We start from the raw sequence: 108,801 nt of genomic DNA, 5'->3' as shown, positions 1-108,801 counted from the left end.
GATGAACACGGCCTCGCGGTCGAAGATGTCGACCTCGGGCGTCGTCACCTCGCCGTGCACGCAGAGCGTCAGGCCGATCTTCGCCATGCGCTCCAACACGGGCATCGCCTTGTCCATGTCGCGCACGCCGCCATGCGAATTGGTCGTCGCGCCGGCGGGGTAGAGTTTGACGGCGCGGATGAGGCCGCTCGCATAGCCGGCTTCGACGTCGTCGGGATCGGTGTGCTCGGTGAGGTACAGCGTCATCAGCGGTTCGAACCGGTCGCCCTCGGGAAGGGCGGCGAGGATGCGGTCGCGATAGGCGCTCGCATCCGCGGTGGTGACGACCGGCGGCACGAGGTTGGGCATGATGATCGCGCGGGCGAAGTGCCGGCTGGTATCGCCGATCACGCCCTCCAGCATGGCCCCGTCGCGCAGGTGCAGGTGCCAGTCGTCCGGCCGGCGGATGGTGAGTTCTGTGGTCATCGGCGTTGCTCCCCGTCTGTGCGGGCTGCGATAGCATCCGGGGGGCGGAAGGACAATCGCTTCAGAAGATGTCGATGGTGAGGTCGGCGGGCCTGGAATTCTCCAGGATGCGCTTTCCGTTCGGCAGGTCGTTGCCGTAGAGCTTCCAGTGGATCTGGTCCTCCGGCAGCGCATAGCCCATCCAGCGCTGGCGAAGCCGCTCTTCCAGCACTTTGTAGGGCGGGCCGACGAAGATGGTGAAGTCGAAGACGCCGGCCAGCCGGTCCCAGGGCGCATCCTTGAAGAGCAGGTAGTTGCCTTCGGCGAGGATGAAGCGGGTCTGCTGCGGGATGGCGCGGGCGGCGTTGACGGCGAGTTCCCGCGACCGGTCGAAGACCGGCACGAGGACTTCGCCGTCGCCGCGTTTCAGCGCCGTGACGATATCGATGAAGCCGCGCCCGTCGAAGGATTCCGGCACGCCCTTGCGCTGGAGGAGCCCGCGCGCGGCGAGAATGCCGTTGTCCATGTGGAAACCGTCCATCGGCAGGATTTCCGCCGTCTCGCCACGGGCGCTCAGACCGTCCCTCAGCACCTCGGCCAGCGTCGACTTGCCGGCGGCCGGCGGGCCGGCGAGGCCCACGAGGAAACGGCGCGCGTCCCCGGCGCGCCGCTGGATTGCATCGACGATCGTAGCGGGTGCGATCATGCCGCCATCGCCTCCGAAGGCAGCTTGGCGCCGGTCATGAAGGCGACGGCGTCGGACATGGTGTAGTCCTTCGGGTCGATGACCGTCAGCCGCCGGCCGAGCCGGTGGATGTGGATGCGGTCCGCCACCTCGAAGACATGCGGCATGTTGTGCGAGATGAGCACGATCGGGATGCCGCGCCGGCGCACGTCGAGGATGAGTTCCAGGACGCGCCGGCTCTCCTTGACGCCGAGTGCCGCCGTCGGTTCGTCGAGGATGATGACCTTCGAGCCGAAGGCGGCGGCGCGCGCCACCGCGACACCCTGGCGCTGGCCGCCCGAGAGCGTCTCCACCGCCTGGTTGATGTTCTGGATCGTCATCAGTCCGAGCTCGGAGAGCTTGTCGCGGGCGAACTTCTCCATTGCCGAACGGTCGAGCTTGCGGAACACGCTGCCCATGACGCCCGGTTTGCGGATCTCGCGGCCGAGGAACATGTTGTCGGCGATCGACAGGGCCGGGGAGAGCGCGAGGTTCTGGTAGACGGTCTCGATGCCGGCCTTCTGCGCCTCGATCGGCGAACGGAAGTTGATCGGCTTGCCTTCCAGGCGGATTTCGCCTTCGTCCGGCGAGATGGCGCCGGATATCGCCTTGATCATCGAGGACTTGCCCGCGCCGTTGTCGCCGATCACGGCGAGGATCTCGCCGGGATAGAGGTCGAAGTCCGCATGGTCGAGGGCGGTGACGCGGCCGTAGCGCTTGACCAGTCCGCGGGCGGTGAGAATGGGTTCGAGTGCCATCAGCCTGCTACCTTTCTGATCCACTGGTCGATTGCGACCGCCGAGATGATGAGGACGCCGATCAGCAGATAGGTCCATTGCGGGTCCGTGCCGATGAGGCGAAGGCCGAGCGAGAAGACGCCGACGATCAGCGCCCCGAAGATCATGCCGAGGATCGAGCCGCGCCCGCCGAACAGCGAGAGGCCGCCGATCACCACGGCGGTGATCGATTCGATGTTGGCAAACTGGCCGGCGGTGGGCGAGACCGAGCCGATGCGGCCGATGAGGGCCCAGCCGGCGAGCGCGCAGATGAGGCCGGACAGCGTATAGACCGAGACAAGCATGCGCTTGACGTTGACGCCGGCAAGCTCGGCTGCGTCGGGGTCGTCGCCGACCGCATAGACATGGCGGCCCCAGGCGGTGTGGTTCAGCACGTACCAGAGCAGGGCGACGAGCAGCACCATGGCGATGACGCCGTAGGTGAAGACCGCACTGCCGAGCTTGATATTGTTGCCGAAGAACTGGAGGAGCGGCGCCTGCGAGGAGATGTCCTGCGAGCGGATCGTCTCGTTGGCCGAATAAAGGAAGTTCGAGGCGAGGATGATCTGCCACATGCCGAGCGTGACGATGAAAGGCGGCAGCTTCATGCGGGCGACGAGCAGGCCGTTGACATAGCCGCAGAATGCGCCGCAGGCGAGCCCGCAGGCGACCGCCGCCACCGGCGGCAGGCCGTAGCGGAAGGTGAACTGGCCCATCACGACGGAGGACAGCACCATGATGGCGCCGACCGAAAGGTCGATGCCGGCGGTCAGGATCACCAGGGTCTGCGCCGCGCCGACGATGCCGACGATCGCCACCTGCTGGAGGATGAGCGTCAGCGTGAAGGCGGAAAAGAACTTGCCGCCGAGCATGATGCCGAACACCGCGACCGAAAGCACGAGCACGATGAGCGGCACCGCGGAGGGGCTGCCGTGCAGGAAATGCTGGAATTTCTGGATGGGTGTCTTGTCGTGCGTGTCGAAGGAGGCGACCTGCGTCGCGCTGCCGGTCAGCACCTTCTCGAATTCCTGCGAAGGCTGCGAGGCCGTCGATGTCTCACTCATGATTTTCCTCCCCTTCCGGCGCCGACCGTCGCGGCTTGCCGGATGAAACGGTGCATGGACGCATCGGTAGAGCGCTTCGCGCACCTGCCGCCATCTGCGGGCGGTCTCCTCCTGCGGGCGGTCCGGCCATTGCCGTCGTGCCCCCCGTGAGGAAAAGTGCCCATGTCTCGTTGCGAATGTCAAAGCAGGGTCGGTCTTTGCCGCGACCCGATCCGCGTCCAAAGCGGAAAGCCGGCCCGGTCAAGCCGGGCCGGCGGGGGCATCAACCCCAGCACTTGTCCTTGCCGGCCTTGGTGTCGATGGATTCGACGCCTGCCGCAGGCTTGTCGGTGACGAGCGTCACGCCCGTGTCGAAGAAGTCCTTGCCTTCGGTGGCCTTCGGCTTCTCGCCGGTGTCGGCGAAGGTCTTGATGGCCTCGATGCCGAGGGCGGCCATCATCAGCGGGTACTGCTGCGAGGTCGCGCCGATCACGCCGTCGGCGACGTTCTGCACGCCCGGGCAACCGCCATCGACGGAAACGATCAGCACGTCGCCTTCCTTGCCGACGGCCTTCAGCGCTTCATAGGCGCCGGCAGCGGCCGGTTCGTTGATCGTGTGAACGACATTGATGGACGGGTCCTTCTGGAGAAGGTTCTCCATGGCGGTGCGGCCGCCCTCCTCGTTGCCGTTGGTCACGTCATGGCCGACGATGCGGGCATCGTCCTCGTCGCCGATCTTGGAAATGTCCTTCACGTCGATGCCGAAGCCCTTCATGAAGCCCTGGTTGCGCAGGACGTCGACCGAGGGCTGCGAGGGCGTCAGGTTCAGGAAGGCGATCTTCGCGTCCTTGGCGGCATCGCCGAGCGTCGCGGCGGCCCATTTGCCGATCAGTTCGCCGGCCAGCAGGTTGTCGGTGGCGAAGGTCATGTCGGCGCTGTCGAGCGGCTCGAGCGGCGTGTCGAGCGCGATGACGAGCAGGCCTGCATCACGCGCCTTCTGCACGGAGGGGACGATGCCCTTCGTGTCGGAGGCGGCGATCAGGATGCCCTTGGCGCCGTCGGCGATGCAGGTCTCGATCGCCGCGACCTGGCTTTCCGAATCGCCGTCGATCTTGCCGGCATAGGCCTTCAGCGTCACGCCGAGTTCCTTGGCCTTGGCTTCGGCGCCTTCCTTCATCTTGACGAAGAACGGGTTGGTGTCGGTCTTGGTGATCAGGCAGGCCGTGGTGTCGGCGGCGGCGGCCGGCGCGGAAAAGGCGACGCCGAGCGCGAGCGCACCGAGAGCGGCGGAAATGACGGTTTTCTTCATGGTATCCTCCCAAGGACGAAACAGGACACGCCCCTCTCCTGGGGCGATCCGGTCGCAGGGGGGCGGGCAGTTCCTCTGCCGGCCGATCCTCGCTTCCGTCTCCAAGAAAACACCAAAGGAAATGGCTGTCAATAAATAAATCGAATTGAATTATTTATTCGATATGGCATGCTTGCGGCAAGATCGGGCGGAAGGCCCCGCTGCGCATTTCCGGTGGAGAAGCGGAACGCCAGTCGATAAGAGGACGCTAAGGGCGCGCGGCGTCCGGTCCGGCACGGGAGGAGACGATGATAAGACAGGACGCGACGGCACAAGCCGTGCCGGCCGAAATCCTCGATCCGAGCGGGGGCGCCAACCAGGTGCGCGTGCGGGCCTATAACGAGCGCCTCGTCATGTCGCTGGTGCGCCGGCACGGCAGCCTGTCGAAGGCCGAGATCGCCCGGCGCAGCGGCCTCTCCGCCCAGACCGTCACCGTCATCATGCGCGTGCTGGAGGCCGAGGGGCTCTTGATGCGCGGCGAGCCGATGCGCGGCAAGGTCGGCCAGCCCTCCGTGCCCATGCGGCTCAATCCCGATGCCGTCTATTCCTTCGGCCTGAAGATCGGGCGCCGCAGCGCCGACCTCGTCATGATGGATTTCGTGGGCGGCATCCGCCGGCAGGTGCGCCGCACCTTCGCCTATCCCATGCCCGGCCCGCTGCTCGCCTTCGTCGTGGAGGGGCTTGCCGAACTGGAGGCGGCAATCACGCCGGAGGAGCGCGCGCGCATCGCCGGCTTCGGCATCGCCGCACCGTTCGAATTGTGGAGCTGGGCGAGCGAGGTGGGCGCGCCGCAGGCCGACATGGACCAGTGGCGCGCCTTCGACCTGGAGGCGGAGATCGCAAGCCGCGTTGCCTATCCCGTCGCGCTCCAGAACGACGCGACGAGCGCCTGCGCCGCCGAGCTCGTCTTCGGCCTCGGCCCGCAATATCCCGATTTCCTCTATCTCTTCATCGGCTCCTTCATCGGCGGCGGCGTGGTGCTGAATTCGGCGCTCTTCACCGGCCGCACCGGCACGGCGGGTGCCATCGGCCCCCTGCCGGTGCAGGGCCGCAACGGCGAGACGGTGCAGCTCCTGAAGATCGCCTCGATCTACCGCCTGGAAAACCTCCTGCGCGAGCACGGCATCGATCCGAAGCCGCTGTGGTATTCGCCGGATGGCTGGATCGACTTCGGCGAGCCGCTGGAAATCTGGATCGAGGACATGGCGGCCGCGCTGGCCCAGGCCGCCGTCGCCGCTGCCTCCGTCATCGACTTCTCCGCCGTCATCATCGACGGCGGCTTTCCCGCCTGGGTGCGCGAGCGCGTGGTCGCGGCGACGCGGGCCGCCGCCGCCCGCCTCGACCTCCAGGGCGTCACGCTGCCCGAGATCGTCGAGGGCGCCGTCGGCAGCGCCGCGCGCTCGATCGGCGGGGCGAGCCTGCCGCTCTTCTCCCGCTATCTTCCGGACCAGAACGTCCTCTTCAAGGAGCTTGCCTGAAGGCGGATCCGCAGCGGCGCGCGACGCCTGTTTCCCGCGGAACAGCGGCGGGCAGGGCGATGTGAGACCTTCTGATCACCGGATGAGAGAGGCTCATCCAGAAGAGATCAGGAGAGACCCCATGCGCAAGATCATCGTTTCCGCCACCCTCGTCCTCGTTGCCGCCGTTTCCTTCGCCGCCCCCTCGCAGGCCGGCTACTACAGCTACGGCTACCAGCCCCATTGCTTCATCAAGAAGGTGAAGTCCTACGACTACTACGGCAACGTCGTGATCCAGAAGATCCGCGTCTGCCGCTGATCGCTTCCTTCCGCCGATCCTCCCCGCCTTGCCCGGCTCGAAAGAGCCGGGTTCTTTCCGTCCGGGAGCCTTGAACGACGGCGGCAGGCATGGTTGTGTCGCGCGATATCGAGACGAGGGAGTTCGGCATGCGGGTTCTGGTGGTGGAAAACGACAAGGTGACGCTGCTCGGGCAGGTCGGCGTCGCGCTGGCGGAGGCGGGCGCCGAGATCGACCTCTGCCGCCCCCATGCCGGCGATGCCGTTCCGGCGGATGATGCGGCCCACGACGCCATCGTCGTCATGGGCGGCCCGCAGAACGCCCGCGACGACGCGCGCCACGGCTATCTGCCGGTGCTCGCCGCGCTGATGCGCCGTTTCGGCGATGCGGACAAGTCCGTGCTCGGCGTCTGTCTCGGCAGCCAGCTTCTCGCGCGGGCCTATGGCGCGGAGAACCTGATCGGCGCGGCGCCGGAATTCGGCTGGTGCACGGTGGCGCTGACGAAGGACGGCGCGGGCGATCCGGTGCTCTCGGCGGCGGCCGGCGCGTTCCCCATCTTCCAGTGGCATGACGACACGTTCACCCTGCCGGACGATGCGGTGCGTCTTGCCGGCAACGGCGCCGCCGAAAACCAGGCTTTCCGCATCGGCCGCGCCACCTACGGCACGCAATTCCATTTCGAGGCGAGCCGGGCGGTGGTGGACGGCTGGGTGGAAGCCTTCCCGCAGCTCATCGAATCGCGCCAGCCGGGCTGGCTCGCACGGCACGCCGCGCTGGCCGAGGAAAGCGGTCCGGACGCCGACGCCACGGGCCTTGCCATCGCGCGCGCCTGGGTGGCGACGATCGTTCCCGTCGCAACGCGCCAAGTCGCCTGACGCATGGCCGGCCGAAGCGGCATGGCTTCGGCGCGGGTCTTTCCGTTTTATTCGTCGCCCATCTTGAGCGCGGCGATGAAGGCTTCCTGCGGGATCTCCACCTTGCCGAACTGGCGCATGCGCTTCTTGCCGGCCTTCTGCTTGTCGAGCAGCTTGCGCTTGCGGGTGGCGTCGCCGCCGTAGCATTTGGCGGTGACGTCCTTGCGCAGCGCCGAAATGGTCTCGCGGGCGATCACGTTGCCGCCGATGGCGGCCTGGATCGGGATCTTGAACATATGCTTCGGGATCAGCTCCTTGAGCTTTTCGCACATGTCGCGGCCGCGCTTTTCCGCCGCCATGCGGTGCACCATCATGGACAGCGCATCGACCGGCTCGCCGTTGACGAGGATCGACATCTTCACCAGATGGCCTTCCTTGTGGTCGGTGATCTGGTAGTCGAACGAGGCGTAACCCTTGGAGATCGACTTCAGGCGGTCGTAGAAGTCGAAGACGACTTCGTTGAGCGGCAGGTCGTAGGTCAGCATGGCGCGGGTGCCCACGTAGGTCAGCTCGACCTGGATGCCGCGGCGGTCCTGGCAGAGCTTCAGGATGCCGCCGAGATAGTCGTCGGGCGTCAGGATCGTCGCGCGGATCCACGGCTCGTGGATTTCCGAGATCTTCACGACGTCGGGCATGTCGGCCGGGTTATGCAGCTCGCGCTCGGAGCCGTCCGTCATGAACAGCTTGTAGACGACCGAGGGCGCGGTCGCGATGAGGTCGAGGTCGAACTCGCGCTCCAGGCGCTCCTGGATGATTTCGAGGTGCAGCAGGCCGAGGAAGCCGCAGCGGAAGCCGAAGCCGAGGGCGGCGGAGCTTTCCATCTCGAAGGAGAAGGAGGCGTCGTTGAGGCGCAGCTTGCCCATCGCCGAGCGCAGGTCCTCGAAATCGGCCGCATCGACCGGGAAGAGGCCGCAGAAGACCACCGGCTGGGCCGGCTTGAAGCCCGGCAGGGCCTTTGCCGTCGGGCGCTTGTCCTCGGTGATCGTGTCGCCGACGCGGGTATCGGCCACTTCCTTGATCGAGGCGGTGATGAAGCCGATCTCGCCCGGGCCGAGCGAGTCCATGGCCACCATCTTCGGCGTCAGCACGCCGACGCGCTCGACCGTGTATTTCGCGTCCGTACCCATCATGCGCACGGTCTGGCCCTTCGAGAGCCGGCCCTCGATGACGCGCACGAGCACCATGACGCCGAGATAGGTGTCGTACCAGCTATCGACGAGGAGGGCCTTCAGCGGCGCCTTTTCGCCGCCCTCGCTCTTCGGCGCGGGCAGGCGCTTGACGATGGCTTCGAGCACGTCGGGAATGCCGAGGCCGGTCTTGGCCGAGATCAGCACGGCGTCGGAGGCGTCGATGCCGATCACTTCCTCGATCTGTTCCTTGATGCGGTCGGGCTCGGCCGCCGGCAGGTCGATCTTGTTGAGCACGGTGACGAGCTCGTGGTTGTTGTCGATCGCCTGGTAGACATTGGCGAGCGTCTGGGCTTCCACGCCCTGCGAGGCGTCGACGACGAGCAGCGAACCCTCACAGGCCGACAGCGAGCGCGAGACCTCGTAGGCGAAGTCGACGTGGCCGGGCGTGTCGATGAGGTTCAGCACATAGGTCTCGCCGTCGTTCGCCTTGTAGTGCAGGCGCACGGTCTGGGCCTTGATGGTGATGCCGCGCTCGCGCTCGATATCCATGTTGTCGAGGACCTGTTCCGACATCTCGCGGTCGGCAAGGCCGCCGGTCGACTGGATCAGCCGGTCGGCGAGCGTCGACTTGCCGTGGTCGATATGGGCCACGATCGAGAAGTTGCGGATATGGTCGAGGGGCGTCGAATTATTGGTGCTCATGCGCGCCATATAGCAGCGGGGAAGATTCCCGCAAAGCGGTAAATGAAGGGTTTCGCGCGCGCGAACGCCGCTATTCCGGGGCTTTGTCGCCTTCGACGAGCGCGCCGGCATTCGGCACCTGCGCGCTTCGGATCTCGAAGTTCTCCCGCGCCTCCGGCGGCACGGTCTCGCGCAGGCGCAGCCGCTGGGCGACGAAGGCGGCATAGAGAAGCGCCACGGCCATGGCGGCATAGATGAAGGTCTGCGGACCGAAGGCCGGGGTCAGCGCCGTCACGGCCAGCGGAACCAGCGTCGCCGATGTCGACCAGGCGACGAGCAGCGTCGAGGCGAGCGGCACGAAGTCCTCGGGGTCGGTGCGGTCGTTGGCATGGGCATTGGCGATCGAATAGACGCTCTCGACGGCGCCTGCCCAGAGCGCGAAGACGATCATGAGGATGACGAAGGCCTGGAAGGAGACGAAGAGGGCGGCGACCGCGGTGCCGGCGATCAGCAGGCAGGTGGCGATCAGCACGATGCGCCGGTCGATGCGGTCGGAAAGCGTGCCGAGCGGGTATTGCACGAAGATGAGGCCGAACTGCATCACGAACATCAGGAGCGCCACATCCGCCTGGCCGACCTCGTTGGTGGCGGCATAGATCGGCGTGAAGCCCTGCACGACCATGGAAAGGCCGCCGGCGGCGAGCACGCCGATCAGCGCGACGGGCGAGTTGCGCCAGGCCATGGCGAAATCGACGCTGACCCGGGCGGGCGCCGGCGGGGTGGGCAGCTTGGTGAGGCCGATCGGCAGCAGCGCGATGGTGGTGACGAAGATGGTGACGAGCGGCGCGAGGTTGCCGTCCGCCGGCATGCGGCCGAACAGCCACGCGCCGACGCCGAGCCCCAGCACATAGGCCATGTAGAAGAAGGACATGGCCTTGCCGCGCCAGCGATTGTCGGATGCATGGTTCAGCCAGCTCTGGGCGATGATGAAATTCGCATTGCCCGCCACGCCGTAGATGCCGCGGGCGACGATCCACAGGATCGGGTTGACGCCGAGCGCGACGAGGAAGGCGGCGACGATGACCAGCGCCAGCGAGCAGGAGAAGGCGCGGGCATGGCCGACGCGGCGGATGACGGGACCGGCGATGACGCAGCCCACCAGCCCGCCGAAGGCGATGGCGGTGACGGCGGCGCCAGGCGTCCAGGACGGCGCGTCGGCGCGCGACAGCACATAGGGCACATAAGCCAGCATGACGCCGTTGCCGATGGCGACGAAGGTCATCGAAACGACGATGGCGGTGATGGAAAAGAGCGAGGACGCCCGCTGTGCTTCACCTGTCATCCGCCCGCCCTCCGATTCTCGCTGCGGCACCTTAGCCGGCGGGAAGAGGTCGCATTGTCGCCGGAGCGGCATGGCCGGAAAATATTTTCAAGGCAGGGTCGGACCCGTTGACTCCATTATGAGAGAGAATTATTCCATGATAATGGAAATCATGATCGACCCTCTGGAAAGCGCCATCGGCGAGCGGGTGCGGCTGCTGCGCCTGGCGCGCGGCCAGACGCTGGACGACCTTGCGGCCGCTTCCGGCGTCAGCCGGGCGATGATCTCGCGCATCGAGCGCGGCGAGGCGAGCCCGACGGCGCAATTGCTCTCGCGGCTCTGCGCGGCGCTGGACCTGACGCTCTCCGCCTTCTTCGCGTTCTCCGAGGCGGCGGGCGATCCCCTGTCGCGGCGCGAGGACCAGGTGGTCTGGCGCGATCCCGAAACGGGCTACCAGCGCCGCGCCGTCTCTGCGCCCAACACGGCCTCGCGCGTTGAGGTGATCGACGTGACCTTTCCGCCGGGCGCGCGCATCGCCTATCCGCCGGAGACGGCCAAGGCCGGCATGACGCAGCATGTCTGGCTGTTTTCGGGCCGCCTGCGCATGACCCTTCGCGAGGCCGTGCGCGATCTTCGCCCCGGCGATTGCCTCTACATGAGCATCACCGAGGGCCATGTCTTCGAAAATCCCGGTGACGAACCGGCGCATTATGCCGTGGTGCTGGACCGCGGCCGCCCCTGAGCCATGAGGACGAGATGAGCGACATCAGGCTGCTCGATGCCGACGAGACCCAGGCCCGGATGGGCGAGCTGGCGGAGGTGCTGGCCGATTGCGTGACCGGCGGGGCCTCCGTCGGCTTCATGGCGCCCTACGGGCCAGCCGATGCGCTGCCCTTCTGGAAGGAGGTGGCGGCGGCGGTCGGCGCGGGGGCGACGCTGCTTTTTGCCGCCGAGCGCGCCGGGCGCATCGTCGGCACGGTGCAGGTCGGCATCCGTCAGATGCCGAACCAGCCGCACCGGGCGGATGTGAAGAAGCTGCTCGTCAGGGAAAGCGCGCGCGGCCGCGGCATCGCCCGCGCGCTGATGACGGTCGCGGAGGCGGAAGCCGCCCGGCGCGGCAAGACCGTGCTGGTGCTCGACACGGCCACGGGAAGTCCCGCCGAAACGGTCTACGAGCGCCTTGGCTGGCAGCGCGCCGGCGTCATTCCCGACTATGCGCTCTATCCCGACGGCCGCTTCTGCGCGACGACCTTCTTCTACAAGCGGATCGGCGAGGGGCCTCCGGCACAGGCCCCTTCATAACGGCAAAAGCCGCGGATCGCTCCGCGGCCTTCGCAGTCCCCCTTGGAAACGTGTCTTACTGGCCGACCGACGACACCATGAGGGCATCGCCGTTTTCGATCGAGACCCAGCGGCCGGCATGGAACGAGGCCTGGCGCTTCAGGTAGCGATAGGGCGTTTCCGTCCAGAGCTTGACCTCGTTGTTGAGGTTGTCGAGGACGAAGTCGCCTTCCGTGGTGCGCAGCGTCAGCACGGCATGGCCTTCGCCGTCGGGCTTGCGCACGACCGTGATCAGCAGGTCGCCGGCGGCAAAGCCCTTTTCGATCAGCTTCTTGCGCTTGAGCAGCACGTAATCCTCGCAGTCGCCCGCGCCATCCGGATAGGACCAGACCTCGTCCTTGCCGTAGAGGTCCTTGTCGGTCATCGGCGTGATGGCGCGGTTGGTGCCGGCATTGATCTCGCGCACCACCGTCCAGCCGAAGGCCGTCACCTTGGCGGGCGCCTGGCCGCGCACGCCGGCGCGGCACTCCGAAGCGTTGGTCTGACAGAATTCGTAGTGGCCGATCGGCTGGGACGTGATGCCGCCGGTCTGCATGGCCAATGCCGAGGCCGGTGCGGTGAAAGCCGAGGAAGAAGAAACGAGGAGGGCGAGCACCGCCGCAACCCCAGCCTTCGCACCAATCATTCGTGCCATGAAACGTCCCCTAATCGTTAACAAAGAGTTAACGGTCAGGTGGGGCCTTCGTCAATCATGAGAATTGGCGATGCGGGAATATGGTTAAAATATGATCCGGCCGGGGCCTCATTGCCCGCGGGCGAGGGCTTCCGCCGCCTCGAGGATCCTGGCGATGTCCTGCGGGCGCGACAGGCGGTGGTCGCCGTCGCGGATCATGGTCAGCACCACGTCGTCGCCGGAAAGGTGCTCCATCAGGCGCACCGCATGGCCGTAGGGCACGTCCGGATCGGCCATGCCCTGCAGGATATGCACGGGGCAGCCGGTCTCGATCGCGCCGGTCAGCACGCGGTTGTCGCGGCCGTCCTCGATGAGCTTTCTGGTGTAGATGTTCGGGTCGGGGCCGTAGGGCGTCGGCTCCTCGAACTGGCCGCGCTCGGCCAGCGCCGTGCGCTCGGCCTCCGTCAGGTTCGGCTCGATCAGTTCCGAGGTGAAGTCCGGCGCCGGCGCGACGAGCACCAGGCCGGCGACGTCGATGTCGCCGCGTCCGGCAAGTTCCGCGACGGCGCGCAGTGCGATCCACCCGCCCATCGAAGAGCCGACGAGCACGGCGCGGCGCGTGCCGAGCGCCCCTGCCGCGTGGTCGATCACCGCAAGCGCCTCCTCCAGCCAGCGCGAGATCGTGCCGTCGACGAAGGCGCCGCCCGAGGCGCCATGGCCGGAATAGTCGAAGCGCACGCAGCCGGTGCCGAGGCGGGCCGCAAGTCCGGCCAGCTCCACCGCCTTGGTGCCGGTCATGTCGGAGCGGTAGCCGCCGAGCCAGACGAAATGGGCGAGCGTATTGCCGGCGGCGGGCGGCTGGAGCGAAAGCGCGATCCGTCGCGCGTCGCCGCCTTCGCCGACGGTGATGAAATCCGCTCCGCTTCCATTGCCGTTCGTCGTCGCCATGCCTATCTCCTGTCCTGCGTCCCGGCTGCAAAACCGCCTGCCTGCCGGCTTTTTCGCGCAAGCTAGACCAGATTCGCGCGTGCAAGGACAGGTGGTGATTTTTTCCGCGCGGCATGCTATTGACTTCGCAAGCGCGATCAACACATTGCCGGAAAACGCCGCCAGGCGGGCAATCGGCCCGATCGACGCAGATCCATACTATCGAAACAGTTCGAGGAGAACACGACCATTCGCAGACCCTTCAAAGCGGAAGCCCCCGTCAAGGACGGCCCGCGCTCCAACAAGGAAATCCGGATCCCCCGGGTTCAGCTCATCGACGCCGAAGGCACCAACCACGGCATCGTTCCCACCGATCAGGCGCTCCGCATGGCCGAAGAAGCCGGCCTCGATCTCGTGGAGATTTCGCCGAACTCCGAACCGCCCGTCTGCAAGATCCTTGACCTGGGCAAGCTGAAATACGCCAACCAGAAGAAGGCGGCCGAAGCGCGCAAGAAGCAGAAGATCGTCGAGATCAAGGAAATCAAGATGCGCCCGAACATCGACACGCATGACTATGTCGTGAAGATGAAGGCGATGAACCGCTTCTTCGAAGAGGGCGACAAGGTCAAGGTGACCCTGAAGTTCCGCGGTCGCGAAATGGCCCACCAGGAACTCGGCATGAAGCTCCTGATGCAGGTCAAGGAAGACACGCTGACCATTGCCAAGGTGGAGGCCGAGCCGAAGCTCGAAGGCCGCCAGATGATGATGGTGCTGGCGCCGCGGTAACCGCGACTCCTGACCGCCGGATCGAAGCCGCCTTTCGGGGCGGCTTTTCCGTTTCTGCCTTCCGGATATCCGGCTTTGAGGATTCCGGTTGCGCTTTCGAGGGACATCGGTTACAAGCCGCCGTCCGAACGGTCCGGCAGGGCATGCCGTGGCCGTTCTTTACGCTGGAGCCGTGCATCGTCACGCGGCTCGAATTCAAGAAGAATGGAGTAGCAAAATGCCCAAGATGAAGACGAAGTCGTCTGCCAAGAAGCGGTTCAAGATCACCGCGACCGGCAAGGTCGTCGCTGCCGCTGCCGGCAAGCGCCACGGCATGATCAAGCGTACCAACAAGTTCATTCGCGACGCGCGCGGCACCATGGTGCTGGCCGAGCCCGATGGCAAGAAGGTCATCAAGAACTACCTGCCGAACGGTCTCTGAGACTCGTCGAGCGATTTGATACGTTAAGGAGATCATGACATGGCACGTGTAAAACGCGGCGTAACCTCCCACGCCAAGCACAAGAAGACGCTGAAGGCAGCCAAGGGCTTCTACGGCCGCCGCAAGAACACCATCCGCGCCGCCAAGGCCGCGGTTGATCGTTCCAAGCAGTTCGCCTACCGCGACCGCAAGGTCAACAAGCGCAATTTCCGCGCGCTCTGGATCCAGCGCATCAACGCTGCCGTCCGCGAGCACGGCCTGACCTATGGCCGCTTCATCGACGGCCTCAACAAGGCCGGCATCGAAGTCGACCGCAAGGTTCTGTCCGACATGGCGATCCATGAGACCGCAGCTTTCGGCGCGCTCGTCGCAGCCGCCAAGAAGGCGCTGGAATATCTCAAGGATGCCGGCATGAAGAACGAGTTTGAAGCCGCCGTAAACTGACCGGCGCTTCCACAACCAAAACATCGTTTCGTTGTGAAACCCGCGCCGGGGAACCGGTGCGGGTTTTTGCTTTACGGACCGGCCTTGTCGACGGGCCGGAGAGGGATGGCGGGCCGGCAGTCCCCGCCAACATTTTATGGCTCACCCGATTGATCGGGCGCGTGCACATGGGTAGTGATCTGCGACGCTTCCTCGCCGCAACCCGCTATCTGTCGCAGGTTCTCTCAAGCCCGCGCGGCCGACGCAAGCAAAGCAGGTAAAGATGACTGAACTCGACACACTGGAACATGGCCTCCTTTCCGCCGTTGCCGAAGCCTCCGACGAGGCGTCGATCGAAGCCGTGCGCGTCGGCGCGCTCGGCAAGAAGGGCTCCGTCTCCGAGCTCCTGAAGACGCTCGGCACCATGTCGCCGGAAGAGCGCCAGACCCGCGGCGCGGCGATCAACGCGCTGAAGACCCGCGTCGCCGACGCGATCACCGAACGCAAGATGGCGCTGCGCGATGCCGCCATCGAGGCGCGCCTTGCCGCCGAGACGGTGGACGTCAGCCTGCCGGTGCGCTCCTCGCCCGCCGAGCGCGGCCGCATCCATCCGATCAGCCAGATCGTCGACGAGATCACCGCGATCTTCGCCGACATGGGTTTTTCCATTGCCGAAGGTCCGGATATCGAGACCGACTATTATAACTTCACCGCGCTGAACTTCCCCGAGGGCCATCCGGCCCGCGAAATGCACGACACGTTCTTCTTCCCGGCGGACGAGGACGGCGCGCGCAAGGTGCTGCGCACGCATACCTCGCCCGTGCAGGTGCGCACGATGGAGGCGCAGAAGCCGCCGATCCGCATCATCATCCCCGGCAAGACCTACCGGCAGGATTCGGACGCCACCCATTCGCCGATGTTCCACCAGGTCGAGGGCCTCGTGGTCGACAGGAAGGCGAACGTCGCCAATATGCGCTGGGTGCTGGAGGAGTTCTGCAAGGCCTTCTTCGAGGTCGACAGCGTCACCATGCGCTTCCGCCCCTCCTTCTTCCCGTTCACGGAGCCGTCCTTCGAGGTCGATATCCAGTGTGACCGCTCCTCGGGTCCGATCGTCAAGTTCGGCGAGGGCACGGACTGGATGGAGATCCTCGGCTGCGGCATGGTGCACCCCAACGTGCTGCGTGCCGGCGGCCTCGATCCCGACGAATACCAGGGCTTTGCCTGGGGCATGGGCCTCGACCGCATCGCCATGCTCAAATACGGCATGCCGGACCTGCGCGACTTCTTCAACGCCGACGTCCGCTGGTTGAGCCACTACGGCTTCCGCCCGCTCGACATGCCGACCCTGTTCGGCGGCCTCAGCGCATAACCGGCATCCAAGGAGAAAGATCATGAAATTCACCCTCTCCTGGCTGAAGGACCATCTCGATACCGACGCCACGCTCGAAGAGATCTGCGCGAAGCTGACGGCGATCGGCCTCGAAGTGGAAGACGTCGACGACAAGGCGGCCTTCAGGCCCTTTGTCATCGCCAAGGTCGTCTCTGCCGAACAGCATCCGAATGCCGACAAGCTGCGCGTGCTGATGGTCGATACCGGCAAGGGCGACCCGATCCAGGTCGTCTGCGGCGCGCCGAATGCGCGTGCCGGCCTCGTCGGCGCCTTCGCGGCGCCCGGCACCTATGTGCCCGGCATCGACGTGACGCTTGCCGTCGGCACCATCCGTGGCGTCGAGAGCCGCGGCATGATGTGCTCGGAGAAGGAGCTGGAAATCTCCGACAACCATGACGGCATCATCGACCTGCCGGCCGATGCGCCGGTCGGCCAGAGCTATGCCGCCTATGCCGGCCTTGACGATCCGGTCATCGAGATCAACCTGACGCCGAACCGCCCGGACTGCACGAGCATTTTCGGCATCGCCCGCGATCTCGCCGCCTCCGGCCTCGGCACGCTCAAGGCCCCGAAGGCGCCGTCCTTCAAGGTCGAGGGCGAGACGCCGGTCAAGGTGAAGCTGGAACTCGGCGGCGACGATCACCTGTGCCCGGGCTTCGCGCTCCGCCTCGTGCGCGGCGTCAGGAACGGCCCGAGCCCGCGCTGGATGCAGCAGCGGCTTCTCGCCATCGGCCTTCGCCCGATCAACGCGCTGGTCGACATCACCAACTACATGACCTTCGACCAGGGCCGCCCGCTGCACGTCTTCGACGCGGCCAAGGTGAAGGGCGACCTCGTCGTGCGCCGCGCGGCCGAGGGTGAGACGGTGCTGGCGCTCGACACGCGCGAATACACGCTGAACTCCTCCAATGTCGTCATCGCCGACGGGAACGGCGTCGAATCGATCGGCGGCATCATGGGCGGCGAACATTCGGGCTGCGACGAGACCACCGTCGACGTGCTGATCGAATCGGCGCTCTGGGACCCGATGAACATCGCCAAGTCCGGCCGCGGGCACGGCATCATCACCGATGCGCGCTACCGCTTCGAGCGCGGCGTCGACCCGCAATATATGGTGCCCGGCCTGGAACGCGCCACCGAGCTGGTGCTGGAACTCTGCGGCGGCGTGGCCGCCAAGACGGATGTCGTCGGCTACAAGGGCTATGAGGCCAAGGTCGTCGATTTCCCCTTCTCCGAGGTCAAGCGCCTGACGGGCCTTGACGTCTCCCCGGAAGAGAGCGTGGACATCCTGACGCGCCTCGGCTTCACCGTCACAGGTGCGGGCGAGCGCGTCTCCGTCGCGGTGCCCTCCTGGCGTCCCGACGTCGAGGGCAAGGCGGATCTCGTGGAAGAGGTCATGCGCATCCACGGCGTCGACAATATCAAGCCGGCGCCGCTCGAAAGCCACGGCGCGGTCAACGGCCGCATCCTGACCACGCTGCAGATCCGCTCGCGCCTTGCCAAGCGGGCGCTTGCCTCGCGCGGCATGCTGGAAGCCGTCACCTGGTCCTTCATCCCGAAGGCCCATGCCGAACTCTTCGGCGGCGGCGCGGCCTCGCTGGCGCTTTCCAACCCGATCGCGTCGGACATGTCGGACATGCGCCCCTCGCTGCTGCCGGGCCTCATCGCCGCCGCGCAGCGCAATGCCGACAAGGGGCATAGTGACGTCGCGCTCTTCGAGGTCTCCGGCACCTATGAGAACGACCGGCCCGAAGGGCAGCGCCGCGTCGCCGGCGGCGTGCGCCGCGGCACGGCGTCGCTTTCCGGTTCCGGCCGCCTCTGGTCGAATGCCGCCAAGGGCGGCGGCAAGCCGGTCGACGTCTATGACGCGAAGGCCGATGCGCTCGCCGTGATCGAGGCCTGCGGCCTGCCGATGGGCAATGTGCAGATCGAGCCCGGCGCACCCGGCTGGTATCACCCCGGCCGCTCCGGCACGATCAAGATGGGCCCGAAGATCGTGCTCGGCACGTTCGGCGAGTTCCACCCGAAGGCGCTCGGCGCGCTCGACGTATCGGGCGCCCTTTGCGGCTTCGAGATCTTCATCGATGCCATGCCGGAGCCGAAGAAGAAGGCGACCCGCACCAAGCCGGCGCTCGACCTTTCGCCCTTCCAGGCCGTCAGGCGCGACTTCGCCTTCGTCGTCGACAAGACGGTGGAAGCCGGCGCCATCGTGCGCGCGGCGACGGGCGCCGACCGCAAGCTGATCGCCGCCGTCAACGTCTTCGACGTCTTCGAGGGCGCTTCGCTCGGCGAAGGCAAGAAGTCGATCGCCATCGAAGTCGTCTTCCAGCCGACCGACAAGACGCTGACGGACGAGGATTTCGAGGCGTTGACGGCGAAGATCGTCGGCAATGTGGTGAAGACCACCGGCGGCACGCTGCGGGCATAGTCGGCAGGCGCGGCAGCCCCTCATCCGGCTGCCGCTGCCTTCAATCCTCACGCATTGCCGATCAAGACGCCTGCGGCCAGCACCAGGCTGCCGCCGAGCACCACCTGCAGCACGGCGCGGAAGAACGGCGTTTCCATGAAGCGGTTCTGGATGAAGGCGATCGCCCACAGTTCGACGAAGACGACGAGGATGGCGATCATCGTCGCCAGGAAGAAATTCGGGATGAGATAGGGCAGGGCATGGCCGAGGCCGCCCAGCGCCGTCATGATGCCGGAGGCAAGGCCCCGCTTGACCGGCGAGCCGCGGCCGGAGAGCTTGCCGTCGTCATGGGCGGCCTCCGTGAAGCCCATGGAGATGCCCGCGCCAACCGAGGCGGAAAGGCCGACCAGAAACGTCTGCCAGGTATCCTGCGTGGCGAAGGCGGCGGCGAAGATCGGCGCGAGCGTCGAGACCGAGCCGTCCATCAGACCGGCAAGGCCCGGCTGCACATAGGTCAGCACGAATTGCCGCCGCGCCGTCTGGTCCTCCTCGACCTTCACGTCGGCGGGCGTGTGCTGCTCGCCGAGCCGGCGGGCAAGGGACTCGTGCGATTTCTCCGCCAGCGCCAGATCACCGAGCAGTTTTCGCGTCGCCGCGTCCTTCGTGCGCGCGGCGGCGGCCAGATAGAAGCGGTGCGCCGCCTCCTCCATCGCCTCGGCCTGGGCGCGGATCGCCCCGATATGCATGTTGCCGATGAGCCAGTCCGGCTTGCGCTCCGGGAAATCGCGCACATATTCGCGCCGCACCAGCGGGATGCGGTCGCCGAAGCGCGCCACATGGCGGTCGATCAGCATCTGGCGGTGATGGCTCTCCTCCTCCGCCATGTCCTCGAAGATGCGGGCGGAATGCGGGTAGGCCTCGCGCAGCGCATCCGCATAGGCCAGATAGATGCGCCCGTCGTCCTCTTCCGAGGAGATGGCGAGGGCAAGGATTTCCTGTTCGCTCAAGGATTCCAGGCTGCGTTTGCCGGGGCGGAAAAGGCGGGAGAACATCGGTGAGTGTCCAGTTTAGAATAATTCTAAATATAGGAGGAAGCCCGTTCCGGTCAAGCTCGACAGATTGTCGCCGGTGGCGCTAGAGTGGCCGGAGCCGAGACCGCGAAGGAGGTGACGTGACAGCCGGACTGAAGCCGCTTACCGCTAGCCGCGACACGCTGCTCGATCGCCTCGGCCGCCGTTTCGCCGACAAGCTGCAAAGCCAGACCTCCGGCTACGAGCCCTACACGCCCTCCGACCCGGAAACGCTGGCGCGCACGTTGCGGGCGGGCGATATCCTGCTCGTGGAAGGCAACCAGAAGGTCTCGGCGGCGATCAAGTACCTGACGCAATCGACCTGGTCGCATGCCGCGCTCTTCGTCGGCGACGAGGTGCCGCTGACGCTGGACCAGGCAACGCTGCCCGCCATCGAGCGGCCGCAGCTCATCGAGGTCAATCTCGGCGAGGGCTGCGTCGCGGTGCCGCTGGCCAAGTACCGCACCTACAACACGCGCATCTGCCGGCCGGTCGGGCTGACGCCGGAGGATCGCGATGCGCTCGTCGCCTTCATGGTCTCGCGCCTCGGGCTGAAATACGACCTGAAGAACATCACCGACATGCTGCGCTATTTCATGCCCACGCCGCCCGTGCCGGTGCGCTGGCGCCGCCGGCTGATCGCCTTCGGTTCAGGCGATCCGACGCGGGCGATCTGCTCGACGCTGATTGCGGAAGCCTTCGAGACGATCCGCTATCCGATCCTGCCGGAGATCACGCGTGCGCCCGGCCGTGCGGCGGCGACCTCGAGCTATTCGCGCGAGGAGATCCTGCATATCCGCCATCATTCGCTCTATACGCCGCGCGACTTCGACCTCTCGCCCTATTTCGAGATCGTCAAGCCGACCCTGGAATACGGGTTCGACTACAAGCGGCTGGAATGGGCGCCGAGCCGCGAAGGGCCGTGACGGCCCCGCGCACGACCCTCTGACGGATCAGCCCTGCTTGAGCGGCGAGATCGCGATCTCGACGCGGCGGTTCTGCGCGCGGCCCATTTCCGAGGCGTTGGAGGCGATCGGGCGCTCCAGGCCGTAGCCCATCGCCGACATGCGGCGCGGGTCGACGCCGCGCCCGGCGAGATAATTGGCGACCGAATTGGCGCGGCGGTTGGACAGATCCATGTTGTAGCCGGCATTGCCGACCGAATCGGTATGGCCGTCGACGTCGATCAGCGTCTTGTCGAACTTGCGCAGCACGATCGCCACCGAATCGAGCGTCGGATAGAACGGCGGGATCACCTGGTCCTGGTCGGTGGCGAAGGTGACGTTCGACGGCATGTTGAGCACGATGCGGTCGCCCACGCGGGTCACGGAAACGCCGGTGCCCTGGAGCTGGGCGCGCAGCTCGGCTTCTTGGTTGTCCATGTAGTTGCCGATGGCGCCGCCGGCCAGCGCGCCGACGCCGGCGCCGATCAGCGCGGCATTGCGGCGCTGCACCGGGTTGTTGCCGATCAGCAGGCCGGCCACCGCGCCGACGCCCGCGCCGATCGCCGCACCGCCGGCCGTGTTGGAAACCTTCTGCTCGCCCGTATAGGGGTCGGTGGTCGTGCAGGCGGAAAGATAGAGCGCGGCAACCGCGACGACAGCGCATTTCTTGTACATGCAGGCATCCCCGAGACTTCGATGATTCTGCTTCAACCTACCGATTGCGGCAGGAACATGAAAGGGGCCACGCTTCTGCTTCAGGCTTCGCTGCTGCCGCCGGAGGTGACGCCGGCGCTCGCGGCGACCACGAGGCCCGTGCCGAGCATCTGCAGGGGCGTCATCGGCTGGCTGAGCACGAGGAAACCGGCAAGCGCGCCGAGGGCCGGCTCGATGCTCATCAAGATACCGAAGGCCGCCGTCGGCATGCGGCGCAGCGCGATCATCTCCAGGGCGTAGGGAATGAGCGGCACGAGGAGCGCAAGGCCGAGCATCGTGCCGAGCCCTTCCGGGTTCAGCACCTCGGCGGCGCGCGGCAGGCCGAATGGGGTCGCGACGATTGCCGCGAAGACCAGCGACATGGAGAGCCCTTCGAGCCCCTTGAACGCTGCGCCGGTCTTCTTCATGAGGATGATGTAGGTGCCCCAGCCGGCGCCGGCACCGCAGGCAAACAGCATGCCCACGGGATCGCCGACCCAGCCCGCGCCGTCATGCGACAGCAGCACGACGCCGACAAAGGCCGCGCCAGGCCAGATCAACCGCCAGCCCGTGCCAAGCGACCAGGTGGCGACCGCCAGCGGTCCGAGGAATTCGATGGCGACGGCAAGGCCGAGCGGGATGCGGTGGATCGCCGCGAAGAAGCAGAGTGTCATTGCCGCCATTGTGGCGCCGAGCAGCATGGCGCTCTTCCACTGATCGCGGCCGTAGGAGCGTATCGGCGGACGAACGATCAGGGCGAGGATCGCCGCCGCCATGACGAGGCGCAGGAATGTCGTGGTCGAGGGGCCATAGGCATCGATCGCGGTCGCCGAGAAAGCCGAGCCGAACTGGATGCTCGACATCGAGCCGAAGCACAGCAGGATGCCCGTGAGGAGCCCCGCATTGCCCGAGCCCGAAAGTCCGCCGCCCGTCGCTGTCTGTTGTTCGGCCATGAAACCCCCTCCCGGCACTTCGTCCTAGAGGAGGGGGCGTCACGCGGCAAATGGATAATCGTGACGCCTTGCTTCAGGAAAATTGATGCCGGTCTCAGTCGCTAATACCCTTCAGCGTGTTGGCGACGTTTGGGCCGATTTCCGGCACGCCGTAGCCGCCTTCCATGACGACGAGCACCGGCACGCCGCTTGCCGCGACCGCCCGCCCCATCGTGATATAGTCCGGCGAGGTCAGCTTGAAGAAGGAGATAGGGTCCTTCTCGAACGTGTCGACGCCGAGCGAGAGCACGATCGCCTCGGCGCCGAAGGCGGCGATGCGCTTCAGGGCATCGTGGAGCGCGGCTTCCCAGACGGAATAGGGCGTGCCCGGTGGCATCGGATAGTTCTGCGTCGTGCCTTCGCCGGCGCCCTTGCCGGTCTCTTCCGCATAGCCGAGGAAATGCGGGAAGGCTTCGGCCGGATCGCCGTGCAGTGAGGCGAAATAGACGTCGCCCCGCTCGTAGAAAATGTCCTGCGTGCCGTTGCCGTGGTGGAAGTCGACGTCGAGCACGGCGACCTTCCTCGCGCCCTTGTCGAGCAAGCGCTGGGCGGCGACGGCGGCGTTGTTGATGAAGCAGTAGCCGCCGAAACTGTCGATGCCGGCATGGTGACCCGGCGGCCGGCAGAGTGCGAAGGCTGCCTTCGCGCCGCCCGCGACGATGTCGGCCGCCGTCACCGCGCTCTGCATGGAGGAGACGGCCGCCTCCCAGGTGCCGGGCGTGATCGCCGTTTCCGTGGCGTTGCAATAGTAGCCGATGAGGCCGTCGATCTGGGTCGGGATGCGCGGCGAGGTGCGGCGCACGGGGAACGAGGTGGCGATGGCCTCGCCCTTGTAGCCGGCCGCCTGCCATTTCTCCCAGGCGCCCTCCAGGAAGGCAAGGTAGCCGGCATCGTGCACCTTCAGCGCGGTTTCCAGCCCGTGGCGTTCCGGCGCCGAGACGTCGGTGAAGCCGGCATCCTTGACCGCGGCGAGAATCCACTCCGCCCGGAACGGCGCCTCGAAGGGCGGCACAAGCTCGCCGCCGTAAAGCTCGGTGCGAGCGTTTCTGAGCTTGTGGTCCTCGGAAAAGATAACGCGCATGAAGGGCTCCCCATTGTCATTCGGACGCGACGGTAGTGCATTTTCCAGGGAAGGGAAATCTCTCGCACGGGGTAGTTGGCGGCATTGAAAACGGCAGGCGTCCCCGCGCCCGGCGGGGGCGCAGGAGGCGCTGGGGCCGGCGCGCTCAGGCGAGCGCGGCGCGCCGCTGGCGGCCGAGGCCGATCCGCTTGAGAAGCAGCACATCGGCGACGACCACGGCGGCAAGCGCGATAAGGCCCATGCCGGTGACCGTCAGCCCGTTGCCGGCGAAGACGAGGACGGCGATGCTGCCGACGATCCAGGCCGCATCGCCCGCAATGGCGAAACGGACGGCGGCGGGCGAGGGCCGTTCCTGCCGGCCGACGGCGAGGTGGAAGGCGCCCCAGAGGGCGAAGAAGGCCGCGAAGCCGTTGAGGATGGCCGGTGTCGCAAGCGGACCGACCAGGGTGCCGATCGGACCCGACAGGCCGAAGAGCAGGGCGGCGGCGGCGAGCGAGAAGACGCCGTCGGCGAGCATGACGGACTTCATGAGGTTGCGGTTGAGGGCAGAAAGCATCGTGGGCTCCTTTCGGTTTCGATGGGACGATCCTGCCGGGGCCGGTGACGTAAACCAATTACCTTGGAGGTAATGGAAATCATGCCGGGCCTCCTGTTTAGTGGGGGCGACGAAGAGGAGGACGGCATGGAGTTCGGCGAGCATCTGAAGGAATGGCGCGGCCACCGGCGCATGAGCCAATTGGAGCTGGCAAGCGAGGCCGGCATTTCCGCCCGCCATCTCTCCTTCCTGGAGACCGGCCGCTCGCGTCCCTCGGAGGGCATGATCCTTCGCCTCTCCGCCGTGCTCGACATCCCCGCGCGCGACCAGGGCATGCTGTTCTCCGCCGCCGGCTTCCGCCCGCGCTTCGCGACGGCGCCGGCCGCCAGCCTTGCCGCCTTTCCGCCGGCCGTGGCGGAGGCGATCGGCCTCATCCTCGCCCGCCACGACCCCTATCCCGGCGTCGTGTTCGACCATGAATACAACGTGCTCACCGCCAACCAGGCCTTTCTCGATCTCGCCGGCATGGCGGGCATCGCCGTCTCGCCGGGCGACAATTTCCTCGATGCCTATCTCGGCCCGACGCCGCTGCGTTCCATCGTCGTCAACTGGGCGCAGTCGGCCGCCGACCTCGTGCACCGCATCCGCGCCGAGGCCTGGCTGCAGGGGCCGCGCAGCCCGCTTTCGAAACGCATCGAGCGGCTGGCCGCGGCCGCGGACATCCAGGCCGCGCTGGAGGCCTTTCCGGAAACGGACCGACTGCCGATCCTGCCGATCGAGATGAAGGTCGGCGCAAAGCATTTCAACTGGATCACCACGCTCACCTCCTTCGGCTCGGCGCAGGACGCGCTGGTGCAGGGCGTACTGATCGAGAGCTTCTTCCCGGTTGATGCCGGGACGCGCGCTCATTTCGAGGGCGGGGAGGCGCCGAAGACGAAGCGGGAATAGCCGAGGAAGGACCAGGCCATCGCGGCGGCGGAGGCGATGGCGAGCGCGAAGACCGGAGGGAAGCCGGGAAAGGCGAGGACGATCGCCGAATAGACCGCGTAGTTGAGGAGCGCGGCGCTGATCCCGACGCCGCCGTAGCGCGCGCCCTCCGCCGCAAGGCTGCGGTCGCTGCGGCCGAAGGTGAAGGTGCGGTTCAGCCAGAAGGTGAAGAGCATGGCCGCCGTAATGGCGCCGATCCGCGCGACGAGCGGGCCGAGCGCGGTCATATGGAGGAGCAGCGCGAGCACGCCGGCATCGACGAGGAAGCCGGCGCCGCCGGCGACCGCGAAGAACAGCAGGCGCTTCACGCGGCGTGCGAGCGCACCGCCGACCCTTCCGCCCGGCGCGTGCGGTGCCGGTAGCCGGTATGGCCGGCGGACTGGTTCATGTAGTGGATGCGCAGTTGCTCGGCTCTGGCACGCGCCAGGGAATCGAGGATGAGGCCGGCGGAGAAGACGAGGAACGAGATCATCATCAGCGCGAGCGAGAAGACCCAGGTTGGCATGCGCTCGACGAGGCCGGTGCGGAAATAGGCCGCCAGAACCGGCGCCATGAAGGTCAGGCTCGCCGCCATGAAGAGGCTGCTGATCGCGCCGAAGAACACGAAGGGCCGCGTCTCCTTCATCAGCATGGCGAACATCCAGAGGATCCTCGCGCCGTCCTTGAAGGTGGAGAGCTTGGAATGCGAACCCTCCGGCCGGCGGCCGTAGTCGAGTTCCAGTTCGGCGATCGGCATGCGCAGCCGCGAGGCATGCACCGACATTTCCGTCTCGATCTCGAAACCGCCGGAAACGGCCGGGAAGCTCTTGGCAAACCGGCGCGAGAAGGCGCGGTAGCCGGAGAAGATGTCGGAGAAATCGTTGCCGAACAGCGAGCGGAACAGGATGTTGAAGATGCGGTTGCCGAAGGCGTGGCCCTGCCGGCCGGCGTCGGCAGTCACGCCGCGGCGCGTGCCGACGACCATGTCGGCGCCTTCGGTGACCAGCGTGCGGATCAGTTCGGCCGCGTCGGATGCGGCATAGGTGCCGTCGCCGTCGGCCATGATGTAGATATCGGCCTCGATGTCGGAGAACATCCGGCGCACCACGTTGCCCTTGCCCTGGCGGCGCTCGCGCACGACGGTCGCGCCGGCCAGCGCCGCGCGCAGCGCGGTCGAATCGGTGGAATTGTTGTCGTAGACATAGATGCGGGCCGAAGGCAGTGCGGCGCGAAAGCCGTGGACGACGTCGCCGATCGTCTGCGCCTCGTTGTAGCAGGGCAGCAGCACGGCGATATCGAGGTCTTCCATCAGGCTTTCCGTCATGGCGGCGCGTTCTCCCGGCACGGGGCCCGCATGCGACCCACGGTTTTACTATTTCTTGAGAAGGTTAAGGCTAGGTTTCGGCTGGCTTCCAATGGTGGACGAAGGGGCGAAACGTGTCGAAAACCCTGCCTGCGACGCTGTCGCTTGCAACCGGAGAGGCGCCTGCCGGGCTCTCCGGGATGACCTGGCGCGTGCTCGCCCTCTACAGCCTCCTGGCGATCGTGCTGCTGCTGGCCCTGTCGCTACCCTTCGCGACCGACTATGTCGGCGCCGACAACGACGACAGGATGCGCCTTGTCGTGGTGCGCGACCTCCTGGCCGGGCAGGGCTGGTTCGACACGACGCAGTACCGCCTCGGCCTTGCCGGCGGCACCCTCATGCACTGGTCGCGCTTCGTCGACCTGCCGATCGCCAACCTGATCAGCGTCTTCTCGCTCTTTACCGGGCAGCGGCAGGCCGAGGCGCTGGCGTTCGCCGTTTGGCCGTCGTTCCTCGTCGTGCCGGTGCTCTTCGGCACGGGGCTCGCCGGCTACCGGCTCGGCGGCACCGTGGCCATGCATGCGACGCTGGTCCTGACCGTCGTCCTCATCCTCTCGCTGAACCGCTTCCAGCCCGGCTCGATCGATCACCACAATGTGCAGATCGCGCTGGTCGCGTGCATCGCGGCGATGCTGCTCGCCCCCGCCATGCAGCCGCGCGACCATGCCGTCGCCGGCGTGCTTGCCGGCTTCGCCATCGCCATCGGTGCGGAAACGACGCCGCTGATCGGCGCGGTCTGCCTCGTCGTCGCCCTGCGCTGGGCCTGGCATGGCCGCGCCTTCCGCGATGCGGCCACCGCCTTCGGCCTCGCGCTCGCCCTGACGGTGACCGTCGCCTTCTTTTCCACCGTCGCGCCGTCCCGCTACACGCAGGTGACCTGCGACAGCCTCTCCTACGGTTTCTACGCGCTGGCGACGCTCGGCGGCGGCACGCTGTTCCTCACGGCTTCGCTGGCGAGCGCCTGGTCGTTCCGTGGCCGGCTGGCTGCCCTTGCCGGCGCGGGCGGCATCGTCGCCGCCGCGGTGCTCCTGATCGCGCCCGGATGCCTCGCCAATCCGCTCGCCTCGCTCGATCCGCTGCTGAAGACCTTCTGGCTCGACATGGTCATCGAGGCCCAGTCGGCGCTTGCCCAGTTCCGCATCGATCCCGCGTCGATCGCCAGCTTCTATGCCACGGGCCTCCTCGCCATCGTCGTCTGCGCCAGGAGCGCCTATCGCCGCGAGGCCGCCGAGGCGCATCTCATCCTGCTCGCGCTGCTCGTCGTCGCCCTCGCCGTCTCGCTCATCCAGATCCGCGGCTCGATCTTCGTCCATGTGCTTGCCGCCATCCCGCTCGGCCGGATGATCGCCGGCCTGCGCAAGGCCGCCAATGCCGAGCCGAAGAACCTGAAGCTGGGCCTTGCCTTTGCCGGCCTGACGCTGGCCGCGACGCCCGCCACCTGGGCGATCGCCGGAGCCCTCCTTCCCGGCGCGTCGGGCAATGTGCTGCGCGCCGAGCTTGCCGGCGGTGCGAAACGGCCCGCCTGCACCGACGAAGCGGTGCTCGCGCCGCTCGCCCGCGAGCCGGTCGGCGTGGTGGCCGCCGTTTCGGACGTCGGCACCTCGATCCTGCGCTTCAGCGGCCACCGGGTGCTCTCGGCGCCCTATCATCGCAACCAGGGCGGCATGCTGACGCAGCTCCATATCGGCCTGTCCGAGCCCCGCCAGGCCGAGGCGTTCCTGCGCGGCGCCGGCGTGACGCTGCTCGCCTTTTGCCCGGGCAATGCCGAAACGCGGCTTCTGGCCGATGCCGAGCCTGAAGGGCTCTATGCCGGCCTCCTGAAGGGCGAGGTGCCGGCCTATCTGGAACCGGTCGAAGGGGTGGGCGGGCCTGTGCTGCGCCTCTACCGGGTGAAGCCGGAATAGCGCGGGGAAAACCGCGGAACGGGCTGGGGATGCCGTCGGCGGCACCCTGTCATCTACCGGCAAACGCACTACACTTTGCCGCATGAGCTTTTTTCCCGAGACTGATTCGCCCAGCAATCTTGCCGAATATTCGGTGTCGGAGCTTTCCGGCTCCATCAAGCGCACGGTCGAGCAGGCCTTCGACCAGGTGCGCGTGCGCGGCGAGGTCTCCGGCTATCGCGGCCCGCATTCCTCCGGCCACGCCTATTTCTCGCTGAAGGACGACCGCGCGCGCATCGACGCGGTGATCTGGAAGGGCAGTTTCTCGCGCCTGCGCTTCAAGCCGGAAGAGGGCATGGAGGTGATCGCGACGGGCAAGATCACCACCTTCCCCGGCTCCTCGAAATACCAGATCGTCATCGAGGCGCTGGAGCCGGCCGGCGCGGGCGCGCTGATGGCGCTGCTCGAGGAACGTCGCCGCAAGCTCGCCGCCGAAGGCCTCTTCGATGCCGAACGCAAGAGGCCGCTGCCGTTCCTGCCGAAGGTGATCGGTGTCGTCACCTCGCCGACGGGCGCCGTCATTCGCGATATCCTGCACCGCATCGCCGACCGCTTCCCGGTCCACGTCGTCGTCTGGCCGGTCAAGGTACAGGGCGAGGGCTCGGGCCAGGAGGTCGCCGCGGCCATCGAGGGCTTCAACGCCTTTGCGCCCGGCGGGCCGGTGCCGAGGCCGGACGTGCTGATCGTCGCGCGCGGCGGCGGCAGCCTGGAGGATCTCTGGAGCTTCAACGACGAGATCGTCGTGCGTGCCGCGGCCGCCTCGACGATCCCGCTCATTTCCGCCGTCGGCCACGAGACGGACTGGACGCTGATCGACCATGCCGCCGACCGCCGTGCCCCGACGCCGACGGGCGCCGCCGAAATGGCGGTGCCGGTGAAGGCCGATCTCGATGCGGAGCTCGCCTCGCTCGCCGCGCGCCTGCGCGGCGCCACGGCGCGCCAGATGGACAGCCGCCGGCAGGGCGTTCGCGCGCTCGCCCGGGCGCTGCCCTCGCTCGACCAACTGCTCGCCCTGCCGCGCCGCCGGTTCGACGAGGCGGCGGCCGGCCTCGGCCGCGGCCTGCAGATGAACACGGCGGGCAAGCGCGGCGCCTTCGAGCGCACGGCGGCGCATCTGCGGCCCGACATGCTTCTCACCCGCATCGCCGAGCGCCGCCAGCGCGTCACTGAGCGCCTGCAACGCGCCGAGCGCATCGTCGAGCGCCGGCTCGACCAGTTCCGCGCGCGTCTTTCCGCCTTCGACGTCTCGCTGCGCGCAACGCCCGCCCGCATCGCCGCGCAGACTGGCCGGGCGCGCGACCGACTGTCGGGCCTTGCGCTGCGGGCAGAAAGCGCGCTCGCCGGCGATCTCGCCCGCCGCCGGGCCCTCCTGCAGGCGCAGGACCGCATGCTGCAATCGCTCTCCTACCGCAACGTGCTGAAGCGTGGCTACGCGCTGGTGCGTGACGAGGAAGGCGCGCCGGTGAAAGGCGCCGTCGGTCTCGGCCCCGGCCGCGCCATCGCCATCGAATTCGCCGACGGCACGGTGGACGCCGTCACCGGGGCGGGCGGCAGCACGCCGCCCCGCAAGAGAGCCGCGAAGGGCGAGGCAGAGGAGAAGCCGGCGCCCCGCCAGGGCTCGCTGTTCTGAAGCCCGGCGGACGGATCAGTCCGCGCCGTCCTGCGCCCGCCGGCGCGCCGCCGTCAGCCCGGTGAAGACGGCATGGGCGAGGTCGGCGTCGATCATCGCGGAAAGGCCGGCCGCCGTCGTGCCGTGATATTCCATGAACAGTTCCACGATATCGGCCGGCGTGTCGCTGACGCTCGCCATCTGCGTGGCGGCGCCGAGGAAGAGCTGGCGCACCGCAAGCACCGCCGTCTCCGGGCCGATGCCCGATTCGATCGCATGGCGGATCATCGCATCTGCCATCAGCGCCGGAAAGGCCGCGCCCGAGCCTGTCAGCGCGGTGAAATAGTCGAGCTCCTGCTCGTCGGTGATGAAATGCGGACGTCCCGAGGCGGCGAAGAAGCGCCGGGCGAAGTCCATTTCCGATTCGCGCACGTCATCCGTCGCGAACCAGGGCGTGAAGGAGAGGCGCTGCTCGGCGCAGGCATTCGGCATCGCCCGTACGATGCGCCGGACACCGAAACGGTCGCCGATCTCCTCCGCCGTCACCCCCGCCATGACGGAGATGACGAGCCGCCCGCGCAGGTCGATGTCGATCGCGTCGAGATCGCCGGGGCGCACGGACAGGACGATGGTGTCGCAGGCATCGACGAGGATCGCGTTGTCCGTCGTCATGTGCACGCCGGGCCAGGCCTCGAAACCCGAAATATTGCCCGAGCGCGAGGACAGCACGAGATCGGTCGGCATGACGAGGCGATCGGCCAGCACCGGCCGGAGCAGGGCCCCGGCCAGCCAACCGCCGCCGCCGATCACGCCGAGATGGCTCATGCCCACTCGCCGGCGCGCATGACGGGCGCGCGGCTGCCGTCGGCGCGCACGCCGTCGATGTCCACCTTGTCCGAGCCGATCATCCAGTCGATATGGATGAGGCTCTCATTGCCGCCCTGCGCGCGGATCTGGTCCGGCGTCAGGCTCGCGCCGTCGAGGAAGCACTTCGAATAGCACTGGCCGAGCGCGATGTGGCAGGAGGCGTTCTCGTCGAACAGCGTGTTGTAGAACAGGATGCCGCTCGCCGAGATCGGCGAGGAATGCGGCACGAGGGCTACTTCGCCGAGCCGGCGCGCGCCTTCGTCGGTATCCAGCACCTTGCTCAGCACCGCCTCGCCCTTCGACGCCTTCGCCTCGACGATCCGGCCGCCCTCGAAGCGCACCTGGATGTCGTCGATCAGCGTGCCCTGGTGGGAGAGCGGCTTGGTGGAGGAGACATGGCCTTCGACGCGCAGCGCATGCGGCGTGGTGAAGACCTCTTCCGTCGGGATGTTCGGGTTGCAGGTGATGCCGTTCTTGGCCGTCGACGCGCCGCCGTGCCATTCGTGGCCGTCCGCGAGCCCCACGGTCAGGTCCGTGCCCGGCCCCTTGAAGTGCAGCGCGGAAAAGCGCTCGCCGTTCAGCCAGGCCGAGCGCTTGGCAAGGCCGGCATTGTGCGCCGCCCAGGCGGCGACGGGATCGGCGACATCGACGCGCGAGGCGGCGAAGATGGCGTTGGCGAGCTTTTCGACCGCCACCTCTTCCGGATCGTTCGGGAACACCTGCTTCGCCCAGGACGGATTCGGATAGGAGACGATGTTCCAGTTGATGTCGAAATTGGCGATCTTCTCCAGCGCCGGCTTGTAGGCCGTGGAATTCGCCTTGTTGGCGCGGGCGACCCTGGCCGGGTCCTCGCCGGAGAGCAGCATCGGGTTGTCGCCGGCAATGGCGAGGCGCGCGGCGCCATTGGCATAGGCCTTGGCCATGCCCTCGTAGAGCCAGTCGCTGGCCCGGTCGAAGCTTTCGTCCGGCGCATGGTGGTAGCGCGCGAGCGTCGCCTCCTCGTCGGCATAGAAGGTGCTGACGAGGCCGGCCCCGGCCTTGTAGGCGTGCTTGGTGATGAGGCGGGCGAGCGGCAGGGCGGCGATGGGCGCCGTCATCACGAGATCCTGCCCCTTCTGGAGCTGAAGGCCGACGCGCACGGCGACCTCGGCGAGCTTGTCGAGCTTTTGCGGATCGACGGGGGAGGCGGAATTGGCGGGATAGGTCATGGCATGCCTGTCTGTTCTACGCGGATAAGGGAAACTTAGTGTGCCCGGGGCCGAAAGAGAAGGCGCAATCAGGCGATGACGGGCGCGGCGATCGCCTTCAGCGCCGACATCACGTCGCGCGGGGCAAGGCGCACCTGCAGGCCGCGCTGCCCGCCGTTCATATAGATCTGGTCGTGCGCCAGTGCCGCCTCCTCGATGGCGGTCAGCACCTGTTTCTTCTGGCCAAAGGGGCTGATGCCACCGACGACGAAGCCGGTCAGCCGCTCGGCATCCGCCGGCTTCATCATGTTGGCCGACTTGCCCTTGAAGGCGCTCGCCAGCTTCTTCATGCTGACCTCCTGGTCGGAGGGCACGATAACGCAGACCGGCTTGCCGTCCACCTCCGCCATCAGCGTCTTGAGCACGCGGGCGGGATCCTCCCCCAGCGCCTCGGCGGCCTGGATGCCGACGCGGTCGGCATTCGGATCGTAGTCGTAGGTATGGACGGTGAAGGAAACGCCGGCCTTGGCAAGGGCCTGGGTGGCGCGGGTGGTCTTGGACATGAGGGACCCGTCATCGAAGCGAGAAATTCGGTCCGCATGGGTGCAGAAGCGCGGGGGCCGTGTCAATTGTCGTTGGTGAAAAAGCCCCTCATCCGGCTGCCGCCACCTTTGTAACTTCCCTTCTGCTGCGATTGGCGGTGTATTGCCAGTTGCGGTGGCGGATGAGAGACCGCAGCACCTTTGGGCATTGAAGCCCGTGGGAGAGCTTGGGTCATCATCCGCCGTTCCATCGAACCCGAACAGTCGCCAGGGCCGCTCGCATGTGCGAAGCCCGCTTAGGCAAGGATGGGATCAGATGGATGTGATTGTTGGTATCGATGTTTCCAAGGATCGGTTGGATGTGCATGTGCAGCCAGTCGGGGAGAGCTTTTTCGTCGGCAACGACCATGCCGGCGTGGACGGCCTGATCCGCCGGCTGCGAGACGCAAAAGCCGATATCGTGGCGCTGGAAGCGACCGGTGGCTACGAAATGCTGGCAGCTGCCAGCCTGTCATCAGCCGGCTTTGCCGTTGTGGTGGTCAATCCGGCGCAGGTGCGTTCCTATGCCCATGCGCTTGGCAAACGCGCCAAGACAGATCCGATCGATGCCGCTGTGATCGCAGCCTTCGTCGCAGCAACCAGACCGGAGATCCGGCCCTTGCGCGATGAGGAGAGCGAGGCCTTCTCGGCCATCGTTTCGCGGCGCCGCCAGATCGTGCAGATGATCACGGCGGAAGAAAACCGGACACGGACGGCCCAGGCCAAGGAAACGCAGAAGAGCATCAAGCGGCTGCTTGCAGCGCTCCGACGTGAACTCGCAAGCCTCGACGGCGATCTCAACGGACGCATCCGCAAGTCGCCCTTGTGGCGGGTGCGCGAGGCGCTTTTGACCTCGGTACCGGGTGTAGGACCAACCACGGCCCGCACGCTGATGGCCGAACTGCCGGAACTCGGTAGCCTCGACCGGCGCCAGATCGCCGCATTGGCCGGGGTGGCGCCGTTCACTCGGCAGTCGGGCAAGTGGCGCGGCAAGAGCTTCATCGGTGGCGGTCGCGGCAAGGTGCGGGCTGTGCTGTTCATGGCAGCGCTGGTCGCTGCCCGTCGTAACCCGGTCCTCAAGGCCTTCCGCGATCGTCTCGTTGAAGCCGGCAAGCCCAAGATCGTCGCCATCGTCGCGACCATGCGCAAGCTTCTCACCATCCTCAACGCCATCATCCGGGACGGAAAACCATGGCAAAGCGCTTGACAGACAAGACAGTCGCTCTCCCCGCCGGGGAGAAGGGGATGCCGCGATGGTTTCCCGGTTGTTTCGTTGCTTGGGGCACGTTCCCTCTCCCCGCTTGCGGGGAGAGGGCTGGGGTGAGGGGCTATCGCAGCCTCAAGCCCGCTCCAGCACCACGGCAATCCCCTGCCCGACGCCAATGCACATGGTGGAGAGCGAGCGCGTCTTGCCGGTGAGCTGCAATTCCAGCGCCGCCGTGCCGGTGATGCGGGCGCCGGACATGCCGAGGGGATGGCCGAGCGCGATGGCGCCGCCGTTCGGATTGACGTGATCCGCGTCTTCGGCGATGCCGAGTTGGCGCAGCGTCGCAAGGCCCTGCGACGCGAAGGCCTCGTTGAGTTCGATCACGTCGAAATCGGCGGGTTTCAGGCCGAGGCGGGCGCACAGTCGCTCGGTGGCGGCGACCGGGCCGATGCCCATGATGCGCGGGGGAACGCCCGCCATGGCGCCGCCGAGGATGCGGGCGATGGGGGTGAGGCCGTATTTCCGCACCGCCGCTTCCGAGGCGACGATCAGCGCCGCCGCCCCGTCATTGACGCCGGAAGCGTTGCCCGCCGTCACCGTGCCGCCTTCCTTGCGGAAGGGCGTCCCGAGCTTGGCAAGGGCTTCCAGGGTTGTCGCGCGGGGATGCTCGTCCTTCTCGACAACGATGGCATCGCCCTTCCTCTGCGGGATGGTGACGGGTGTGATCTCCCTCGCCAGCCGCCTGTTCGCCTGCGCGGCGGCGGCTTTCGCCTGCGAGCGTACGGCGAAGGCGTCCTGATCTTCGCGGGAAATGGAAAAATCTTCAGCGACGTTCTCGCCGGTCTCCGGCATGGAATCGACGCCGAACTGCGTCTTCATCAGCGGGTTGACGAAGCGCCAGCCGATGGTCGTGTCGTAGATCTCGGCATTGCGCGAGAAGGCCGTCTCCGCCTTGGGCATGACGAAGGGCGCGCGGCTCATGCTCTCCACGCCGCCGGCGAAGATCAACTCCGCCTCGCCGGCCTTGATGGCCCGGGCGGCGGCGATGACGGCATCCATGCCGGAGCCGCAGAGCCGGTTGATCGTCGTGCCGGAGACGGAGACGGGCAGGCCTGCGAGCAGCGAGGACATGCGCGCGACATTGCGGTTGTCTTCGCCCGCCTGGTTGGCGCAGCCATAGATGACATCGTCGACCGCCTCCCAGTCGATGCCGGCATTCCTCGCCATCAGCGCCTTCAGCGGGATAGCGCCGAGATCGTCGGCGCGGACGGAGGCGAGCGCGCCGCCGAAGCGGCCGATGGGTGTGCGGACATAGTCGCAGATATAGGCTTCGGACATGATATACCTCAGAGTTCCGGCACGACGAGATCGGCGACAGGGCCTTCGACATGGAGTTTCGCGCCTGTCATGGCCTGCAGTTCCTCGATCGTCATGCCGGCGCGTTTCTCGCGCAGCACGAAATGGCCGCCGGAGACGTCGATCACGGCATGGCTGGTATAGATGCGGGTGATGCAGCCGACGCCCGTCAGCGGGAAGGTGCAGCGTTCCACCAGCTTAGGCTCGCCGTTCTTGGTGACGTGCTCGGTGATGACGACGACCTGCTTTGCGCCATGCACGAGGTCCATCGCCCCGCCGACGGCCGGCACGCCCTTGGAGCCGACGCGCCAGTTGGCGAGGTCGCCGTTCTCCGCCACCTGGTAGGCGCCCAGGATGGCGACGTCGAGATGGCCGCCGCGCACCATGGCGAAACTGTCGGCATGGTGGAAGAAGGCCGAACCCGGCTTCAGCGTCACGGCCTTCTTGCCGGCATTGATGAGGTCCCAGTCCTCCTCGCCTTCGGGCGGCGCCTCGCCGAAATCGAGGATGCCGTTCTCCGTGTGGAAGATCGCCGACCGTCCCTCGGGCTGGTAGCGCGCGACCATTTCCGGGAAACCGATGCCGAGGTTGACATAGGCGCCGTCAAAGATGTCCTGCGCGGCGCGCCAGGCGATCTGGGCGTTGGAGAGTTTTATGTCTTCGCGGGTGTCGATAGTCATGCGTAGGCCACTCCTGCGCGGATGAGGTCTTCTTCCTGCTTGGGATCTGCGACTTCGACGAGGCCGTCGACGAAGATTCCGGGGGTGACGACCTGCTCGGGATCGATGCCGCCGGGTTCGACCAACCTGCCCACCTGCACGATGGTCTTCGCCGCGGCCATGCACATCAGCGGGCTGAAATTGCGGGCGGCCTTGTTGTAGGTGAGGTTGCCGTGGATATCGCCGACATGCGCCTTGATCAGCGCGACATCCGCCTTCAACCAGCGCTCCTGCACATACATGCGGCCGTCGAACTCCGCCACCGGCTTGCCCTTGGCCAGTTCCGTGCCGTAGCTCGTCGGCGTGTAGAAGGCGGGAATGCCGGCGCCGCCGGCGCGGATGCGCTCGGCAAGCGTGCCCTGCGGCACCAGTTCCAGCTCGATCTTTCCGGCAAGATAGCGGTCGGTGAAGGCGCGCGGATCGGTGGAGCGCGGGAAGGAGCAGATCATCTTCTTCACCATGCCGGCATCGATCATCGCGGCGATGCCGATGCGCCCGTTGCCGGCATTGTTGTTGATGACGGTGAGGCCCTTCGGCCCCTTGTCGATGAGGGCGTGGATCAGTTCGATCGGTGCGCCGGAACCGCCGAAGCCGCCGATCATCACGACCGCGCCGTCGCCGATGCCGGAAACGGCCTCCGCGAGGCTGGGAATAGTCTTGTCCATGCAAAATCTCCCGTTGTCGGCAGTAGAGGTAAATCCGAACGGGAAAGCCTTCAATCCAATTTGTGCGTTATTTGACTTTTGTTCAATTACCGCACAAATTGAGCGATCGAAGCGGGATGGATTTGAAGACGGCCTCGTCTCCTCTCGACGTCATCCTCGGCCTTGAGCCGAGGATCCACGCGGCACCCACAGAGGGTGGATGCTCGGGTCAGACCATGACGGCGGAGAGGTCGCGACCGGAAAGGGACGAGGGATGCGGGAAACGGATTTCATCGGCGGTTTCGCCAAGGGGCTGACGGTCATCGAGGCCTTCGGCGAGGCGAAGCCCCGCCTCACCATCACGGATGTCTCGAAGGAGACCGGCCTCGACCGGGCGACGGCGCGGCGCTGCCTCCTTACGCTCGCCGAACTCGGCTATGCCGCCTATGACGGCAAATTCTTCGAGTTGACGCCGAAGATCCTGCGCCTCGGCCATGCCTATCTCTCGGCAACGCCCCTGCCGCGGTTGGTGCAGCCCTATCTCGACCAGCTCTCCGAAAAGGTGGGGCAGAGCGCGTCCGCCTCCGTGCTGGACGGCGCGGAGATCGTCTATGTGGCGCGGGCGGCGCAGAAACGGGTCATGTCGATCAACCTGATGCCGGGCTCGCGCCTGCCGGCCTACTGCGCCTCGATGGGCCGCGTGCTGCTGGCGGCACTTCCGGAAGCGGAGGCGCGGGCGATCTTGGAAGCCTCCGACCGCAAGGCGAACACCCCCTATACCAGGACGGAGCCGGAAGCGCTGATGGCGGAATTCGCCCGGGTGCGACGGGACGGTTTCGCGCTGATCGACCAGGAACTGGAGATCGGGCTGCGTTCCATCGCCGTGCCGCTGGAAAATGCCCGTGGCCGCGTCGTCGCCGCGCTCAATATCGGCGCCCCGGCGGCCCATGCCTCGGCGGAGGACATGGTGACGCGCTACCTGCCGGCAATGCGCGAGGTGCAGGCAGCGCTGCGGCCGGTGCTCGCCTGACCGGCCTTGACAGGAGCAAGGTCGCAGCCCCACCTTTTGCACCGCAGCAGGAGGCCGCCATGAGCGACGAGGACAGCAAGCTCACCCGCACGAAACGCCGCTGGGCGGACGAGGGCCGGTTCCTCACGGGCCGCGTTTCCCGTCCCGGCACCGATCGCCTGCCGCCCGGCCAGCATCTCGTGAACAACTGGCCGGTGCTCGATCTCGGCCAGCAGCCGGTGATCCGCCCGGAAAGCTGGCGGCTCGATGTGAAGGGCGGCGCGGAGAACCCGCAATCCTTCGGCTGGGCGGAATTCCTGGCGCTGCCGCAGAGCCAAAGGCTTTCCGACATTCATTGCGTGACCACTTGGTCGCGCTACGACAACCGCTGGGAGGGCGTCGCCACCCGCGACCTGCTCGACCGCGTCATGCCGCGGCCGGAGGCGGATTTCGTCCTGCTGACGAGCTATGACGGCTATACGACCAACCTGCCGCTCGCCGATTTCGCAGCCGAGGACGCCATCCTCGCCACCCATTGGGAGGGCCGGCCGCTCTCCGTCGAGCATGGCGGACCGATGCGCCTCGTCGTGCCGCATCTTTATTTCTGGAAAAGCGCCAAGTGGCTGACGCGCATCGATTTCCTGCCCGGCGACCAGGCCGGCTTCTGGGAGCGCAACGGCTATCACATGCGCGGCGACCCCTGGGCCGAGGAGCGCTATTCCGACGCCTGAGCGGAAAGCCGCGCCCGTTCCCGCAGCCGCCAGGCGCGGGGCGTCTCGCCCGTTTCGCGCAGGAAGTAGCGGGAGAAATAGGCGGGATCGGCAAAGCCGAGGCCAAGCGCGATCTCCTGCGCCGGCGCCTCGGTGAAGACGAGTTCGCGTTTCGCCTCGTCGATCAGCTTGCGGCCGATATAGGCATGCGCCGTCAGGCCCGTCGCGGCCTTGACGATGCGATTGAGATGCGTCGGCGAGATGCCGAGTTCGCCGGCATAGAAACCGGCCGGTTTCTGGCCGCGGAAGTGCTGCTGGATCAGGCCGTTGAGGTGCTCCATGCGCCGCGCCGCCTCGCCGGCGTCGCCCGCCGCCTCGTCCCGGCTCCAGAGCCGCGCGGCAAGCGTCAGGACGGAGACCAGATAGGCCTGCATCAGGTCGGTGCGCCCGCTTCGCCGCGCCGTCCATTCGTCCGCAAGCCGCCCGAGCGTCGACAGCACGAAGGCGCCGTCCGGATCGCCGGGATCGAGCGGCGTCACGCGCGGCGCGGAGACGAAGCGCGCTGCTTCGCCGGCAAGGCGCAGATGCGAGGCGAGCAGGGTGAAGACATAGCCGTCGACATCGCGCGAGAACCGGAAACCGTGGTCGAGGCCCGGCGGCACCGTGGCAATGGCGGGCGGGGCCAGCGTCAAGCGCCGTTCCTCGAACAGCGCATCGCCCGAGCCGGCGGAAATATACAGGATCTGGAAGAAGCTCTCGTGCCGGTGCAGGCCGATCTCATAGCGGTGAAGGCTGCTGCGCGACGGGATCGTTTCGCAGTGCAACCAGAAATCCGGCCCGTTTCCGGCCCTTTCGCCATAGAGATCGTAGGTCGGGACGGGCTTTTTCATGATGTTCGTTTTGTACAAGTTCATGGCCGATCCGTCCATTGTCCGGCGCTGTCCTTCCCACCGACAATTTGCGAAATGCCAGTTCGGAGGAAAGCATGCGCGTTCAGGTCGTCATCATCGGTTCGGGTCCGTCGGGCCTGCTGCTCGGCCAACTGCTCGGCAATGCCGGCATCGAGACGGCGATCCTCGACCGGTCGAGCCGGGCGCACATCCTCGGCCGCGTGCGGGCCGGCGTGCTGGAGGAGGGCACGACCGCGCTGCTCGACAAGGCCGGCGTCGGCGCACGCATGCATGCCGAGGGCCTGCCGCATGACGGCTTCTCCCTCGCCTTCGACGGGCGCGACCACCGCATCGACCTCTTCGGCCTCACCGGCGGCAAGCGCGTCATGGTCTACGGCCAGACGGAGCTGACGCGCGACCTGATGGAGCAGCGGGAGGCTGACGGCCGGTCGACCGTCCACGAGGCGGCGAACGTCACGCCGCACGCCTTCGACGGCGCGGCGCCCTATGTCACCTACGAGAAGGACGGCGTCGCCCACCGGATCGACTGCGACTTCATCGCCGGCTGCGACGGCTTCCACGGCGCCAGCCGCAAGGCCGTGCCGGAAACGGCGATCCGCACCTTCGAGAAGGTCTATCCCTTCGGCTGGCTCGGCCTTCTTGCCGAGGTGCCGCCGGTCAGCGACGAGCTCGTCTATGCCAATCATCCGCGCGGCTTTGCCCTGTGTTCCATGCGCTCGCTGACCCGTAGCCGCTACTATCTCCAGTGCGCGCTCGATGAGAAGATCGAGGCCTGGTCCGATGCGCGCTTCTGGGACGAGCTGCGCCGCCGCCTTCCCGCCCATCACGGCGAGGCGCTGGTCACCGGACCGAGCTTCGAGAAGTCGATCGCGCCGCTACGCTCCTTCGTCGCCGAGCCGATGCGGTTCGGCCGGCTGTTCCTCGTCGGAGACGCCGCCCATATCGTGCCGCCCACCGGCGCCAAGGGCCTGAACCTTGCGGCAAGCGACGTGCACTATCTCTTCTCCGGCCTCCTGGAGCACTACCAGGAAAGCTCTAAGGCCGGTCTCGACGCCTATTCGGCAAGGGCGCTCGCCCGGGTCTGGAAGGCCGTGCGTTTCTCCTGGTGGATGACGAGCATGCTGCACCGCTTTCCCGCGACCGGCGATTTCGACCAGAAGATCCAGGAGGCCGAGCTCGACTACCTCACCCATTCCCGCGCCGCCGAAACGGTGCTGGCGGAAAACTACGTCGGCCTGCCCTACTGACGATGAAGCGGTGAACGGCGCTCAAGCCGCGGGCGAGACCTGGCCCGCCACCTCGCGGATGGTCTGGATGAGGATCGACAGCGGCATGGAGGGCACGGCGTCGGTGCGCATGGTGAGGCCGACGGGACCCTTCGTGCCGCTGGTGTCGATCGGCAGGGCGGCAAGCTTGCCATCGGCGATATCGGCCGCCACCACCCCTTCAGAGATGATCCAGATCGCCTCGCTCTCGCGCACGAAGGCACGGCCGAAGGCGTCGGAAACGGTCTCGATCTGGTTCGAGAGGCCCGCGATGCCGTTGGCGATCAGGAAGCTTTCGACGAAGGGACGGATGATCGAGGCGCGCGTCGGCATCAGCACGGGATAGGCGTCGAGGCCGGCGAAGGCCGAGCCGCCGGCCAGCAGCGGATGGCCGGCCCGCACGCAGAAGACCACCTTTTCCGAGTAGAGATGCTCGAAGGAGAAGCCCGCCATCTTCTCCGGCGCGGCAAGGCGCCCGACGACGAGGTCGAGGTCGCCGACACGCAACTGTTCCAGGAGAACCGCGTTCTCCCCAGTGACGATCTTTATGCGCGCGCCCGTCTCCTCCGCGAGGAACAGCGCCATCGCCTTCGGCATGATGCGCGTGGAGACGGTCGGCAGGGCGCCGATGCGGATCGGCGGCGCATCGCCCGAAAGCGACTGCGAGACCGAATCGAAGCCTTGCCGGAGCGCCGCCAGCACCGCGCCGGCATGCTTGAGGAAGACCTCGCCGTGCCGGGTGATCCTGATGCCGCGGCCGTCGCGCTCGAAGACGGCGATGCCGAGAACCTCCTCCAGTTCGCGGATAGTCTTCGTCACGGCGGGCTGGCTGACATGCAGGATCTCCGCCGCCTTCATCACGCTTCTCTGGCGGGCCACCTCGACAAAGGTCTGCAGATGGCGGAACTTGATGCGGCTGTCGATCACGGCTTTCATAACCCTCAAGTTAACGAAACGGCATGAAATATCATTTTACCTAACCAGATCAAGAGCCCAATCTGGGGGTCCGGGAGGAGACAGAAGTGCAGTTCGCAACCGTCAACGACGTCATCTTGCATCACCAGCTGATCGGCGGGCCGGCGGGCCGGCCGGTGATCGTCTTTGCCAATTCGCTCGGCACCGACTTCCGCATCTGGCGCGACGTCGTCGTGCGCCTTGCCGGCGACTTCCCGATCGTCACCTATGACAAGCGCGGCCATGGTCTGTCCGATCTCGGCCAGGTGCCCTATTCGATCGACGACCACGTCCTCGATCTCGCCGCGCTGCTCGACCGGCTCGACGTGAAGGACGCGGTCATCTGCGGCCTTTCCGTCGGCGGCATGATCGCGCAGGGGCTTGCGGCGAAGCGGCCGGACCTCGTCCGGGCGCTGGTGCTCTGCGACACCGCGCACAAGATCGGCACGGCCGAAATGTGGAACGCTCGCATCGAGAGCATCGAGGCCAAGGGTATCGAGAGCCTTGCCGACGCCGTCCTGGAGCGCTGGTTCACGCCGGCCTTCCGCCGCCCGGAGAACGCCGCCTATCACGGCTACCGCAACATGCTCACCCGCCAGTCCGCCGTCGGTTATGCCGCTACCTGCGCAGCGCTGCGCGATGCCGACCTCACCCGTTCGACGGAACGCCTCGCCGTGCCGACGCTCTGCGTCGTCGGCGACCAGGACGGCTCGACGCCGCCCGATCTCGTCCTGTCCATGGCCAAGCTCATTCCCGGCGCCCGCTACGAGGTCATCAAGGATGCCGGGCACATTCCCTGCGTCGAGCAGCCGGAAATGCTGACGGAGATGATCCGCGCCTTCATTGCCACCCTACCTGCCGGAGACGAGCCCCATGGCTGACGCCCATACCTTTTCCGACCGCTACCGCCAGGGCATGGTGACCCGCCGCGCGGTGCTCGGCGACAGCCATGTCGACCGCGCCGCCTCCGGCACCACCGCCTTCGACCAGCCCTTCCAGGAGCTGATCACGGAAGCGGCCTGGGGCACGGTCTGGTCTCGGCCCGGCTGGACGAAGCGCGAGCGCTCCATGGTCACGATCGCGCTGCTGGCCGCGCTCGGCCATGACGAGGAGGTGGCGATGCATGTGCGCGCCACCGTCAACACCGGCGCCAGCCGCGAGGATATCGCCGAGGCGCTGCTGCATGTGGCGATCTATGCCGGCGTGCCGGCCGCCAACCGGGCGATCAGGATCGCCAAGCACGTTTTCGAGGACATGGACGCGGAACAGGCGGCCTGAGGGAACCATGACGGACCTTTCCAATCGCAAGCCCGAGACGGGCGCCTTCTTCTCCCGCGATCGCCTCTGGCATCCGCCGGGCCTGACGCCGGGCTACAAGACCTCGGTGCTGCGCTCGCCGCAGAAGGCCTTACTCTCCCTCGACGGCACGGTCTCGGAAATCACCGGCCCGGTCTTCGGCCATTCCATCCTGGGCGAGCTCGACAACGACCTGATCCACAATTTCGCAAAAACCGGCGAAAGCGCGATCGGCGAGCGCATCATCGTGCATGGCCGCGTGCTCGACGAGCGGGCGCGGCCGGTGGCGGGCGCACTGCTCGAATTCTGGCAGGCCAATGCCGGCGGGCGCTACCGCCACAAGAAGGAGAGCTACCTCGCCCCGCTCGATCCGAATTTCGGCGGCTGCGGGCGCACCATCACCGACGAGGACGGCTACTATGCCTTCCGCACCGTCAAGCCCGGGCCCTACCCCTGGCCCAACGGCGTCAACGACTGGCGCCCGGCGCATATCCATTTCTCCGTCTTCGGCCACGGCTTCGCCCAGCGGCTGATCACGCAGATGTATTTCGAGGGCGACCCGATGATCTGGAAATGTCCCATCGTGCAGACGATCCCGGACAGGGCGGCCATCGAGCAGCTGGTCGCCGCGCTCGACTGGGGCAACACGATCCCCATGGATGCGCGCGCCTACAAGTTCGACATCGTGCTGCGCGGCCGCCGCTCGACGCTTTTCGAAAACCGGATGGAGGGCAACTGATGGTGCAACCGCTCGGCTACCTCAAGGAAAGCGCCTCGCAGACGGCGGGGCCTTACGTCCATATCGGCCTCACGCCGAACTTCTCCGGCATCACCGGCGTCTACGAGCGTGATCTCGGCGCGACCATGGTGAACGATCGGACACTTGGGCGGCGCATCGCCATCACCGGCCGGGTGCTCGACGGCACCGGCACGCCGCTGAAGGACGCGCTGATCGAGATCTGGCAGGCGGATGCCGCCGGCCTCTACAACAGCCCCTCGGAACTGCGCGGTAGCGCCGATCCCAATTTCTCCGGCTGGGGCCGCGCCGCCACCGATGGCGTCACCGGCGAATACCGCTTCGAGACGATCAAGCCCGGCCGCGTGCCCTTCAAGGACGGCCGCCTGATGGCGCCGCACATCTCGCTCTGGATCGTCGCCCGCGGCATCAATCTCGGCCTCAACACGCGCCTCTATTTCGGCGACGAGGCGGCGGCCAATGACGAGGACCCGGTGCTCGCCCGCATCGAGCACCGGGTGCGCGTGCCGACGCTGATCGCGGCGGCGGACGGCGACGACTACCGCTTCGACATCCACCTGCAGGGCGAGAAGGAAACGGTGTTCTTCGATATCTGAGGTGGCGTATAGTGAGCCTTCCGCCGCGTGGGTCCTCGGGTCAAGCCCGAGGACCCACGCGCTTCCCATCGGAAAAGAGCGACCCATGACCGTCTCTCCCTTCGATCACCCCTATCTCTCCGGCCTCCTCGGCGACGAGGCGGTGGCGGCGCTGTTTTCCGTCGCGGCGGAACTCGAGGCCATGCTGGCCTTCGAGGTGGCGCTGGCAAAGGCTGAGGCGCAGGCGGGCGTCATCCCCTCGGACGCGGCCGGGGCGATCGAGGCTGCCGCGCACCGTTTCTCGCCCGATGTCGCAAGTCTCAGGGCCGCCACCGCCCGTGATGGCGTGGTGGTGCCCGATTTCGTTCGCCAGCTCCGCGCCGCCGTCGGCGAGCCGTATGGCCGGCATGTGCATGTCGGCGCGACCAGCCAGGATGTCGTCGACAGCGGACTGATGCTGCGCCTCTCCCGCATCCTGCCCGTTCTTGAAGAACGGCTGGAAGGGCTGGCCGGTATGCTCGATGGCCTCGCCGTCACCTTCGGCGATCGGGAACTGATGGGCCGCACCCGCATGCAGGCTGCCATCCCCATCACCGTGGCGGATCGCGTGGAAGCCTGGCGCGCGCCGCTGGAGCGCCATCGCACGCGCTTGAACGGCCTGATGGAGGAGGGCCTTGCCGTGCAGTTCGGCGGGGCGGCGGGCACGCTGGAAAAGCTGAGCGGAAGGGCGCCGGCGGTGCGCGCCGCGCTCGCCCTCGGCCTCGGCCTTGCCGATGCCCCGCAATGGCACAGCCAGCGCGACCGCATCATGGATCTTGCCGCCCTCCTGTCCGCCATCACCGGCAGCCTGGGAAAGATCGGGCAGGACATCGCCTTGATGGCCGACCGGGGCGAGGAGATCGCGCTCGCCGGCGGCGGCTCCTCCTCCGCCATGCCGCACAAGCAGAACCCGGTCGCTGCCGAAGGGCTGGTGACGCTCGCCCGCTTCAATGCGGCGCAGCTCGGCGGGCTGGCGCAGACGATGGTGCATGAGCAGGAGCGCTCCGGCGCGGCCTGGACGCTCGAATGGCTGATCCTGCCGCAGATGGTGGTCGCCGCCGGGGCAGCCCTTCGCCTTGCCGATGCGCTGCTGTCGTCGATCCGCCGGCTGGGTGCCGCGTGACCTATTCGCATAATTTCTAAGTTATGAAATGGCCCGATTTTTTCATTTTACATTACCGTTTCATCTGGCAATCTGACAAAAATCTAGTTTGCACAGGATCGAGCGCCGGCGGGAGACCGGCCTTTCAGGGAGGAAGACATGAAGCATTTTGCGATCGCCGCGCTGGCGGCTGCGCTGATGGGCGGCGTTGCCCATGCCGATACGATCAAGGTCGGCGTCGTCGGGCCGTTCTCCGGTCCCTTCGCGCTGCAGGGCAAGAACTTCAAGGCGGGCATCGACGCCTATATGGCGCTGAACGGCAACACGGTCGGCGACGACACGATCGAGGTGATCTACCGCGACATCCCGACCGCCGACCCGGCGCAGTCCAAGGCGCTGTCGCAGGAACTCGTCGTCAAGGAAGGCGTACAGTACCTGGCCGGATTCTACTTCACGCCGGATGCGATGGCAGCGACGCCGCTGCTCGAGCTGGCGAACGTGCCCATGGTGGTGATGAATGCGGCGACCTCGGCCATCGTCACCAAGAGCCCCTATGTGGTGCGCACCTCCTTCACCACCTGGCAGACCTCGACGCCGATCGCCAAGGTCGCCTTCGACGGCGGCACCAGGAAGATCATCTCCGTCGTCAGCGACTACGGCCCGGGTGTCGACGCGGAAGCCGCCTTCAAGGCGGGCTTCGAGGCGGCGGGCGGCGAGATCGTCGAGGCGATCCGCATGCCGCTCCAGACCAACGATTTCTCGCCTATCATGCAGCGCATAAAGGATTCGGGCGCCGAGGGCGTCTTCGCCTTCCTGCCCTCCGGCCCGACGACGCTCGGCTTCGTCAAGGCCTTCAACGAGAACGGCCTCAAGGACGGCGGCATCAAGTTCTTCGCCCCCGGCGACCTGACGCAGGAATCCGACCTGCCGGCGCTCGGCGAGGCGGCGCTCGGCCTCACCACCACCTTCCACTACGCCGTCTCGCACGATTCCGCGGAAAACAAGAAATTCGTGGAAGCCGCAGGCAAGGCGATCGGCAACCCGGCGGAACTCTCCTTCCCCGCCGTCGGCGCCTATGACGGCATGCATGTCATCTACAAGATGATCGAGGCGACGGGCGGTGAGCAGGATGCGGCCAAGGCGGTCGAGGCCGTAAAGGGCCTTTCGTGGGAGAGCCCGCGCGGGCCGGTGACGATCGATGCGGAAAGCCGCCATATCACGCAGAACATCTATCTGCGCGAAGTGGCCAAGGCCGATGACGGGACCTATTACAACAAGGAGGTCCAGACCTTCGAGAAGCAGGGCGACCCGGGCCTTGCGGCGGCGAAGTAACGTGTTTGCGTCGGGCGGGTGGGTCCTCGGGTCAAGCCCGAGGATGACGGCGGGGAGGAGAGGTCGCGAACCCCGTCCGACGCTGCGGCAAGCGGAACCGTTGCATTGATCCACCGCCCTTCTCTTCTTGCGTCATCCTCGGGCTTGACCCGAGGATCCACCCGCATATGCCGACAAACGGCCGCAAAACCGGCCACAGCAGGATAGTTTGATGCAAACGGTCTTCAGCATCGGTGTCGATGCGCTCGCCTACGGCATGGTGCTCTTCGTCATCTCCATCGGCCTTTCGGTGACGATGGGGCTGATGCGGGTCGTCAACCTGGCGCATGGCGCCTTCGCCATGATCGGCGGCTACATCGCCTCCTATGCCGCGCGCGATCTCGGCCTTGCCTATGCCGTCGCCGTCATGCTCGCCGTCGCCGGCACGATCCTCATCGCCATCCCCGTCGAGCGCCTGCTCTACCGCCGCATCTATGGCCAGCCGGAGCTGACGCAGGTGCTGATGACCATCGGCATCACCTTCTGCGTCATCGGCATCGCCAACTATGTCTTCGGCCCGACGCTGAAGACCATCCCGACGCCGGACAGCCTGCGCGCGCCGGTCAGCCTCGGTTTCCGCACGGTCTCGGCGCATCGCCTCTTCGTCATCGCCTGCGGTGCCGCGGTCGCGCTCGGCCTCTGGTATTTCATCGAGCGCACGGCCTTCGGCGTGAAGCTGCGCGCTGCCGTCGACAATGCGGCCATGGCCGCCGCCCTCGGCGTGAAGACCGAGGTCGTCTATGCCGTCAGCTTCGCCGTCGCGGTCGGCCTTGCCGCCTTCGGGGGCGTCGTCGGCGCCGAACTGCTGCCGATCGAGCCCTATTATGCGCTGCGCTACATGGTGACCTTCCTCGTCGTCGTCTCGGTCGGCGGGGCGGGTTCCATTCCGGGCGCGCTCGCCGCCTGCCTGCTGCTCGGCGCCATCGACACGACGGGACGCTACCTGATGCCGGAATTCGGCGAGTTCTTCTTCTATCTCGCGGTCATCGCCATCGTCTGGATTTTCCCGCGCGGCCTTGCCGGAAGGGCTAAATGATGGCGCTGACCATGAACCCCGAAACCCTTTCCGCCGCCCACGACCGCCGCTCCCGGCTGACGCGCGACGCGATCGGCGTCCTCGTCATCCTCGCCGCCGCCGTCCTCGGCTATCTGCTCTTCCCCAACAATCTCGCGCTGCTGACGCGCATCACGGCGATCGCGCTCCTCGTCCTCTCGCTCGACCTCGTCACCGGCTATTGCGGCGTGGCGACGCTCGGCCATGCCGCGCTGTTCGGCGCGGGGGCCTATGGGGCGGGCATTGCGGCCGCCCATTTCGGCATCACCGATCCGATCGCCATGCTCGCCGTCGGCATCGTCGCGGGCGCGCTCGCCGGCCTCGTCTCCGGTGTCGTCGTGCTGAGGGCGCACGGCCTGCCGCAGCTCGTGCTCTCCATCGCCATCGTCCACCTTGCCCATGAGGCGGCCAACAAGGCGTCCGGCTGGACCGGCGGCAGCGACGGTCTGGCCGGCATCATGCCGGATGCCCTCTTCGGCCTCTGGCTGTTCGACCTGTGGGGCCGCACGGCCTATGTCTTCGGCATCGTGCTGCTCGTCGCTATCTTCGTCGTCCTGCGCCAGATCGTGCGCTCGCCCTTCGGCATGCTCTGCCGCGGCATCAAGCAGGACCCGCTGCGGGCGCGCGCCATGGGCGCCTCCGTGCATGGCACGCTGATTAGGATGTATGCCATATCGGGCGCCGTCGCCGGGGCCGGCGGGGCGCTCAACGCCATTTCGACCCAGGTCGTCGGCCTCGACAGCCTGTCCTTCACGCTCTCGGCCGAAGCTCTCGTCATGCTCGTTCTCGGCGGCACCGGCTCGCTCTACGGCGCGCTGATCGGCACGCTCTCCTTCCTGTGGTTCGAGGATGTCGTCTCGGCGGCCAATCCCTTCCATTGGCTCACCATCGTCGGCGCGTTGCTGATCGCCGTCGTCCTCTTCGCGCCGAGGGGGCTCTACGGCTCGCTCGCCGCCCTTCTCGAACGCCGCGGGAGGAAGGACCGATGAGCGCGATCTTCGACGTCCGCAACCTGAAGCGGACCTTCGGCGGCCTCGCCGTCACCAACGACGTCTCCCTCTCGATGGCGCCGGGCGACCGGATCGCGCTGATCGGCCCGAACGGCGCCGGCAAGACGACCTTCGTCAACCTCGTCACCGGCAATCTCCTGCCGAATTCCGGCACGGTCGCGCTCGGCGGCGAGGACGTCACCCGCCTCGGGCCGACGGAGCGTGTGCGCCGCGGCCTCGTGCGGTCCTTCCAGGTGACGCGGCTTTTCTCCGAGATGACGCCGGAAGAGCATGTCGCGCTCGCCGTGCTGCAGCGCGAGGGCCGGTCCGGCCGCATGTTCGCCAGCCACCGCGCCATGCCCGACGTGATGGACGAGGTGCATGCGCTGCTTGCCCGGCTCGGTATCGCCCATCTTGCCCGCCATCGCGTCAGCGAGATCGCCTATGGCCAGCAACGGCTCCTGGAGCTCGCGCTTGCCCTTGCGCTCAAACCCCGGGTCCTGCTGCTCGACGAGCCCGCCGCCGGCGTGCCGCAGAGCGATACGGCGCGCATCGAGCAGGCCATCGCCGACCTGCCGGCGCACCTTGCCGTGCTGATGATCGAGCACGACATGGACCTCGTCTTCCGCTTCGCAAGGCGCGTCGTCGTGCTGGCGGCGGGCGAGATCATCTTCGACGGATCGCCCGACGCGGTGACGAAGGACGACCGCGTCCGCCAGGCCTATCTCGGGAGTTATGCCGATGCCCGCAGCGTCGCTTGAAATATCCGGCCTTTCCGCCGGCTATGGCCCGACGCGGGTGCTTGAGGACATCTCCTTTGCCGCGGAGGCCGGCCGCAGGCTCGCCGTGCTCGGCCGCAACGGCATGGGAAAATCCACGCTCTTGGCCACGCTGGCCGGCCAGACGAAGCGCTATGGCGGCGAAATCCGCCTCGGCGGCGAGGCGATCGAGGGCATGGGCGGCTCCGCACGCGCCCTGAAGGGCCTCGGCTACGTGCCGCAATCGCGCGACGTCTTCCCGACGCTGACGGTGGAAGAAAACCTCTTCGTCGGGCTGAAGGGCCGTCCGCGCGCGGCCCTCGAGGAGGCCTACGCCATGTTCCCCCGCCTCAAGGAGCGGCGTAGGAACCTCGGCTCGCAGCTTTCCGGCGGCGAACAGCAGATGCTGACGACGGCGCGCACCATCCTCGGCCAGCCCTCCGTGCTGCTGCTCGACGAGCCGCTGGAGGGCCTCGCCCCGGTCATCTGCGAGGAACTGATGGCGGCGTTCGGCACGCTCGCGGCCTCCGGCGAAATGACCATCCTCCTCGTCGAGCAGCGCATCCAGAGCGCCCTCGATTTCGCCGACGACGTGATCATCCTGGAGCGCGGCCGCATCGCCTGGACCGGCACCCCGGCGGAGCTTTCCGCCGACCGGCACACGGTCGAAACCTTGCTCGGCGTCGGCGGGCTGCACTAGAGGAATTCCAGCAAAGGTGCGCAGCGGTTTTGCGGCCCGAACTCCGTAATTCCAAGCGCGATTCATACAGCTTTCGTTATGTATCGCGGCCGGCATTTCATTTTACATCATCGCCCCGCCTGTCAGAGTGCGGCTTAGGCCTGTGCCGCCCGGTTCGAGGAGACCGGCCGTCACGGGCAGGTTGCCGCGCGACGGGGAGGTTCCGATGGCTGAAGACGATCTTGCCGGGGCGCCGGCGATGACGGCGGGCGGCGCGCTGCTCGCCCGGCTGAAGGCGGTCGGCATCGACTATATCTTCGCCAATTCCGGCACGGATTTCCCACCGATCATCGAGGGGCTCGCCGAGGCGGAGGCGAAGGGCATCGCCCTGCCGCAGGCGCTCGTCATGCCGCATGAATCGGCGGCGATGGGCATGGCGCACGGTTATTATCTGGCGACGGGCCGCGCCCAGGCGGTGATGGCGCATACCAATGTCGGCCTTGCCAATTGCGCCATAGGCGCGATCAACGCCGCGATGGAGCATGTCCCCGTCCTGCTCTTCTCCGGCCGCACGCCGGTCACCGAGCGCGGGCGGAAGGGCTCGCGCACCGTGCCGATCGGCTGGGGGCAGGAGATGCGCGACCAGGCGGCGCTGGTGCGCGAGGCCTGCAAGTGGGACGACGAATTGCGCGTTCCCGAACATATCCCGCAGATGGTCGACCGGGCGCATGCCATCGCCTGCTCCACGCCGCGCGGGCCGGTCTATATGAGCCTGCCGCGCGAGGTGCTCTGCCAGCCCTGCCCGACGGAAGACCTCGCGGCGCCTGCGACGATGATGCCCGCCATCGCCGCGCCGCCGGCCGAAGCGGTGGCGGAAGCCGCGCGTCTCCTCGCGGCGGCGGAGAGCCCGGTGATCTTCGCGCAGCGCGGCGCCGGCTCGGCCGAAGGGTTCGCCGCCCTTGCGGCGCTGGCGGGCGAATGGGGCATTCCCGTCTGCCAGTACTGGGCCGTGCAGCTTGCCATGGCGACGGACCATCCGATGGCCGCGCAGGCCGACCCGAAGCCGCTCCTGGAGGCGGCCGACGTGGTGCTGGTCCTCGACGCGCTGGCGCCCTGGTCGCCGGACGCCCATGCGCTACGGCCCGGCTGCAAGGTCATCCAGCTCGCCCAGGACCCGCTGTACCAGCGCCAACCGGTGCGCTACTTCCGTTCCGACGTGACGCTCGCCGGCGATGTCGATGCCGGCCTCCTTGCCCTGAAGGCGGCGATGGACCCGCTGCTGCCCGCTCATCGCGCACGGGCGGAAAGCCGCGCTGGGGTGGTGGCGACGCGTAACGGCAAGGCCCGCGCCGCCGTGCTCGACACGGCCCGGCGCGGCGGCGGCACGCCGATGACGAAGGATTTCGTCAGCCTGACGCTATCGGAGGCGCTGGCGGGCCGGGATGCCACCGTCCTCTCCGAACTCGGCTGCCCGCTTTCGCCGATGACGCTCGCCCACCATCAGGCCTGGTATCAGGAGCCGCATTCCGGCGGCCTCGGCTGGTCCTTTCCCGCCGCGCTCGGCATGCAGCTTGCGCGGCGCGGGCGGCTTGTCGTCGCCACCATGGGCGACGGCTCCTACATGTTCGCCAATCCCGTCGCCTGCCACCAGATCGCCGAGGCGCTGGACCTGCCGATCCTCGTCCTCGTCGTCAACAATGCCGAATGGGGCGCGGTGCGCCAGTCGGTGCTCGGCCTCTATCCGGATGGCTATGCGGCAAGGACCAACCGCATGCCGCTGACCGCGCTTTCGCCGGTGCCGGATTTCGTGAAGGTTGCCGAGGCGAGCCGGGCCTATGCCCGGCGCGTCACCGACGGCGCGGCGCTCGCCGGCGCGCTTGCCGGGGCAATCGAGCATATCGAGACGAAGCGGACGCTCGCGCTGCTCGACATCGCGGTCCGCGCCTGACCCATCACAGGAGGAAACCATGCCTGAACTTGCGAAGAACGAATTCTGGAAGGACCTGAAGCCGATCGACAAGGTGTTCCAGCCGGATGCCCTGCCGGAAGTCTATCTCCAGAACGCACCGACCGACGACGAGCGCTACTACGTGCCCTTCACCGAGACGGTCTCTTCCCGCCCGCTGTGGATCTCCCCGACGCAGAACAAGTGGTGCGATATCCTGATGGCGAAGAAGGCGGGGCTGGTGAACCGCCACTACCACCCGCACGAGGTCTTTGCCTATACGATCTCCGGCAAGTGGGGCTATCTGGAGCACGACTGGACGGCGACGGCCGGCGATTTCGTCTACGAGACGCCCGGCGAGGGGCACACGCTCGTCGCCTACGAGCACGAGCAACCGATGAAGGTGTTCTTCCAGGTCAAGGGCCCGCTCATCTGGCTCGACGACAAGGGAGAGCCGGATGGTTTCTTCGACGTTCACAACTACATCGCGCTCTGTCGCGACCACTATGACAAGGTCGGGCTCGGGCGGGATTATGTGGAGCGGCTTTTTCGCTAGTTCTTGCTTGTTTCCTGCGGAACAGCGGCAGGCGGGGCGATGTGCGATCTTCTGATCACCGGATGAGAGAGGCTCATCCTCAACCGATCAGGAGAGACCCCATGCGCAAGATCATCGTTTCCGCCGCCATCGCCGCCGTTGCCGCCATCTCCTTCGCCGCTCCCTCGCACGCCGGTTACTACAGCTACGGCTACAAGCCGCACTGCTTCATCAAGAAGGTCAAGGCCTACGACTACTACGGCAATGTGATCATCAAGAAGATCAAGGTCTGCAAGTAAGCAGCCTTCCCGCTGACCTCCCCCAAGGCCCGGATCTCCCTGCATCCGGGTCTTCTGCCGTCAGGTGCTCATGCCGCCGTCGACCATCAGCATCGTCCCGGTGACGAAGCTCGACTGGTCCGAGGCGAGGTAGAGCACCGAGCGGGCGATCTCCCCGGCGCTCGCATGGCGCCCCATGGGGATGAGCGTGTTGAAGAAATCCGTGCCGTCCATGCCGGTCGCGGCGCCAAAACCCTGTTCCACGGCAAGCTGGAAGCCGTTGTCGACGGGGCCGGGATTGACCGTATTGACGCGGATGCCGCGCGGGGCGAGCTCCTTGGCAAGGCAGCGCATCAGGCCGGTCTGGGCGTGCTTGGCGGTGATATAGGCATAGACGCCGGGATCGCCGCGCGTCGCCGCCACGCTGGAGGTGATGACGATGCTGCCGCCGGCGCGTATATGCGGCACGGCATGCTTGGCCGCAAGGAAGGCGCCGCGCACATGGACAGCCTGCACGGCGTCGAAGACGTCGAGCGAATAGTCGGCGATGGGAGCGACGGTGCCGAAGGTGCCGGCATTGGAGAACAGCACGTCGATGCCGCCGAAACGCTCGACGGCAAGGTCGACATAGGCCTTCGTCGAAAGGCTGTCGGTGACATCGGCCGCCGCGAGCGCCACGCGCTCCCGCGGCAGGCCGGCTGCGGCCCGTTCGAGCCCCACGCGGTCTTTGTCGACGAGGACGATATTGGCGCCCTCGTCGAGGAAAAGCCGGGCGGTGGCAAGGCCGATGCTGCCGGCCCCGCCCGTCACGATGGCGGTCTTGTCGTCGAGAAGCGCCATGGGTCAGATCGGGTAGTGGATGGGGCCGTCCTGCACGGTGATCCAGCGCAGCTCGGTGAATTCGGCGATGCCGGCCTTGCCGCCGAAACGTCCGTAGCCGGATTCCTTGACGCCGCCGAAGGGCATCTGCGCCTCGTCGTGCACGGTCGGGCCGTTGATGTGGCAGATGCCGGATTCGATGCGGCGGGCGACCCGCATGGCGCGGTTGACGTCCCGGCCGAAGACAGCGGCGGAGAGGCCGTATTCCGTGTCGTTGGCAACGCGCACCGCCTCGTCTATCGAGCCCGCGCGGATGACGCTGACGACCGGGCCGAAACTCTCCTCGCTGTAGATGCGCATGGCGGGCGTCACCCGGTCGAGCAGGGTGGCATCGACGATGGTGCCCCGCACGCTGCCGCCGGCGGCAAGCACCGCGCCCTTGCCCACGGCATCGCGGATGAGCTGTTCCAGCCTCTGGGCCGCATGGGCATCGACGACGGAGCCGAGCGGCGTGTTGCCCTCGCGCGGATCGCCGGCAACGAGGGTTGCCGCCTTCTCGGCGAGCGCCGCGACGAAGCGGTCGGCGACCGTCTCGTCGACGACGATGCGTTCGGTCGACATGCATATCTGGCCCTGGTTCATGTAGGCGCCGAAAGCGGCGGCGGCGACGGCCGCGTCGATATCGGCATCGTCGAGCACCACGAAGGGTGCCTTGCCGCCGAGTTCCAGCAGCGCCGGCTTCAGGTAGCGCCCGGCGGTCTCGGCGATAATGCGGCCGACGCGGGTGGAGCCGGTGAAGTTGACGCGGCGCACGGCGGGATGGGCGATCATCGTCTCGACGATGGCGGCGGCATCCTCCGGCGCGTTGGAAATGGCGTTGAGCACGCCTTCCGGCAGGCCGGCCTCGTGCAGCGCGTCGACGATCAGCCGGTGGGTGCGCGGGCAGATCTCGGAAGTCTTCATGACGACCGTGTTGCCGCAGGCAAGCGGGGTGGCGAGCGAGCGCACGCCGAGGATGACCGGCGCGTTCCACGGCGCCATGGAGAGGACCACGCCGGCCGGCTGGCGCACGCCCATGGCGAGCGAGCCGGGGCGGTTGGAGGGGATGATCTCGCCGGTGATCTGCGTCGTCAGCGATGCGGCCTCGCGCAGCATGTCGGCGGCAAGGCCGACATTGAACATCGCCCAGCCGGCCGTCGCGCCCGTCTCGGCGGCCATGGCGGCGACGAAATCGACGGTTCTCGCCTGCAGCTTGTCGGCGGCGGCGAGAAGCAGCTTGCGGCGCTGGCCAGGCCCCGTCGCCGCCCAGGCGGGAAAGGCCTTCGCCGCGGCATTGACGGCCTGGCGCGCATCCTCCAGCGAGGCGGCGGCGACCTCCGAGGCGACCTCGCCGGAAATCGGGTTGATGCGGGTGAAGGTGCGCCCGTCGGAGGCGGCCTGGTCGAGGTTGTTGATCTTCAGTCCAAGGACGGACATGGTTTGCTCCCTGCTTGACATTCAGACGGTTGCGCCGAGGAACGCGCGCTTCACCGCGCCGTCGTTCATCAGTCCTGCTGCGGTATCCTCGCCGACGATGCGGCCTGCCTCCAAGAGGTAGCCGCGGTCGGCGATCGAAAGGCTCATCTTGACGTTCTGCTCGACGATCAGGAGCGCCAGCCCGCTCTCGCGCACCCGGCCGAGCGCGGCGAAGAGTTCGCCGACGACGACGGGGGCAAGGCCGAGGCTCGGCTCGTCGAGCATCAGAAGGTCCGGCTTCGACATCAGCGCGCGGCCGATCGCCACCATCTGCTGCTCGCCGCCCGACATGGTGTTGACGAACTGCCGCCGCCGGTCGGCGAGCTTCGGGAAGAGGCCGTAGACCAGCTCGCGGCTCGCCTTGCCATGGGCGCGGGCGCGCCTGGCATAGGCGCCGAGGGCAAGGTTCTCCTCTACCGTCAGGTCGCCGAAGACGCCGCGGCCCTCCGGCACCAGCGCGATGCCGGCTTCGAGCACGAGATGGGCGGGGCGGCCGGCAATGCCGGCGCCGGCAAAGCGGATATCGGCGTTAGGATCGGGCCGGACGAGACCGGCGGCGGCCTTCAGCAGCGACGACTTGCCCGCACCGTTGGCGCCGAGCATGACGACGGTCTCGCCCTTGCCGACGGTGACGGAGATCCGGTCGAGGGCAAGGTGCGGGCCGTAATGGAGGGAAAGGTCGCGGATCTCAAGCATGGCCGTCTCCGAGATAGGCGCGCACGACCTCCGGGTCCCGCAGCGTCTCGCCGGTCGGGCCGTCGGCGATCTTGCGGCCGGCATTCATGACGATGGCGCGCCCGCAGAGTGCCCGGATCGCATCCATGACATGCTCGACGAGGAGCACGGTGATGCCGCGCTCCTTCAGCGACAGGATGAGGTCGATGCCGGTGCGAAGCTCCGTCGGGTTGAGGCCGGCGAGCCATTCGTCGAGCAGAAGCAGCTCCGGCTCGGCGGCGAGCGCCCGGGCAAGCTCCATGCGCTTCTGGTCGATATAGGTGAGGGCGCCGGCCGGCTGGTCGGCCCGTCCGGCAAGGCCGACGGCGGCAAGATGGGCGTGGGCGGCCTCGTGGGCCGCCTTGCCCCAGAGCGTCCGGCGACCGAAGGCGAGCGCAGTGACGACGTTTTCGGCCACCGTCAGCGAGGGGAGCGCGCGCACCAACTGGAAGGTACGGGCGACGCCTCTCCTCGCGATGCGGTGCGGGCCAAGGCCGGAAATCGCCTCGCCCTTGAGGGCGATCCGCCCGCCGCTCGGCGGCAGGAAGCCGGAGATCATGTTGAGCACCGTCGTCTTGCCGGAGCCGTTCGGGCCGAGCAGGCCGGCGACCTCGCCGCGCTCCAGCGAGAATGAGACGGCATTGACGGCGGTGAGGCCCCCGAAGCGCTTGGTAAGGCCGGTGAGGGCGAGAAGCTCGCTCATCGCGCACCGCCTTTCCTTAGCCGGCTTTCAATTGCCGCCAGCACGCCCTTCGGCAGAACGAAGACGATGGCGATGAAGACGAGGCCGAGGATGATCGGATAGTGGTTCGGGAAGTTGGCGGAAAGCCATTCGAAGAGCAGGAAGAGCGGGATGGCGCCGAGCAGCGGGCCCCACAGCCGGTCCGCCCCGCCGAGCAGCGCCATGATCAGCGTCAGGAAGGAGATGGTCGGGTTGAAGACGATGCTCGGTTCGATATAGGTCCAGCGCGGTGCCTGGATGGCCCCGACGAGCGTGATGATCACGGCGCTTGCGGCAAAGAGCGCGAGCTTCAGCCGGGTGATGTCGATGCCGCAATGGCTTGCCACCACCTCGTCGTCGCCGATGACCTTCAGGGCGAGGCCCCAGCGCGTGCGGCCGATGCCCCAGGAGAGGAGGAAGGTGGCGGCGGCGAGCGCCAGCAGCTGCCAGTAGATGCCCTCCGGCGTCACGGGCAGGAAGATGTAGCGGCCGAGCGTGCCCGTCACGTTGACCTCGTACCAGGTGACGAGCTGGCGGATGAGTTCGGCAAGCCCGAAGGTGAAGATCACGAAATAGACGCCGGCAAGCCGAAGTGTCGAGAGCCCGACGACCAGCGCCACGGCAAGGCCGATCAGGGCCGCGACGAGAAGGACGAGCGGATAGGGCAGGGTCTCGCTGAAGACGCCGACCGTATAGGCGCCGATGCCGAAGAAGGCGACCGTGGCGAGCGAGACGTAGCGCGTCGGGCCGGAGAACAGGCCCCAGGCGGTGGCGAGCACCACATAGCCGGTCATGCCGATCATCAGCGTCACCGCATAGGGCCCGGCGAAGAAGGGCAGGACGGCGAGCGCGGCGAGAACGAGGCCGGCGACGAGGAGGCCGGGAAGCGTGCGTGCCGTCATCGCGCGCTCCTCCCGAAGAGGCCGGCGGGGCGCCAGAGCAGGATGGCGAGGAAGATGAGGTAGGTGGCGGCGAGCGTCAGGCCGGGATCGACATAGGTCGCCACGAAGGTCTCGACGAGGCCGAGCAGCAGGCCGGAGAAGAGCGCGCCGAGAATATTGCCGACACCGCCCATGATGACGACGATCAGCGCCTTCATCGTGAAGACGACGCCGGCCGTGGCGGTGAAGGTCTGGTACATGGAGATGACGACGCCGCCGGCGGCCGCCAGCGCCCCGCCGATGGCGAAGGCCGTGCGCGCCGCGCGCTCGACATCGATGCCGACGAGCGGCGCGGAGGCCGGCGAGACGGCGACGGCGCGCAGTGCCGTGCCCCAGAGGGTGCGGGTGAGGAGCAGATACAACCCGCCGCCGAGGACGATGGCGAGCGCGAAGGCGATGAGGCGGTTGGCCGCGATCGTGGTGCCGAACACGCTGACGCCGATATTGAGATAGCTGTAGCTCGTATAGTTGCTGCCGAAGAGCACGAGCATGACGCCCTGGATGACGAAGAGCAGGCCGAAGGTGGCAAGGATGGAATCGATCTCCAGCGTCTCCCGGCTCTTCGCGCGGCGCACCAGCGGGCGCATCATCAGGCCGTAGACGAGATAGCCGAAGAGGAAGCCGAGCGGCACGGCGGCAAGAAGGCCGAGCATCGGATTGATGCCGAGGCCGTTGAACAGCACATAGGCGAGGAAGGCGGCCGCGATGATCGTCTCGCCATAGGCAAGATTCATAATGCGCGCGATGCCGTACTGGAGCGTCAGCCCCATCGCGACCAGCGCATAGGTTCCGCCGAGCACGAGCCCGGACAACAAGGCCGTGACGAGCATGGCCGCTCCTTACATTTGCCGGCCGCTGGCATGCACCGCGCCGTTTTCAGTCGATGACAGAATGCCCCTCATCCGGCGTGCCGGCCACCTTCTCCCCGTGAACGGGGAGAAGGAAACCTGGCTGCGCCGTTGCCATCCCCCTCTCCCCGCTTGCGGGGAGAGGGCCGGGGTGAGGGGCAGTCGTGCCCGTTCCGGTCATGAGGGAGGGAAAGGGCCGGTCCGCCAAAGCGCCCTTCGATCCCCTCGGAGGTTTGGGCTACTTCTTCCACGCCTGCCGCGGCAGGATGGGCTGGCTGGCGCCGGCATGGTCGGCGGGGGCGATGCCGACGAACTCACCGTTCTGCCACTGGCCGGTCCACCAGAGCGTGCGAAGCTGGTTGTCCTCCATCTTCGTCTCGCCGAGCACGGTCTGGAACGTGCCGGTCGACAGTTCCGCCGAGACGGCCTCGCGGTCGAGGCCCTTGCGCTTGATCGCCTCCTGCAGCATCTGCAGCGAGGCATAGGTGATGACGCTGCCCCAGTAGTCAGGCCCCTGGCCGGTCACTTCCTCGTGGCGCTTGCGATAGGCGGCGTTTGCCTCGTTCGCCGGGTCGATGCCGCCGAGGCTCATGATGCCGGTGGCATTGTCGCCATTGTTCTTGCCGTAGACCGGAAAGCCCGTTCCGACGCCGAGATAGAGCAGTTTCGGATTGAAATCGGCGACCTGCGACTGCTGGGTCAGCGCGAAGGTATCCGGCGGATAGGAGAAGGCGACGAAGCTGTCGGCGCCGCTCGCCTTCGCCTCGTTGATCATCGGCGTGAAGTCCGACGTGCCGACCGGATAGGTCTTGTCGTAGACGATCTCGATGCCGGCCTCCGCGAAGGCGGGCCGCGCGGCCGTCACGAGGTCGATGCCGAAACCGTCGGCGACCGAGACCATGGCGACCTTGGTGTTGAGCGTGCCGTCGGCCGCCGCCTTTTTGATGATGCCGGCGAGCGCGCCCGCATAGTCATGGCCGCCGCCGAGCATCCAGAAGCTCTTCTTCCAGCGCTTGACGAAATCCGGCGCCTTGTCGGTGACGGAGGAGACGGCGAGCTGCGGATAGCCGTAACGGTCGAAGAGCGGGGCTGCGGCAAGGTTGAAGCCTGTGCCCCAGGGCGCGAGGATGAAGTCGACCTCGTCCTGCGTCGCCAGGCGCTCGACGGCGCGCACCAGTTCCTCCGAGGTGGAGCGGTCGTCGTATTCGATCACCTCGATCGGCAGCTTCGTGCCGTCGGGCAGTTCCAGCCCCCCGGCATCGTTCACGTCCTTCACCCAGAGCTGATAGTTCGGCAGCGTCGTGATGCCGGCGCCGCCGGCATTGGGCCCGGTCTTGGAAATGGCATAGCCGATCTTCACCGAGGTGCGGTCCTGCGCAAGCGCCCCTGGTGCGATGCCCGTCGCCAGCAGGGCGGAGGCGGCCGCCATCATGCGCAGGACGTGCCTGCGTTGCAGAGATTTCATCGTCAATTCCTCCCAAAAGGCCTGCTCTTCGGCAGGCGTCGCGTCCAGGCGGGCAGCGGCCGCATTCTCCTCCGGGCCTGCTGTCGCTTCTTGACGGATGAAAGGGTAGCCGCAGGCGGGGCAGGGCGGAATAGACTTTTACAAGAGATACTTGTATTTTTCACGGTAAGGAGACCATCGCCATGCCCTTCCGGGATGCTCTTGCGCCGCCGCATCGCGCCGCCGGCACTGCTCCGCCTCTGCCGACGGAGGCGCGGCTCTTCCGCGGGGCGCTGTCGCAGTCCGGCTGGACCTTCCGCGGCGGGCGCAACCGCGTCTTCCTGCTCCTGTCCGGCAGCGGGCGGGTGTCGCTCGGCCCGGCGGACCTCGGGCTTTCCGGCCCCTCCATCGTCTGGGCGCCGGCCGGCGAGCGCGGCACGGTGCTCTTCGATGCCGGCGCGGAGGGGGCGGCGCTGGCGATCCCGGAACTGGCGCTCGGCCCCGCCATGCCGACGGGCGCGATCTTCGCGGAGGTGCGCGACGCCATCGCCCGGCCCATCCTCGGCGCCAAGCTGGCGCTGGCGGATGCCAGGAAGATGCTCCAGACGGTGGAGACGATCGAGGCGGAACTGCGCGAGAACGCGGCGGGCATGCAGGAGGTGGTGCGCCATCACCTCGCCCTCCTGCTGATCGCCATCTGGCGCCGCGCCAATCCGGCGACGGAGAAGCCGAAACCCTCGCCGCGCGCCACCGTGCGCAGCTTCCTGCATCTCGTGGAGTTGCACATGCGCGAGCAATGGCCGCTCGCCCACTATGCCGCGGTCCTGGGCGTGACGCCGGACCGGCTGAACACGGCGGTACGGCGCGCCACCGGGCGCTCGCCGATGGAGCTGATCCATGCCCGGCTGATGATGGAGGCGGAAATGCTGCTCGACGGGTCGAGCCTGCAGATCGCCGAGGTCGCCGAAGCGCTCGGCTTTCGCGATGCGGCCTATTTCAGCCGGTTCTTCAAGCGGCTGGCCGGCGTCTCGCCGCGCGCCCGGCGGGCGGGGCTCGCCAACCGGCAGGTGCGCGCGGAAACCTCCTATGCCGCCTGGCCGTAGATTTTAGAACAAGGTCTCGTAGATCTCCGGCTTGAAGCCGGCCGTCAGGGCGCCGTCGCGGTCGAGGACCGGGCGCTTGATCATCGAGGGCTGGGCGAGCATCAGCGCGATCGCCTTTTTCGCATCGAGATCCTGCTTGTCGGCATCCGGCAGGGCGCGGAAGGTGGTGCCGGCGCGGTTCAGCACCGTCTCCCAGCCCAGCGCGTCGACGAAGCGCGTCAGGCTTGCCGCATCGATGCCTTCGGCCTTGTAGTCGTGGAAACGGTAGGCGACGCCCTTTGCGTCGAGCCAGGTCCGGGCCTTCTTCATCGTGTCGCAGTTCTTGATGCCGTAGATCGTGACGGTCACGCGTCTCTCCTCGATTTGCCTTGTGCACCGTGTCTTAGAGTGTTGCCGGCGTCACGTCACGCCGAGATAGCGGCCCGGGCGATGGTTGATGGCGAGCGTCATGTTGACGACGACGGCGCCGAGCACGGAGAGTGCGAGGCGATCGGGCGGGATGACGAAGGCGGCGGCGGTAAGGATGGTAAGGTCCACGGCGAGCTGGAAATAGCCGGCCCGGATGCCGAAACGGTCCTGCAGGTAAATCGCCAGCACGTTGATGCCGCCGAGCCCGGTGCGGTGGCGGAAAAGGATGAGCAGGCCCGTGCCGGCCAGCGCGCCGCCCATGACGGCCGCATAGAGCGGGTCGAGATGGGAGAAGGAGACGAGATCCGAGGTTAGCCGGGTAAAGATCGAGACGAGTGTGACGGCCGCGAAGGTGCGCAGCGTGAAAGCCCAGCCGAGCTTTCTGACCGCGAGGACGTAGAAGGGCAGGTTGATTGCGAAGAACAGCCACCAGAAGCCGATGCCGCTGGCATATTGCAGGAGCAGGGCAAGGCCAGCCGTGCTGCCGGCGAGCAGCACGGCCTTGGTGTAGATCACCACGCCGAATGCCATGAACATCGTGCCGACGACGATGGCGATGGCATCCTCGTAGGCGGAATGGCGCTCGGGCCGGCTTGCTGTTTCGACAGACATCGTGTCCTCAGAGGCTCAGGAACTTCTCGATGACCGCATCGACCTCGGCCGACTTGAGGCCGGCGATGTTGATGCGGCCGGAGGTCGGCATGTAGATCGCGTGTTCGGCGCGCAGCTTCAGCACGTCCGCCTCCTCCAGCGGCAGCAGGGAGAACATGCCCTCCTGCTCGCGGATGGCCGTCAGCACCTGCCAGCGGCCGGAAAGGCCGGCGGCGAGGCGCTCGCGGATGGAAGCGATGCGCAGCCGCATGGTCTCGATCTCCGCCATCCAGTCGGCCTTCAGGGCCTCGTCGCCGAGGATCGTCGCGACGATGGCCGCGCCGTGGTCCGGCGGCATGGAATAGCTGGTGCGGGCGAGGGCGGCGAGGTTGCTGCGCACGGACAGCGCCGTCCCGGCGCTGTCGCAGGCCGCATAGATCGCCCCGGTGCGCTCGCGGTAGAGGCCGAAGGATTTTGAGCAGGAGACGGCGACCAGCGCTTCCGGGGCAGTGGCAAGCAGCGTGCGCAGCCCGGCGGCATCCTCGTCTAGGCCGCGGCCATAGCCCTGATAGGCGATGTCGACGAGCGGCAGCAGGCCGCGGGCGGCGACGAGATCGGAGACGGCGCGCCACTGCTCCGCGGAAAGGCCGGCGCCCGTCGGGTTGTGGCAACTGGCATGCAGCAGCACGGCATCGCCCGGCGCGGCGCCGGAAAGCGCCTCCATCATCTGTTCGAAGAGCACGGTCTGCGAAGGCGCGTCGAAGAAAGGATAGGTGACGACCTCCAGGCCCGCCGCCTTGAAGATGCTGGCATGGTTCGGCCAGCTCGGCAGGCCGAGCCAGATGCCCTTGACGCCCATGCGCGCCATCAGGTCGGCGGCAAGGCGCAGCGCGCCGGAGCCGCCCGGCGTCTGCAGCGCGGCCGTGGCGCGGCCGCGGCCGGCGTCCCCCGTCGTCAGCGCCCAGAGGCGCTCCAGGAAGACCGCATCGCCTTCCGGGCCGACATAGGCCTTGGTCGGCTGCGTCTCGACGAGGCGCCGTTCGGCCGCCTTGACCGCACGGAAGATCGGCGTCGCGCCCGTCTCGTCGCGATAGACGCCGACGCCGAGGTCCACCTTGCCGGCGCGCTCGTCCGCCCGGAAAAGGCCGATCAGGGCAAGCAGCGGGTCGTCGGGCTGGCGGGTGAGGGCGTCGAACATGGCCGGGTTCCTTGTGCGGTGTGTCTCTCAAGCGGTGTAGGCCAACGCCGTCGCAAAATCGACCATGATATTGCGGCAAAAGCGCAAGATGCTTTTGTTTTCTTGCTTGCCGCTGCTAGATTGATGCAGATTTTTGCGTGGAGCGGGATATGGACAGGAAGCCGGGCGACGAGGTGGCGCTGGACCAGACGGATCGGCGCATCATCCGCCTGCTCGTCGAGGATGCCGGGCTCTCCAACAACCGGCTTGCCGAGAAGGTCGGCCTCTCGCCGGCGCCCTTGTCGCGCCGGCTGGCGCGACTGGAGGCGAGCGGCGTCATCCGTCATACGGTGATCGTCGATCCGCGTGCGGCGGGCATCGGTTTCCAGGCCTTCCTGGAAGTGACGCTGGAGCGCACGGCCCCGCGCGTCGGCGAGCGCTTCATCGATCTCGTGCGGCGCATGCCGGAGGTGGTGGAATGCCATACGGTCGCCGGCGATTTCGATTTCCTCCTGAAGATCGCCGTGAAGGACGTCGCCGATTATCGCCGGCTGCTGTGGAGCGAGTTCGAGCGGATCGGCGAGATCAAGACGCTGCGCTCGACCATCCTGCTCGACAGCCCGAAAATGCAGGTGAGCGCGCTTCCCTAGGCTCCGTCAGGCTTGTTCTGAACCTGACAGATTCCAGGTTTCTTTGTTTTCGTTTGTCTCTTCGGGAAAACGGGTTCCCACTTTCCCCTGGCAAACTCCAGCCATTTCGCGGAACCTTCCTGGCGGTGAAAGGTTGCCGATCGAGGCAAAGCGCCCATATGATGGAGGGGCCGCAAGGAAGGACACGTGGACAGGAAGCCGAACGACAAGATGATGCCGGCCGCATTGCTGGCCGCCATCCGCAACCGCCGCGGCCATCGGCCGCCGGAAAACAATCGCCCCGGCGATACCGTGATCGCGTCCTACAACGTGCACAAATGCGTGGGCGTCGACCGGCGCTTCGATCCGGAGCGCACGGCGCGCGTGATCGCCGAGATCGACGCGGACATCATCGCCATCCAGGAGGCGGACAAGCGCTTCGGCGAGCGGTCCGGCCTGCTTGACCTTGCGATCCTGGAACGGGACTGCGGTCTCCTGCCGGTGCCGATCACCGCGCTGTCCTCGACCGGCCACGGCTGGCACGGCAACATGATCCTGATCCGCAAGGGCGCCGTCGGCGGGGTGCGCCAGTTGAAGCTGCCGGGCGTCGAGCCGCGCGGCGCGCTGGTCGCGACGCTCGACCTGCCGGTCGGCAAGCTGCGGCTGGTCGCGGCCCATTTCGGCCTCCTGAAGCGCTCGCGCGAGCAGCAGGCCATGGCGATCCTCGCCTCTGTGGCGGAGGAAGAGGAGATGCCGACCCTGCTCGTCGGCGATCTCAACGAATGGCGCGTCGGCCGCCGTTCCTCGCTGTCGCGCCTCCAGCCGACCTTCGATCCCGCCTCCGGCGCCGTGCCGACCTTTCCCTCACGCTTTCCGGTCCTGGCGCTCGACCGCGCGCTCGGCCATCCGCACGATCTCGTCACCTCCGTCGAGGTGCACGACACGCCGCTTGCCCGCGTCGCGTCCGATCACCTGCCGATCAAGGCGCATATCGACCTCAAGGTCGTCTGGGAGCGCGCCTTCCGGCCTACAGATAGGGTGAGCCGAGCCATGTGATGCGCTCGACGAGGCGCTGGGCGAAGGGGCGGGCCCTCAGATCGTCGAGCTTGACCTCCTCGGCGCTGGAGAGTGCGGCGGCGATGCGCCGGCCGATGAGGTCGGCGAAGCCGGCGTCGACCACCTCGATATCCACCTCGAAATTCAGCCGCAGCGAGCGCGGGTCGATGTTCGACGAGCCGATATAGGACCAGGCGCCGTCGATGACCGTGAGCTTGGAATGGTTGAAGGCGCCGGAGGCGCGCCAGATGCGGCAGCCGTGTTTCAGGATCTGGTCGAATTGCGCCGTCATGGCGAGGTCGACCAGCTTCAGGTTGTTGGCCGACGGCACGATGATGTCGATCTCCACCCCGCGCCGCGCCGCCGTGAGGATCGCGCTGATCAGCTCGCGGTCCGGCAGGAAATAGGGCGACACGATGCGGATGTGTCGCCGGGCGACCGACACCGCGCCCATCAGCATGCGGTGATTGGCCTCCAGGCTCTTGTCCGGGCCCGACGGCACGACACGGGCGAGCATGCCGGTCTCCGGCGCGTCGGGCGGCGGGGCGATCTGCCAGGCCTCGCCCGCAAGCTCGTCGCCGCCGGAAAAGCGCCAGTCCTCGTAGGCGATGCGGAAGAGGTCGCTGACCACCGGGCCGGTCAGGCGGAAATGCGTATCGAGCGCCGCCGCCTCGCCGGAGAATTCCGCGCAGAAGCCGGCGCGGATGTTCAGTCCGCCGGTGAAGGCGACGCTGCCGTCGACGATGAGGATCTTCCGGTGGGTGCGCAGGTTCGCATAGGGCAGGCGCAGGCCCATGACGATATTGCCGTTGAAGACGTCCGTCGGCACCTTCGCCCGCTGCAGGTCGGAGACGATAGAGGGGATCGAGTAGCGCGCGCCGACCGCATCGATCAACACGCGCACCTGCACGCCGCGCGCCACGGCCTCCGACAGGGCCGCGACGAAACGCTCGCCGGCCGGGTCGCGGTCGAAGATATAGGTTTCGAGCAGGATCGAGCGCTCGGCGGCCGCGATCGCGGCCAGCATGGCGGCAAAGGCCTCGTCGCCGGTGGACAGCAGGTCGATGCGGTTGCCGGAGGTCAGCTTGCAGCGCCCGACCGTGTCGCCGACGCGCTGCATGGCGGCGAGCGCCCCGCCATAGGCTGCCTGCATGTGCTCGTTCGAAACGTCGTATTCCGCCATATGGTGCCAGCCGGCGGCGAGCAGGCCTTCGCGGCTGAGGTTCAGCGTCTTGCGGCGGATGCGGTTCACCCCGCCGATGGCATAGATGAGCGGGCCGACGACCGGCGAGAGCATGATGACGCCGACCCAGCCGATCGCCGCGCGCACCTCTTCCTTGGTCATCGTGGCATGGATGGCCGCCGGCACGCCGAGAAGGATCGACAGGGCGACCAGGATATGCGGCCAATAGGCGGAGAACGTCTCAAACATGATGCGTGCGGATCATCCCAGGGCGGCGTGGCCTGTGCGCGTGCCGGTCTCGCACCTATATATTGCTTCGGGCGCGGGGATTGCGAGGGGCGGGCGGCGCCCCGCGCAGGTTTCTTTCCGCCGGTGCGTTCCTCAGTCTTCCAGCGTGCCGGGCTTGCGGTTCCGGCGCGTCGCCTCGTGGCAGGCGATCTTCATCAGGTCGTCGCCGCGCCGGGCATGGCGGGCGGAGGCGCGGGTGGCGATCAGCCCGTCATGGGCGGCCGTCACCGCCAGCGTGCCGTCCGGCGCGCCGGGCCGGGTGATCAGCGTGGCGAGGAGATCGCCGGCCTTCACCGTCTCGCCGATATCGCGATGGAACAGCACGGTGCCGGGCTCGGGCGCCCGCACCATCTCGATATTGTCGAGCGGCACGGCGGGGCCGGCATAGGTCTTTGCCGCATGGGCGGGGTCGGCGACGACGCCGCGGCCGGCGAGGAAGCGCCAGAGGCCCGCCGCATCCGCCTTCGCCATGTCGGGACGGACGTCGCGCTTGCCGCGCAGTTCGACGGTCACCGAGAGGCGGCCGGGGACCGTCGCCAGCTTCTCCCCGCCCTGGCGCTTGAAGGCGTGGCCGACGGCCTCCTCGAAGGCGGAGCTTTCACCGTCGGACAGGAAGACCGCCGCCATGTCGAGTTCGGCCGCAAGATCGGCCGCCTCCGGCCAGAAGGCCGCGTCGATATAGGCATATTGCAGGGATTCGTCGTCGCAGTGCAGGTCCAGCACGAGATCGGCGCCGAGCGCGGCGTGCAGCAGGCTGCGCTTCAGGCGGTCGACGGCGCTGCGGCGGTCGATATCCTCCAGCAGCGTCTCGCGCTCGCCGAGCGCCACGAGCGGAAAGTCGCGATTGAAATTGGTGCGCGTGCCGAGATCGAACCGGCCCTCCATCTCGCCGAAATGCGATTGTGCAAGGCCCATCGGATTGGCCTGCGGGACGACGGTAATGTCGCCGCGGATCGCGCCGTCCGCCTCCGCCCTGTCCAGCCGTTCCAGGAGGAAATGCAGGAGCGCCACGCCCGGCAGTTCGTTGGCGTGCAGCGCGGCCTGGATATAGACGGAGGGAGCGGCGGCGTCGCCGCCCTTGAAGCGGAACACGGGGATGCGCCATTCGATGCCTGCCGTATCGCCGCTGATGATGATCTGCGAATGTTCCACGTCGTCTCCTTGCCGGTTCGTTTTCGGGACGGTTTATGCGAATTGGCGGCGATCCGCACAAGTCCCGGCAAGAAACGGGTTGAAAGCGACCGGGCGAAGCCCGATCTTGTGACGAAACGGGAACAGGAGCCCCGACATGACCGGCAAGGCCCACTATCTGATCTTCGACACCGCGGGCGGGCCGTGCGGCATCGCCTGGACGGCGGCCGGCGTCGTGCGGTTCCAGCTTCCGGGCGAGGATGCCGCCACGACGCGCCGCCTGCTGCTGCGCCACCTGCCCGAGGCGGAAGCGTCCGAGCCGCCATCGGCGATAACCGCGGCGGTGGCCGCCGTGCAGCGCTACTTTGCCGGCGAGGAAGCGGATTTCACCGACGTGCCGCTCGACCTTGCCGGCCAGAGCGCTTTCTTCCGGGCGATCTACGATGCCGCCCGCCGGGTGCATTGGGGCGAGACGACGACCTACGGGGCGCTTGCCCGCGAACTCGGCGCCGGGCCGGAAGCCGCGCGCGAGATCGGCCAGGCAATGGCGAAGAACCCAGTGGCGCTCATCATCCCCTGCCACCGCGTGCTCGCCGCCGGCGGCAAGGTCGGCGGCTTTTCCGCGCCGGGCGGTGCCTCGTCGAAGCTGAAGATGCTGGCGCTGGAAGGCGTCTCCTTCGATCCGCCGGCGCCGGCGCAGCAGTCCTTCGGGTTCTGAGCCGTCAGGCGCCGGTCAGCCTGGCCAGCTTCTCCGGGTTGCGCGTGATGTAGATCGCGGTGATGCGCCCGCCGGAAATGTCCAGCGCCGAGGTCTGCAGGTGGCCGTCGACCCGGCTGAGAAATCCCGGCAGGCCGTCGATCACGAGATGGCCGAGGAATTCCATGCGTCCGCCGAGCTTGCGCGAAAGCCCGAGATAGAGGCGCACCAGCCGATCCGTCCCGTGGATCGCATTGGGAAAGGCCATGACCTTCCCGCCGCCGTCCGAGCGGAGCGTCGCGTCCTCCGCCAGCATGGAGCCGAGCGCCGTCGCATCCCCCAGGCGGCAGGCTTCGAAGAAGGCCTCCACGATCGCCCGGCTGTCCTCCCGCGCGATCTCGTAACGCGGCTGGTCGACCCGCACATGCGCGCGTGCCCGTGCCGCAAGCTGCCGGGTTGCCGCGGGGCTGCGCTGCAGCGTCGCCGCCACCTCGTCCACCGGCTGGTTGAAGACGTCGTGCAGGAGGAACGCCGCCCGCTCCAGCGGCGACAGGCGCTCCAGCGCCACCATCAGCGTCAGCGTGATGTTGTCCGCGCGCATCTCCTCGTCGGCCGGCTCGATCAGCGGCTCGGGCAGCCAGGTGCCGGGATAGGTCTCGCGGCGGAAGCGGGCGGATTTCATCGCGTCGAGGCAGAGGCGCGAGACGATGCGGGTCAGCCAAGCGGCCGGCTCGGCCACGCGGCCGCGGTCGCTGCGATGCCAGCGCAGCCAGGCCTCCTGCACGATGTCCTCGGCCTCCGCATGCGCGCCGAGCATCCGGTAGGCAAGGCGCAGCAGCCGGGGCCGCTGCGCCTCGAAGATCTCGGTGGACGGATCAGGCGGCATGGAGCCGTGTCGCCGGGTGCTCGGCGCGAAGGCCCACCTGCACGCGGTTCCAGAGGTTGATCGCTCCGATGGCGACCGTCAGCCAGGCCTGCTCGTCGGGCGTGAAGGCGGCCTCGACGGCGGCCCAGTCCTCGTCGGGCGCATGGGTCTCAGCCACCAGCGTCAGCGCTTCGGTCCAGGCGAGCGCTGCCCGCTCGCGCGGCGAATAGAGCGACGAATCGCGCCATCCGGCAAGAAGGTGGAGGCGCGTCGGGTCCTCGCCGTCCTTCAGCGCCTCCCCCACATGCATGTGGATGCAGTAGGTGCAGCCGTTGATCTGCGAGGCGCGCACCTTCACCAGGTGCACGAGCAGCGCATCGAGAGGGCTCGCCTTCAGTGCCGCCTCCAGGGAAAACATCGCCTTGAAGGCCGGCTCTGCGCGCTTGAAGTAATCGGTCATGCGGGGTGACATTCCAGTCTCCTTTTCGTTCACACGCCGCTATGACGAGGGGACATCGCCGTTTGTGACATCGCCGTCCGGTTTTTTTGGGGAAAGGGACGGAAGTCGGACCATGCTGGCGCCGGCCGGCCGGCAAGTCAAACGGCAACAGCCCCGACGCGGGGCGTCGGGGCTGTGCTCAATCTCGTTCTGCAGGCCGCAGGCTCAGCGCCGCGGGCGGCGATCCTTCACTCCCACTCGATCGTGCCCGGCGGCTTCGACGTGACGTCGTAGACCACACGGTTGATGCCGCGCACCTCGTTGATGATGCGGGTGGCGGCGCGGCCGAGGAAGTTCATGTCGTAGTGGTAGAAATCGGCGGTCATGCCGTCGACGGAGGTGACGGCGCGCAGCGCGCAGACGAATTCGTAGGTGCGCCCGTCGCCCATCACGCCGACGGTCTGGACCGGCAGCAGCACGGCGAAGGCCTGCCAGATCTTGTCGTAGAGGCCGGCCTTGCGGATCTCGTCGAGATAGATGGCGTCGGCCTCGCGCAGGATCTCCAGCTTGTCTCGGGTGATGCCGCCCGGGCAGCGGATGGCAAGGCCCGGTCCCGGGAAGGGATGACGGCCGATGAAACTGTCCGGCAGGCCGAGTTCGCGGCCGAGCACGCGCACCTCGTCCTTGAAGAGTTCGCGCAGCGGCTCGACGAGCTTCATGTTCATGCGCTCGGGCAGGCCGCCGACATTGTGGTGCGACTTGATGGTGACCGAGGGGCCGCCGGTGAAGGAGACGCTCTCGATGACGTCGGGATAGAGCGTGCCCTGGGCGAGGAATTCCGCGCCGCCGAGCTTCCTGGCCTCGTCCTCGAACACCTCGATGAACAGGCGGCCGATGATCTTGCGCTTGGTCTCCGGATCGGAAACGCCTTCCAGCTCGCCGACGAACCGGTCGACCGCGTCGACATGGATGAGGTGCAGGTTGTAGTGCTCGCGGAACATGGCGACGACGTCGGCCGCCTCGTTCTTGCGCATCAGGCCGTGGTCGACGAGGATGCAGGTGAGCTGCGCGCCGACCGCCTCATGGATGAGGAGGGCCGCGACGGAACTGTCTACACCGCCCGACAGCGCGCAGATGACGCGCTTGTCGCCGACCTGCTCGCGAATGGCTTCCACGGCGCGGGCGCGATAGGCCGACATCGACCAGTCGCCCTTGATGCCGGCGATCTTGTGCACGAAGTTGGAGAGCAGCTTCGCCCCGTCGGGCGTGTGCACCACTTCCGGATGGAACATCGTCGTATAATAGCGCTTCGCCTCGTTGACGCAGATGGCGAAGGGCGCGTTTTCGGAGGTGCCGATGATTTCGAAGCCCTCGGGCGCGACCGTCACGCGATCACCGTGGCTCATCCAGACCGGATATTTTTTGCCCACGTCCCAGAAGCCTTCGAAGAGGGGGCTCGCTTTCAGGATCTCGACGTCGGCGCGGCCGAACTCACGGGCATGGCCGCCTTCGACGGTGCCGCCGAGCTGGGTGGCGAGCGTCTGCTGGCCGTAGCAGATGCCGAGGATCGGCAGGCCGGAATCGAAGACGACCTGCGGCGCGCGCGGGCTGCCCTGGTCGAGCACCGATGCGGGGCCGCCGGAGAAGATGATCGCCTTCGGCCGCATGCGGTGGAAGGCCTCTTCCGCCGATTGGAAGGGGATGATCTCGCAATAGACGCCTGCTTCGCGCACGCGCCGCCCGATGAGCTGGGTCACCTGGCTGCCGAAATCGATGATGAGAACGCTGTCGGGATGAGCTGTCTGGGTCATGGCGAGCCTTTAATGAAAATCCGCGTCCCGCGCAACGGGGAAATGCCGGATCTTCAGCCCCTCGGCATGAGGGTTCCCTCGGCCAGGGCCGCCTCCAGCCGGTCGACGGCTTCGGCGAGCTTCTCGTCGATGACGTGGAGGTACTCCGTCCAGTCGCCGATATGGCTGAGTTCGGCCTTGCCGTCGGAAATGCCGCGCAGGCCAACGAGCGTGAGGCCGAAGGCCTGGCAGGCGCGCAGTTCCGCGAAGGTCTCCATGTCCACCATGTCCGCGTCGATGCCCGCATAGGCGGCGCCGGAGACGATGCCGCCACCCGTCGAAAGGCGCGCTGCGGCTATGCCGGGAATGCGGACCGGAAGCGGCACCTCCACCGGCAGGTCGAGGAAGGGCGTCGCGCCGCGGGGAAAGCCCAGCGGCGAGGCGTCCATGTCGCGATAGGAGAGGGAGGTCGCCTGGTAGACACCGGTCTGCTCCAGCGTCGCCGAGCCGGCGGAACCGAGCGAGACGACGAGATCGGGAAGGCCGCCCTTGGCTTCCAGACGGCTGAGCGCGCGCGTCAGTTGCACGGCCGCTTCGACGGGGCCGACCCCGGTCATGAAGGGCGCGATGCGGGCTTTCAGGTGCGGGCCGTATTCGGCATCGACGGCCATGACGTAGAGGATGCGGTGCGGGCCGACGGGCTTGAGGGAAATGCTCATCCGGCGATGTCCTCGCGCCCGCGCACCACCATCATCGTGCCCGTCATCGAGGCGATGAGTTTTGCCGGGCCGTCGGAGATGGCATAGCCGCGCCCGTCTGCGACGATGATGTTGGAGCCCGGCTTGGTGACCTCGCCGCGGAACAGGAAGCGCTCGCCGCGCCCCGGTGACATGAGGTTGACCTTGAACTCGATGGTGAGGATCGCGGCATCAGCGTCGATCACCGAATAGGCGGCATAGCCACAGGCCGTGTCGAGTGCGGCGGAGATGACGCCGGCATGGAGGAAGCCGTGCTGCTGCGTCAGCTTGTCGTCGAAGGGCAGCTCGATCTCCACCGTGCCGTGCTCGATGCGGGTCAGTTCGGCGCCGATGAGCCGCATCGCCGCCTGTCGGGCAAAGCTTCTGGTGATGCGGTCGGCGAAATCGGCCGGCGGAAAATCGGTCATGATGCACACGGGGTCTGCCGGCGCGCCGGCGGGATAAGCGAAGGTGGCCGAACGTTTGCACGCCCCATGCCGCGCCGCAAGCGCCTTTCAGTTCAGGAGGAGGATTGCGGCGTTCAGCGCCGTGGCGAAGGCGACCCAGGCGAGGTAGGGCGCAAAGAGGAGCGCCGCCGTGCGATCCTGCCGCCAGGAGACGGCGATGAAGGCCGCCACGCAGACGAGGAGACCGAGAATGACGATCATCGCCGACGCCGGATCGTGCAGGCCGAAGAAGACGGGCGACCAGGCGAAGTTGAAGATCATCTGGGCGAACCAGAGGCGCATCGCCATGGAGCGGCGCAGCGCCAGCCAGGTCCGCGCGCCGACCACGCCGATGATGGCGTAGAGAAGGCTCCAGACCGGTGCGAAGACCCAGTCAGGCGGGTTGAAGGCCGGCTTGGCGAGCGAGCGATACCATTCATCGGGAATGTTGCCGGCGCCGATCAGCAGGCCGCCGCCGAGAACGAGGATGATGAAGGCAAGATAGACGAGGGGCGTGTTTCTCATGCCCGGGAAGTAGCGCGGTGCGCGCGCCCGTCCAGGGGGCTTTAGCCGCGCGGTATCAGGCCGGTTATATGCTGGTCCCAGGCGACGGCTTCCCGGCGCCCGGCGAAGCGGCCGTCATAGGAGGAGACTGCGAAACCCTGCGGCGCCGCGGCGATGCCGGCGGCGTCCGCAAGGGTTTCCTCGCGCAGCACGCGGCCGCTTTCCGCCTCGAGCACGACGAAACGCCCGCCGTTCGGCGAGGTGAGGCCGACAAGGCCCTCGCGCCGGTTGACGGCGATGGCGCCGACATAGTTGGCAAGGCCGATCGTCGTCTCCTCCGGCAGGGAGAGGAAGGTCAGGTCCTCGCCCTTGCCGAAATGGCCGACGAGCGGCGGCAGGTCGCTGCGCGGCCCCTCGTACTGGCAGGCGAACCAGATGCGGCCCCTGTCGTCGAGGTCGATGTGGCGGGTGGAAAGCCGTCGCAGCGTCTCCGGCAGGGCGTGGCGCTCGACGAGCGTGCCGGTGGCCGCGTCGATCAGGGCGAGCGAAGGCTCCATATGGTCGAGGTTGAGCTTGGTGCGGCCGAAATCCGGATGGGTTTCGATGCCGCCGTTGGCGGCGATCAGCAGTCGGCCGTCGTCGCTGACGGATAGGTCGTGCGTGCCGATGCCGTAGGTCGAATATTCGCCGATGCGGCGATAGCCGTCGCTTGCGTCATAGAGGCCGATAACGCCGCGGCCGGCGTCGAAATCGTTCTCGCTGGCATAGAGGACCCTGCCGTCCGGCGAGAAGCAGCCATGGCCGAAGAAATGCCGGTCCTCGGCCGCCGCGATGGTCACCGGCGCGGCCCTGCCGCCCCGGTCGACGACCAGCGCGAAGGTGCCGGGGCGTCGTGCGAAGGCGACGAGATGGCCGGTCGCGGGCGAAAAGGCCATGCCGTGGCTGCGGGCCGGCAGCGGCGTCCGGTCGATGACCGTGCCGTCCTCCGAGAGCACCGCGATGCCGAAGCTCCCGTCGCGCTCCCTGTAGCCGGAGGCGAAGACGGCGTCGGTGCGCGACAGGGCGAAGGATGCGCGGGGACCGAGCGCCGCCACCCAGGCGGCGCCCGCCATGCGCAGGAAGGCGCGGCGGTCGACAAGCGCGCTTCCGGCGCGCATCAGTCGCCGTCCGCGAAGGAGAAGCCAGCGCCGAGCCCGATCGCCCCGCCATATTCGGTGTCGAGGCGCAGGATGAGGTCGCGCGTGTTGATGAGGAGGAAGGCGATCTTCTGCTCTTCCTGCGGCGTCGAGACGGCCTTCTCGATGTCGGGATCGATGGTCGGTGCGACGCGGTGCAGCGATTTCAGCACGAAGTCGATATTGCCGGCGATGGACCGGTAGTTCGGATCGATGAGCTTGGCCATGCCGGACATGTCGAACAGCGTGCGCAGGCCCTCGATATTGGCGTCGATCGAGGTCCAGGTGTTGCCGGAGCGCCAGAACACCGCCGATTTCGGCCGCGCCGTGCCGCCGTGGCGATAGAAGGTCTCGATGCGCTGGTCGCGCACCGCCTCCGCCCCGTGCACGAGGATGCCGAGGAGGGCCGTGACAGCCTCCCTGCCGGTGCGGAAGACAGGGTTTTTCGGGCCGGGATGCTTCCAGTCCTGCTGCACGCCGTCGGGCGTGTCCCAGGCGGTGACGAGCTGGCTTGCCGTCGTCTCGATATGGCGGGCGACGGCGGTCGCATATCGGCAGCGGAATGTGTCCGGCGCGTCCGCCAGCTTCTGCGCGCCGGTGCCGTAAAGCGCGAATTCCAGCGCGCCGAAGCCCTGGATCGCGACGCTCTTGCCGGTCATCGCCGCGGCGTCCGTATCGGCTTCGTTCGCCTTCTGCAGCAGCGCCTGCACCTGCTTCAGGCCGGTGCTCTTGCGGTCGGGATAGAAGAGGATGCGCTCGAAGCGGTTGTCGTCGATGACCGGGCCGATGCGCACGATCTCGATGCGGCCCCAGTCGGTGACCGCCTGCCGGAAGGCATCGTCGACGATCTTCCGGCCGGCTTCGGACGGCGCCTTGCAGAAGGCGGCGGTCGCTTCGGCGAGCGCGCCGGCGGAGGCCTGGAAGCTGCGGTAGCCGGGGCGGATGACGTCGTCGACCGCGCGCGTCATGACGCCGACCACGCTTTCGTCCGTCAGCGCCGGCGGCACGGGCGTCCCGCCCTCCTGCGCCAGTGCCGGGACGGCGGCGGAAAGTGTCAGGGCGGCGGCGAAAAGCAGGGCCGGCGGTCGCCGCTGCCCCCCCTCTGCCCTGCCGGGCATCTCCCCCACAAGGGGGGAGATCGGCAGGCGGCAAGACCCCTGCTCGAATCGCGACGCCAAAGATGGGCGAAACGATCCTCCATCCAATCTCCCCTCTTGTGGGGGAGATGCCCGGCAGGGCAGAGGGGGGTAAGCCTCCCGGAAAGCGAGAGCGATGCTTTCGAAAAACGTGGCGAAACGACGGAAGGAAGGGCGCCGGGTGATCATCTAGAGGCTCTCCAAAAAAGTCAGAAGGGCGTCGCGGTCGTGTTTTTCCAGCGCGGCGAAGCGGTCGCGCGCCGCCTCGGCCTCCCCGCCGTGCCAGAGAATGGCCTCGGTGAGGTTGCGGGCGCGTCCGTCGTGCAGGAAGAACGTATGGCCGTTGACGGTTTTTGTAAGGCCGATGCCCCAGAGCGGCGGCGTGCGCCATTCCCGGCCGGTCGCCACGCCGACCGCCTGCCCGTCGGCAAGGCCTTCGCCCATGTCGTGCAGCAGGAAATCGGAATAGGGCCAGATGAGCTGGAAGGCATGGGCCTTGTTGCCGGCATCGCGCCGGGTGACGAATTTCGGCCGGTGGCAGGAAATACAGCCTGTCTCGTAGAAGACGCGCTTGCCCTCCAGCGTTTCGGCGAAACTCGCCTTGCGCCGCGCCGGCACGGCGAGGTTCTCCGCGTAGAAGGTGACGAGGTCCATCACCGGCGGCGGCGCCTCGGCATCGCCGAGCCTTTTCTGTACGCCGTCCGGTCGCTCCAGGCAGGCTTGTTGCGCGGGCGTGCAGTCGCCCTGGTGCAACGGCACCTCGGGCGTCGAAAGGCCGATGTCGAAGGCGAAGGCGTCGGCGCTCTGCTGGCGCACGGTGGCCGACTGCGCCTTCCAGCCGAACCGGCCGAGCGCTTTCCTGCCCGTCGCCGGATCGAGCGCGATGGCCGCCTTGCCGCTGATGCCGTCGCCATCCGCATCGTCGGGGTCGGCAAGGGCGAGGATGTCCGCCTCGTGGATGGCCTGCGCGAGACCGAGGCCGAGCATCGGCTGGGTAACGCGCGGGGAAAGCGTCGTCGTCGCATCGAGGTCGCCATAGGCGAGGCCGGTGACGGAATAGGTCGGCCGGCGCAGCATGACGACCTCACCGCCGGCCAGCGTCACCGGCGTCTCGGTATAGTCGATCGCCATGCGGCCCTCGGCCTTGAGGCCGGGTATGGCGAGGTCCTGGAGCTGGCGGCCGTAGATCGGGTCCGGCAGGCTCATCTCGCGAAAGCTTTCGAGCGCCGCCTCTTCCTGCGGCGTCCCTGCCGGGCGGGCGAGGCGCAGGAACATCGACGTGGCTTCTGCGGTGCCCTCCGGCGGATGGCCGCGGCCGTCCTTGATGTGGCAGGTCTGGCAGGAGCGCGCATTGTAGAGCGGGCCGAGCCCGTCGGAGGCCTGCGTGGAGGAGGGCGAGGAGACCCAGAGCTTCTGGAAGAGAGCGTTGCCGAGCTTGAACGTCTCCTCCTCCGCGAAGGTGATATTCTCGGAGAAGTGGGAGAAGCTGTTGATGGTGACGGATGCGAGCGAGGTCGCCGCCCCGCCGGACATCGCCTCGTACTGCTCGGCCTTGGAGAAATCCGTCGCCGGCGCCGTCACCACGGCGACGCGCCTCAGATCCTTCTCCGAGAGGTCATCGCGCCCGCGGTCGGTGGAATGCGCGTTTCCCAGAACGAAAACGCCCGCCGCGACGGATACCGCGGCAGAGACCGCGAGCAGGCGACGGGCAGGGCGTTCTGTCATATGGGATCGGGCCGCCACCCGGGGGAGGCGGCCCGCCTTCTATCATTGGAAGACAGCGTTAGGATTATCCAGGCTGTCGGAGCCTTCAAGCTCGATCTTGCCGAGGTCCAGGGATCCGATGACGCGTTCGATCGTCTTGGTCTGGTCGATCAGGCTGTCGACGGCGGCCTGGACGACCGTGTTGCCCTCGTCGTTGCCTTCGCCGATCATCTGGTCATAGGCTTCGCCGCCGTCCGCGCGGTCCTTGAGCGCCTGGAAGGCGGCGTGGCTGGCGTCGAGCTTGCCCTTCATCTCCGTATCGAGCGCGGCGTCCTTTTCCGCGACCAGTTCGGAGAGCGACGGGCCGGTGAGCTTGGAGCCGTCCGCACGGGTATACTCGCCCGTATAGACGGTCTGGATGCCGGCGACGTCGTAGTAGTGCGAGTTGTGCGTGTTGTCGGAGAAGCAATCGTGCTCTTCTTCCGGATCGTGCAGCAGCAGGCCGAGCTTCATGCGCTCGCCGGCGAGTTCGCCGTAGGAGAGCGAGCCCATGCCGGTCAGCATGGCGGTGATGCCGGCCTTCGGATCCGACGTCACGTTCTTGGTGGCGTCGCCGTCGGCGGCCCAGGCCTTCACCATCTCTTCCAGGTCGGTGACGAGCAGCGAGGAGGCGGCCTTCAGGTAGGCGGCGCGGCGGTCGCAATTGCCGTTGGTGCAATTGGCCGTGTCGTAGTCGCTCGCCTGGCGGTTGCCCGCGCCCTTTCCGGTGCCGTTGAGATCCTGGCCCCACAGCAGGAATTCGATGGCGTGGTAACCGGTCGCGACATTGGCTTCCACTTCACCCGCCTCGTGCAGTTCCTGCAGTACTTCCGGCGTGATGGCGGTGGCGTCGATGGTCTTGCCGCCGATCTCCAGCTTCGGATTGGCGATGACATTGCCGACGAAGAGCGCGTTTTCGTCGCTTTCCGTGCCGTAGCTGGCATCGACATAGTCGATCAGGCCCTCGTCGAGCGGCCAGGCGTTGACCTTGCCTTCCCAGTCGTCGACCAGCGGATTGCCGAAGCGGTAGGCTTCGGTCTGCTGGTAGGGCACGCGGGATTTCAGCCAAGCCTCGCGCGCCGCCTTCAGCGTTTCGTCGCTCGGCTTGGCGATGAGGGCATCGATCGCGGCATCGAGCGCCTTTGCGGCGTCGAGCGAGTCGGAGAACTTGGCATGGGCGATTTCGGCATAATGCTTGACGATCGCAGCCGGATCGGCGGCCGCATGGGCAGAGCCGATGGCAAGGCTTGACGCCGCGGCAGCAAGCGCAAAGGCGGCCGCGCGAAGGAAGGAAGTGGTCATGACGTCTCCTGGTGTCCTGTGTGTCTTGTCCCCCCGACACCAGGCGCCGCAGCCGACGCCCGGATAGCCCGGCAGGCCGCCCGGCCCGGGATTATTCAGGCACTACTCTCATGAACCAAATAAAAACTGGTGTCAAAGTGTATAGTTTAGAACGATTTCAAGCTGTTCCAGCCGGTTCAGTGGTTGACGGGAGTCAACCGCCTCAGGCCCTGCGGCCCATAGCGCAGAAGAAGAAACCGTCCGTGTCGGTCGAGGCCGGCGTCAGGGTGACGGTCCTGCCGTCGCGTGACCTGGGCTGTGGCTTGTCCGCGCCGAACAGCCTTTTCCAGGTGTCGGTGGCGGGAAGGATCTCGAAATCCGGGTTGGCCGCGCAGAAACGGGAAACCTGCTCCTCGTTCTCCTGCGGCAGGATGGAACAGGTGACATAGAGCAGGAAGCCGCCGGGCCGCACGAAGGCGCTGGCATTGGCAAGCGCCTCCTGCTGCTGGGCGAGGCGTTCCTCGAGGTTCTTTTCGGTGAGGCGCCATTTGGTGTCCGGCCGGCGGCGCCAGGTGCCGGTGCCCGTGCAGGGGGCATCGACCAGCACGCGGTCGAACCGTCCTTTCAGGGGCCCAAGGCTGGCCATGGTCTCGTGCACCTGGACATTGCGCGTGCCGGCACGCTTCAGCCGCTCGATGATCGGGGCGAGGCGCTTGCGGTCGGTGTCGTAGGCGTGCACCTGGCCCTTGTTGTGCATGGCGGCCGCCATGGCGAGCGTCTTGCCGCCGCCGCCGGCGCAAAAATCGAGCACCTGCTCGCCCTCCTGCGGCACGACGAGGTCGGCGACGATCTGCGAGCCTTCGTCCTGCACCTCGAACCAGCCCTTCTGGAAGGCAAGGTCGGCGGTGACGTTCGGCAGGCGCGCGGGGCCTTCGCCGGCGGGAATGCGGATGCCCTCGCGGGCGATGGCCGAGGCGACGGCGGCGTTGCGCTCCAGCGCCTTCAGCACCTTGTCGCGGCCGGCCTTCAGCGTGTTGGCGCGCAGGTCCAGCGTCGGGCGGCCGGCGAGCGCCTTGGCTTCCGCCAGCCAGGCGTCGCCGAAATTGGCCTCGAAGGCGGGCTGGATCCATTCGGGAATGTCGCCCTGCACATGCAGCGCGGCGTCGTCGAGAGTGCGGGCGCGGAAGGCGGCAAGCTTTTCGTCGGAAATGGGCTCCGGGGCAAAACGGTCGCCGTCGAACTCGGCGGCAAGCGCCTCGGGGGCGAGGCCCCACTGGCGCAGGAGCACGGCATGGCCGAGGGCGGCGGGGCTGTCGTCGTCCATCAGGTAGGCGTGCGACAGTCTCATGCGCAGCGCGTCATAGACGATATTGCCGATCGCGGCGCGGTCGCCGGAGCCGGCGAACCGATGGGAGAGGCCCCAGTCTTTCAGCGCATCGGCGACGGGGCGCCGCCGCGTCTCGATATCCGTCAGAACCTCGATGGCTCCCGCGAGCCGCCCACCCAATCGCATCCGTCTACTCCGTTTTGCGTCGTGGTAGCGGCGGAATGCGCGAAGGGCAAGCCGGGAGCCGCACAATAGCGCTCGTCAGCCGATGACTTCGTAACAGATCTTGGCGTGGCCGGAGCGGATCATGCCGATGTTGGAAGCGGCGGCCTTGGAGAGGTCGAGCACTCGGCCGCGGATGAACGGGCCGCGATCGTTGATGCGCACCACGACGCTCTTGCCGTTGTTCGCGTTGGTGACCTTCACCTTGGTGCCGAAGCGCAGGCTCCGGTGGGCGGCCGTCAGGAGGTTCGGGTTCATGCGCTCGCCCGAGGCGGTGCGCGAATGCAGCGCATACCACGAGGCACGACCGCAACCGGCGGCCTCAGCATCGGAGAATGTAACGAAGGTGGAGGAGGCTGTGACGAGCGAGGCGAGCGCGAGGCTGGAGAGCTTGAGCATCATGTATCGGATGACCTTCCGGGAAAGTTGTGAATTTCCGCTGCGATGATCGCCCTATGAGGAAGCAAAAATGGCAAAAACGTGCCTCAACCCGCCGCAATTGCTGTGGGAGGGGTACAGGATATACAGTCCATCGCCGGCGATGGATTTTTGATCTTCGCCTGTGGGACGGAAAAGAATCTTGCGAATCAATCACTAAACCGGATCGACTTGGAAGTTGGAATAGCCATCCGGCAATCCCGCAAATTTTCGGAAAAAACTTTCAATATTAGCGATTGCTACGCAGGAATTCGGCGGCGAAAATAAGGCGTATAAATCAAGGGTTGTGCAAAATCGCAAAAAGCCGGCCGTGCCGGCTCTGCCCCTCAGCCCCGCCAGAGGCCGGACGTGTGGAGTTCGGCCAGCGACTGGCGATAGTCCGGGAAGCCGAACTCGAAGCCGGCAGCACGCAGCTTGGCGTTCGAGACGCGCTTGTTCTCCCCGTAGAAAGACCGTGCCATCGGAGAAAGTTCCGCCGTCTCGAAAGGAACATCCGGCGGCACCGGCAGGCCCATCAGCCGGGCGGCTTCGGCCACCACGTCCTGCGGCGGGCCGGGCTCGTCGTCGGTGATGTTCCAGACGCCGCCGAGGGATTTTTGGGCAAGGAAAAGGGCCGCGCGGCCGATATCCTCGACGCGGATGCGGTTGAACACCTGGTCCTTCTTGACGAGGCGGCGCGCGGTGCCCTCTGCCATGTTGCGCAATGCGTTGCGGCCGGGACCGTAGATGCCGGCAAGGCGCAGCACGGCGACGGACAGGCTCGCGGTCTTGCCGAAACCGAGCCAGTGGTTCTCCGCCTCGACCCGCTCGATGGAGCGGGCGGAAACCGGGTTCAGCATCGTCTCCTCGTCTACCCAGTCGCCCTTGTGGTCGCCGTAGACGCCGACGGTCGAGAGGTAGCCGGCCCAGGCGAGATTCGGCATCAGCGCGGAGATCGGGGGCATGCCGGCGCGAAACAGCGGATCGCCGTCCTTGCCCGGCGCGATGGACTGCACGACATGGGTGGCGCGTGCCATGTCGGCGACAAGGGCCTCGGGGACCGGGCCGCCCTCATAGAGGATCGGCGCGATGCCGAGGGCGCGAAGGCCTTCCGCCTTCTCCGCCGAGCGCGTCGTGCCGGAGACGGAAAAGCCGGCCGCCGTGAAGGCCTGGCCGATGGCCTTGCCGGAAAAGCCGGCGCCGAGGATCAGGAGGTGCGTCATCGACAATCTGCCTTCGCTCTTTCATATTCCGCGCACACGTCCGCGTCCGCGTCGTCCGTCCTTCCTGCCGTAAATTCCCCGAATTCGGAAGCCGTCATCAGCCGAGAAAGCGCCCATGCGACCATGCCGCGCACCACGGGCGAGGCGTCGTCGGCAAGGCGGACGCATTCGGCGATCAGGCTGCGGTCGCCGGAATTGCCGGCGGCGATCAGCACGTTGCGGATGAAGCGGTCGCGGCCGATGCGCTTGACCGGCGAGCCGGAGAAATGCGCCCGGAAGCCGGCATCGTCGAGAGTCAGAAGATCGGCGATCGCCGGCGCCTTCAGTTCCTCGCGGGCGACGAGCTTTATCTGCGAGGCCGCGGCGGCGAACTTGTTCCAGGGGCAGGCGGCCAGGCAATCGTCGCAGCCATAGATGCGGTTGCCGATCTTTGTCCGCATGTCCGGGTCGATCGGTCCCTTGTGCTCGATGGTGAGATAGGAGATGCAGCGCCGCGCATCGAGCTTGTAGGGGGCGGGAAAGGCGTCGGTCGGGCAGGCGTCGAGGCAGGCGCGGCAGGAACCGCAATGATCGCGCTCCTGATCGTCACGGACGAGGTCGGCGGTGGTGAAGAGGCTGCCGAGGAAGAGCCAGGAACCGTGCGTGCGGCTGACGAGGTTGGTGTGCTTTCCCTGCCAGCCGAGTCCGGCGGCGGCGGCGAGCGGCTTTTCCATCACCGGTGCCGTATCGACGAAGACTTTCACATCCGCCCCGCCGCGGGCGGCAAAGCGCGTCGCCACTTCCTTCAGCTTGCCCTTGATGAGGTCGTGATAGTCGCGGTTCTGCGCATAGACGGAGATCGCCGCCCGGTCCGGCATGGAAAGCACGGCGCGTGGATCGTGCTCCGGCCCGTAGTTCATGGCGAAGAGCACGACGGAGCGCACCTCGCTCCACAGCACGCGCGGATCGGCGCGGCGGGCCTCGGTCTCGGCCATCCAGTCCATGGTGCCGTGGTAGTCGGCGGCGAGGAAGTCCGCGAGCCGCGGCGGCGCCTCTGGAATGGAATCGGGGCCGGTGATGCGACAGAGGTCGAACCCCTTGTCCGCCGCTTCCGCCTTGAGGAAGTCGGTCAGGCGGCGCCGGAGCCTGTCGTCGCCCGACATCGTTCCGCCCTCAGAAATCAAGGTCCGCGTAATGCGAGACCGGGGTGACGCCGCGCACGCGCTCGGCCAGCAGCGGGCGGAAGGAGGGGCGGGATTTCAGCCGCTGATACCAGTCCTTGGCCTGCGGCGCGTCCGCCCAGTTGATCTCGCCCATATAGTCGAGCACGGAAAGACAGGCCGCGGCGGCAAGGTCGGCATAGGAGAGGCGATCGCCGGCGAGATAGGTGCGCGAGCCGGCGAGCCAGGAGAGATACTTCATGTGCTGGCGGATATTGGCGCGTGAATTGCGCAGGATCTTGCTGTCCGGCGGGCCGCCGCCCTGGTCCGGCGTCATCTGCAGCTTGAAGATGCGCTCGCGCACCAGCGGGCGCGTCACGTCCTGCTCCATCTTCTGCAGGAACCATTCCGTCAGGCGGCGGATCTCCGCGCGCTGGAACGGATCCTCGGCGAGCAGCCGGCGGTCGCGCTTCAAAACGCCATGCGTCTCGTCGAGATATTCGGAGATGATGCTAGCGCCGCACAATGCCCGCATGCTGTCGTCGACATAGACGGGCAGCGTTCCGGCCGGGTTGAGCGTGAGGAAATCGCGCCGGTTCTCCCAGGGTTGTTCCTCGGCAAGCTCCGTCTGGAACCCGTACTCCGTCAGGATGAGGCGGACGAAGCGGGAGGCGGCGGACATCGGGTGATGATAGAGTGTGGGCATCAGGCTGCTTTGCTGGTCTTGCGGAAGGGGTTGCGGCCGGGTCGAGCGCGCGTGCGGGCTGATTTGACCATGGCTGATTTGACGAACCTATAGAAATTTGGTGGTACAAACACAAGCGAATCGGGCTTTTTGCCGTATGTCCGCTTCATTTCGTGGCTTTCCTCCCCTTTTCCCCAAGGAACCTCCATGGCAGACCAGTCCATTGTCAGCGCCCTCATTCTCGGATTGATCGAGGGCCTGACCGAATTCATCCCCGTGTCCTCCACCGGCCATATCCTGCTTGCAGGGCACTTCCTCGGCTTCAAGTCGCCGGGCAACACCTTCGCCGTGCTCATCCAGCTGGGGGCGATCCTCGCCATCCTCTCCGTCTACGCGGCCAAGCTCCTGCGTATCGCCTTCGCGCTGCCGTCGAGCCCCGAGGCGCGGCGCTTCGTCGCCAGTGTGCTCATCGCCTTCCTGCCGGCTGCCGTCATCGGCGCCCTGGCGCACGATTTCATCAAGACGGTGCTCTTCGAAACGCCGATGCTGATCTGCATCGTGCTGATCGTCGGCGGCGTCATCCTCTATGTGATCGACCGCCTGCCGCTCCAGCCGCGCTATACGGACGCGATGCAATACCCGCCGTCGCTGGCCTTCAAGATCGGCCTCTGCCAGTGCCTTGCGATGGTCCCCGGAACCTCGCGTTCGGGCGCGACGATCGCCGGCGCCCTGTTGATGGGAACGGACAAGCGCTCGGCGGCGGAGTTTTCCTTCTTCCTCGCCATGCCGACCATGGTCGGCGCCTTTGCGCTGGATCTCTACAAGAACCGCGACGCGCTCTCGTCCGATGATCTGCTGGTGATCGGCATCGGCTTTGCCGCCGCCTTCGTCGCGGGCCTCTTCGTCGTGCGTTCGCTGCTCGACTTCGTGTCGCGCCGCGGCTTCACGCTGTTCGCCATCTGGCGCATCGTCGTGGGAACGCTGGGCCTGATCGGCCTTCTGATCTTCGGTTGAAGGTTTTTCGGCCGGCTCTCGGGCCGGCCGGCCCTTACTTGACCGAGGCGGTCGTGCAGGGATCGACGCCGTAGGCCGGCGAGCAGCCGTGCTTGCCGGCGGAGACCGTCGACGGCGCGGCAAAGGATCCGGCCACGATGATCAGTGCCGAAAACCCGAAGAAGATTGCAATTGCCTTGCCCATTGCGCCGGAAGCCTCTCAAAGTCCTGAAAATACGCCGCAGAACTGTCATCAGTACGACGCGACGGGGGCGGTGTTTATTCGCTGGCCCGAAGACAATCAATATCGCGACATGCTGAATCGCGCGTAAATGCTGCAGCGATTTTTTGAACCGCTGCATAAGTGCAACAGCCTGCCCAAAGCGCTTTAAAAAAAACGAACCGGCCGCCGCGGGATTGTCCCGCGGCGGCCGGTTGTGTTGCGGGATTTTCGGTTCAGGCTGTCTTGTCGATCCGCGTGAATTGGCCCTGCTGGCGATAGCGCACGAGGTAGCTCGGCAGGATCGCCTCGGCGAGGATGGGCTCGATGCCGATGGCTTCGAGCGTGCGGCCTTCGGCGCGGGCGGCGTCCGAAACGACATTGTCGGCCCGCAGCAGCGTGACCTGGTCGGCCGTCAGCGGCGGCGTGATGAAGGGCACCAGCGAGGCGACGGAACCCATCAGCGAGGCGATGCCGAAGGGCAGCGAGACGAGCGGGTTCTTGCGGTCGACGATGCGCAGCATCAGTTCCAGACACTGACGGAAGGTCAGCACTTCCGGGCCGCCGAGCTCGTAGACGCGGCCGCGCTCGATCGTGCCGTCCACCGAGCGGGCGACGGCTTCGGCGACGTCGGCGACATAGACCGGCTGGAACTTCGTGCGGCCGCCGCCGATCAGCGGCAGGGCCGGCGCATAGCGCGCCATGGTGGCGAACTTGTTGAAGAAGCCGTCCTCCGGGCCGAAGATGATGGAGGGGCGCAGGATGACGGCGTCGGGAACCGTGCGCAGCACGGCCGCTTCGCCGCGGGCCTTGCTGCGGGCATAGGAGGAACCGGATTTTTCATCCGCGCCGATGGCGGAGATGTGGGTGAGCTTCGCACCGACGGCGCGTGCGGCCTCGGCCACCGCGCGGGCGCCGAAATCCTGCACGGCGTCGAAGTTGTTGCGGCCGCTCTCGAAGAGGATGCCGACGCAGTTGATGACGTGGTCGGCGCCTTCCACGGCGCGGTCGACGGACTGGCGGTAGCGCAGGTTCGCCTGGACGAAGGAGATCTGGCCGACGCCGCCGATCGGCTGGAGGAAGCCGGCAAGGTCCGGGCGGCGGACGGCGACGCGGATGCGATAGCCGCGGCGCGCCAGCGCGCGCACCACATGACGCCCGACGAAGCCGGAGCCGCCGAAAACGGTGACGAGCGGCGGAAGGTTGGACAAGGTCATGAGGCTGCTCCTGCAGAACATTGTAGGTCGGTAGCGCCTACATAGCCCAAACCGTTTGGAAGGTGAAGCGCGGCGAAGCGTCTCTTGTACCGGGTTTTCCGGGGTGCGGGATGGCCGGCTCAAAGCCCTTCGACGACCACCATCTCCGCGTCCGCCACTTCCTGGCGAATGGCGGCGGCGATCTGATATTCCGGCGAGTTGTAACAGTCGACAGCGGCCTGGAGCGAGGGGAACTCGATGATGACGTTGCGGGCGCGCACGCGGCCCTCCAGCCGTTCGAAGGCGCCGCCGCGGGCGATGAAGTTCGCGCCGTATTTCTCGAAGGCCGGCTTGGCGGCGGCGACGTAGTCCTTGTAGCGCTCGGTATCGCGCACGTCGACCTGTGCGATCCAGTAACCCTTGGGCATGTCTCTCTCCCTTTTTGATTATTATGCTGCGAGCGCGCCGTCCATTTCGGCGAGGATCGCGCTCGCCGCGGCGAGCGGATCGTCCGCCTTGACGATCGGGCGGGCGACGACGAGGTGGCTGGAGCCGGCCCTCAGCGCGTCGGAAGGCGTCATGACGCGCTTCTGGTCGCCGAGATCGGCGCCGGCGGGGCGGATGCCAGGCGTGACGATCGCCATGTCCGGGCCGACGATCTTGCGCACCGCCCTGGCCTCTTCCGCGGAGCAGACGACGCCGCCCATGCCGGCGATGCGGGCCTGCTCGGCGCGGCGCAGCACCAGCGTGTGCGCATCGTATTCATAGCCGGCGTCGATGACGTCCCCGGCGTCCATGGAGGTCAGCACCGTGACGCCGAGGAGGCACAGGTCGGAGCCTTTCGCGGCGGAGACGGCGGCGGCCATGGCTTTCGGATAGGCATGCAGCGTCAGCATGGACATGCCCATCTTGACGATGTTCTCGACGCCCTTGGCCACCGTGTTGTCGATGTCGAGCAGCTTCATGTCGAGGAAGACCTTCTTGCCGTCCCTGGCAAGATCGCGGGCGAATTCCAGCCCGCCGGCAAAGACGAGCTGGTAGCCGATCTTGTAGAAGAGGGCGGTGTCGCCGAGCGTCCGGACCACCTTCTCCGCCTCCGCGATGGTCGGGACATCGAGGCCAACGATCAGGCGGTCGCGCGCGGACATGGTCAAAACCCTTTCCAAGATTCCATTGGCGTCCAGTCGCATGTGACGGTCCGGTCCGCAAGCCGGAATGCGAAAAGATTGCCCCCGCCCGCCGGCTGGTCGCCGTCCCGGCGGATGGGCGTGCCCTTGAGGCGGCATTTCAGCAGCGTGCCGACGCCGCCGTGACCGATGAAGGCGATGGGGATCTCCGGGTCATGCCCGGTCAGCACGCGCTCGACGGCGGCGAGAATGCGCGCCTGCGCATCCGCCGCGCGCTCCCAGCCGCGAAAACTCTGCTCCGGCCGGGCGAAAAATTCATCGGCGGCGGCCTCGAAGGCCGCGGGCGGCAGGTAACCGGTGGCGGAACGGTCGTTCTCGCCCATGGCGTCGTCGGTCTCGACGGCGAGGCGGCCGGCGGCAAGGATTTCCGCCGTCTCGATAGCCTTGCGCTCGGTGCTCGCCACGAGCCGGCGGACCTGCCGTGCCCAGCCGGTCGAGGCGGCAAAGCGGGCGCGCTCGCGGCCCCGTTCGGAAAGGCCCCAGTCGGGCACCGGCACGGCCGGGTCGATGGCGACCTGCGGATGGGTGATGTAGAGCGCGAACATCGCCGCCCCTCAATGGGTGCGGCGGTAGGTCCACAGCTGCGCCGGCGGGATGTTGCGCACGACGAAATCGAGATGTGTGATCTGGTAGCGATCCGGCATGGCGACGACGGGGGAGAGCGGGCCATAGGAGATCTGCACGACCGGGCGGCCGGCGGGAATGCGCGAGAGCAGGTCCTCGATCAGCGACACGCGCCTGTGCATCGGGAAATTGAGCAGCGGCACGGCGGAGATGACGCTGTCGAACGTCGCGCCGCGAAGCTCGCCGAGCGTCGTGTCGAGGTCGAAGGCATCGCCGTTGATGAAGTTGACGCCGGAAAAGCGCGCGACGAGATGGTTATAGAAATCGGTGGAGAATTCGACCGAGGTCAGCTTTTCCGGGGCAAGGCCGGTCTCCAGGATCGCCTTGGTGATCACGCCGGTGCCAGGCCCGAGTTCGAGCACGGGAAGGCCCGAGGCCGGTTCGATGACGCTCGCCATGCGGCGCGCGGCGACCGAGGAGGTGGGGATGATCGAGCCGACAGCACGCGTATTGCTCATCCAGCCCTTGAAGAAGCGGATCTCGTCGTCGAATTTCTTGCCGAGCCGTTCCTTGACCTTCACACGCAACGTCATGCCGTCCCCCTTCATGGTACGCTCCCGGCCGCCGGCGGGTGGCATTCCCGTCCGTTTCATTCGGCCACGGCAAATATGTGACGCGGTTTGCGTCAAAAACAAGTCTGATTGCGCCCCGCTCTGCAAGTTTCCCCCGCTCACGAAAGCGCCTTCTAAAAAAAGAACCCGCCGGATGGCCGACGGGTTCCAGAACCGTTTTCCGGTATCGCCGGGGCTAGACGCGCATCGGCATCAGCACGTAGAGCGCGTCGTCGCCGGCAAGGTCGCGCACCAGCGTGGGCGAGCCCGGATCGGCCAGCATGAACACGGCTTCCGTGCCGGAAAGCTGCGAGGTGATGTCGAGCAGGTACTTCGCGTTGAAGCCGATTTCCAGCGGATCGTTGTCGTAGCCGACCGGCAGTTCTTCCGTCGCGCTGCCCGAATCCGGGTTGTTGACGGTCAGCGTGAGCTGGCCGTCGCCGAGCGCCAGCTTCACGGCGCGGCCGCGCTCGGAGGAGATGGTGGAGACGCGGTCGACGGCCTGGGCGAAGGACTGGCAGTCGATCTTCAGTTCCTTGTCGTTGTTGGTCGGGATCACGCGCTGGTAGTCCGGGAAGGTGCCGTCGATCAGCTTGGAGGTCAGCACGATCGAGCCGATGGTGAAGCGGATCTTCGCATCCGAGACCTCGACGGTAACGACGAGATCCGGATTGTCGACCAGCTTCTGCAATTCGCCGACCGTCTTGCGCGGAATGATGATGCCCGGCATGCCTTCCGAGCCCGAGGGGGCTTCCACGTCGGCGCGGGCAAGGCGGTGCCCGTCGGTGGCGACGGCGCGCAGCTTGAGCTGGCCGTTGCTTTCGATCGTGTGGATGAAGATGCCGTTGAGGTAGTAGCGGGTCTCTTCCGTCGAGATCGCGAACTGGGTGCGATCGATCAGCATTTTCAGGTCCGTCGCCTTGAGGCGGAACGTGTGCGAGAAGCTGCCGGTGGTCAGGTCCGGGAAATCGGACTGCGGCAGGCACTGCAGCGAGAATTTCGAGCGGCCCGAGGCGACCGTCATCGAGGCGCCGTCGGCGCTGGTGGCGAGCAGCACTTCCGAACCGTCCGAGAGCTTGCGAACGATGTCGTAGAGCAGGTGCGCGGGAACGGTGGTCGCGCCGGCCTGCTCGATCTGGGCGGGCGTCGCCTCGGTGATCTCGAGGTCGAGGTCGGTCGCCTTCATGTCGAGGCTCACGCCGTCCGCGCGCAAGAGCACGTTCGAGAGGATCGGGATCGTGTTGCGCCGTTCGACCACGCGATGGACGTGGTTCAGCGACTTCAGAAGATTGGACCGCTCGAGAGTAATGCGCATGAACTGTACCGCTTTCGACCGCTAGCACGCCGGAGGCCGGCGCGGCATTGCCTTGAAATCCCGGCAGGGCCGGAAAGATTGGACGGGCAAAATGGCAGAAGTTCCCGCCCGATTGCAAGTGCTAACGGCGCGGCACACACGATAGTCAACCGTCCGACCTTGCGAGGGCATCGGCGCTCGCCCATAAGGGGTGACGAACGGCGGCCGCTCATCCGGCCGGAAAGGGAATGGCGATGCGGGACGAGACAGCGGCAGGCGGCACGGGCGATGGCGGCAGGACGTTCCGCCTGCACGATGCCGTGATCCCCACCCGGCCGCTGGAGCCGGCGCTCTATCTCGTCGCCACGCCCATCGGCAATCTCTCCGACATCACGCTGCGGGCGCTCGAAACGCTCGCCGGCGCCGACGTGCTCGCCTGCGAGGATACGCGCGTCACCCGCGTGCTGCTCGACCGCTACGGCATCGTCAATCGGCCCTATGCCTATCACGAGCACAATGCGGACGAGGCGGGCCCGCGCCTCATCGCCGCGCTGGACGCCGGCAAATCCGTCGCCCTCGTCTCCGATGCCGGCACGCCGCTCGTCTCCGATCCCGGATACCGGCTGGCGCTGCTCGCCATCGCGGCGGGCCACCGCGTCGTGCCCATCCCGGGCGCCTCCGCCCCGCTTGCCGCGCTCGTCGGCTCGGGCCTGCCGAACGAGGCCTTTTTCTTCGCAGGCTTCCTGCCCTCCAAGGACAAGGCGCGGCGCGATCGCCTGGCCGAGCTTGCGGGCGTGCCGGCGACGCTGCTGTTCTTCGAATCGCCCCATCGCATCGCCGCGACGGTCGCGGCGGCGGCCGAGGTGCTGGGGGAGGAGCGGCCGGCCTGCGTCTGCCGCGAACTGACCAAGACCTTCGAGGAGTTCCGCCGCGGAACGCTCGGCGAGCTTTCGGCGCACTATGGCGACGGCCACACCGTCAAGGGCGAGATCGTCTTCGTCATCGGCCCGCCGGGCGAAGCGGCCGCGCCCGAGGCGGAAGACGTCGACCGGCTGCTTACCGCGCTCGTCAGGGACATGCCGGCCGGCAAGGCGGCGACCGAGGCCGCGCGGCAGACCGGCCTGCCGCGGCGCGACCTCTACCAGCGCCTCATCGACCTGAAGGGTGGCGATGGGAAATAGGGCGGCGGATCCCGGCCGGCTCAGGGCCTTCCGCCGCGGACACCTCTCCGAATATATCGCCGCGCTCTATCTTGCCGCCAAGGGCTTTCGCATCCGCGCCATCCGCTACCGCACGAAGCTCGGCGAGATCGACATCATCGCGCGGCGCGGAGACCTCGTCGTCTTTGTCGAGGTGAAGGCGCGCCGCGACGTCGACAGCGCCGTCTTCGCCGTCACCGGAACCGCGCAAGGGCGCATCCGCGCGGCAAGCGAGATCTGGCTTTCGCGCCAGCCCGACGGCGAACGCCTTTCCCTTCGATATGACATCGTCGCCGTTCGTCCCTGGCGGCTTCCGCGGCATCTGCCGAATGCGTTTTGAGCAAAAGGAAAATGTAACGCAACTGACACGAAACCGTAACGCGCCCGTCATGCCGGCCCCTTAGTGCACCCCTCACACCAAATCCGGTGAAGAGGAGCATCCCATGTTCAAGCCGCTTTCCCTCGCAGGTTTCGCACTCGCCTTTTCCGCTTCGGCCTCGATGGCCGCCACCAACATCACCTGGTGGCACGGCATGGCCGGCCGCAACGGCGAGGTCATCAACGAAGTCGCCAAGAAGTTCAACGAGGCCCAGTCGGCCTGCGCCCTGACGCCGGTCTCCAAGGGCACCTACGAGGAGGCGCTCGCCTCCGGCATCGCCGCCTTCCGCTCGGGCGAGCAGCCGAACATCCTGCAGGTCTTCGACGCCGGCGCGGCGACGATCATCAACGCGCCGGGCGCCGTCATCCCGGCGGAAGACCTGATCACCGGCGCCGGCCACACGTTCGACCGCGAAGCCTTCATCGAGGGCGTGCGCTATTTCTACGCCGCGCCGGACGGCAAGTTCGTCGGCATGCCGTTCAACTCCTCCGCCCCGATCATGTACGTCAACACCGAGGCCCTCGAAAAGGCCGGCGTGGAAGCGCCGAAGACCTGGGAGGAGTTCGAGGCGGCCGCGCCGAAGCTGAAGGAAGCCGGCTACCTGCCGCTCGTCCAGTCGCAGCTGACCTGGCAGTTCACCGAAAACTTCTTCTCGCGCCACAACATCCAGTTCGCGACGAACAACAACGGCTACGATTCGGTTACCGACACGAAGATCAACATGACGGACCCGAACCTCGTCATGATGTTCACCAAGCTGAAGGCCTGGGGCGACGAGGGTTATTTCGGCTATTTCGGCGCCGGCTGGAATGACAACCAGAAGCTCTTCGAGGACGGCAAGGCCGCCTTCTGGATCGGCTCCTCGGGCTCCTTCGGCGGCCTGACGAAGACCGCGCAGAAGCCGTTCACCGCGACCTTCCTGCCCTACTGGCAGAGCGTCGAGGGCGCCGGCACCAACACCTTCATCGGCGGCGCGGCCCTCTTCGCCATGTCCGGTAAGCCGGATGCGGAAAACAAGTGCACGGCCGACTTCTTCCAGTTCCTGACCTCGCCGGAAATCCAGAAGTTCTACCACCAGGCCACCGGCTACGTCGCCATCACCAAGGCGGCCTACGAGCTGGCGAAGTCCGAGGGCTACTATGAAAAGACCCCGGTCGCCGAAGTCGGCATCCAGCAGCTCATGCTGCCCTCGGGCGACTGGTCGAAGGGCTACCGCCTCGGCTTCTACCCGCAGATCCGCGAGATCATGGAGCGGGAATACGGCCGCATCTTCGCCGGCGAGACCTCCGTCGAGGATGCCCTGAAGACCATCGAGACCGAAACGAACGACTTGCTCGCCCGCTTCGCCAAGACCGCCGGCTGATAGGCTCCGGCTTCGGCAGGCCCCTCATCCGGCCTGCCGGCCACCTTCTCCCCGCAGGCAGGGAGAAGGACACGAACCGCAACGGTTCCTCTCCCTCTCCCGCTTGCGGGGAGAGGGTTGGGGTGAGGGGCATTCGCCCGCTTCTCCCGCTCCTACAAAGGCCAAGACATGAAGCGCGTGCAATTCTCCTCGCCCTATCTGCCCTATCTCTTCCTTGCGCCGCAGATGGCGATCATCGTCGTGTTCTTCTACTGGCCGTCCGTGCAGGCGATCCAGTCGTCCTTCTATCTTGAGGACCCCTTCGGCTTCGGTTCCACCTTCGTCGGCCTCTCGAACTATTCGGATGCGCTCGGCTCCTTGCAGTACCGGTCGATCGCCCGCTTCACCGTCGTCTTCACCGCGCTCGTCACCTTCCTCTCCCTCGGCATCGGCATGCTGCTCGCCGTCAAGGCGGATGCGGTGCTGAAGGGCGGCGCCGCCTACAAGACGCTGCTGATCTGGGTCTATGCCATCGCACCGCCGGTCGCCGGCCTGATGGGCATGATGTTCTTCGACCAGCATATCGGCCCGCTGGTGAAGTTCGCCGCCCTCTTCGGCTGGGACATGAAGGTCGGCCTCAACTACAACGACACGGCAATCGCTATGATCATCGTGTCGGTGTGGAAACAGATCCCCTACAATTTCATCTTCATCCTCTCGGGCCTGCAGAGCATTCCGGCCTCCGTGCGCGAGGCCGCCGCCATCGATTGCCGCGCCGGCATGCGCCGCTTCTGGACGATGACGCTGCCCCTTCTGGCACCCACCGCCTTCTTCCTGCTCATCATCAACATGACCTATGCGCTCTTCGACACGTTCGGCGTCATCGACGTGATGGTGAAGGACAAGGCGGCCAACAACCCGATCACGCTCGTCTACAAGGTCTATATGGACGGCTTCCGCGGCAACGACCTCGGCGGCTCCTCCGCCCAGTCGGTCATCCTGATGATCGTCGTCTTCGTGCTCACCATCTTCCAGTTCCGCTTCATCGAGCGGCGCGTCCATTACAATTGAGAGGGCGCCCGCCATGAACCGCACCCGTCTTTTCGATCATCTTGTCCTCATGCTCGGCGTCTTCGTCATGGTCGCCCCCGTGGTGGTCGCCTTCATGACCTCCACCCACGAGGCGGCCGACATCCACCGCAACGGCCTCTCGCTTGCCTGGGGCGGCCACTTCACCGAGACCTACAACACCGTGCTGACGCGGGAAGGCGGCTTTACCGGCAAGATCACCGGCGCGCGCATGATCTGGAACTCGCTGATCCTCGGCATCGGTTTCGCCGCCGGCAAGATCGTGCTGTCGATGCTCGCCGCCTACGCCATCGTCTATTTCCGCTTCAAGCTGGGCACGCTGTTCTTCTGGATGATCTTCACCACGCTGCTGCTGCCGCTCGAAGTGCGCATCGTGCCCTCCTACGAGGTGATGACCAGGCTCTCGCTCACCAACAGCTATACCGGCCTCATCGTGCCGCTGCTGGCCTCGGCCACCGGGACCTTCTTCTTCCGCCAGTTCTTCAAGTCCGTGCCGGAGGAACTGCTGGAGGCCGCCCGCATCGACGGCGCGGGGCCGTTCAAGTTCTTTATCGACGTGCTGGTGCCGCTCTCGCGCACCATGATCGCCGCCATCTTCATCATCATGTTCGTCTATGGCTGGAACCAGTATCTCTGGCCGACGCTGATGACGAGCGACGAGCGCTTCTTCACGCTGGTGCGCGGCATCAAGCAGATCCTGCTCGTCTGGGTCGGCTCCAACATCCCCGATTACAACGAGGCCTTTGCGCTGGCGATCCTCGCCATGCTGCCGCCGGTCATGATCGTGCTGATCTTCCAGCGGTGGTTCATCAAGGGTCTCACGGAAAGCGACAAATAGGAGGTTCGTCCCATGGCGGCGATCGGCATCAAGGACGTATCCAAGATCTACAATGGCGGGGTGACCGCCGTCAGCGCCGTCTCGATAGACATCGCCGACGGCGAGTTCATCGTGCTCGTCGGCCCCTCCGGCTGCGGGAAGTCGACGCTCTTGCGCATGGTCGCCGGCCTGGAGACGATCAGCAAGGGCGAGGTGGCGATCGGTCCGCGCGTCGTCAACGACGTCGATCCGGCCGACCGCGACATCGCCATGGTCTTTCAGAACTACGCGCTCTACCCGCATATGTCGGTCTACGAAAACCTCGCCTACGGCCTGAAGAACCGCCGCACGCCGAAGGCCGAGATCGACGCCCGCGTGGCGGAGGCCGCCCGCATGCTCGAACTCCAGCCCTATCTGGAGCGCAAACCCCGCGCGCTTTCCGGTGGCCAGCGCCAGCGCGTCGCCATGGGCCGCGCCATCGTGCGCAAACCCTCCGCCTTCCTCTTCGACGAGCCGCTCTCCAACCTCGATGCGAAACTGCGCGTCTCCATGCGCGGCGAGATCAAGCGCCTGCAGCGCCGCGTCGGCACGACCTCGATCTATGTCACCCACGACCAGCTCGAAGCGATGACGCTCGCCGACCGTCTCGTCGTGCTCTCCGGCGGCAGGATCGAGCAGGTCGGTCGCCCGCTCGACGTCTATCATCGTCCGGCTACCACCTTCGTCGCCAGCTTCATCGGCTCGCCCGCCATGAACCTCGTCAACGGCGAACTGCACGGCGGCAAGCTCGCGCTCGGCCCCGCCCTCATCGATCTCGGCGCCACGGTGCCGACGCAGGGCGCCGTCACCGTCGGCCTGCGCGCCGAAGACCTGCACATCCACGAGGGCTCGAATGGCGACCTGCCCTTCCGGCTCGACTATGTCGAGGAACTGGGCGCCCAGCGCCTCGTGCACGGCTTCGTCGGCGGCCAGCCGCTCGTCGCCGCGGTCTCCCCGGAGAACCCGCTGCCGGAAACTGCATCGCTCTCGATCGCACCTTCGCGGCTGCATTTCTTCGACAGCGCCAGTGGCCGGCGGATCGACTGGTCGGGCGAGGATCGGCCGGAAGCGCGCGCCGCGTCCATTCCCGCCCTGGAGGCCGCATCGTGATCCGCATGAAGGCGGGTGGAGAAAGAGGCCTGGAACCTTGGGCCTTGCCTGACCCCGTGCGAGGCCCGTTGCCATCGCGCCGCCCGCACCCTAAATGTGTCGGGCATTCCTGAGGGGACTTTTCATGGCAAAGATCAAGAACGTCGCGGTCCAGATGGACCATGTGTCGACCATCAACATCGCCGGCGATTCCACCTTCGCCATGAGCCTGGAGGCGCAGAACCGCGGCTACAGGCTGTTCCACTACACGCCCGACCGCCTCAGCCTCCGCGACGGCAAGGTCTATGCCGCCGCCGAGCCGATGGAACTGCGCGACGTCAAGGGAGATCATTTTACGCTCGGCGCGCCCGAGCGCATCGACCTTGCGACGATGGACGTGGTGCTGCTGCGCCAGGATCCGCCCTTCGACATGTCCTACATCACCTCGACGCATCTCCTGGAGCGCATCCATCCGAAGACACTCGTCGTCAACGATCCGGCCTGGGTGCGCAACTCGCCGGAGAAGATCTTCGTCACCGAATTCGCCGACCTCATGCCGGCGACCCTCATCACGCGCGATCCCGCCGAAATCCGCCGCTTCCGCGACGAGATGGGCGACATGATCCTGAAGCCGCTCTACGGCAATGGCGGCGCCGGCGTCTTCCATTCCACCAAGGATGACCGCAACCTCTCGTCCCTCCTCGAAATGTTCGGCCAGATGTTCCGCGAGCCCTTCATCGCCCAGCAATACCTGCCGGACGTGCGCCAGGGCGACAAGCGCATCCTTTTGGTCGACGGCGAACCGGTCGGCGCCATCAACCGGGTGCCCGCCGAACACGACGCCCGCTCCAACATGCATGCCGGCGGCCGGCCGGAGCCGACCGAACTGACGGCGCGCGAGAGGGAAATCTGCACCCGCATCGGCCCGGCGCTGCGCGAGCGCGGCTTCCTCTTCGTCGGCATCGACGTCATCGGCGATTACATGACCGAGATCAATGTGACCTCGCCGACGGGCATCCGTGAGGTGCAGAAATTCGGCGGCGCCGACATTTCCGCCCTGCTCTGGGACGCCATCGAAAGCAAGCGCTGAGCCGCCTGCCGGGGCGGTTCGTTCGCGAACGGGCCGCCTTCGTTCCGCAATTGCAACCGGATGCAACCGGTGCGCGGAAAATTCTCTCGCAAGTTCTATAATTGTTCTTGTTTCATTCCGGATTCCGTGCCAGATTTGCGGCTGCAACCCAGGGGCGGTTGAAGGGGCTATTTTCGGCGAAAACGTGTCGCGGTCGCCTTGCGCAGGATGACGCGCGGCGCTGCGGGAACGGGCGGGGGCAAGCATGGTGGCGCGGGTCGGGACGATTGCATTCCAGGGCATCGAGGGCGTGCCCGTCGATGTGCAGGTCATGGTGGCGCCCGGCAAGGTGGGCATGCAGATCGTCGGCCTGCCGGACAAGGCGGTGGCCGAAAGCCGCGAGCGGGTGCAGGCGGCGCTGCACGCCTCCGGCCTGTCGCTGCCGCCCAAGCGCGTGACGGTCAACCTCGCCCCGGCGGACCTGCCGAAGGAAGGCAGCCACTACGATCTCGCCATCGCGCTCGGCCTCATGACGGCGCTCGGCGCCGTGCCGGGCGATGTGCTGGAGGACTATCTCGTCATCGGTGAACTCAACCTCGACGGCACGATCGCCGCCGTCGCCGGGGCGCTGCCCGCCGCCATGGGGGCCAATGCGCTCGGCAAGGGGCTGATCTGCCCGGCGGAAAACGGCGCGGAAGCCGCCTGGGCCGGGAGCGGCCTCGACATCCTGGCGCCGCGCAGCCTGATCGCGCTGGCCAATCATTTCAAGGGCACGCAGGTCCTGTCGCGGCCGGCACCCGCGATCCGCGCCGGGGCGGCGGACCTGCCCGACCTTGCCGATATCCGCGGCCAGGAAAGCGCCAAGCGGGCGCTCGAAGTGGCCGCCGCCGGCAACCACAATCTCCTGATGTTGTGCTACATTAATTGAAGTTTTGGGTTCAGCGATCGAGGGGCAAAATGATAGCGATGCCGGAAATTGCAGGACCAAGACCAACGGCATTTCGAACATCTTTGCGGGGGTTCAGTCCCTTTGTAGGTTGCACCATGCCGACAGGAAGGCATCGACCTCGTCGTCCGCGATCCCGAAAATCTCGGCGACCTGCGCTCGATCCATCGTTCTGTCGGCGACCCGTTGGGCGACCTTCGCAGGCTTGCACCCGGGTTCCATCTCGTTGATTTGAAGACTTCGGTACAGATCGCCGTATGTCCGCGCACCGACGAGTTCGCGGGCGATCCTCCCCGAAACCTCGAAATGTCGCCAGACATCGACGACGGCGACACCCTGACGGATTTCGTCGCGTAGCGCGTCCAGCATCGCCTTCCGCTTCGGCGGACTATCCTTCCGCCATCGCTTTTCGGCCCACTCATGGATGTCGAGGACTTTTCCGGCATGCGCGCAGTCGCGGACGTACCTGCGCGCGGCGGCCTGAATCTCGGTTGCCCGATGGCGGCGCTGGTCGAGGGCGAGATCGAGTTCGCGGCAGTCGTCGCACTCGATGATGTGCCGTCGTGCTGTCTGCGACTCTTGCGGCGAGCCGCAGTGTTCGCACGTCCGCGATGCCTCTTCCTCTGCGGCTCGGATGTACCAATTGATCATCGTGCGATGCTCGTCCGCAACGCGGACATGGATATCCAGACGACCGAGTTTCTGCTTGACCTGAAGCGTGAACATCCGAGCCGGATCGCCAAGGGTCGCTGCTGCCTCGTCATAAAATCGTTCGACGATGCCATGCCATCCGGGCCGAACGGAAAACTCGGCGTCTTCATTAATCAGGTATCGACGGCGTAGGTTAGTCAGCCAGTTTTCCATAGCGGTTGTTCCTATTTCTTAGATTCAGTAACAACCGCTATCGGAAACGAAGACGCCGGAATTCCTCGCGAAGGTCTTCGTCGAGATGGCGGTGCTGCATGCCTGCGCGCCACCAGCCGACGACATCGTTGACCTCGTCGAGGAAGAACCGTCGGTCGGTGTCGTCGGGCCACGCCTCCATGACGATGTTGGCGACCGGAAACAGTCGTCCGTGTTCCAGGCATACGCGGACGTAGTACCCGACGGCCTCGTCGATAGCCTGGTGATTTCCGGTCTCGAACTGCCGACGGCGAACATGCTCGGCCTCGCAGTCGTCACAACGGACGCGGTGCCAACCTGCACGGCGGATTTCGCCAGGCCGACCACACAACTCGCAGATATCCGCCGACCTCGATCTGGCCTGTCCTGTGATCTCATAGACGGTGTGAATGACATCATCGTCGAGACCCCGAACACCAGGGCGGATGTCAAGCAGGCCCCACTTCTCGCCGAACTTTTCCACCTTCACGCGACCGTGCGAGGCCACGACGAGACCGATGACAGCGTCGCGCGCGATGTCCAGCCAGCCGTTGCCGATATCCATGCCGATGCCTTGAGGCAGAATGCTGCACGCGAGGTCTCGGATTTCGAGTTCATATTCCAGGCGCATCAGTGCCTCCGCGCAAGGACGGTGGCCTGCGCCTTTTCGACGATGGCATCGATCGCGGCCATGCCGTCGGCGGAAATGTATTGCGTCGACGCGACCATCTCGACGACCAGATAGCCGTTTTCTTCGCCGAAACCCGTGACGATGAGGAATGCGCGCACGCTGCCCGGAAGGTCATGCAGCGCCTGCAATGCCTCGTGGACGGCAGGCATCCACTGAGCAGGCACCGAGACCGTCGCATCCGGCATGATGATATTGCCGTAGATATTGTTCAGTTCTTCGCCGGTCATTTCATCATCCCTTTCGTCAACTCCGCGAATGTCCTCGGTTTGAAGGCCACGTCACGGCAATCCACGCCCACATCGCGACTGCGACCTAGAGGTGGTAGTTCACCATGAGAATGACCGAAAAAGTGGAGCGAACCTTTATGCGATCCCGGCCATACACGATGAGCGTAGTGGCTCAGAAAGACGCGATGGCCCTCGTCGGTCGTCTCCAGCGCCGGGGTCGGCGGCGCGGCCCATTCCAGCCCCGCCAGCGTCGGGTGGACGACATTCGGCTTGCGGTAGTCGTGGTTTCCGAGGACAAGGAACTTTCGCCCGCGCAACCTGTGGAAAATCCCGCGAACGCGATCTTCGTTGCCGAGGCCCATCGAGAAGTCCCCGAGGTGATACACGATGTCATTGTCGCCGACGGCGGCGTTCCACTGGTCGATCAGGTGCTGGTCCATCTCGTCGGTGGAGCGGAACGGACGGCCTCCCGAGGTGAGCATGAGAGCGTGACCGAAGTGGGTGTCAGACGTGTAGAACTTTTTCACGAACATCTGACCCTCCTTAGATCGCCAGGGCCAACTGGCGGCGCGGGCGGTTCACGATCTCGTGGACCACAGCACCGTCAATACGATGGTGTTTCAGGAGCATCTCGACGAGTTCCGTGAACGCTTCGCGGTGTTCCTCGAGAATGGCGCGCGCACGCGCTGCCTGGTCGTGCAGGATGTCGTCGATGCTGTGGCGCAGGCTCGGATCGAAATCCTGTGCTCGAGCGAGGTCAGTCATGCCCGCGACACCGTGGGAATACAGCGAGCCACCCATGCCGTAGCTCGCGAGCGCATTCCGCGCCGCATTCGTGGCATTGACCAGATCGACGGAGACGGCATCGCTGTGGCTGCCATAGATCATTTTCTCGGCGGCCAGACCGCCGAGGCAGTGCGCGACGCGGTCCATGTGCCACTGATAGTCCTGGATACCCTCGCGCATGCTGACTACCGCCGCGCCAGCGATGTTGCTCGGCTGGTCCACGATGAAATCGGGTTCCACGAAGACGTCGCGCACACGGCTGCCGGTTACAGCCGCGACGACCGCATGTCCGATTTCGTGGACGGCGATATGACGGCGATAAGCGGGCGTACGGCTCTGGCGGACCGGCAGCGAGGCGCGGACATGGTGGATATCGACATCGGCACGTTCACGGCGTGCGCGGCGGCGTGCGTCGCGAGCCACGCGCTCGAGGTCTGCACCCGACATGCCTTCCGTCTCGCGGTCGAGGCAGGCCACGTCGATGTCCGCATCGAGGTGCTGACGCAGGATAGCGGCCCGCGCCGTGGCATCGGGCAGCGGAATTTCGATGTGGCGGTCGAGACGACCCGGGCGGCGGAGCGCCATGTCGATACCCGACGGATCGTTGGTCGCGCCTACGACGACCACGCCCTCGCGCTCGACAGCGCCGTCAAGGCACTCCAAGAGGCCATTGACCACGCCGCGGTTCCACTCATCCGAGCGTCCGTTGCCGATTGAGCCACGGGCAACGAAGTTGTCGATTTCATCGATCAGAAGGACGCTCGGCGCATGCTTCATGGCCTCCGCGAACGCCGCCCGCATTGCCAACAGAAGATTGCCCTGATGACCTTCACCCGTCCCGAGCCATGCCGAATAGCTGCCGCAGACGAGATGCGCGTCCAACGAGCGCGCCAGCGACTTCGCGAAGGTCGTCTTGCCGCAACCCGGAGGCCCCGACAGCAGGATACCGGTATCGACATCGTTCCAGCGAATGGTGCCGCGGCGCCAGTCTTCCATGTCCTGCGCCAGTTCGAGGCCCCAAGCCGCAGCGGGTCCGTAGCCGTGCATGTCTTCGAGATACGGCGTGTCGTCGGGAACGACGCGCTCGTCAGCCGGACGGCGCTTTGCCTTTGCGGCCTCTTCACGCTCCTGACGCTCGGCTTCCTTTTTCGCGCGTTCGAGCCTATCGGCTTGCACATGGAGGGCGTGGCTCTTGCTAATCGGGCGCGGCGAGCGGAAAGCGACGCTCCGTCGGCGGTGCGGCATCCGCGACAGACGGTAGGCCTCGACGCGCGTGATCGGACGACCACAGGTCGCCGCTGCCTGCACGATCAGGTCGATGTCCAGCTCTACCGTCGTGCGGCTGTCCACGAGCAGCAGCGAGGGGTGGTCGAGGTTTTCGTTCTCGGCGGCGGAGAGGAAGATCGTGCAAGCCACAGGTTCAGGGCGGTCATCGAGGCCGTTAACGGCAAGAAGATGGACTTCGACGGCGAAGGGCGAAGACACCGGTTCTCCCGTGAAGTCGAACTCCGTCTCATCAACGACCAGGTCATCTACGGTGCCTGTCATCTTGGTCGACTTCGCATCCTCCGCGCCGCTCTTCTTAGCCTCGCGGACGTATTCCTCGGCGGCGCGATACCACTGCGACATCGAGGCGTTCATCGGAATGAGTACGAGGTGAACGCCCTTCGGGTCGGGGCCGAGGTCGGCGAAAAACTTCGCGACGTGGAGACGGCAGATTTCGCGCTCGAGCGACAATTTGGTCTTGCTGGCCATGATGGCTAACTCCTGCAAACAGACAATGACGACGCGCCCGCCGGTGCGGCAGGCAGTTGGTCGTCAGGCTATTCGCAGGGTCTGCGTCATCTCTCGGGCCTCCAATTCGGCGCAACCATGCCGCGTATAACCGAAGACGTCAACGCGGCATCCGGGATTTTCGCGCTCCGGTTAACGGAGTGCGATCGACGTCAGAACGGAATGTCCATGTCATCGATATCTTCCCATGCTTCGATGGCCTGAGGCGGAACGATCCCGTATTCGAGGATGCCCTGCTCGTCGCCGGAACGGAGGTCTTCTTTTTCGTCATCTTCCGTGTATCCGTCGTCGGAATACCAGACCTCTTCTTCGATCCAGATGTCCGCGACCACGCCCTTTGCCATCTTTGGCGCCGTCGACGCCGCCGGTGCCTCCGGGAGATCACCCATGTCCTCGTCGGAGACCATGACGGCCATGGCGACCCAGAGACGGAAGGCATTCCGGAGACCTTCATCGTCAAGAACCGAGGTCAGCAAGGCACCAGTCATCGCGCCCGTCCGACGGTTGGGTTCCAAGCGGCCTCTGGTGACATCGCGCCGCCACCGATCAGACAGTTCCTCGGCGGGAATCCTGGTCATGATCTGCGCCTGAGCGAAGTACTTTGTCGGAGGATGTTCGCACTCCTGGAGTATCGAATACCGACGATCCTCAATCCTACCGATCTGCGTCGGGCCGAGGACGGCGGGCTTGTATGAGTAAACCGATCTCGTCGTGCTGGTCGTCGTGAGCTTGAACCGCCCCTCGACAGGCCTACCGGTTCCCGAAGATGACCGCTTCGGCTTGATGCAGATAACCTCGAACCGGATGACATGTTCGGCAATCTCGCGAAGCGCCTTGTCGATGACGCGCATGAAGGAGCCGTTGTGAACCTTCTCGCCAGGCTTGGCGTAACCGATGAACTCAGCCAACTCCGCGACCGTCGGTGTCCACGGCTTCCTGACGCGATGATCGTATCCGGCCATAAGCGCCAGCTTCGGATACAAACGGCCCGAGTACTTGCATTTGAAGAGCGGGAAAACGTTGATGTCGATCCACGTATATGAGCGGCTCTGAAGGATCGCGTCGCGAACGACACCCGGGATCGCGTAGTCGATGAGCGTCTTGCCCGAAAGCCTGTTCGTCGACATTGAAACCTGCTGTATCAACGGTACGCACACCCGGCGCGAGGTATCGGGGTCGGTGATGTGATAGCGCACCCTCGTCGCCATCAGCCGCTCCAGGCTGTCCCAGATGCGTTCCAGGTTATCAACGCCGAGATATCCAGAAAGGCGCTTCATGCTAATGCTATGGTTGGCTTTCTCGATCCCCTTCCGCCGCGCACAGGCAAGCAGGTATTCGTGCAGGGCGATGTCCTGAGCCGTGAGGTTGTCCGCCCCGATCACCGCGGCGGTCTCAATCAGGATGCGCGCCTTCTCGGCCTGCGGGCTGTCGAGGAAGTGTTTCGCAGGAGACGTCTCCTTTTCCCAGTCTCCCGAACGGATGCCGCGCCGGTCCTTGCCGCGAACGATATGATCACCGGATAGCTGGGATGTGATGTATACCTCGGTCCCGTCAGCCCGATAGTGAGAAGTCTGGATTGCCATGGAAGTACTGTTTCCGAATGCGATAAATCTATTATGGCGGCCGGCGACGCATGTAACTATTATTAATCGTGGTGACGTAAATAATATTTCACGAAAACGGAAAACAATTAAACAATTCCTCACGATAAAGATATAGGATTCATCGCGGATTGAAGGTATTTATAACATTTGGGCACAATAAAACAGGATCGAACGCCTAGAGGCTCTACGGAACGTTAACGAAATTCAGTGGTGATATGTAGAAATCAATAGATGAACCGTCCAAGCCACCTAGATTCCTGTCGCCAGAGCCTACGGACAGCGTACCCCTCATTTTCGGACAATCGTGCACAATAAAACAAGAACATTTCCCTTGAGGCTCAACGGAATGTCAGCAGATTCCAGTGGTGATACATAGAAAACAATACCGATAGCTAAATCTGAAAGCGGAATCGTGTTCTTGAGAGTCGGGTTCCCGATTTCTAGAGTATCGATTCTCGAATTTAACGTGCCGCTTCGCTCTTTTTGTTTGTCACCAGCACCCCTTCAACCCACTGCCGGAACAGAAACCTCTTGTAGGATCGAGGAGGAACACTATCGCCCGGATAGCCGAGGCTAACAGAATCTATCGTGTTCGGACTTCGAGACTACCCCGGTTTCGAAATGAATCTCGTGAGCAGGAATGATCGCAGGGGCGGAGCCCTGCTGGGGCGCGACGACCATCTCGAATTGAAATCTACATGTAGGCAAAATTCGACGAGGATATCGGTGGTGTCGGCTTGAGCGACATTGTAGACCGCATTCCGGCAACAAATTTCCCAACAAAAATCTACATGTAGATAAAAATATTTATGCCTACATGTAGATTTCGACTTGTATCGAGTTGCGCCGATGAGCACACTTTGGTTATCGGAGCCAGCGAAGAGGAACAACACATGGCACTGACAGAAGCGCCACTCACGAAACTGGAACTGTCAGCTGTCGAGCGCGCGATGCTCGAAGAGATGATCGGCGAAGCGAGTCCGAAGAAGAAGCGCGGTCGGCCCGTCCGTCATGACCGCACAGGCGAAACCCCAGAACAGCGGACGGCCAGGAAGACCGAACACCAGAGACAGCGTCGTGCTGGACTCAAAGCACGCGAAGCCGAAAAAGGCTCTGTCATCCGTACCGCCGACACTACAACGCGCGCCCTTGCCGATGCCGCGATGATACTCCTGGCGGAAGGCGGAGAAACTGCCGATCGGATCGAGGCGATGCTGGCAGAGGTCTTCGCCGCCCAGATAGGCGCACCGATGTCGATCCGTACCGCATGCCGGAGCCGCTCCCTGAAGCCGAAGTATCTCTCGTACCCACCGCTCTCTCCAGAAGAACGTCAGCGCCGTGCGCTCATGAAGCTGGCGTTTCAGTAGTGCGGGCCGAAATCCCGCTTATCTACTGAAACGAGCCGATTTCAACGGTATACGTCATCTTGATTTGAGAATGGGACTTCCATGTCCCATCAGCACCACGGCTGGCGACGGCCGCTCCAGGTGCGCGCCAGTCCTTCCGAGACGAGGATATTGCCGAGCGACCTGCCGTTACGGACCAGCACCCGGAGCTTGCGGCCATATTTGTCCTCGTCACGCTCGGGCCACGCCTGGAGTTCAAACGGCCCCTGATTGACGAGCTGAAGGAACCGTCTCGTCGCTTTGGCACCCAGCGCCGCCTCGGAAGAGCATTTCGGCTGCCCCACCTCGGGCGTATCGATATCGGCGACCCTGATCTTAGTGCCGTTGTGCCAGAGCGTGTCGCCATCGATGATGCAGTGCGTGCGAACGGCACCCGAGCAGAGCGTGTAAGGCTTGAAGCTTTCCGACCGCACCTTCGACGTTGACGGCGAGGTCTTGATGAACTGCACCGAGGGGCTGACCGTTTCGATGGTCGTCATGTCGGCGGCTTCCTGCGAGATCGCCATACCCGGCATCGGCAGGCCGTGCCTGTCGGCGATGTAACTGTAGCCCGCACCAGCGGAGAATGCGGTGAGCATCGCCAAGCCGACGATTTGTCCGAACGACATGATACCTCCTGATCGTAGTATCCGGCAACATGACCTGGAGGAGTTGAATTCTTGATAGCAAGCTGCCGTCGATTTTACCGATCTCGATATGTCTAGCAGATGAGACGCAAGCATCCGTTACGTCTCATATTGTCCACATTCCTCCGTGTCGTGACGTGACCGGTTCGGCCATCGGCATTGGTCACTTGCATCGTCACGGCGTTACATCGGGTTATTCACGGCGTTACAGGGGATGGCCGATGGCACAGGGGTTTTACAAGACGACGGCGAGACGGCGGGAGCTGTCGAGCAATACGCGAGCGAACCGGCGGGCGGAGGGAAGACCCATGCAGCCGCACATAGTCGACGAGGCGCTTTCGGCGGCGATCCAGGCGGCGACCAAGCGGAATGTCCGGGCGGCGAAGAACGGCCGTTCTGTCTCGGAGGCTGAGACGCAGGCGTTCGACCGCATACTGGCCGCCGCCCTCGCTCACCTGGTGGAAGTGCGCGGCCTGAACCCCGAGAAGTGCTATGCCGCCCTCCAGCAGCGCCTCTTCAAGCGCAGACGCTACACAGGCATACCGTCGAAAAAGCCATGACCCTTGGTATACCCAGAGTCGTTTTCGGTGTTCTACGGGCATCCTAGACGGTTTTATGAGAGGCGGTTGCCTCGATTTCCCCCCATTACTCCCTTTTTCGGAATCGGATCGGCCGAAAATCACGGCGTTACTTTTGTCTCTTGCATCGCCGGTTGCCACGATTTCATCAGTCAACAAGAACGTATGAGGGGATCGACATGGGAAGGGCAAGATCATCAGGAATATTCGAGAGCGTCGGCACGAAGCTGAAGAAGGCCGTCAAAGACCACAATCTCGACATCGACATGGCGGCGGGCCGTATCCTCGCCGAGGGCGTGCTTCGCTACTGGCCGGAAGGTATGGGGCCTGCACCGATTCTGCTGAAGGGCGGCGAGCTGTTCGACCAGCGGGTCCGCGAGACGCAGGATGCCGACATAGTGACCGTACGTCACTATCTGTCGAACGAGTTCGCCAGCGGCATCCGTCGGATCACGTCGATCCTCGAGCGCGAGGGCATCCGCATTCTGACCTTCTCCGCCGCGCCGAAGGAAATCGACGTCGGATATGGCGAACCGGTTCAGCGGTGGATCATCCGTGGCACCGTCGGCGGTGTCAGGGCCAACACGAGCCTCGACATGACCGTGGCGCGCGGCCCGCAGGCGCTGTCTCGCGCGATCGAAGTCACCGAAATCCCGTCGCTGATCGACGTGCTGCCACCGCTCACCATCGCCGTGCAGCCTCTCGAAGCCGCCGCCGCCGAGAAGCTTCTGGCCGTCGCGCTCCAGTCCGAGAACGACTTCCGCGTCCGGCACCTGGCTGACGTCGTCAACGAAGACCTGTGGGATGGCGTGGACTGCCGGGATGTCGCGCGCGAGCTGGTCAGGGTCTGCGAGCATCGCGGCATCGACATCGACACGCTTCCGGAGACGATCCAGTGGCCGAGGATCAGCCGCCTCGAAGCGTCGTGGGAAAAGGACCGGTTGGCTGGCAAAACGAACCTGTCGATCTTCAACGCATGGGTGGACGCTGCCTATCTCTGGAACGAGGTGCAGGACGAGGTGAACCTGCGTTGCCGTCCGTTCTCGGTGCAGCGCGAGGTCTCGAACGTCGTGAGGATGTCGGCATGAGCAAGTCAGTACAGTCACACCCGGAATTCAGAGAGGCTGTGAAGGCGCTCATCCACGAGATCGACATTCCCGCGCACATCGAGCGGGATATCCGTCACATGGTCGACCCCGGCCTCGGTCGACTCTTAATGGAGTGGTGGACCGCGCAGGATCGGGCCGATGCCGATTTCATCCGCGATCCACTGGACGACGGCGACGACCCAGCCTGGTACCGCACAGACGGCTGGCCGAACATGGGCGGTGGCGAGGATGCCGTCCTCCGCAGGAAGTGGGAGCAGCGTGCACGCTTGTGGATGCGGTGGCACGGCGACGACGTGTTGCACGTCGTCGACTGGCTGATCTGGTCGCTCCGCGTCGGCCAGGGCTGGCTACACGACCTCAATGAGGCCGATGAGCCGACGGTCCTCGCGGAAGCCGCCACCCTCGACGATCTCGTCGACCTGGCGACCGAAGGGCTCCGTCACAGGCCAGCGAGCGAGAGCCCAGATCGGCAAGGAGCACGATGACATTCTTTCCGGCGATTTGCGCCGGCGGAAACCAAGCAACGATATCAGGATAACCGCCATCAAGGCGGATAGAGGGGAAGGGAAATGGACATCATGGAAATCAACGCGAGGTACCTCGCCAAATACCTGCCGGACCTGGACGTTGCCGAGCGCGCCGTCATGGAGCCGTATCTCAGGGGTCTGGAGACCTGGACCTGCCGTCATCCGGTAACGAAGCCTCGCCTCGAGCGGGTTTTTCAATTCGGTCGCATTTTAACGATTTCGTAAGGGATTGCTTCATCCAGAACCGGTAGACCGGTCGGCGCGATGGCGGCGCGTGGCAACACGCGACGAACAGCAAACCCTAGAATGCCAGAGTACCCAATCGTTTTTCCAGTTCAGGCCCAAGAGTGTGTTTCGGCATGGAATAAGGGCTCTGACTCAATCTCGATGATGTTTAGGATTTAATTGGCGTGGTTTTCTCTGGAGAATCAGCGCCATGCAGACCCGAATTCGACTTTCCGATCTGATCCCCGCCGAATTCAACGTTGAAGCAGTGCACGATGCGGCTGGCGCGATCGTTGTCGTGGCGTCGGGCCGTGCACTAGAATGCAGATGCCCCCACTGTGGAACCCTTTCTCGGCGTGTTCATAGTCGCTATCCTCGGATGCTTGCCGATCTGCCGTGTGCGGGCCGGCGGCTCGAACTGAACCTAACCGTCAGACGCTTTGTCTGTAATGCCGGCAATTGCCGCCGAAAGATTTTCGCCGAGCGCTTCGGCGACGATGTAATTCGCCCCATGGCTCGCCGGACAGCACGCCTGGACTGTCTGGTTCGCCATCTCGCTCTCGCATTGGGTGGTCGCCCGGCGGCCCGGTTTGCAGATCGTCTCGGATTCCCGGTGAGTAATGATACGCTGCTGCGAACCGTTCGCCGATACGATCGCCCCGCGCCGATACCTCCGAACGTCATCGGCATTGATGACTGGGCCTGGCGACGCAATCATCGATATGGCACCATCATTTGCGATCTTGAACGTCGAAGGGCAATCGCATTATTGCCCGACAGGGAACAGGCGACCGCCGAGGCCTGGCTGATTCAGCAACACCAGATCGAGATCGTCGCACGAGACCGTGGTGGTGGATATGCGCAGGCCGTCTCACGAGCCCTGCCACACGCCAACCAGGTTGCCGACCGTTGGCATCTGATGGAAAACGCCAGCCACGCCTTTCTTGACGCCGTTCGTAAATCGATGCGGCAGGTCCGGGTGGCAATCGGCACTGCAACCGTAAATCCGAAGCTTCTGACTGCCGCTGAGCGGCTGCAATACGAGGGATATCTGCGACGTGAAGAGGCAAATGCCGTTATCCGCGGATTCGTCGCCGATGGTGTCTCCATCAAGGAAATCGTGCGCCGAACTGGGCATAGCCGAAAGCTGGTCCGCAGTGTCGTTCGTGGTCAGCGGACAGACATCTTCCGGGTCCGGCAAACCTCTCTCGAACCCCATCTGCCTTGGCTTGAAGCTCAATGGGATGCTGGATTGCGTAATGGCGCCGAACTGTGGCGGCAGCTTCGACTGGCTGGTTTTGGCGGAAGCCTGCGTGTTGTCACCGAATGGGCAACGAGACGAAGGCGGGCAGAAAAGGCTGAAAGCGGACTTGGTCATTCTCCCGCCGCGCGCACCGTCGTTCGCCTGATGACCCTCGAGCGCAACAACCTGACCAAGGCTCAAACGATGACGGTTGCCGCCATCGAAGAGAGGCTGCCAGACCTTGTCG

114 protein-coding genes and 1 pseudogene (2 of these 115 only partly in view) are annotated in these 108,801 nt (G+C 66.1%); 51 read left to right on the top strand and 64 right to left on the bottom strand.

Annotated elements, in window-relative coordinates:
- The 5 genes from pyrC to AB3G45_RS24910 all read right to left on the bottom strand — a co-directional run.
- Positions 1–465, bottom strand: the 5' end (the start) of a protein-coding gene (gene pyrC, locus AB3G45_RS24930; RefSeq protein ID WP_367833086.1) for a dihydroorotase. The gene continues 576 nt to the left of window position 1, outside the view; 465 of the gene's 1,041 nt are visible here — the first part of the coding sequence; its start codon is at positions 463–465; the stop codon falls past the left edge of the window.
- A 61-nt stretch (positions 466–526) separates the two neighbouring features.
- Complete coding sequence (locus tag AB3G45_RS24925; protein WP_367833085.1) at positions 527–1,150, bottom strand: nucleoside triphosphate hydrolase; 624 nt, start codon at positions 1,148–1,150, stop codon at positions 527–529.
- Complete coding sequence (locus tag AB3G45_RS24920; RefSeq protein WP_367833084.1) at positions 1,147–1,926, bottom strand: ATP-binding cassette domain-containing protein; 780 nt, start codon at positions 1,924–1,926, stop codon at positions 1,147–1,149. The genes AB3G45_RS24925 and AB3G45_RS24920 overlap by 4 nt, the downstream gene beginning before the upstream one ends.
- Entirely contained in the window at positions 1,926–3,008 is a 1,083-nt protein-coding gene (locus AB3G45_RS24915; protein ID WP_367833083.1) for an ABC transporter permease, read from the bottom strand. Before AB3G45_RS24915 ends, AB3G45_RS24920 begins: the two co-directional genes overlap by 1 nt.
- A gap of 262 nt (positions 3,009–3,270) precedes the next feature.
- On the bottom strand, positions 3,271–4,296 hold the full coding sequence (locus AB3G45_RS24910) for a sugar ABC transporter substrate-binding protein (protein WP_367833082.1): 1,026 nt from the start codon (positions 4,294–4,296) through the stop codon (positions 3,271–3,273).
- Between the two features lie 287 nt (positions 4,297–4,583).
- Between AB3G45_RS24910 and AB3G45_RS24905 the strand changes: the two genes are divergently transcribed.
- The 3 genes from AB3G45_RS24905 to AB3G45_RS24895 all read left to right on the top strand — a co-directional run bounded on the left by AB3G45_RS24905 (position 4,584) and on the right by AB3G45_RS24895 (position 6,965).
- Positions 4,584–5,813, top strand: coding sequence for an ROK family transcriptional regulator (locus tag AB3G45_RS24905; protein WP_367833081.1), 1,230 nt, complete (start codon positions 4,584–4,586; stop codon positions 5,811–5,813).
- Between the two features lie 121 nt (positions 5,814–5,934).
- Complete coding sequence (locus AB3G45_RS24900) at positions 5,935–6,111, top strand: hypothetical protein (protein ID WP_367833080.1); 177 nt, start codon at positions 5,935–5,937, stop codon at positions 6,109–6,111.
- A gap of 128 nt (positions 6,112–6,239) precedes the next feature.
- The gene (locus tag AB3G45_RS24895; protein WP_367833670.1) at positions 6,240–6,965 is read left to right on the top strand and encodes a type 1 glutamine amidotransferase; all 726 of its coding nucleotides are present in this window, start codon (positions 6,240–6,242) and stop codon (positions 6,963–6,965) included.
- A gap of 47 nt (positions 6,966–7,012) precedes the next feature.
- Here the strand turns inward: AB3G45_RS24895 and lepA are convergent, their stop codons facing one another.
- Positions 7,013–8,845, bottom strand: a complete 1,833-nt coding sequence (gene lepA, locus AB3G45_RS24890) for a translation elongation factor 4 (RefSeq protein WP_367833079.1) — start codon at positions 8,843–8,845, stop codon at positions 7,013–7,015.
- A gap of 61 nt (positions 8,846–8,906) precedes the next feature.
- Positions 8,907–10,157, bottom strand: coding sequence for an MFS transporter (locus AB3G45_RS24885; RefSeq protein ID WP_367833078.1), 1,251 nt, complete (start codon positions 10,155–10,157; stop codon positions 8,907–8,909).
- Positions 10,158–10,308: 151 nt separating this feature from the next.
- Here AB3G45_RS24885 and AB3G45_RS24880 point away from each other — a divergent pair, with 151 nt between their 5' ends.
- Together AB3G45_RS24880 and AB3G45_RS24875 are read left to right on the top strand one after the other, a co-directional pair.
- Positions 10,309–10,878: a helix-turn-helix domain-containing protein gene (locus tag AB3G45_RS24880; protein WP_367833669.1), complete on the top strand. Its 570-nt coding sequence runs from the start codon at positions 10,309–10,311 to the stop codon at positions 10,876–10,878.
- 14 nt (positions 10,879–10,892) lie between these two features.
- Complete coding sequence (locus AB3G45_RS24875) at positions 10,893–11,438, top strand: N-acetyltransferase family protein (protein WP_367833077.1); 546 nt, start codon at positions 10,893–10,895, stop codon at positions 11,436–11,438.
- A 55-nt stretch (positions 11,439–11,493) separates the two neighbouring features.
- Here the strand turns inward: AB3G45_RS24875 and AB3G45_RS24870 are convergent, their stop codons facing one another.
- Together AB3G45_RS24870 and AB3G45_RS24865 are read right to left on the bottom strand one after the other, a co-directional pair.
- Positions 11,494–12,111 (bottom strand): transglutaminase-like cysteine peptidase, encoded by a 618-nt coding sequence (locus AB3G45_RS24870; protein WP_367833076.1) that lies wholly within the window; start codon positions 12,109–12,111, stop codon positions 11,494–11,496.
- A 108-nt stretch (positions 12,112–12,219) separates the two neighbouring features.
- Positions 12,220–13,038 carry an alpha/beta hydrolase gene (locus AB3G45_RS24865; protein WP_367833075.1) on the bottom strand — a complete coding sequence of 273 codons (819 nt, stop codon included), beginning with the start codon at positions 13,036–13,038 and terminating at the stop codon, positions 12,220–12,222.
- A gap of 228 nt (positions 13,039–13,266) precedes the next feature.
- On the opposite strand from AB3G45_RS24865, the gene infC reads away from it, so the two are divergent.
- From infC to pheT, 5 genes are all read left to right on the top strand, one after another.
- Positions 13,267–13,803 carry a translation initiation factor IF-3 gene (infC, locus tag AB3G45_RS24860; RefSeq protein ID WP_367833668.1) on the top strand — a complete coding sequence of 179 codons (537 nt, stop codon included), beginning with the start codon at positions 13,267–13,269 and terminating at the stop codon, positions 13,801–13,803.
- A gap of 217 nt (positions 13,804–14,020) precedes the next feature.
- Entirely contained in the window at positions 14,021–14,224 is a 204-nt protein-coding gene (gene rpmI / locus AB3G45_RS24855) for a 50S ribosomal protein L35 (RefSeq protein WP_024270153.1), read from the top strand.
- A gap of 39 nt (positions 14,225–14,263) precedes the next feature.
- The gene (gene rplT / locus AB3G45_RS24850; RefSeq protein ID WP_367833074.1) at positions 14,264–14,668 is read left to right on the top strand and encodes a 50S ribosomal protein L20; all 405 of its coding nucleotides are present in this window, start codon (positions 14,264–14,266) and stop codon (positions 14,666–14,668) included.
- Positions 14,669–14,930: 262 nt separating this feature from the next.
- On the top strand, positions 14,931–16,016 hold the full coding sequence (gene pheS / locus AB3G45_RS24845) for a phenylalanine--tRNA ligase subunit alpha (protein WP_367833073.1): 1,086 nt from the start codon (positions 14,931–14,933) through the stop codon (positions 16,014–16,016).
- 22 nt (positions 16,017–16,038) lie between these two features.
- A complete protein-coding gene (pheT, locus tag AB3G45_RS24840) occupies positions 16,039–18,465 on the top strand; it encodes a phenylalanine--tRNA ligase subunit beta (RefSeq protein WP_367833072.1) in 2,427 nt (808 codons plus the stop codon).
- Between the two features lie 47 nt (positions 18,466–18,512).
- On the opposite strand, the gene mbfA is transcribed toward pheT, so the two are convergent.
- On the bottom strand, positions 18,513–19,496 hold the full coding sequence (mbfA, locus tag AB3G45_RS24835) for an iron exporter MbfA (protein WP_367833071.1): 984 nt from the start codon (positions 19,494–19,496) through the stop codon (positions 18,513–18,515).
- A 119-nt stretch (positions 19,497–19,615) separates the two neighbouring features.
- Between mbfA and AB3G45_RS24830 the strand changes: the two genes are divergently transcribed.
- Complete coding sequence (locus AB3G45_RS24830) at positions 19,616–20,440, top strand: lipo-like protein (RefSeq protein ID WP_367833070.1); 825 nt, start codon at positions 19,616–19,618, stop codon at positions 20,438–20,440.
- A gap of 27 nt (positions 20,441–20,467) precedes the next feature.
- On the opposite strand, the gene AB3G45_RS24825 is transcribed toward AB3G45_RS24830, so the two are convergent.
- From AB3G45_RS24825 to AB3G45_RS24810, 4 genes are all read right to left on the bottom strand, one after another.
- Complete coding sequence (locus AB3G45_RS24825; protein WP_367833069.1) at positions 20,468–21,133, bottom strand: OmpA family protein; 666 nt, start codon at positions 21,131–21,133, stop codon at positions 20,468–20,470.
- A gap of 80 nt (positions 21,134–21,213) precedes the next feature.
- The gene (locus tag AB3G45_RS24820; protein ID WP_367833068.1) at positions 21,214–22,104 is read right to left on the bottom strand and encodes a DMT family transporter; all 891 of its coding nucleotides are present in this window, start codon (positions 22,102–22,104) and stop codon (positions 21,214–21,216) included.
- A 94-nt stretch (positions 22,105–22,198) separates the two neighbouring features.
- Entirely contained in the window at positions 22,199–23,224 is a 1,026-nt protein-coding gene (locus tag AB3G45_RS24815; protein WP_367833067.1) for a histone deacetylase family protein, read from the bottom strand.
- A 145-nt stretch (positions 23,225–23,369) separates the two neighbouring features.
- Positions 23,370–23,780: a hypothetical protein gene (locus AB3G45_RS24810; protein WP_367833066.1), complete on the bottom strand. Its 411-nt coding sequence runs from the start codon at positions 23,778–23,780 to the stop codon at positions 23,370–23,372.
- Between the two features lie 126 nt (positions 23,781–23,906).
- Between AB3G45_RS24810 and AB3G45_RS24805 the strand changes: the two genes are divergently transcribed.
- Positions 23,907–24,707, top strand: coding sequence for a helix-turn-helix domain-containing protein (locus AB3G45_RS24805; RefSeq protein WP_367833667.1), 801 nt, complete (start codon positions 23,907–23,909; stop codon positions 24,705–24,707).
- Here the strand turns inward: AB3G45_RS24805 and AB3G45_RS24800 are convergent.
- Both AB3G45_RS24800 and AB3G45_RS24795 read right to left on the bottom strand, forming a co-directional pair.
- The gene (locus tag AB3G45_RS24800; protein WP_367833065.1) at positions 24,665–25,054 is read right to left on the bottom strand and encodes a GtrA family protein; all 390 of its coding nucleotides are present in this window, start codon (positions 25,052–25,054) and stop codon (positions 24,665–24,667) included. The genes AB3G45_RS24805 and AB3G45_RS24800 overlap by 43 nt on opposite strands.
- Positions 25,051–26,049: a glycosyltransferase gene (locus AB3G45_RS24795; RefSeq protein ID WP_367833064.1), complete on the bottom strand. Its 999-nt coding sequence runs from the start codon at positions 26,047–26,049 to the stop codon at positions 25,051–25,053. Before AB3G45_RS24795 ends, AB3G45_RS24800 begins: the two co-directional genes overlap by 4 nt.
- 113 nt (positions 26,050–26,162) lie before the next feature.
- Between AB3G45_RS24795 and AB3G45_RS24790 the strand changes: the two genes are divergently transcribed.
- Positions 26,163–27,992, top strand: a complete 1,830-nt coding sequence (locus AB3G45_RS24790; protein WP_367833063.1) for a hypothetical protein — start codon at positions 26,163–26,165, stop codon at positions 27,990–27,992.
- Positions 27,993–28,074: 82 nt separating this feature from the next.
- The gene (xseA, locus tag AB3G45_RS24785; RefSeq protein ID WP_367833062.1) at positions 28,075–29,661 is read left to right on the top strand and encodes an exodeoxyribonuclease VII large subunit; all 1,587 of its coding nucleotides are present in this window, start codon (positions 28,075–28,077) and stop codon (positions 29,659–29,661) included.
- A 15-nt stretch (positions 29,662–29,676) separates the two neighbouring features.
- Here the strand turns inward: xseA and AB3G45_RS24780 are convergent, their stop codons facing one another.
- From AB3G45_RS24780 to ybaK, 3 genes are all read right to left on the bottom strand, one after another.
- Complete coding sequence (locus AB3G45_RS24780) at positions 29,677–30,465, bottom strand: pyrroline-5-carboxylate reductase family protein (protein ID WP_367833061.1); 789 nt, start codon at positions 30,463–30,465, stop codon at positions 29,677–29,679.
- The gene (locus tag AB3G45_RS24775; RefSeq protein WP_367833060.1) at positions 30,462–31,715 is read right to left on the bottom strand and encodes an aminopeptidase; all 1,254 of its coding nucleotides are present in this window, start codon (positions 31,713–31,715) and stop codon (positions 30,462–30,464) included. Before AB3G45_RS24775 ends, AB3G45_RS24780 begins: the two co-directional genes overlap by 4 nt.
- A gap of 68 nt (positions 31,716–31,783) precedes the next feature.
- On the bottom strand, positions 31,784–32,257 hold the full coding sequence (gene ybaK / locus AB3G45_RS24770; protein ID WP_367833059.1) for a Cys-tRNA(Pro) deacylase: 474 nt from the start codon (positions 32,255–32,257) through the stop codon (positions 31,784–31,786).
- A gap of 295 nt (positions 32,258–32,552) precedes the next feature.
- Between ybaK and AB3G45_RS24765 the strand changes: the two genes are divergently transcribed.
- A complete protein-coding gene (locus AB3G45_RS24765; RefSeq protein ID WP_367833608.1) occupies positions 32,553–33,482 on the top strand; it encodes an IS110 family transposase in 930 nt (309 codons plus the stop codon).
- A gap of 132 nt (positions 33,483–33,614) precedes the next feature.
- Here AB3G45_RS24765 and pcaF read toward each other — a convergent pair whose 3' ends face one another.
- Genes pcaF through AB3G45_RS24750 form a run of 3 tightly spaced genes read right to left on the bottom strand, consistent with a single transcriptional unit; the run spans position 33,615 to position 36,222 of the window.
- Complete coding sequence (pcaF, locus tag AB3G45_RS24760) at positions 33,615–34,820, bottom strand: 3-oxoadipyl-CoA thiolase (protein WP_367833058.1); 1,206 nt, start codon at positions 34,818–34,820, stop codon at positions 33,615–33,617.
- An 8-nt stretch (positions 34,821–34,828) separates the two neighbouring features.
- Complete coding sequence (locus AB3G45_RS24755) at positions 34,829–35,518, bottom strand: CoA transferase subunit B (protein ID WP_367833057.1); 690 nt, start codon at positions 35,516–35,518, stop codon at positions 34,829–34,831.
- Positions 35,515–36,222, bottom strand: a complete 708-nt coding sequence (locus AB3G45_RS24750; protein ID WP_367833056.1) for a 3-oxoacid CoA-transferase subunit A — start codon at positions 36,220–36,222, stop codon at positions 35,515–35,517. The genes AB3G45_RS24755 and AB3G45_RS24750 overlap by 4 nt, the downstream gene beginning before the upstream one ends.
- 253 nt (positions 36,223–36,475) lie before the next feature.
- On the opposite strand from AB3G45_RS24750, the gene AB3G45_RS24745 reads away from it, so the two are divergent.
- Positions 36,476–37,231: an IclR family transcriptional regulator gene (locus AB3G45_RS24745; protein WP_367833055.1), complete on the top strand. Its 756-nt coding sequence runs from the start codon at positions 36,476–36,478 to the stop codon at positions 37,229–37,231.
- A gap of 59 nt (positions 37,232–37,290) precedes the next feature.
- Positions 37,291–37,941, top strand: coding sequence for a sulfite oxidase-like oxidoreductase (locus AB3G45_RS24740; RefSeq protein WP_367833054.1), 651 nt, complete (start codon positions 37,291–37,293; stop codon positions 37,939–37,941).
- Here the strand turns inward: AB3G45_RS24740 and AB3G45_RS24735 are convergent.
- Positions 37,926–38,810: a helix-turn-helix domain-containing protein gene (locus tag AB3G45_RS24735; RefSeq protein WP_367833053.1), complete on the bottom strand. Its 885-nt coding sequence runs from the start codon at positions 38,808–38,810 to the stop codon at positions 37,926–37,928. The two genes, AB3G45_RS24740 and AB3G45_RS24735, sit on opposite strands and share 16 nt — an antisense overlap.
- Before the next feature lie 95 nt (positions 38,811–38,905).
- On the opposite strand from AB3G45_RS24735, the gene pobA reads away from it, so the two are divergent.
- A complete protein-coding gene (gene pobA, locus AB3G45_RS24730; RefSeq protein WP_367833052.1) occupies positions 38,906–40,078 on the top strand; it encodes a 4-hydroxybenzoate 3-monooxygenase in 1,173 nt (390 codons plus the stop codon).
- A gap of 21 nt (positions 40,079–40,099) precedes the next feature.
- On the opposite strand, the gene pcaQ is transcribed toward pobA, so the two are convergent.
- Positions 40,100–41,023 (bottom strand): pca operon transcription factor PcaQ, encoded by a 924-nt coding sequence (gene pcaQ, locus AB3G45_RS24725; RefSeq protein WP_367833051.1) that lies wholly within the window; start codon positions 41,021–41,023, stop codon positions 40,100–40,102.
- A gap of 95 nt (positions 41,024–41,118) precedes the next feature.
- Here pcaQ and pcaD point away from each other — a divergent pair, with 95 nt between their 5' ends.
- The 13 genes from pcaD (at position 41,119) to AB3G45_RS24660 (ending at position 52,449) form a co-directional block, all read left to right on the top strand.
- Entirely contained in the window at positions 41,119–41,931 is an 813-nt protein-coding gene (pcaD, locus tag AB3G45_RS24720) for a 3-oxoadipate enol-lactonase (RefSeq protein ID WP_367833050.1), read from the top strand.
- Positions 41,924–42,328: a 4-carboxymuconolactone decarboxylase gene (pcaC, locus tag AB3G45_RS24715; protein ID WP_367833049.1), complete on the top strand. Its 405-nt coding sequence runs from the start codon at positions 41,924–41,926 to the stop codon at positions 42,326–42,328. Before pcaD ends, pcaC begins: the two co-directional genes overlap by 8 nt.
- A 7-nt stretch (positions 42,329–42,335) precedes the next feature.
- Positions 42,336–43,085 carry a protocatechuate 3,4-dioxygenase subunit beta gene (gene pcaH, locus AB3G45_RS24710; RefSeq protein ID WP_367833048.1) on the top strand — a complete coding sequence of 250 codons (750 nt, stop codon included), beginning with the start codon at positions 42,336–42,338 and terminating at the stop codon, positions 43,083–43,085.
- The gene (pcaG, locus tag AB3G45_RS24705) at positions 43,085–43,699 is read left to right on the top strand and encodes a protocatechuate 3,4-dioxygenase subunit alpha (RefSeq protein ID WP_367833047.1); all 615 of its coding nucleotides are present in this window, start codon (positions 43,085–43,087) and stop codon (positions 43,697–43,699) included. Before pcaH ends, pcaG begins: the two co-directional genes overlap by 1 nt.
- A gap of 85 nt (positions 43,700–43,784) precedes the next feature.
- On the top strand, positions 43,785–44,840 hold the full coding sequence (locus AB3G45_RS24700; protein ID WP_367833046.1) for a 3-carboxy-cis,cis-muconate cycloisomerase: 1,056 nt from the start codon (positions 43,785–43,787) through the stop codon (positions 44,838–44,840).
- 138 nt (positions 44,841–44,978) lie between these two features.
- On the top strand, positions 44,979–46,151 hold the full coding sequence (locus AB3G45_RS24695; RefSeq protein WP_367833045.1) for an ABC transporter substrate-binding protein: 1,173 nt from the start codon (positions 44,979–44,981) through the stop codon (positions 46,149–46,151).
- Positions 46,152–46,362: 211 nt separating this feature from the next.
- Positions 46,363–47,226, top strand: a complete 864-nt coding sequence (locus tag AB3G45_RS24690) for a branched-chain amino acid ABC transporter permease (RefSeq protein ID WP_367833044.1) — start codon at positions 46,363–46,365, stop codon at positions 47,224–47,226.
- Positions 47,223–48,233, top strand: coding sequence for a branched-chain amino acid ABC transporter permease (locus tag AB3G45_RS24685; protein WP_367833043.1), 1,011 nt, complete (start codon positions 47,223–47,225; stop codon positions 48,231–48,233). Before AB3G45_RS24690 ends, AB3G45_RS24685 begins: the two co-directional genes overlap by 4 nt.
- On the top strand, positions 48,230–48,994 hold the full coding sequence (locus tag AB3G45_RS24680; RefSeq protein ID WP_367833042.1) for an ABC transporter ATP-binding protein: 765 nt from the start codon (positions 48,230–48,232) through the stop codon (positions 48,992–48,994). Before AB3G45_RS24685 ends, AB3G45_RS24680 begins: the two co-directional genes overlap by 4 nt.
- Positions 48,975–49,691: an ABC transporter ATP-binding protein gene (locus tag AB3G45_RS24675; RefSeq protein WP_367833041.1), complete on the top strand. Its 717-nt coding sequence runs from the start codon at positions 48,975–48,977 to the stop codon at positions 49,689–49,691. Before AB3G45_RS24680 ends, AB3G45_RS24675 begins: the two co-directional genes overlap by 20 nt.
- A gap of 205 nt (positions 49,692–49,896) precedes the next feature.
- Positions 49,897–51,618 carry a thiamine pyrophosphate-requiring protein gene (locus tag AB3G45_RS24670; RefSeq protein ID WP_367833040.1) on the top strand — a complete coding sequence of 574 codons (1,722 nt, stop codon included), beginning with the start codon at positions 49,897–49,899 and terminating at the stop codon, positions 51,616–51,618.
- 19 nt (positions 51,619–51,637) lie between these two features.
- Entirely contained in the window at positions 51,638–52,171 is a 534-nt protein-coding gene (locus AB3G45_RS24665; protein ID WP_367833039.1) for a 2,4'-dihydroxyacetophenone dioxygenase family protein, read from the top strand.
- 101 nt (positions 52,172–52,272) lie between these two features.
- Positions 52,273–52,449, top strand: coding sequence for a hypothetical protein (locus AB3G45_RS24660; protein ID WP_367833038.1), 177 nt, complete (start codon positions 52,273–52,275; stop codon positions 52,447–52,449).
- 60 nt (positions 52,450–52,509) lie between these two features.
- Here the strand turns inward: AB3G45_RS24660 and AB3G45_RS24655 are convergent, their stop codons facing one another.
- From AB3G45_RS24655 to AB3G45_RS24625, 7 genes are all read right to left on the bottom strand, one after another.
- On the bottom strand, positions 52,510–53,268 hold the full coding sequence (locus AB3G45_RS24655; RefSeq protein WP_367833037.1) for an SDR family NAD(P)-dependent oxidoreductase: 759 nt from the start codon (positions 53,266–53,268) through the stop codon (positions 52,510–52,512).
- A 3-nt stretch (positions 53,269–53,271) separates the two neighbouring features.
- A complete protein-coding gene (locus tag AB3G45_RS24650) occupies positions 53,272–54,723 on the bottom strand; it encodes an aldehyde dehydrogenase (RefSeq protein ID WP_367833036.1) in 1,452 nt (483 codons plus the stop codon).
- A gap of 21 nt (positions 54,724–54,744) precedes the next feature.
- The gene (locus tag AB3G45_RS24645; RefSeq protein ID WP_367833035.1) at positions 54,745–55,458 is read right to left on the bottom strand and encodes an ABC transporter ATP-binding protein; all 714 of its coding nucleotides are present in this window, start codon (positions 55,456–55,458) and stop codon (positions 54,745–54,747) included.
- Positions 55,451–56,179 (bottom strand): ABC transporter ATP-binding protein, encoded by a 729-nt coding sequence (locus AB3G45_RS24640; RefSeq protein ID WP_367833034.1) that lies wholly within the window; start codon positions 56,177–56,179, stop codon positions 55,451–55,453. Before AB3G45_RS24640 ends, AB3G45_RS24645 begins: the two co-directional genes overlap by 8 nt.
- The gene (locus tag AB3G45_RS24635) at positions 56,176–57,099 is read right to left on the bottom strand and encodes a branched-chain amino acid ABC transporter permease (protein WP_367833033.1); all 924 of its coding nucleotides are present in this window, start codon (positions 57,097–57,099) and stop codon (positions 56,176–56,178) included. The genes AB3G45_RS24640 and AB3G45_RS24635 overlap by 4 nt, the downstream gene beginning before the upstream one ends.
- On the bottom strand, positions 57,096–57,968 hold the full coding sequence (locus AB3G45_RS24630) for a branched-chain amino acid ABC transporter permease (protein ID WP_367833032.1): 873 nt from the start codon (positions 57,966–57,968) through the stop codon (positions 57,096–57,098). The genes AB3G45_RS24635 and AB3G45_RS24630 overlap by 4 nt, the downstream gene beginning before the upstream one ends.
- Positions 57,969–58,224: 256 nt before the next feature.
- The gene (locus tag AB3G45_RS24625) at positions 58,225–59,451 is read right to left on the bottom strand and encodes an amino acid ABC transporter substrate-binding protein (RefSeq protein WP_367833031.1); all 1,227 of its coding nucleotides are present in this window, start codon (positions 59,449–59,451) and stop codon (positions 58,225–58,227) included.
- 182 nt (positions 59,452–59,633) lie between these two features.
- Between AB3G45_RS24625 and AB3G45_RS24620 the strand changes: the two genes are divergently transcribed.
- Complete coding sequence (locus AB3G45_RS24620; protein ID WP_367833030.1) at positions 59,634–60,533, top strand: helix-turn-helix domain-containing protein; 900 nt, start codon at positions 59,634–59,636, stop codon at positions 60,531–60,533.
- A gap of 3 nt (positions 60,534–60,536) precedes the next feature.
- On the opposite strand, the gene AB3G45_RS24615 is transcribed toward AB3G45_RS24620, so the two are convergent.
- The 3 genes from AB3G45_RS24615 to AB3G45_RS24605 are packed head-to-tail and all read right to left on the bottom strand — an operon-like array spanning position 60,537 to position 62,730.
- Positions 60,537–60,881 carry an ArsC family reductase gene (locus tag AB3G45_RS24615; protein ID WP_367833029.1) on the bottom strand — a complete coding sequence of 115 codons (345 nt, stop codon included), beginning with the start codon at positions 60,879–60,881 and terminating at the stop codon, positions 60,537–60,539.
- Between the two features lie 51 nt (positions 60,882–60,932).
- Positions 60,933–61,553, bottom strand: coding sequence for a YitT family protein (locus tag AB3G45_RS24610; RefSeq protein ID WP_367833028.1), 621 nt, complete (start codon positions 61,551–61,553; stop codon positions 60,933–60,935).
- 7 nt (positions 61,554–61,560) lie between these two features.
- Positions 61,561–62,730 carry an amino acid aminotransferase gene (locus AB3G45_RS24605; RefSeq protein ID WP_367833027.1) on the bottom strand — a complete coding sequence of 390 codons (1,170 nt, stop codon included), beginning with the start codon at positions 62,728–62,730 and terminating at the stop codon, positions 61,561–61,563.
- Positions 62,731–62,879: 149 nt separating this feature from the next.
- On the opposite strand from AB3G45_RS24605, the gene AB3G45_RS24600 reads away from it, so the two are divergent.
- On the top strand, positions 62,880–63,359 hold the full coding sequence (locus AB3G45_RS24600) for an Lrp/AsnC family transcriptional regulator (RefSeq protein WP_367833026.1): 480 nt from the start codon (positions 62,880–62,882) through the stop codon (positions 63,357–63,359).
- A 210-nt stretch (positions 63,360–63,569) separates the two neighbouring features.
- Positions 63,570–64,394, top strand: coding sequence for an endonuclease/exonuclease/phosphatase family protein (locus tag AB3G45_RS24595; protein ID WP_367833666.1), 825 nt, complete (start codon positions 63,570–63,572; stop codon positions 64,392–64,394).
- Here the strand turns inward: AB3G45_RS24595 and AB3G45_RS24590 are convergent.
- Together AB3G45_RS24590 and AB3G45_RS24585 are read right to left on the bottom strand one after the other, a co-directional pair.
- On the bottom strand, positions 64,366–65,826 hold the full coding sequence (locus tag AB3G45_RS24590; RefSeq protein ID WP_367833025.1) for a phosphatidylserine/phosphatidylglycerophosphate/cardiolipin synthase family protein: 1,461 nt from the start codon (positions 65,824–65,826) through the stop codon (positions 64,366–64,368). The two genes, AB3G45_RS24595 and AB3G45_RS24590, sit on opposite strands and share 29 nt — an antisense overlap.
- A 132-nt stretch (positions 65,827–65,958) precedes the next feature.
- Positions 65,959–67,017, bottom strand: coding sequence for a succinylglutamate desuccinylase/aspartoacylase family protein (locus tag AB3G45_RS24585; protein ID WP_367833024.1), 1,059 nt, complete (start codon positions 67,015–67,017; stop codon positions 65,959–65,961).
- A gap of 136 nt (positions 67,018–67,153) precedes the next feature.
- Here AB3G45_RS24585 and AB3G45_RS24580 point away from each other — a divergent pair, with 136 nt between their 5' ends.
- Positions 67,154–67,714: a methylated-DNA--[protein]-cysteine S-methyltransferase gene (locus AB3G45_RS24580; protein WP_367833023.1), complete on the top strand. Its 561-nt coding sequence runs from the start codon at positions 67,154–67,156 to the stop codon at positions 67,712–67,714.
- Positions 67,715–67,718: 4 nt separating this feature from the next.
- On the opposite strand, the gene AB3G45_RS24575 is transcribed toward AB3G45_RS24580, so the two are convergent.
- The 15 genes from AB3G45_RS24575 to AB3G45_RS24505 all read right to left on the bottom strand — a co-directional run bounded on the left by AB3G45_RS24575 (position 67,719) and on the right by AB3G45_RS24505 (position 82,843).
- Positions 67,719–68,579 carry a sigma-70 family RNA polymerase sigma factor gene (locus AB3G45_RS24575; RefSeq protein ID WP_367833022.1) on the bottom strand — a complete coding sequence of 287 codons (861 nt, stop codon included), beginning with the start codon at positions 68,577–68,579 and terminating at the stop codon, positions 67,719–67,721.
- Positions 68,569–69,030, bottom strand: coding sequence for a carboxymuconolactone decarboxylase family protein (locus AB3G45_RS24570; protein ID WP_367833021.1), 462 nt, complete (start codon positions 69,028–69,030; stop codon positions 68,569–68,571). The genes AB3G45_RS24575 and AB3G45_RS24570 overlap by 11 nt, the downstream gene beginning before the upstream one ends.
- Before the next feature lie 215 nt (positions 69,031–69,245).
- On the bottom strand, positions 69,246–70,808 hold the full coding sequence (gene guaA, locus AB3G45_RS24565) for a glutamine-hydrolyzing GMP synthase (protein WP_367833020.1): 1,563 nt from the start codon (positions 70,806–70,808) through the stop codon (positions 69,246–69,248).
- 53 nt (positions 70,809–70,861) lie between these two features.
- Entirely contained in the window at positions 70,862–71,506 is a 645-nt protein-coding gene (locus AB3G45_RS24560) for a 5'-methylthioadenosine/S-adenosylhomocysteine nucleosidase (RefSeq protein WP_367833019.1), read from the bottom strand.
- Positions 71,503–71,952, bottom strand: a complete 450-nt coding sequence (locus AB3G45_RS24555) for a PaaI family thioesterase (protein WP_367833018.1) — start codon at positions 71,950–71,952, stop codon at positions 71,503–71,505. Before AB3G45_RS24555 ends, AB3G45_RS24560 begins: the two co-directional genes overlap by 4 nt.
- Positions 71,953–72,039: 87 nt before the next feature.
- Entirely contained in the window at positions 72,040–72,495 is a 456-nt protein-coding gene (locus AB3G45_RS24550; RefSeq protein WP_367833017.1) for a TspO/MBR family protein, read from the bottom strand.
- Between the two features lie 41 nt (positions 72,496–72,536).
- Entirely contained in the window at positions 72,537–73,631 is a 1,095-nt protein-coding gene (locus AB3G45_RS24545) for a DUF1513 domain-containing protein (protein ID WP_367833016.1), read from the bottom strand.
- The gene (locus AB3G45_RS24540; protein WP_367833015.1) at positions 73,631–74,767 is read right to left on the bottom strand and encodes an imelysin family protein; all 1,137 of its coding nucleotides are present in this window, start codon (positions 74,765–74,767) and stop codon (positions 73,631–73,633) included. Before AB3G45_RS24540 ends, AB3G45_RS24545 begins: the two co-directional genes overlap by 1 nt.
- A gap of 207 nt (positions 74,768–74,974) precedes the next feature.
- Positions 74,975–76,510, bottom strand: a complete 1,536-nt coding sequence (locus AB3G45_RS24535) for a di-heme oxidoredictase family protein (protein WP_367833014.1) — start codon at positions 76,508–76,510, stop codon at positions 74,975–74,977.
- A 42-nt stretch (positions 76,511–76,552) separates the two neighbouring features.
- Entirely contained in the window at positions 76,553–77,830 is a 1,278-nt protein-coding gene (locus AB3G45_RS24530) for an imelysin family protein (RefSeq protein ID WP_367833013.1), read from the bottom strand.
- 202 nt (positions 77,831–78,032) lie between these two features.
- Positions 78,033–79,322, bottom strand: a complete 1,290-nt coding sequence (locus tag AB3G45_RS24525) for an RsmB/NOP family class I SAM-dependent RNA methyltransferase (RefSeq protein ID WP_367833012.1) — start codon at positions 79,320–79,322, stop codon at positions 78,033–78,035.
- 75 nt (positions 79,323–79,397) lie between these two features.
- The gene (locus AB3G45_RS24520) at positions 79,398–79,757 is read right to left on the bottom strand and encodes a septal ring lytic transglycosylase RlpA family protein (RefSeq protein ID WP_272807545.1); all 360 of its coding nucleotides are present in this window, start codon (positions 79,755–79,757) and stop codon (positions 79,398–79,400) included.
- A 365-nt stretch (positions 79,758–80,122) separates the two neighbouring features.
- Positions 80,123–80,998 (bottom strand): SDR family oxidoreductase, encoded by an 876-nt coding sequence (locus AB3G45_RS24515; RefSeq protein ID WP_367833011.1) that lies wholly within the window; start codon positions 80,996–80,998, stop codon positions 80,123–80,125.
- Positions 80,995–82,140, bottom strand: coding sequence for a tRNA epoxyqueuosine(34) reductase QueG (gene queG / locus AB3G45_RS24510; protein ID WP_367833010.1), 1,146 nt, complete (start codon positions 82,138–82,140; stop codon positions 80,995–80,997). The genes AB3G45_RS24515 and queG overlap by 4 nt, the downstream gene beginning before the upstream one ends.
- A gap of 10 nt (positions 82,141–82,150) precedes the next feature.
- Positions 82,151–82,843 (bottom strand): glutathione S-transferase family protein, encoded by a 693-nt coding sequence (locus tag AB3G45_RS24505; protein WP_367833009.1) that lies wholly within the window; start codon positions 82,841–82,843, stop codon positions 82,151–82,153.
- Between the two features lie 186 nt (positions 82,844–83,029).
- Here AB3G45_RS24505 and AB3G45_RS24500 point away from each other — a divergent pair, with 186 nt between their 5' ends.
- Positions 83,030–83,836 (top strand): undecaprenyl-diphosphate phosphatase, encoded by an 807-nt coding sequence (locus tag AB3G45_RS24500; protein ID WP_367833008.1) that lies wholly within the window; start codon positions 83,030–83,032, stop codon positions 83,834–83,836.
- Positions 83,837–83,973: 137 nt separating this feature from the next.
- Positions 83,974–84,147 (top strand): hypothetical protein, encoded by a 174-nt coding sequence (locus AB3G45_RS24495; RefSeq protein WP_367833696.1) that lies wholly within the window; start codon positions 83,974–83,976, stop codon positions 84,145–84,147.
- Positions 84,148–84,271: 124 nt separating this feature from the next.
- On the opposite strand, the gene AB3G45_RS24490 is transcribed toward AB3G45_RS24495, so the two are convergent.
- The 6 genes from AB3G45_RS24490 to dnaN form a co-directional block, all read right to left on the bottom strand.
- Positions 84,272–85,252 (bottom strand): complex I NDUFA9 subunit family protein, encoded by a 981-nt coding sequence (locus AB3G45_RS24490; protein ID WP_367833007.1) that lies wholly within the window; start codon positions 85,250–85,252, stop codon positions 84,272–84,274.
- Between the two features lie 119 nt (positions 85,253–85,371).
- Complete coding sequence (locus AB3G45_RS24485) at positions 85,372–85,659, bottom strand: DUF1330 domain-containing protein (RefSeq protein ID WP_367833006.1); 288 nt, start codon at positions 85,657–85,659, stop codon at positions 85,372–85,374.
- A 21-nt stretch (positions 85,660–85,680) separates the two neighbouring features.
- Positions 85,681–86,379, bottom strand: coding sequence for an orotidine-5'-phosphate decarboxylase (gene pyrF / locus AB3G45_RS24480; protein ID WP_367833005.1), 699 nt, complete (start codon positions 86,377–86,379; stop codon positions 85,681–85,683).
- Positions 86,380–86,381: 2 nt separating this feature from the next.
- Positions 86,382–86,963, bottom strand: coding sequence for a histidine phosphatase family protein (locus AB3G45_RS24475; protein WP_367833004.1), 582 nt, complete (start codon positions 86,961–86,963; stop codon positions 86,382–86,384).
- 9 nt (positions 86,964–86,972) lie between these two features.
- A complete protein-coding gene (gene pmtA, locus AB3G45_RS24470) occupies positions 86,973–87,575 on the bottom strand; it encodes a phospholipid N-methyltransferase PmtA (protein ID WP_367833665.1) in 603 nt (200 codons plus the stop codon).
- Between the two features lie 214 nt (positions 87,576–87,789).
- Positions 87,790–88,908: a DNA polymerase III subunit beta gene (gene dnaN / locus AB3G45_RS24465; protein ID WP_367833003.1), complete on the bottom strand. Its 1,119-nt coding sequence runs from the start codon at positions 88,906–88,908 to the stop codon at positions 87,790–87,792.
- A gap of 233 nt (positions 88,909–89,141) precedes the next feature.
- Between dnaN and rsmI the strand changes: the two genes are divergently transcribed.
- The 8 genes and pseudogenes from rsmI to AB3G45_RS24425 all read left to right on the top strand — a co-directional run.
- Positions 89,142–90,068: a 16S rRNA (cytidine(1402)-2'-O)-methyltransferase gene (gene rsmI / locus AB3G45_RS24460; RefSeq protein ID WP_367833002.1), complete on the top strand. Its 927-nt coding sequence runs from the start codon at positions 89,142–89,144 to the stop codon at positions 90,066–90,068.
- Complete coding sequence (locus tag AB3G45_RS24455; protein WP_367833001.1) at positions 90,058–90,426, top strand: YraN family protein; 369 nt, start codon at positions 90,058–90,060, stop codon at positions 90,424–90,426. Before rsmI ends, AB3G45_RS24455 begins: the two co-directional genes overlap by 11 nt.
- A 103-nt stretch (positions 90,427–90,529) precedes the next feature.
- The gene (locus tag AB3G45_RS24450; protein ID WP_367833000.1) at positions 90,530–91,828 is read left to right on the top strand and encodes an extracellular solute-binding protein; all 1,299 of its coding nucleotides are present in this window, start codon (positions 90,530–90,532) and stop codon (positions 91,826–91,828) included.
- 168 nt (positions 91,829–91,996) lie between these two features.
- Entirely contained in the window at positions 91,997–92,878 is an 882-nt protein-coding gene (locus tag AB3G45_RS24445; RefSeq protein WP_367832999.1) for an ABC transporter permease subunit, read from the top strand.
- Between the two features lie 13 nt (positions 92,879–92,891).
- Complete coding sequence (gene ugpE, locus AB3G45_RS24440) at positions 92,892–93,734, top strand: sn-glycerol-3-phosphate ABC transporter permease UgpE (protein WP_367832998.1); 843 nt, start codon at positions 92,892–92,894, stop codon at positions 93,732–93,734.
- 12 nt (positions 93,735–93,746) lie between these two features.
- The gene (locus AB3G45_RS24435) at positions 93,747–94,862 is read left to right on the top strand and encodes an ABC transporter ATP-binding protein (RefSeq protein ID WP_367832997.1); all 1,116 of its coding nucleotides are present in this window, start codon (positions 93,747–93,749) and stop codon (positions 94,860–94,862) included.
- Between the two features lie 124 nt (positions 94,863–94,986).
- The gene (gene gshB, locus AB3G45_RS24430; RefSeq protein ID WP_367832996.1) at positions 94,987–95,931 is read left to right on the top strand and encodes a glutathione synthase; all 945 of its coding nucleotides are present in this window, start codon (positions 94,987–94,989) and stop codon (positions 95,929–95,931) included.
- A gap of 244 nt (positions 95,932–96,175) precedes the next feature.
- Positions 96,176–96,823 (top strand): annotated as a pseudogene (locus AB3G45_RS24425) (magnesium chelatase domain-containing protein); the annotation flags it as partial.
- 108 nt (positions 96,824–96,931) lie between these two features.
- Here AB3G45_RS24425 and AB3G45_RS24420 read toward each other — a convergent pair.
- From AB3G45_RS24420 to AB3G45_RS24395, 6 genes are all read right to left on the bottom strand, one after another.
- Positions 96,932–97,720, bottom strand: a complete 789-nt coding sequence (locus tag AB3G45_RS24420) for a hypothetical protein (RefSeq protein ID WP_367832995.1) — start codon at positions 97,718–97,720, stop codon at positions 96,932–96,934.
- 37 nt (positions 97,721–97,757) lie between these two features.
- A complete protein-coding gene (locus AB3G45_RS24415; RefSeq protein WP_367832994.1) occupies positions 97,758–98,369 on the bottom strand; it encodes a hypothetical protein in 612 nt (203 codons plus the stop codon).
- Positions 98,369–98,656: a hypothetical protein gene (locus tag AB3G45_RS24410; RefSeq protein ID WP_367832993.1), complete on the bottom strand. Its 288-nt coding sequence runs from the start codon at positions 98,654–98,656 to the stop codon at positions 98,369–98,371. Before AB3G45_RS24410 ends, AB3G45_RS24415 begins: the two co-directional genes overlap by 1 nt.
- Positions 98,653–99,189, bottom strand: coding sequence for a hypothetical protein (locus tag AB3G45_RS24405; protein ID WP_367832992.1), 537 nt, complete (start codon positions 99,187–99,189; stop codon positions 98,653–98,655). The genes AB3G45_RS24410 and AB3G45_RS24405 overlap by 4 nt, the downstream gene beginning before the upstream one ends.
- 10 nt (positions 99,190–99,199) lie before the next feature.
- Complete coding sequence (locus AB3G45_RS24400; RefSeq protein WP_367832991.1) at positions 99,200–101,197, bottom strand: AAA family ATPase; 1,998 nt, start codon at positions 101,195–101,197, stop codon at positions 99,200–99,202.
- 191 nt (positions 101,198–101,388) lie between these two features.
- The gene (locus AB3G45_RS24395) at positions 101,389–102,819 is read right to left on the bottom strand and encodes a hypothetical protein (protein ID WP_367832990.1); all 1,431 of its coding nucleotides are present in this window, start codon (positions 102,817–102,819) and stop codon (positions 101,389–101,391) included.
- A 914-nt stretch (positions 102,820–103,733) separates the two neighbouring features.
- Between AB3G45_RS24395 and AB3G45_RS24390 the strand changes: the two genes are divergently transcribed.
- Positions 103,734–104,207: a hypothetical protein gene (locus AB3G45_RS24390; RefSeq protein ID WP_367832989.1), complete on the top strand. Its 474-nt coding sequence runs from the start codon at positions 103,734–103,736 to the stop codon at positions 104,205–104,207.
- 89 nt (positions 104,208–104,296) lie between these two features.
- Here AB3G45_RS24390 and AB3G45_RS24385 read toward each other — a convergent pair whose 3' ends face one another.
- Complete coding sequence (locus AB3G45_RS24385; protein WP_367832988.1) at positions 104,297–104,854, bottom strand: thermonuclease family protein; 558 nt, start codon at positions 104,852–104,854, stop codon at positions 104,297–104,299.
- A 326-nt stretch (positions 104,855–105,180) separates the two neighbouring features.
- On the opposite strand from AB3G45_RS24385, the gene AB3G45_RS24380 reads away from it, so the two are divergent.
- The 5 genes from AB3G45_RS24380 to AB3G45_RS24360 all read left to right on the top strand — a co-directional run.
- Positions 105,181–105,432, top strand: a complete 252-nt coding sequence (locus tag AB3G45_RS24380; RefSeq protein ID WP_367832987.1) for a hypothetical protein — start codon at positions 105,181–105,183, stop codon at positions 105,430–105,432.
- Positions 105,433–105,629: 197 nt separating this feature from the next.
- Positions 105,630–106,538 carry a nucleotidyl transferase AbiEii/AbiGii toxin family protein gene (locus AB3G45_RS24375; RefSeq protein ID WP_367832986.1) on the top strand — a complete coding sequence of 303 codons (909 nt, stop codon included), beginning with the start codon at positions 105,630–105,632 and terminating at the stop codon, positions 106,536–106,538.
- Entirely contained in the window at positions 106,535–107,044 is a 510-nt protein-coding gene (locus AB3G45_RS24370) for a hypothetical protein (RefSeq protein ID WP_367832985.1), read from the top strand. The genes AB3G45_RS24375 and AB3G45_RS24370 overlap by 4 nt, the downstream gene beginning before the upstream one ends.
- An 84-nt stretch (positions 107,045–107,128) precedes the next feature.
- A complete protein-coding gene (locus AB3G45_RS24365) occupies positions 107,129–107,311 on the top strand; it encodes a hypothetical protein (protein WP_367832984.1) in 183 nt (60 codons plus the stop codon).
- Between the two features lie 211 nt (positions 107,312–107,522).
- Positions 107,523–108,801, top strand: partial view of an ISL3 family transposase gene (locus AB3G45_RS24360; protein ID WP_160872167.1) — the 5' portion only. 275 nt of this gene lie beyond the right edge of the window; the window shows 1,279 of its 1,554 coding nt (coding positions 1–1,279); its start codon is at positions 107,523–107,525; the stop codon falls past the right edge of the window.

Source organism: Shinella sp. S4-D37, assembly GCF_040812195.1.
Taxonomy (GTDB): Bacteria; Pseudomonadota; Alphaproteobacteria; order Rhizobiales; family Rhizobiaceae; genus Shinella.
Note: the sequence above shows the minus strand (reverse complement) of the source record. Positions and strands in the feature narration are given on the sequence as shown.

Excerpts from the sequence above, each read along its gene's own strand:
- pcaC (WP_367833049.1), top strand. The coding sequence starts at position 41,924 with ATGGCTGACGCCCATACCTTTTCCGACCGCTACCGCCAGGGCATGGTG.
- AB3G45_RS24735 (WP_367833053.1), bottom strand. The coding sequence starts at position 38,810 with ATGAAAAAGCCCGTCCCGACCTACGATCTCTATGGCGAAAGGGCCGGA.
- AB3G45_RS24580 (WP_367833023.1), top strand. The coding sequence starts at position 67,154 with ATGACCGGCAAGGCCCACTATCTGATCTTCGACACCGCGGGCGGGCCG.
- rpmI (WP_024270153.1), top strand. The coding sequence starts at position 14,021 with ATGCCCAAGATGAAGACGAAGTCGTCTGCCAAGAAGCGGTTCAAGATC.
- AB3G45_RS24870 (WP_367833076.1), bottom strand. The coding sequence starts at position 12,111 with ATGGCACGAATGATTGGTGCGAAGGCTGGGGTTGCGGCGGTGCTCGCC.
- AB3G45_RS24500 (WP_367833008.1), top strand. The coding sequence starts at position 83,030 with ATGGCAGACCAGTCCATTGTCAGCGCCCTCATTCTCGGATTGATCGAG.
- pheS (WP_367833073.1), top strand. The coding sequence starts at position 14,931 with ATGACTGAACTCGACACACTGGAACATGGCCTCCTTTCCGCCGTTGCC.
- AB3G45_RS24415 (WP_367832994.1), bottom strand. The coding sequence starts at position 98,369 with ATGCGCCTGGAATATGAACTCGAAATCCGAGACCTCGCGTGCAGCATT.
- AB3G45_RS24620 (WP_367833030.1), top strand. The coding sequence starts at position 59,634 with ATGCCCTTCCGGGATGCTCTTGCGCCGCCGCATCGCGCCGCCGGCACT.
- AB3G45_RS24520 (WP_272807545.1), bottom strand. The coding sequence starts at position 79,757 with ATGCTCAAGCTCTCCAGCCTCGCGCTCGCCTCGCTCGTCACAGCCTCC.
- AB3G45_RS24905 (WP_367833081.1), top strand. The coding sequence starts at position 4,584 with ATGATAAGACAGGACGCGACGGCACAAGCCGTGCCGGCCGAAATCCTC.
- AB3G45_RS24690 (WP_367833044.1), top strand. The coding sequence starts at position 46,363 with ATGCAAACGGTCTTCAGCATCGGTGTCGATGCGCTCGCCTACGGCATG.
- pobA (WP_367833052.1), top strand. The coding sequence starts at position 38,906 with ATGCGCGTTCAGGTCGTCATCATCGGTTCGGGTCCGTCGGGCCTGCTG.
- AB3G45_RS24805 (WP_367833667.1), top strand. The coding sequence starts at position 23,907 with ATGGAGTTCGGCGAGCATCTGAAGGAATGGCGCGGCCACCGGCGCATG.
- AB3G45_RS24675 (WP_367833041.1), top strand. The coding sequence starts at position 48,975 with ATGCCCGCAGCGTCGCTTGAAATATCCGGCCTTTCCGCCGGCTATGGC.
- pcaF (WP_367833058.1), bottom strand. The coding sequence starts at position 34,820 with ATGTCCGAAGCCTATATCTGCGACTATGTCCGCACACCCATCGGCCGC.
- AB3G45_RS24475 (WP_367833004.1), bottom strand. The coding sequence starts at position 86,963 with ATGTTCGCGCTCTACATCACCCATCCGCAGGTCGCCATCGACCCGGCC.
- AB3G45_RS24550 (WP_367833017.1), bottom strand. The coding sequence starts at position 72,495 with ATGAGAAACACGCCCCTCGTCTATCTTGCCTTCATCATCCTCGTTCTC.
- AB3G45_RS24885 (WP_367833078.1), bottom strand. The coding sequence starts at position 10,157 with ATGACAGGTGAAGCACAGCGGGCGTCCTCGCTCTTTTCCATCACCGCC.
- AB3G45_RS24660 (WP_367833038.1), top strand. The coding sequence starts at position 52,273 with ATGCGCAAGATCATCGTTTCCGCCGCCATCGCCGCCGTTGCCGCCATC.
- pheT (WP_367833072.1), top strand. The coding sequence starts at position 16,039 with ATGAAATTCACCCTCTCCTGGCTGAAGGACCATCTCGATACCGACGCC.
- AB3G45_RS24385 (WP_367832988.1), bottom strand. The coding sequence starts at position 104,854 with ATGTCGTTCGGACAAATCGTCGGCTTGGCGATGCTCACCGCATTCTCC.
- pcaH (WP_367833048.1), top strand. The coding sequence starts at position 42,336 with ATGACGGACCTTTCCAATCGCAAGCCCGAGACGGGCGCCTTCTTCTCC.
- AB3G45_RS24405 (WP_367832992.1), bottom strand. The coding sequence starts at position 99,189 with ATGTTCGTGAAAAAGTTCTACACGTCTGACACCCACTTCGGTCACGCT.
- rsmI (WP_367833002.1), top strand. The coding sequence starts at position 89,142 with ATGCGGGACGAGACAGCGGCAGGCGGCACGGGCGATGGCGGCAGGACG.
- gshB (WP_367832996.1), top strand. The coding sequence starts at position 94,987 with ATGGCAAAGATCAAGAACGTCGCGGTCCAGATGGACCATGTGTCGACC.
- AB3G45_RS24680 (WP_367833042.1), top strand. The coding sequence starts at position 48,230 with ATGAGCGCGATCTTCGACGTCCGCAACCTGAAGCGGACCTTCGGCGGC.
- AB3G45_RS24420 (WP_367832995.1), bottom strand. The coding sequence starts at position 97,720 with ATGGAAAACTGGCTGACTAACCTACGCCGTCGATACCTGATTAATGAA.
- AB3G45_RS24695 (WP_367833045.1), top strand. The coding sequence starts at position 44,979 with ATGAAGCATTTTGCGATCGCCGCGCTGGCGGCTGCGCTGATGGGCGGC.
- AB3G45_RS24450 (WP_367833000.1), top strand. The coding sequence starts at position 90,530 with ATGTTCAAGCCGCTTTCCCTCGCAGGTTTCGCACTCGCCTTTTCCGCT.
- AB3G45_RS24365 (WP_367832984.1), top strand. The coding sequence starts at position 107,129 with ATGGACATCATGGAAATCAACGCGAGGTACCTCGCCAAATACCTGCCG.
- ybaK (WP_367833059.1), bottom strand. The coding sequence starts at position 32,257 with ATGTCCAAGACCACCCGCGCCACCCAGGCCCTTGCCAAGGCCGGCGTT.
- AB3G45_RS24780 (WP_367833061.1), bottom strand. The coding sequence starts at position 30,465 with ATGAGCCATCTCGGCGTGATCGGCGGCGGCGGTTGGCTGGCCGGGGCC.
- AB3G45_RS24635 (WP_367833033.1), bottom strand. The coding sequence starts at position 57,099 with ATGACGGCACGCACGCTTCCCGGCCTCCTCGTCGCCGGCCTCGTTCTC.
- AB3G45_RS24685 (WP_367833043.1), top strand. The coding sequence starts at position 47,223 with ATGATGGCGCTGACCATGAACCCCGAAACCCTTTCCGCCGCCCACGAC.
- AB3G45_RS24390 (WP_367832989.1), top strand. The coding sequence starts at position 103,734 with ATGGCACTGACAGAAGCGCCACTCACGAAACTGGAACTGTCAGCTGTC.
- AB3G45_RS24380 (WP_367832987.1), top strand. The coding sequence starts at position 105,181 with ATGCAGCCGCACATAGTCGACGAGGCGCTTTCGGCGGCGATCCAGGCG.
- AB3G45_RS24455 (WP_367833001.1), top strand. The coding sequence starts at position 90,058 with ATGGGAAATAGGGCGGCGGATCCCGGCCGGCTCAGGGCCTTCCGCCGC.
- AB3G45_RS24640 (WP_367833034.1), bottom strand. The coding sequence starts at position 56,179 with ATGAGCGAGCTTCTCGCCCTCACCGGCCTTACCAAGCGCTTCGGGGGC.
- AB3G45_RS24920 (WP_367833084.1), bottom strand. The coding sequence starts at position 1,926 with ATGGCACTCGAACCCATTCTCACCGCCCGCGGACTGGTCAAGCGCTAC.
- AB3G45_RS24820 (WP_367833068.1), bottom strand. The coding sequence starts at position 22,104 with ATGGCCGAACAACAGACAGCGACGGGCGGCGGACTTTCGGGCTCGGGC.
- AB3G45_RS24625 (WP_367833031.1), bottom strand. The coding sequence starts at position 59,451 with ATGAAATCTCTGCAACGCAGGCACGTCCTGCGCATGATGGCGGCCGCC.
- AB3G45_RS24750 (WP_367833056.1), bottom strand. The coding sequence starts at position 36,222 with ATGGACAAGACTATTCCCAGCCTCGCGGAGGCCGTTTCCGGCATCGGC.
- AB3G45_RS24555 (WP_367833018.1), bottom strand. The coding sequence starts at position 71,952 with ATGACCGATTTTCCGCCGGCCGATTTCGCCGACCGCATCACCAGAAGC.
- AB3G45_RS24865 (WP_367833075.1), bottom strand. The coding sequence starts at position 13,038 with ATGGCGACGACGAACGGCAATGGAAGCGGAGCGGATTTCATCACCGTC.
- AB3G45_RS24525 (WP_367833012.1), bottom strand. The coding sequence starts at position 79,322 with ATGCGATTGGGTGGGCGGCTCGCGGGAGCCATCGAGGTTCTGACGGAT.
- AB3G45_RS24545 (WP_367833016.1), bottom strand. The coding sequence starts at position 73,631 with ATGCGCGCCGGAAGCGCGCTTGTCGACCGCCGCGCCTTCCTGCGCATG.
- AB3G45_RS24560 (WP_367833019.1), bottom strand. The coding sequence starts at position 71,506 with ATGAGCATTTCCCTCAAGCCCGTCGGCCCGCACCGCATCCTCTACGTC.
- AB3G45_RS24815 (WP_367833067.1), bottom strand. The coding sequence starts at position 23,224 with ATGCGCGTTATCTTTTCCGAGGACCACAAGCTCAGAAACGCTCGCACC.
- AB3G45_RS24515 (WP_367833011.1), bottom strand. The coding sequence starts at position 80,998 with ATGACGCACCTCCTGATCCTCGGCGCCGGCTTTTCCGGCAAGGCCATC.
- pyrF (WP_367833005.1), bottom strand. The coding sequence starts at position 86,379 with ATGTCCGCGCGCGACCGCCTGATCGTTGGCCTCGATGTCCCGACCATC.
- AB3G45_RS24875 (WP_367833077.1), top strand. The coding sequence starts at position 10,893 with ATGAGCGACATCAGGCTGCTCGATGCCGACGAGACCCAGGCCCGGATG.
- AB3G45_RS24655 (WP_367833037.1), bottom strand. The coding sequence starts at position 53,268 with ATGGCGCTTCTCGACGACAAGACCGCCATCGTGACGGGCGGGGCCGGC.
- AB3G45_RS24740 (WP_367833054.1), top strand. The coding sequence starts at position 37,291 with ATGAGCGACGAGGACAGCAAGCTCACCCGCACGAAACGCCGCTGGGCG.
- AB3G45_RS24600 (WP_367833026.1), top strand. The coding sequence starts at position 62,880 with ATGGACAGGAAGCCGGGCGACGAGGTGGCGCTGGACCAGACGGATCGG.
- AB3G45_RS24915 (WP_367833083.1), bottom strand. The coding sequence starts at position 3,008 with ATGAGTGAGACATCGACGGCCTCGCAGCCTTCGCAGGAATTCGAGAAG.
- AB3G45_RS24400 (WP_367832991.1), bottom strand. The coding sequence starts at position 101,197 with ATGGCCAGCAAGACCAAATTGTCGCTCGAGCGCGAAATCTGCCGTCTC.
- AB3G45_RS24590 (WP_367833025.1), bottom strand. The coding sequence starts at position 65,826 with ATGTTTGAGACGTTCTCCGCCTATTGGCCGCATATCCTGGTCGCCCTG.
- AB3G45_RS24535 (WP_367833014.1), bottom strand. The coding sequence starts at position 76,510 with ATGACAGAACGCCCTGCCCGTCGCCTGCTCGCGGTCTCTGCCGCGGTA.
- AB3G45_RS24910 (WP_367833082.1), bottom strand. The coding sequence starts at position 4,296 with ATGAAGAAAACCGTCATTTCCGCCGCTCTCGGTGCGCTCGCGCTCGGC.
- AB3G45_RS24445 (WP_367832999.1), top strand. The coding sequence starts at position 91,997 with ATGAAGCGCGTGCAATTCTCCTCGCCCTATCTGCCCTATCTCTTCCTT.
- AB3G45_RS24745 (WP_367833055.1), top strand. The coding sequence starts at position 36,476 with ATGCGGGAAACGGATTTCATCGGCGGTTTCGCCAAGGGGCTGACGGTC.
- AB3G45_RS24485 (WP_367833006.1), bottom strand. The coding sequence starts at position 85,659 with ATGCCCAAGGGTTACTGGATCGCACAGGTCGACGTGCGCGATACCGAG.
- AB3G45_RS24895 (WP_367833670.1), top strand. The coding sequence starts at position 6,240 with ATGCGGGTTCTGGTGGTGGAAAACGACAAGGTGACGCTGCTCGGGCAG.
- dnaN (WP_367833003.1), bottom strand. The coding sequence starts at position 88,908 with ATGCGCATTACTCTCGAGCGGTCCAATCTTCTGAAGTCGCTGAACCAC.
- AB3G45_RS24810 (WP_367833066.1), bottom strand. The coding sequence starts at position 23,780 with ATGCTTTCTGCCCTCAACCGCAACCTCATGAAGTCCGTCATGCTCGCC.
- AB3G45_RS24755 (WP_367833057.1), bottom strand. The coding sequence starts at position 35,518 with ATGACTATCGACACCCGCGAAGACATAAAACTCTCCAACGCCCAGATC.
- AB3G45_RS24495 (WP_367833696.1), top strand. The coding sequence starts at position 83,974 with ATGATCAGTGCCGAAAACCCGAAGAAGATTGCAATTGCCTTGCCCATT.
- AB3G45_RS24410 (WP_367832993.1), bottom strand. The coding sequence starts at position 98,656 with ATGACCGGCGAAGAACTGAACAATATCTACGGCAATATCATCATGCCG.
- AB3G45_RS24540 (WP_367833015.1), bottom strand. The coding sequence starts at position 74,767 with ATGCCCGGCAGGGCAGAGGGGGGGCAGCGGCGACCGCCGGCCCTGCTT.
- AB3G45_RS24575 (WP_367833022.1), bottom strand. The coding sequence starts at position 68,579 with ATGCCGCCTGATCCGTCCACCGAGATCTTCGAGGCGCAGCGGCCCCGG.
- AB3G45_RS24570 (WP_367833021.1), bottom strand. The coding sequence starts at position 69,030 with ATGTCACCCCGCATGACCGATTACTTCAAGCGCGCAGAGCCGGCCTTC.
- pcaG (WP_367833047.1), top strand. The coding sequence starts at position 43,085 with ATGGTGCAACCGCTCGGCTACCTCAAGGAAAGCGCCTCGCAGACGGCG.
- AB3G45_RS24375 (WP_367832986.1), top strand. The coding sequence starts at position 105,630 with ATGGGAAGGGCAAGATCATCAGGAATATTCGAGAGCGTCGGCACGAAG.
- AB3G45_RS24395 (WP_367832990.1), bottom strand. The coding sequence starts at position 102,819 with ATGGCAATCCAGACTTCTCACTATCGGGCTGACGGGACCGAGGTATAC.
- xseA (WP_367833062.1), top strand. The coding sequence starts at position 28,075 with ATGAGCTTTTTTCCCGAGACTGATTCGCCCAGCAATCTTGCCGAATAT.
- AB3G45_RS24700 (WP_367833046.1), top strand. The coding sequence starts at position 43,785 with ATGACCGTCTCTCCCTTCGATCACCCCTATCTCTCCGGCCTCCTCGGC.
- AB3G45_RS24825 (WP_367833069.1), bottom strand. The coding sequence starts at position 21,133 with ATGTACAAGAAATGCGCTGTCGTCGCGGTTGCCGCGCTCTATCTTTCC.
- pmtA (WP_367833665.1), bottom strand. The coding sequence starts at position 87,575 with ATGACGTTGCGTGTGAAGGTCAAGGAACGGCTCGGCAAGAAATTCGAC.
- AB3G45_RS24900 (WP_367833080.1), top strand. The coding sequence starts at position 5,935 with ATGCGCAAGATCATCGTTTCCGCCACCCTCGTCCTCGTTGCCGCCGTT.
- guaA (WP_367833020.1), bottom strand. The coding sequence starts at position 70,808 with ATGACCCAGACAGCTCATCCCGACAGCGTTCTCATCATCGATTTCGGC.
- AB3G45_RS24370 (WP_367832985.1), top strand. The coding sequence starts at position 106,535 with ATGAGCAAGTCAGTACAGTCACACCCGGAATTCAGAGAGGCTGTGAAG.
- AB3G45_RS24775 (WP_367833060.1), bottom strand. The coding sequence starts at position 31,715 with ATGACCTATCCCGCCAATTCCGCCTCCCCCGTCGATCCGCAAAAGCTC.
- AB3G45_RS24765 (WP_367833608.1), top strand. The coding sequence starts at position 32,553 with ATGGATGTGATTGTTGGTATCGATGTTTCCAAGGATCGGTTGGATGTG.
- AB3G45_RS24490 (WP_367833007.1), bottom strand. The coding sequence starts at position 85,252 with ATGACCTTGTCCAACCTTCCGCCGCTCGTCACCGTTTTCGGCGGCTCC.
- rplT (WP_367833074.1), top strand. The coding sequence starts at position 14,264 with ATGGCACGTGTAAAACGCGGCGTAACCTCCCACGCCAAGCACAAGAAG.
- AB3G45_RS24630 (WP_367833032.1), bottom strand. The coding sequence starts at position 57,968 with ATGCTCGTCACGGCCTTGTTGTCCGGGCTCGTGCTCGGCGGAACCTAT.
- lepA (WP_367833079.1), bottom strand. The coding sequence starts at position 8,845 with ATGGCGCGCATGAGCACCAATAATTCGACGCCCCTCGACCATATCCGC.
- AB3G45_RS24605 (WP_367833027.1), bottom strand. The coding sequence starts at position 62,730 with ATGTTCGACGCCCTCACCCGCCAGCCCGACGACCCGCTGCTTGCCCTG.
- AB3G45_RS24610 (WP_367833028.1), bottom strand. The coding sequence starts at position 61,553 with ATGTCTGTCGAAACAGCAAGCCGGCCCGAGCGCCATTCCGCCTACGAG.
- AB3G45_RS24650 (WP_367833036.1), bottom strand. The coding sequence starts at position 54,723 with ATGTCCGTCCTTGGACTGAAGATCAACAACCTCGACCAGGCCGCCTCC.
- AB3G45_RS24670 (WP_367833040.1), top strand. The coding sequence starts at position 49,897 with ATGGCTGAAGACGATCTTGCCGGGGCGCCGGCGATGACGGCGGGCGGC.
- AB3G45_RS24925 (WP_367833085.1), bottom strand. The coding sequence starts at position 1,150 with ATGATCGCACCCGCTACGATCGTCGATGCAATCCAGCGGCGCGCCGGG.
- ugpE (WP_367832998.1), top strand. The coding sequence starts at position 92,892 with ATGAACCGCACCCGTCTTTTCGATCATCTTGTCCTCATGCTCGGCGTC.
- queG (WP_367833010.1), bottom strand. The coding sequence starts at position 82,140 with ATGTCGGGCGACGACAGGCTCCGGCGCCGCCTGACCGACTTCCTCAAG.
- AB3G45_RS24505 (WP_367833009.1), bottom strand. The coding sequence starts at position 82,843 with ATGCCCACACTCTATCATCACCCGATGTCCGCCGCCTCCCGCTTCGTC.
- AB3G45_RS24530 (WP_367833013.1), bottom strand. The coding sequence starts at position 77,830 with ATGACCACTTCCTTCCTTCGCGCGGCCGCCTTTGCGCTTGCTGCCGCG.
- AB3G45_RS24595 (WP_367833666.1), top strand. The coding sequence starts at position 63,570 with ATGATGCCGGCCGCATTGCTGGCCGCCATCCGCAACCGCCGCGGCCAT.
- AB3G45_RS24435 (WP_367832997.1), top strand. The coding sequence starts at position 93,747 with ATGGCGGCGATCGGCATCAAGGACGTATCCAAGATCTACAATGGCGGG.
- mbfA (WP_367833071.1), bottom strand. The coding sequence starts at position 19,496 with ATGTTCTCCCGCCTTTTCCGCCCCGGCAAACGCAGCCTGGAATCCTTG.
- AB3G45_RS24880 (WP_367833669.1), top strand. The coding sequence starts at position 10,309 with ATGATCGACCCTCTGGAAAGCGCCATCGGCGAGCGGGTGCGGCTGCTG.
- AB3G45_RS24665 (WP_367833039.1), top strand. The coding sequence starts at position 51,638 with ATGCCTGAACTTGCGAAGAACGAATTCTGGAAGGACCTGAAGCCGATC.
- AB3G45_RS24645 (WP_367833035.1), bottom strand. The coding sequence starts at position 55,458 with ATGCTTGAGATCCGCGACCTTTCCCTCCATTACGGCCCGCACCTTGCC.
- AB3G45_RS24795 (WP_367833064.1), bottom strand. The coding sequence starts at position 26,049 with ATGACGGAAAGCCTGATGGAAGACCTCGATATCGCCGTGCTGCTGCCC.